The 107,036-nt window shown below is 55.5% G+C and carries 78 protein-coding genes, 1 pseudogene and 1 riboswitch; of the genes and pseudogenes, 41 read left to right on the top strand and 38 right to left on the bottom strand.

The window, feature by feature from the left end; genetic code table 11:
• On the top strand, positions 1-764 hold a 764-nt coding region (locus B2R17_RS13530), incomplete at its 5' end, for an efflux RND transporter permease subunit (protein ID WP_286764400.1).
• A 19-nt stretch (positions 765-783) separates the two neighbouring features.
• Here the strand turns inward: B2R17_RS13530 and B2R17_RS13525 are convergent.
• Both B2R17_RS13525 and B2R17_RS13520 read right to left on the bottom strand, forming a co-directional pair.
• Entirely contained in the window at positions 784-1,164 is a 381-nt protein-coding gene (locus tag B2R17_RS13525) for a hypothetical protein (protein WP_286764399.1), read from the bottom strand.
• Positions 1,165-1,247: 83 nt separating this feature from the next.
• Positions 1,248-4,373: a hypothetical protein gene (locus tag B2R17_RS13520; protein ID WP_286764398.1), complete on the bottom strand. Its 3,126-nt coding sequence runs from the start codon at positions 4,371-4,373 to the stop codon at positions 1,248-1,250.
• A gap of 103 nt (positions 4,374-4,476) precedes the next feature.
• On the opposite strand from B2R17_RS13520, the gene B2R17_RS13515 reads away from it, so the two are divergent.
• On the top strand, positions 4,477-5,193 hold the full coding sequence (locus B2R17_RS13515) for a hypothetical protein (protein ID WP_286764397.1): 717 nt from the start codon (positions 4,477-4,479) through the stop codon (positions 5,191-5,193).
• Here the strand turns inward: B2R17_RS13515 and B2R17_RS13510 are convergent.
• Entirely contained in the window at positions 5,103-6,833 is a 1,731-nt protein-coding gene (locus tag B2R17_RS13510; protein ID WP_286764396.1) for a HEAT repeat domain-containing protein, read from the bottom strand. The two genes, B2R17_RS13515 and B2R17_RS13510, sit on opposite strands and share 91 nt — an antisense overlap.
• Positions 6,834-7,127: 294 nt before the next feature.
• Here B2R17_RS13510 and B2R17_RS13505 point away from each other — a divergent pair, with 294 nt between their 5' ends.
• The 3 genes from B2R17_RS13505 (at position 7,128) to rdgB (ending at position 10,527) form a co-directional block, all read left to right on the top strand.
• On the top strand, positions 7,128-8,639 hold the full coding sequence (locus B2R17_RS13505; protein ID WP_286764395.1) for a hypothetical protein: 1,512 nt from the start codon (positions 7,128-7,130) through the stop codon (positions 8,637-8,639).
• Between the two features lie 83 nt (positions 8,640-8,722).
• Positions 8,723-9,904: a hypothetical protein gene (locus B2R17_RS13500; protein ID WP_286764394.1), complete on the top strand. Its 1,182-nt coding sequence runs from the start codon at positions 8,723-8,725 to the stop codon at positions 9,902-9,904.
• A 5-nt stretch (positions 9,905-9,909) separates the two neighbouring features.
• Complete coding sequence (gene rdgB / locus B2R17_RS13495; protein ID WP_008670347.1) at positions 9,910-10,527, top strand: RdgB/HAM1 family non-canonical purine NTP pyrophosphatase; 618 nt, start codon at positions 9,910-9,912, stop codon at positions 10,525-10,527.
• On the opposite strand, the gene queD is transcribed toward rdgB, so the two are convergent.
• On the bottom strand, positions 10,503-10,916 hold the full coding sequence (gene queD, locus B2R17_RS13490; protein WP_037253159.1) for a 6-carboxytetrahydropterin synthase QueD: 414 nt from the start codon (positions 10,914-10,916) through the stop codon (positions 10,503-10,505). The two genes, rdgB and queD, sit on opposite strands and share 25 nt — an antisense overlap.
• Positions 10,917-11,526: 610 nt before the next feature.
• Between queD and B2R17_RS13485 the strand changes: the two genes are divergently transcribed.
• The 4 genes from B2R17_RS13485 to B2R17_RS13470 all read left to right on the top strand — a co-directional run bounded on the left by B2R17_RS13485 (position 11,527) and on the right by B2R17_RS13470 (position 16,660).
• Entirely contained in the window at positions 11,527-12,477 is a 951-nt protein-coding gene (locus B2R17_RS13485) for a hypothetical protein (protein ID WP_008670349.1), read from the top strand.
• Positions 12,478-12,493: 16 nt separating this feature from the next.
• On the top strand, positions 12,494-14,335 hold the full coding sequence (locus tag B2R17_RS13480; protein WP_008670350.1) for a Gfo/Idh/MocA family protein: 1,842 nt from the start codon (positions 12,494-12,496) through the stop codon (positions 14,333-14,335).
• Positions 14,336-14,568: 233 nt separating this feature from the next.
• Positions 14,569-14,844, top strand: a complete 276-nt coding sequence (locus B2R17_RS13475) for a sialidase family protein (RefSeq protein ID WP_286764392.1) — start codon at positions 14,569-14,571, stop codon at positions 14,842-14,844.
• A 247-nt stretch (positions 14,845-15,091) separates the two neighbouring features.
• Entirely contained in the window at positions 15,092-16,660 is a 1,569-nt protein-coding gene (locus B2R17_RS13470) for a sulfatase family protein (protein ID WP_286764391.1), read from the top strand.
• Positions 16,661-16,690: 30 nt separating this feature from the next.
• On the opposite strand, the gene B2R17_RS13465 is transcribed toward B2R17_RS13470, so the two are convergent.
• From B2R17_RS13465 to lepB, 4 genes are all read right to left on the bottom strand, one after another.
• On the bottom strand, positions 16,691-19,684 hold the full coding sequence (locus B2R17_RS13465) for a DUF1583 domain-containing protein (RefSeq protein WP_286764390.1): 2,994 nt from the start codon (positions 19,682-19,684) through the stop codon (positions 16,691-16,693).
• 454 nt (positions 19,685-20,138) lie between these two features.
• Positions 20,139-21,386, bottom strand: a complete 1,248-nt coding sequence (gene ilvA, locus B2R17_RS13460) for a threonine ammonia-lyase (RefSeq protein WP_286764389.1) — start codon at positions 21,384-21,386, stop codon at positions 20,139-20,141.
• A gap of 19 nt (positions 21,387-21,405) precedes the next feature.
• Positions 21,406-22,359, bottom strand: coding sequence for an LPS export ABC transporter ATP-binding protein (lptB, locus tag B2R17_RS13455; protein ID WP_286764388.1), 954 nt, complete (start codon positions 22,357-22,359; stop codon positions 21,406-21,408).
• A 21-nt stretch (positions 22,360-22,380) separates the two neighbouring features.
• The gene (lepB, locus tag B2R17_RS13450) at positions 22,381-24,564 is read right to left on the bottom strand and encodes a signal peptidase I (RefSeq protein WP_339887067.1); all 2,184 of its coding nucleotides are present in this window, start codon (positions 24,562-24,564) and stop codon (positions 22,381-22,383) included.
• A 62-nt stretch (positions 24,565-24,626) separates the two neighbouring features.
• Between lepB and B2R17_RS13445 the strand changes: the two genes are divergently transcribed.
• The 8 genes from B2R17_RS13445 (at position 24,627) to lnt (ending at position 35,526) form a co-directional block, all read left to right on the top strand.
• Positions 24,627-25,943 (top strand): hypothetical protein, encoded by a 1,317-nt coding sequence (locus B2R17_RS13445; protein WP_339887069.1) that lies wholly within the window; start codon positions 24,627-24,629, stop codon positions 25,941-25,943.
• Between the two features lie 69 nt (positions 25,944-26,012).
• A complete protein-coding gene (locus tag B2R17_RS13440; RefSeq protein ID WP_286764385.1) occupies positions 26,013-27,191 on the top strand; it encodes a DinB family protein in 1,179 nt (392 codons plus the stop codon).
• A gap of 296 nt (positions 27,192-27,487) precedes the next feature.
• Positions 27,488-27,599, top strand: a riboswitch (cyclic di-GMP riboswitch).
• A gap of 179 nt (positions 27,600-27,778) precedes the next feature.
• Positions 27,779-27,958: a Flp family type IVb pilin gene (locus B2R17_RS13435; RefSeq protein WP_008660999.1), complete on the top strand. Its 180-nt coding sequence runs from the start codon at positions 27,779-27,781 to the stop codon at positions 27,956-27,958.
• 447 nt (positions 27,959-28,405) lie between these two features.
• On the top strand, positions 28,406-28,963 hold the full coding sequence (locus B2R17_RS13430; RefSeq protein ID WP_008670371.1) for an A24 family peptidase: 558 nt from the start codon (positions 28,406-28,408) through the stop codon (positions 28,961-28,963).
• A 192-nt stretch (positions 28,964-29,155) separates the two neighbouring features.
• Positions 29,156-30,367: a Flp pilus assembly protein CpaB gene (gene cpaB, locus B2R17_RS13425; RefSeq protein WP_008670375.1), complete on the top strand. Its 1,212-nt coding sequence runs from the start codon at positions 29,156-29,158 to the stop codon at positions 30,365-30,367.
• A 167-nt stretch (positions 30,368-30,534) separates the two neighbouring features.
• On the top strand, positions 30,535-32,295 hold the full coding sequence (locus tag B2R17_RS13420; protein ID WP_286764384.1) for a type II and III secretion system protein family protein: 1,761 nt from the start codon (positions 30,535-30,537) through the stop codon (positions 32,293-32,295).
• 96 nt (positions 32,296-32,391) lie between these two features.
• Complete coding sequence (locus tag B2R17_RS13415) at positions 32,392-33,621, top strand: AAA family ATPase (RefSeq protein WP_037253173.1); 1,230 nt, start codon at positions 32,392-32,394, stop codon at positions 33,619-33,621.
• Between the two features lie 93 nt (positions 33,622-33,714).
• Positions 33,715-35,526, top strand: a complete 1,812-nt coding sequence (gene lnt / locus B2R17_RS13410) for an apolipoprotein N-acyltransferase (protein ID WP_286764383.1) — start codon at positions 33,715-33,717, stop codon at positions 35,524-35,526.
• Between the two features lie 25 nt (positions 35,527-35,551).
• Here lnt and proS read toward each other — a convergent pair whose 3' ends face one another.
• The 5 genes from proS to ychF all read right to left on the bottom strand — a co-directional run bounded on the left by proS (position 35,552) and on the right by ychF (position 40,639).
• Positions 35,552-37,057, bottom strand: coding sequence for a proline--tRNA ligase (gene proS, locus B2R17_RS13405; RefSeq protein ID WP_286764382.1), 1,506 nt, complete (start codon positions 37,055-37,057; stop codon positions 35,552-35,554).
• Complete coding sequence (gene carA, locus B2R17_RS13400) at positions 37,054-38,220, bottom strand: glutamine-hydrolyzing carbamoyl-phosphate synthase small subunit (RefSeq protein ID WP_008670382.1); 1,167 nt, start codon at positions 38,218-38,220, stop codon at positions 37,054-37,056. The genes proS and carA overlap by 4 nt, the downstream gene beginning before the upstream one ends.
• Before the next feature lie 257 nt (positions 38,221-38,477).
• A complete protein-coding gene (locus tag B2R17_RS13395) occupies positions 38,478-38,837 on the bottom strand; it encodes an amidohydrolase (RefSeq protein ID WP_286764381.1) in 360 nt (119 codons plus the stop codon).
• A gap of 26 nt (positions 38,838-38,863) precedes the next feature.
• On the bottom strand, positions 38,864-39,445 hold the full coding sequence (locus tag B2R17_RS13390; protein ID WP_339887073.1) for a hypothetical protein: 582 nt from the start codon (positions 39,443-39,445) through the stop codon (positions 38,864-38,866).
• 102 nt (positions 39,446-39,547) lie between these two features.
• A complete protein-coding gene (gene ychF / locus B2R17_RS13385) occupies positions 39,548-40,639 on the bottom strand; it encodes a redox-regulated ATPase YchF (protein ID WP_286764379.1) in 1,092 nt (363 codons plus the stop codon).
• Between the two features lie 454 nt (positions 40,640-41,093).
• Between ychF and queA the strand changes: the two genes are divergently transcribed.
• Both queA and B2R17_RS13375 read left to right on the top strand, forming a co-directional pair.
• The gene (gene queA / locus B2R17_RS13380; protein WP_286764378.1) at positions 41,094-42,203 is read left to right on the top strand and encodes a tRNA preQ1(34) S-adenosylmethionine ribosyltransferase-isomerase QueA; all 1,110 of its coding nucleotides are present in this window, start codon (positions 41,094-41,096) and stop codon (positions 42,201-42,203) included.
• Positions 42,204-42,309: 106 nt separating this feature from the next.
• On the top strand, positions 42,310-43,827 hold the full coding sequence (locus B2R17_RS13375; protein ID WP_286764377.1) for a sulfatase family protein: 1,518 nt from the start codon (positions 42,310-42,312) through the stop codon (positions 43,825-43,827).
• A gap of 43 nt (positions 43,828-43,870) precedes the next feature.
• Here B2R17_RS13375 and B2R17_RS13370 read toward each other — a convergent pair whose 3' ends face one another.
• The 3 genes from B2R17_RS13370 to B2R17_RS13360 are packed head-to-tail and all read right to left on the bottom strand — an operon-like array spanning position 43,871 to position 49,264.
• On the bottom strand, positions 43,871-45,853 hold the full coding sequence (locus tag B2R17_RS13370; RefSeq protein ID WP_339887113.1) for an alpha-amylase family glycosyl hydrolase: 1,983 nt from the start codon (positions 45,851-45,853) through the stop codon (positions 43,871-43,873).
• Between the two features lie 25 nt (positions 45,854-45,878).
• Complete coding sequence (locus tag B2R17_RS13365; protein ID WP_008670394.1) at positions 45,879-48,194, bottom strand: HAD family hydrolase; 2,316 nt, start codon at positions 48,192-48,194, stop codon at positions 45,879-45,881.
• A gap of 41 nt (positions 48,195-48,235) precedes the next feature.
• Complete coding sequence (locus B2R17_RS13360) at positions 48,236-49,264, bottom strand: carbohydrate kinase family protein (RefSeq protein WP_286764375.1); 1,029 nt, start codon at positions 49,262-49,264, stop codon at positions 48,236-48,238.
• Positions 49,265-49,342: 78 nt separating this feature from the next.
• On the opposite strand from B2R17_RS13360, the gene B2R17_RS13355 reads away from it, so the two are divergent.
• Complete coding sequence (locus B2R17_RS13355; RefSeq protein WP_286764374.1) at positions 49,343-52,159, top strand: HAD-IIB family hydrolase; 2,817 nt, start codon at positions 49,343-49,345, stop codon at positions 52,157-52,159.
• Positions 52,160-52,348: 189 nt separating this feature from the next.
• Positions 52,349-54,148, top strand: a complete 1,800-nt coding sequence (locus B2R17_RS13350) for a peptidylprolyl isomerase (protein ID WP_286764373.1) — start codon at positions 52,349-52,351, stop codon at positions 54,146-54,148.
• 161 nt (positions 54,149-54,309) lie between these two features.
• On the opposite strand, the gene B2R17_RS13345 is transcribed toward B2R17_RS13350, so the two are convergent.
• Entirely contained in the window at positions 54,310-55,134 is an 825-nt protein-coding gene (locus B2R17_RS13345; RefSeq protein ID WP_286764372.1) for a BPL-N domain-containing protein, read from the bottom strand.
• 283 nt (positions 55,135-55,417) lie between these two features.
• Here B2R17_RS13345 and B2R17_RS13340 point away from each other — a divergent pair, with 283 nt between their 5' ends.
• The 4 genes from B2R17_RS13340 (at position 55,418) to B2R17_RS13325 (ending at position 58,137) form a co-directional block, all read left to right on the top strand.
• Positions 55,418-56,689 (top strand): hypothetical protein, encoded by a 1,272-nt coding sequence (locus B2R17_RS13340; RefSeq protein ID WP_286764371.1) that lies wholly within the window; start codon positions 55,418-55,420, stop codon positions 56,687-56,689.
• Positions 56,679-57,131: a DUF1801 domain-containing protein gene (locus B2R17_RS13335; protein ID WP_286764370.1), complete on the top strand. Its 453-nt coding sequence runs from the start codon at positions 56,679-56,681 to the stop codon at positions 57,129-57,131. The genes B2R17_RS13340 and B2R17_RS13335 overlap by 11 nt, the downstream gene beginning before the upstream one ends.
• A 147-nt stretch (positions 57,132-57,278) precedes the next feature.
• A complete protein-coding gene (locus B2R17_RS13330) occupies positions 57,279-57,680 on the top strand; it encodes a hypothetical protein (RefSeq protein WP_286764369.1) in 402 nt (133 codons plus the stop codon).
• Between the two features lie 109 nt (positions 57,681-57,789).
• Positions 57,790-58,137, top strand: coding sequence for a hypothetical protein (locus B2R17_RS13325; RefSeq protein ID WP_286764368.1), 348 nt, complete (start codon positions 57,790-57,792; stop codon positions 58,135-58,137).
• A gap of 5 nt (positions 58,138-58,142) precedes the next feature.
• Here the strand turns inward: B2R17_RS13325 and B2R17_RS13320 are convergent, their stop codons facing one another.
• The 3 genes from B2R17_RS13320 to B2R17_RS13310 form a co-directional block, all read right to left on the bottom strand.
• Entirely contained in the window at positions 58,143-58,829 is a 687-nt protein-coding gene (locus B2R17_RS13320) for a YqjF family protein (protein WP_286764367.1), read from the bottom strand.
• A gap of 81 nt (positions 58,830-58,910) precedes the next feature.
• Complete coding sequence (locus tag B2R17_RS13315) at positions 58,911-60,329, bottom strand: hypothetical protein (protein ID WP_286764366.1); 1,419 nt, start codon at positions 60,327-60,329, stop codon at positions 58,911-58,913.
• Between the two features lie 78 nt (positions 60,330-60,407).
• The gene (locus B2R17_RS13310; RefSeq protein ID WP_008660961.1) at positions 60,408-60,824 is read right to left on the bottom strand and encodes a DUF6384 family protein; all 417 of its coding nucleotides are present in this window, start codon (positions 60,822-60,824) and stop codon (positions 60,408-60,410) included.
• 433 nt (positions 60,825-61,257) lie between these two features.
• Between B2R17_RS13310 and B2R17_RS13305 the strand changes: the two genes are divergently transcribed.
• The 4 genes from B2R17_RS13305 to B2R17_RS13290 all read left to right on the top strand — a co-directional run bounded on the left by B2R17_RS13305 (position 61,258) and on the right by B2R17_RS13290 (position 65,569).
• Entirely contained in the window at positions 61,258-62,499 is a 1,242-nt protein-coding gene (locus B2R17_RS13305; protein ID WP_286764365.1) for a cell surface protein, read from the top strand.
• A gap of 363 nt (positions 62,500-62,862) precedes the next feature.
• Complete coding sequence (locus B2R17_RS13300) at positions 62,863-63,468, top strand: DNA-3-methyladenine glycosylase I (protein ID WP_286764364.1); 606 nt, start codon at positions 62,863-62,865, stop codon at positions 63,466-63,468.
• An 11-nt stretch (positions 63,469-63,479) separates the two neighbouring features.
• Positions 63,480-64,505, top strand: a complete 1,026-nt coding sequence (locus tag B2R17_RS13295; protein WP_286764363.1) for a hypothetical protein — start codon at positions 63,480-63,482, stop codon at positions 64,503-64,505.
• Positions 64,502-65,569, top strand: a complete 1,068-nt coding sequence (locus tag B2R17_RS13290; protein WP_339887081.1) for a hypothetical protein — start codon at positions 64,502-64,504, stop codon at positions 65,567-65,569. Before B2R17_RS13295 ends, B2R17_RS13290 begins: the two co-directional genes overlap by 4 nt.
• Here the strand turns inward: B2R17_RS13290 and B2R17_RS13285 are convergent.
• Both B2R17_RS13285 and B2R17_RS13280 read right to left on the bottom strand, forming a co-directional pair.
• On the bottom strand, positions 65,515-65,850 hold the full coding sequence (locus tag B2R17_RS13285) for a DUF952 domain-containing protein (RefSeq protein WP_286764361.1): 336 nt from the start codon (positions 65,848-65,850) through the stop codon (positions 65,515-65,517). The two genes, B2R17_RS13290 and B2R17_RS13285, sit on opposite strands and share 55 nt — an antisense overlap.
• Before the next feature lie 108 nt (positions 65,851-65,958).
• Positions 65,959-66,357 (bottom strand): hypothetical protein, encoded by a 399-nt coding sequence (locus tag B2R17_RS13280; protein ID WP_081605747.1) that lies wholly within the window; start codon positions 66,355-66,357, stop codon positions 65,959-65,961.
• A gap of 324 nt (positions 66,358-66,681) precedes the next feature.
• Here B2R17_RS13280 and B2R17_RS13275 point away from each other — a divergent pair, with 324 nt between their 5' ends.
• The 4 genes and pseudogenes from B2R17_RS13275 to trhA all read left to right on the top strand — a co-directional run.
• Positions 66,682-67,236 carry a hypothetical protein gene (locus B2R17_RS13275; RefSeq protein WP_286764360.1) on the top strand — a complete coding sequence of 185 codons (555 nt, stop codon included), beginning with the start codon at positions 66,682-66,684 and terminating at the stop codon, positions 67,234-67,236.
• A gap of 346 nt (positions 67,237-67,582) precedes the next feature.
• Entirely contained in the window at positions 67,583-68,113 is a 531-nt protein-coding gene (locus tag B2R17_RS13270) for a cell division protein FtsH (protein ID WP_286764359.1), read from the top strand.
• 64 nt (positions 68,114-68,177) lie between these two features.
• Complete coding sequence (locus B2R17_RS13265; RefSeq protein ID WP_286764358.1) at positions 68,178-69,119, top strand: alpha/beta hydrolase; 942 nt, start codon at positions 68,178-68,180, stop codon at positions 69,117-69,119.
• 3 nt (positions 69,120-69,122) lie between these two features.
• Positions 69,123-69,689: pseudogene (trhA, locus tag B2R17_RS13260) on the top strand (PAQR family membrane homeostasis protein TrhA); the annotation flags it as partial.
• Here trhA and B2R17_RS13255 read toward each other — a convergent pair.
• The 4 genes from B2R17_RS13255 to B2R17_RS13240 all read right to left on the bottom strand — a co-directional run bounded on the left by B2R17_RS13255 (position 69,655) and on the right by B2R17_RS13240 (position 77,419).
• The gene (locus B2R17_RS13255; RefSeq protein ID WP_286764357.1) at positions 69,655-70,641 is read right to left on the bottom strand and encodes a PEP-CTERM sorting domain-containing protein; all 987 of its coding nucleotides are present in this window, start codon (positions 70,639-70,641) and stop codon (positions 69,655-69,657) included. The pseudogene trhA and the gene B2R17_RS13255 overlap by 35 nt on opposite strands.
• A gap of 111 nt (positions 70,642-70,752) precedes the next feature.
• Entirely contained in the window at positions 70,753-73,530 is a 2,778-nt protein-coding gene (locus tag B2R17_RS13250; RefSeq protein WP_286764356.1) for a c-type cytochrome domain-containing protein, read from the bottom strand.
• An 11-nt stretch (positions 73,531-73,541) separates the two neighbouring features.
• The gene (locus tag B2R17_RS13245; protein ID WP_286764355.1) at positions 73,542-76,046 is read right to left on the bottom strand and encodes a DUF1553 domain-containing protein; all 2,505 of its coding nucleotides are present in this window, start codon (positions 76,044-76,046) and stop codon (positions 73,542-73,544) included.
• The gene (locus tag B2R17_RS13240; RefSeq protein ID WP_286764354.1) at positions 76,043-77,419 is read right to left on the bottom strand and encodes a DUF1501 domain-containing protein; all 1,377 of its coding nucleotides are present in this window, start codon (positions 77,417-77,419) and stop codon (positions 76,043-76,045) included. The genes B2R17_RS13245 and B2R17_RS13240 overlap by 4 nt, the downstream gene beginning before the upstream one ends.
• 312 nt (positions 77,420-77,731) lie before the next feature.
• On the opposite strand from B2R17_RS13240, the gene B2R17_RS13235 reads away from it, so the two are divergent.
• Positions 77,732-79,192 (top strand): glycoside hydrolase family 5 protein, encoded by a 1,461-nt coding sequence (locus B2R17_RS13235; protein WP_286764353.1) that lies wholly within the window; start codon positions 77,732-77,734, stop codon positions 79,190-79,192.
• A 353-nt stretch (positions 79,193-79,545) separates the two neighbouring features.
• Here the strand turns inward: B2R17_RS13235 and B2R17_RS13230 are convergent, their stop codons facing one another.
• Positions 79,546-82,290, bottom strand: a complete 2,745-nt coding sequence (locus B2R17_RS13230) for a DEAD/DEAH box helicase (RefSeq protein WP_286764352.1) — start codon at positions 82,288-82,290, stop codon at positions 79,546-79,548.
• Positions 82,291-82,829: 539 nt separating this feature from the next.
• Here B2R17_RS13230 and B2R17_RS13225 point away from each other — a divergent pair.
• Positions 82,830-83,780, top strand: coding sequence for a metallophosphoesterase (locus B2R17_RS13225; protein WP_286764351.1), 951 nt, complete (start codon positions 82,830-82,832; stop codon positions 83,778-83,780).
• Between the two features lie 251 nt (positions 83,781-84,031).
• Here the strand turns inward: B2R17_RS13225 and B2R17_RS13220 are convergent, their stop codons facing one another.
• Positions 84,032-85,591 (bottom strand): hypothetical protein, encoded by a 1,560-nt coding sequence (locus B2R17_RS13220; protein ID WP_286764350.1) that lies wholly within the window; start codon positions 85,589-85,591, stop codon positions 84,032-84,034.
• Positions 85,592-85,796: 205 nt separating this feature from the next.
• On the opposite strand from B2R17_RS13220, the gene B2R17_RS13215 reads away from it, so the two are divergent.
• On the top strand, positions 85,797-87,167 hold the full coding sequence (locus tag B2R17_RS13215; protein WP_286764349.1) for a PQQ-binding-like beta-propeller repeat protein: 1,371 nt from the start codon (positions 85,797-85,799) through the stop codon (positions 87,165-87,167).
• 307 nt (positions 87,168-87,474) lie between these two features.
• On the opposite strand, the gene B2R17_RS13210 is transcribed toward B2R17_RS13215, so the two are convergent.
• Positions 87,475-88,227: an AraC family transcriptional regulator gene (locus B2R17_RS13210; protein ID WP_008660739.1), complete on the bottom strand. Its 753-nt coding sequence runs from the start codon at positions 88,225-88,227 to the stop codon at positions 87,475-87,477.
• Between the two features lie 121 nt (positions 88,228-88,348).
• On the opposite strand from B2R17_RS13210, the gene B2R17_RS13205 reads away from it, so the two are divergent.
• From B2R17_RS13205 to B2R17_RS13195, 3 genes are read left to right on the top strand one after another with little or no spacing between them, the layout of a single operon-like run.
• A complete protein-coding gene (locus B2R17_RS13205) occupies positions 88,349-89,320 on the top strand; it encodes a dihydrodipicolinate synthase family protein (RefSeq protein WP_008660740.1) in 972 nt (323 codons plus the stop codon).
• Positions 89,321-89,330: 10 nt separating this feature from the next.
• Positions 89,331-90,593, top strand: a complete 1,263-nt coding sequence (locus tag B2R17_RS13200; protein ID WP_286764348.1) for an NAD(P)/FAD-dependent oxidoreductase — start codon at positions 89,331-89,333, stop codon at positions 90,591-90,593.
• Complete coding sequence (locus tag B2R17_RS13195) at positions 90,590-91,516, top strand: hypothetical protein (protein ID WP_286764347.1); 927 nt, start codon at positions 90,590-90,592, stop codon at positions 91,514-91,516. The genes B2R17_RS13200 and B2R17_RS13195 overlap by 4 nt, the downstream gene beginning before the upstream one ends.
• A gap of 45 nt (positions 91,517-91,561) precedes the next feature.
• On the opposite strand, the gene B2R17_RS13190 is transcribed toward B2R17_RS13195, so the two are convergent.
• From B2R17_RS13190 to B2R17_RS13150, 9 genes are all read right to left on the bottom strand, one after another.
• The gene (locus B2R17_RS13190) at positions 91,562-93,964 is read right to left on the bottom strand and encodes a sulfatase-like hydrolase/transferase (RefSeq protein ID WP_286764346.1); all 2,403 of its coding nucleotides are present in this window, start codon (positions 93,962-93,964) and stop codon (positions 91,562-91,564) included.
• A gap of 77 nt (positions 93,965-94,041) precedes the next feature.
• Positions 94,042-95,715 carry a sulfatase family protein gene (locus B2R17_RS13185; protein ID WP_286764345.1) on the bottom strand — a complete coding sequence of 558 codons (1,674 nt, stop codon included), beginning with the start codon at positions 95,713-95,715 and terminating at the stop codon, positions 94,042-94,044.
• A gap of 61 nt (positions 95,716-95,776) precedes the next feature.
• Entirely contained in the window at positions 95,777-96,496 is a 720-nt protein-coding gene (locus B2R17_RS13180; RefSeq protein ID WP_286764344.1) for a family 16 glycoside hydrolase, read from the bottom strand.
• Between the two features lie 72 nt (positions 96,497-96,568).
• On the bottom strand, positions 96,569-97,579 hold the full coding sequence (locus B2R17_RS13175; RefSeq protein ID WP_286764343.1) for a 3-keto-disaccharide hydrolase: 1,011 nt from the start codon (positions 97,577-97,579) through the stop codon (positions 96,569-96,571).
• A gap of 74 nt (positions 97,580-97,653) precedes the next feature.
• The gene (locus B2R17_RS13170; protein ID WP_286764342.1) at positions 97,654-99,027 is read right to left on the bottom strand and encodes a Gfo/Idh/MocA family protein; all 1,374 of its coding nucleotides are present in this window, start codon (positions 99,025-99,027) and stop codon (positions 97,654-97,656) included.
• A gap of 92 nt (positions 99,028-99,119) precedes the next feature.
• The gene (locus B2R17_RS13165; RefSeq protein WP_286764341.1) at positions 99,120-100,670 is read right to left on the bottom strand and encodes a sulfatase family protein; all 1,551 of its coding nucleotides are present in this window, start codon (positions 100,668-100,670) and stop codon (positions 99,120-99,122) included.
• A 60-nt stretch (positions 100,671-100,730) separates the two neighbouring features.
• Positions 100,731-102,212, bottom strand: coding sequence for a sulfatase family protein (locus tag B2R17_RS13160; protein ID WP_286764340.1), 1,482 nt, complete (start codon positions 102,210-102,212; stop codon positions 100,731-100,733).
• Between the two features lie 448 nt (positions 102,213-102,660).
• Positions 102,661-103,809, bottom strand: coding sequence for an SGNH/GDSL hydrolase family protein (locus B2R17_RS13155; protein ID WP_286764339.1), 1,149 nt, complete (start codon positions 103,807-103,809; stop codon positions 102,661-102,663).
• A gap of 194 nt (positions 103,810-104,003) precedes the next feature.
• Positions 104,004-104,597 (bottom strand): HdeD family acid-resistance protein, encoded by a 594-nt coding sequence (locus B2R17_RS13150; RefSeq protein WP_286764338.1) that lies wholly within the window; start codon positions 104,595-104,597, stop codon positions 104,004-104,006.
• A 389-nt stretch (positions 104,598-104,986) separates the two neighbouring features.
• Between B2R17_RS13150 and B2R17_RS13145 the strand changes: the two genes are divergently transcribed.
• Positions 104,987-106,048, top strand: a complete 1,062-nt coding sequence (locus B2R17_RS13145; protein WP_414707315.1) for a lipid-binding SYLF domain-containing protein — start codon at positions 104,987-104,989, stop codon at positions 106,046-106,048.
• 49 nt (positions 106,049-106,097) lie between these two features.
• Positions 106,098-107,036 (top strand): sulfatase-like hydrolase/transferase (locus B2R17_RS13140; protein ID WP_286764336.1); only part of this gene is annotated, 939 nt, incomplete at its 3' end.

Here is a 107,036-nt window from a genome sequence, read left to right as displayed (position 1 = left end):
ACCAGAGCAAGTTGCCGCTCGCGTCGATCGCGAGCATCGTGCCGCAGTGGCGTCCCGCCTTGATCGATCGCCGCGACGGCAACCGAACCATCGAAGTTCGATCACAAGTCAAAGTGGGTGCCTCAGGAAACGACATCACAATGGGCGTTTTCAATTCGCCCGAAATGAAGGCCCTGCAAGCTGAACTGCCCGACGGATACAAAGTCGAAGTGGGCGGGGCACTCGAAGAATCTCAAAAGGCCCAGATCAAAATGCTGAAATCGTTCGGCATGTCTTTTGTCGCGATCATCATTTTGTTGATCGTGCAATTCAACAGTCTCTTCCGAACGTCCATCATCATCGCGACGTTGCCGCTCGCTCTCGCCGGTGCTTTGCTAGGCTTGTGGCTCACCAACAGTGCCTTCGGCTTCATGCCTCAACTGGGCGTCTTGGCTTTGTTTGGCATCGTGCTCAATGCCGCCATCTTGTTTGTCGAATTCGCGGACATGTCGGTATCTGAAAGCAATTCAAAGGAATCAAGCAGTTCCAATGCGACCGAGGAGTTTCAAAACGCGATTGTGTCGGCCGGGCAGCAGCGTCTGACCGCTATCTTTCTCACCACGGCAACCACGGTTGGAGGCTTGGTGCCACTCGCCCTCGACGGCGGACCGCTTTGGGAAGGCATGGCGTGGTTGCTGGTTTCGGGGCTCAGCTTTGCAACCCTACTTACCTTGATCGTTGTGCCGGTGCTGTATTCGTTCGGTAGACGGTGGAGCCCTTCCTGAGATTCTCACCCATCGAATCTCAGCCGTCGTCCGTGTTGATCCGGTCATCGTCCTGCACCGCAAAGAAGCCCCAGCAATATGCCGGAACAAGCCGTCCGTAAATCTTGCTGTGGACAATCATCGCGATCAACCAAATCAGAATGAAGGTACCGATCGGTGGCGTGAACGTGATGTATCGATATGCCCGAAGACTGATTGGGACCACGATGATCCCAAGCAAGCCAAGCGTCCACGCCCAAGTGCGGCGATCCCAGTGACGGATCGTGAGATAGTTGCGGCAGTGCTGGCAATATCCCAATGGGAATGCAAAACGCCAAAAGCCAACCGGCCCCGTACAAATCGGACAATTGTGTGTTTGATTGGCGGGTGCCGATTCAGGTGGTTGGTACGGGTTGATCATGGCGAAGCAAGCGAACTGAACACGGATGGTGCTCGGCAATCATAGCAAGATGAACTGATCTATCTCGCCGCGAAGCCTCAACCTCATTCGTCGCTCTTGGGAGCCGGCAATCCGAGTGAACCTGACGTCAGATACGTGGACCAGAACAGCGGCTGATTGCCCGTGATGTTCTGAGAATCCTCATCCGCTTTTCCGAGCAACGGTTCGCCAGCGACCGCCAGGTCCGCTTGCCGAAGCAACGACACACCACGGCGTGTCGCGGATGCGAGCGATGTGTGAGGCGTTTCATTGATCAGCTCGCCAATCACCGTCGCGGCCGAATGACCGCCGGTGACCCACCGGCTCAGCGTGATCTCTTTCACACCACTGCATCGAAGGGCGGCCAGAGGAAAGAAAAGTTCCGATCCATCTCCAAGCTTTGCTGCTCCCGCTGCCGTACGGTACCCGGGAAGTGCCACCGTACGCGGACCACTGGCCGGAAGCCGAACCCAACCGAACAATTGATCCCATTGACCGCTCGCATCCGACCGCGGCGTGGAGGACGTGCTGGGGATGGTTGTCGTTGCCATCGGCGACGCGACGTTTGGTGTCAGTGGCGATGCGACAACTAAGTGTGCCACCCCCAACCCGACTCGGTCAGTCGGTGGTGCCGATCCGATGGTCCATCGCAAAGGATCATCCGCCGCAGCCAGCATCTCCTCGATCATTTGATCGTTCAGTTCCTTTTGCCGAGGCGCGAAGAACGTTCCTGCCATCACCGCCACACGATTCGCTTCGCTAGCCGCACCGACTTCTCGAAGCGCTAACCCCGGCGTGGACGCGTAACTGAGTTTGATCGTGTCCGCCCAAAGTTGCCCGGGCGAAACCGGATCGAGATCAGCGTCGCCATCATCCAACGCGTCATCATTCTCATCGGCCCTCACATCGGGACCATCGCTGGCGGGCAGCAATTCAAACGGCAAATACCAAAGAGGCCCATCGGGGACGATCACCAGGTTCTCCAGCCCAGTTTCGTTCCAGCCCGAGCTGGGCGGAAACAAAATCTCTTTCAGTTTCGCAGCCGTTTCTCGCCACGACTCATCATCAGGCAATCGCTTGCCGCGACTCCGGTTGGCACCAATGTCGGCCAACAATTTCGAGATCATTGTCGGGATGCGTCGCCCGGCGGGTGAAATCCAACCGGTCGTTTCACCATCTCTTGAAAGCGTGGCGACCAAGCGATTTCCATCCACCACAAAGGTCAGCAGACCAGTCCCCGGTGGCAACGCCGCCGCATCCTCCGATGCGACTGGCGGTGGACAGATCGAAGGAATCCGCAACCGCTGAAGTGCAATCTGCGTGACAAGCGATTCTTGCATGCTCGCGACGGTGGAGTCTCGTGGCTCGGTATTGTCCGCTCCTTCACGAAGAGACGCTTGGACTCTTTGACGCAAATCAGCGACCATCGGCGGCGGTTGCACGACCATGTCTTTGGTCGAGGGCCAAAACGACTCGACGGGGTCGGTCACCAACGACCGAACGTCCATCAAACGACCTCGCAGCGGCAAAGCGGAAGCCAAACGCGCCGCGTGAATTCGGTCGGTGGACTTCAGCACATCGAGTCCATTGTTTTCCGCCACGGCCAATTCCAACCGACCACGATGCAATGGCGTCGAATCGAGACCGATCAATGCGATCGCGTCCACTGGATCTCGTCGCCATGTCGTCATCGAAACAGGTGAGGTGAAGTAGTCCAACAGACTCTTAGTCGACTGATTGCCGATCGATCGCCCCATCATCGACTGCACCAAACTCAATTGGTAATGTGACGGCATCGAGATGACCGGCCGGTTGCGGTCTCGTCGATTGTTGACGAATTCATTCAACGATCCCATCGCGTTGGAAAGCTTGCCTTCCGGGCCGCCGAGCGATTCGCCACGCGCCGCCGCAATCCGAGCCGCAACATAGGCACCGTAGGCTTCCAAACGTGGGAAATCCACATCACGTCGGGATGCGATTTCGATCGCCAGTGTCATCGATTCCGCGGCCGCATCGACTCGTCCTGCACTGATCGCAGCGTCCGCCGCAACCAGATAGCAATGCAGCGAAGCCAGCCGAGATTCGCGAATCAGTGTGCGTCCGGCCAGCAACGCGGTCTGCTCCACCTTTCCGTATTGTTGTGGTCCGGCCGCACCAACCGCCAACTGCAGAGCTTCACCGATGAATTCGTATTGCTCCAGCGCCGCCGCGGAATTGACCGCTTGTTGGCTGGTCGCGACCAAGCCCGCTGCAATGTTTGGATCCAGCTTGCCAGTTGCGTCGCCAGAAACGCCGACCGTCATTCCCGCCAACAACATCAACGGAGTGATCGGATGCACGGCTCCACCAAGCGTCGCGTATTTGCCAACGCGATCGACAACCGTTGAATCTTCTGCAACGGCGAGCTGCCCAACACCTCGCATTGCACCGATCAGCGACCGGCCGCCGGGCGAGTTCAATCCACTTGGGTATTTGGTCGACTCCATCAGCTCCGCGGCCAACGGTTCTTGCGCGGACAATTCGCCCATCACAACTCGGCGTCGATACATCATCAACGCAATCGATCGCATGATCTCAATCGCATCGACGCGTTTTAGATTCTGATTCTCAATGCGGCCGCCTTGTTGCAACCGTTGTTCGGTCAGGACTTCGCCGCTATGGAGCATGAGTCCTCTAGGAACCGGCGCCAGTCGCACCGAGTTGGCTTCCGGCCACAGGTTGGTCGCTCCGGCTCTGATCGCGGCGCCTTGATTCAGACCGTTCCAATCAATCGCACCCAACCAGCCACGATTGCGAATCGTGATCTGCATTCCAGCGTCCAAGTGCGTGCGGCAAAGTGGCAAATGACCAAGATGCCAATAGCACTCGGCCAACATCGCATGCACCGGAATCGCATCGATCCACTTGCCGTTGATGTCCGTTCGCGAACTGCGAAGCGCCGACTCAAACGCATTGATGGCGTTCTTCATGTCCCCATCGCGATAGATGTCCAGCGCCGTGTAATAGGTTTGGGGCGGATACTGGTTGCCAGTGTTTCCTCCGCCGACGACTTGAGCCTCAGCGTAACTCGCTGCACCAAAGGTCAACAACGCAGCGATCGCAATCGAGAAAAGCGTCCAAGTTCTTTGTGGTTTGGGTGATGGGTGCACGGTCATGCCAGCAAAGCGATAGGAAGGGAACAAGGGTTCCATTCTATCCGCGAGCTCGGATCAGGACGAATGAAACGTTTGCCGCGACGCCAGAGAATTGGCGAGCACTTCCGTGTAAAGCAGCCGAACCGGTTATGCTGGTTGCATGAATCCCGACGCTGACAATGCCGCCCAGCCCGAACTTGCTGACCAACCCAACCCCTATGCGACGGGCCCTCTGAAAGAGGGAGGGGAGGACGATCAAGAGCTGTTGCTGGACATTCCGCTTGAGGAAAAGCCTTTTCCGACGCTGCCTCTCACCGTTCTGCGGTGGACATTGGTCTGCAGCATCGCAGCGGTCCCCAGCTTCGTCATCGGGCTAAACATCACCGAAGGACAGTTCCTGGGGATGGTCACCGGGATTGCGATCTTCGTCGCCGGCTACGTTTGGGCCGATCTGGTCACACGAAATCGGCCGTGGCGACGGTACCGGAACATCAGAATCACCTTGCGGACCGTCTACGTACTCCGCCTGATTGTTTCGATCATTCTTCCCGCCGGCATGATCGTCGACATGTTCACCGGAATGATCGCGGTCGTGACCGTCACCTCTGTCGCACAACTCGATAACGGCGCGGGTTTGGGATTCATCTCAACCGTCTTTACCACGCTCATCCAAGGCGTTCTGCTCAACATTCTGTTGATGGTGCTGGCACTGTGCGTCTACCCCACCGTGAGACTGACGGGGCGAACACGCCAAAGCAGACAACTTCGGAAACAAAGCGGTGACGATCAGACTCCGTCGGATTCTTCTTCAGAGTCGCTGACGAATCCATTGCTTTCCTCGTCCGAGTCGCCTTCCTCAGACCCTTCGTTGCGATAGTAGGTTCGCAAGTTCTTTGGCAGCGGATCGAAGGCCAACTGATCGGGCAGGATGCCTTGCGTTTTGGCCATTCGCAACATCGAAACCGCATCGCCATAGCCTCCGCCGACTTCCGTCAAACCTTCCAACACACCAGCCAGCGTGTTGTCGACTTCTGCAAAGGCATCGTCTTTGCCCGCTTGGAAACGGCTGATCCGAAGCTGCCCCGTTTCAGGAACCGAACGAATCATGATCCCAGATGGGCCTAAGAAGAACGTTTCGATCTGCAGCGGTTGCACATCGCCAAATAAAACGATTTCTGGCTTTCGACGCAGCGAAACCACAACGGCGGGTTTCGCGTTCGATGAGACTTGATAGAGCCGGTAGGTTCCACGAAGGTTTTGTCCCGCGAGTTTTTGTCGGCCATCTTCACGATTTCGCAGTGCGCTGAATCCGCCATAACGAGTCTCCAAGCTGGGCGAATCCATCAAACGCTGCAGTCCTTCGACAACGTTGTGATGCTGCATGTCTTCGAGTGCTTTGAGCGCCGGAGCACGGAACGCTGGTTCAGAACGAATTGCCGTGATCAAAGGATCCACCGCTTCTTCGCGATCCAAGTACGCCAAGGCCTCCGCGGCATAGAATCGCAATTCGGGGTTGGATGACTGAACCGCTTCCAGCAACGTTGGAATGGCTGGTTCGCCGAGCCCCTCCAATTGCAATGCCGCGTCGGCTGCCTTCGCAGGTTGCTTCATGCGCTCGCCAAGTTCAGTGAGGCGAACCTGGGTGTTGGAAGATTCGGGTGCCACTCCGATCGCTCGAACAACCGCCATCAGACGGGCGACGCTGTTGCGATACCGTGGATGGACATCCAATTGAATGAAGTCGTCTTCGATCGGCTCGGCGATGCCGCGACGAGTTGATCCGTCGAAGAAGTAAAAGCGATGGTTGATGGCTTGCGCGATCGCCGCTGACATTTTGACATGCTGAAAATCAGGCCGCAAAACCAATCCCAACTTACGATCGTTCTGCACAACTCCGCCGGACAAAACCGCACCTTGGACCCGCAACGCGCCGTCGGCTTCACCTTCGTGATCGCCTCGCGTGAGCACGGGTCCGGTACCAACCGCCAGCACATCACTGCTGCGGACGGCACTGTCGAGAACCTTTTGGTGACGCAGTCGCGTGTCAAGCAGCCAACCGCCGTGCAGGTCGGTCGCTTCGGTTTTGGTGGGAGTCAAAATTTCCAAATCGATCGTGTCGCCACGACGTGAACCTGGTGGGATCGTGCCGAGCACTTGAACAAGCGCCGTGGTGTTAAGCTCCAAGAAGTCGTTTGGATTTGGAATCTCTTTGCGTTTCATTTCCTCCAACAACATGTCGCGAAAACCCGAAGGCAACGCCGGGCCGCCGGTATCGGGCAACCCGTTGACGATTGCAACGCCGTTGACACGGACGCTTTGCATACCGTGAGGAATGGCCGCTTCACGAACCAAATCTGGCGGATCAGGAACCTTCAGCAATTTGGCCAGCTTTGGATTGTTCGACGGGTCGTCCTGATCCCGTTTCCAAAACGAAGTGCATCCGCCAGCAGCGGTCAGCGACAGCGTGATCCACACCAAACCGAATCGGCAGCGTTGGAGAGCGGTAGTTGCGTTCATGAGCGTACGAATGCGTTCGACGTAAGTTGGTTGGCCACGATCACTTCAGGAAGTAGCCAATCAAGAGAACCCGACACAAGAGCAGACCGACACTGGAGTTCAACGTTTCAACGTTCAACGCGATCGAACCGTTCCGCATCTTGGGAATCGCACAATGAGTTGGACTGCGACGGTGGACGCACTGTTAAACTGACATGGGGACGACGGTCCCTTTCCCGCTGTGCGGATTGCTTGCAATTTGGTTCCCGCACGTTGAATTCCCGGTCGCATCCATCCTTCCAGCGATTTGATTCGATGATTCGTTGTTGTTTTCCCTCCGATCGCCGCCACTTCGCAAAGCTGCGTCGGTTGATCGCCGGTTGCGTTCTGCTGTTCGCGTTGCCTGCCACTTGCCCGGGTGTTTTCGCCACCGAGCTCGGGAAAACTTCGGCGGATTCTGGCGGCAACGTTTCCCAGTCAGAAGCTCGGGCGATCGAGCTCGGCTGGGAAGTGCTGACTCAAAAGGCTTTGTTGCCCAGCGACTTTTCTCAGGATGTGATCGATGACATCTGGCGAAGCTGGCCCGAAGAAGCTCGTGCAAAGGTTGAGAATGCATCACCGGAAGACCGGCTGCGAGCGATCTATCATCGCTACGGATTTTCCCAACGCCCCGAATTGATTGTGCGAAACGACGGCGTCGCAACGTTTGAGTCTCACGAAGAAACAGGTTCATTCGGCCCCCCGATGCAGTACGTCGCCGATGAAGACGGCAACTGGACGATGAACTGCCTTTCCTGCCACGGTGGCTCCGTCTACGGAGTACCGACACCGGGAGCCCCGAACAACCGTTACGCCCTTCAAACGCTCACCGAAGAAGTCCGCAGCACCAAGTTTCGACTGGGCAAATCGCTGGGACGAATGGAGTTGGGTTCGCTGGTCATTCCCCTGGGTACGACGAACGGAACCACCAACGCCGTGGTCTTTGGCATGGGGCTGATGCAGTATCGTGATTCGCAACTGAACGTCGTTCCCAATACGCCTCAGACCTTCGTTCATCACGACATGGACGCCCCACCGTGGTGGCACTTCTACAAACGACCTTACCTTTACATCGATGGGTTCGCGCAAAAGGGCCATCGCGGGTTGATGCAGTTCACGCTGGTCCCTGAAAACGGCCCCGATTTCTATCGCGACCACGAAGACGACTTCCGAAACGTTTTCGCGTTTTTGTCCTCGTTGCGAGCCCCGAAGTACGACGGCCCGATCGATGAAGACCTTGCCGAAACCGGGCGTCATTTGTTCGAACAAACCTGCTCACGCTGCCACGGAACCTACGGGGCAGACGGCGGAAGCTACCCTAATCAAATGGTAGCGATCGATGAAATCGGTACCGATCCCGTCCGCTTCGAAGCTCTTTCCAGCGAAGGTCGTCAGAAGTACGCCGATTCTTGGTTCGCTGAACTTGAACAGGGAAAATCGCAAGAAACGCTGGTCAATCCCGAGGGCTACGTCGCGCCGCCCCTGGATGGCGTTTGGGCCAGCCCACCGTATTTTCACAACGGCAGCGTACCGACTCTGTGGCACGTGCTGCATCCCGAGGAACGTCCCACCGTTTGGCGACGATCCGAAGAAGCGATCGATCGCGACCGCGTCGGCTTTCAGATTGAACTGGCTGAGAAAGTCCCATTATTCCAGCCCGATGTTCAAATTCGACGCAGCTACTTTGACACCCGTCGGTTTGGAAAAAGTGCCGCTGGCCACGATTATCCCAACGAACTAAACGAAGCGGAGAAGCGAGCGGTTTTGGAATATCTCAAAACGCTTTGACACTCTTGCTGCGAATCCAATGAATCTGCTAATGACGAGTCAAACAACTCGCTCGTATCGTTTCGATTCAGGATTTGGTTCCGATGAACAGTTCGCTTCGCCTCGGATTGATCGCAATCCTCGCCGTGGCCGCCTCCGGCCTCGTTTCACCTTCGCCCGCAGTCGCACAGAACTCGCCGTTCTTGCGGATGTTTAAACGCGGGAACAAAGTCGAAGTCGATACGACCAAGACTTACGAACTGACTCAAGAGGACGGGCCCTGGTTGATTCTGGCCCACACTTTTGTCGGTGCGGGATCGAAAGAACGAGCCGAACGATTGGCACTTGAGATTCGCCAAGAACTCAACCTGCCCTCGTATGTCTACGAAGAGAACTTCGACTTCTCAGGCGAAGTCGAGACCCCAACCACAACCATTCAAGTCGCTGGTGGAACCACTCGTTCCAACCATCGCCGAATGCGATACGCGAACAGCATTCAGTATGACGCTCACGCGGTTTTGGTCGGTGAGTACGATCACGCGGAACACCCGCAAATCGCGGAAGACTTGAAACGCATCAAGTCTGCGAAGTTGCCTGTCTTTGGTGACAAGAAAGAAATGGAAGCCGAAACGGACTTCCGAAATCCAGTCACTGCGGTCAAAGCATTGCACCGTCAATTCGTTAGCCGCAGCGGCGACAAAGATCGTGGCGAAATGGGCAGTGCGTTCCTGACCCGCAACCCAATGCTTCCCGAGGACTTCTCGCACGCACCCGAAGTCGATTCCTTTGTTCGCAAATTGAACGAAGACAAACAATTCAATTTGTTGGAATGCGATGGCAAATTCACCGTTGTCGTTCGCACCTTCGAAGGCTACAAGACCATCGTCGATGGCAAGAAGGAAAAGAACTTCCAACCCAACATCAATCGCTTGGACCGCATGGCGATGGATGCCAATAAAATGGTGGTCGCCCTACGCAAAGAAGGCCAGGAAGCCTACCAGTATCACGACCGCACTCGATCGATCGTGACAATCGGCAGCTTCGAAACGTTGGGTTACGAATTGCCCGATGGCGGATTTGAATACGCCCCAGAAATCAAAGCGATCATGTCAAACTATCGAGCATTCAATGTCGACCCGAGCATCGCGAATCAGGTCAAGACCAAGACCAGCGATGGATTGGCGGCCAAGCACATCGAAAACATTCCCTTCGATGTTCAGCCAACACCGATTCGTATTCCAAAGGCTAGCAAACGCAGCTTCTACAGTGCAGCAGTTGGACGCTGAATCGAATGTTTGATCTCGTTCTCGGAACCGGCAACGCAAAGAAGCTCGTTGAGCTTCGGATGATGTTGCCAGAAGAAACCATCGCCCTGACCGCGTTGTCAGAAATTGAAAACGCGATCGAAGTCGTAGAAGACGGCGAAACGTTTTCCGCGAACGCTGCGAAGAAAGCGACCGAACAAGCCAAGCATCTTGGACGCTGGGTGTTGGCCGAAGACAGCGGATTATCCGTCGATGCGTTGAAGGGTGCACCGGGCGTTTACTCCGCTCGGTACGCCGGAACACATGGCGACGACGAAGCCAACAACGAAAAACTTCTCAGCGAATTGGCTGACGTGCCAATGGATCGCCGCGGGGCTCAGTTCAATTGCCATCTGTGCCTGTCTGATCCCGATGGAAACGTCCGGCTCGCCGAGTCAGGCATTTGCCGAGGCCGAATCGCGATGGAACGAAGCGGCGGCGCGGGATTTGGATACGACCCGCTGTTTGTGATCCCCGAATATCACAAAACGTTCGGGGAGCTGAACCTGACCGTGAAGCGTGCTCTTAGTCATCGATCGCGAGCACTGCGTCTTTTCATCCCGCAGTTGCTGCGATTGGTTCAGTCCAACTCGACTTCCGCGTAAGTCTCTTCGCTTTCCCAAAGGCGAACCTTGTACGCGGTCGCCCCGGAATCACCCAAAATGGAAGGGCAGATCTGCTCCAAGAAGTGCTTGGCCATGTTCTCTGCGGTGGGATTGCTGTCCAGTTCGTAGATCCGGTGAGGCTCTGAGCTGCGAATCGCGTCCAATCCGTTCTGGTCCTTTTCCCACAGCACAAACGTGTGGTCCCAATTCTCGTCGATCCAGTTCTTGCAGCGTGTCTTGAGTTGTTTGAAATCAAGGATCCGCCCGACGGCATCCTGCTCCGCACCGGTCACGTAGACCTCCAGCACGTAATTGTGCCCGTGCAGGTTTTGGCACTTCCCCTCGTGGCCGACCAATCGGTGCCCAGCGCAGAACGTGAAGCGACGCATGATTCGAATGGACAAGGGAAAATTTCCTGAATTGAGAAGTTGTCAAATATACGGATCGCGGGGCAAGCGGCGGCGGCCGACCGCTGGGACGCCTCGGCACGAATCGCCTCAGCAAACCGCGCGAGTAGACTGGTTGCTGGCGGGAAAAACGCATTTTCGCCGTCAAACATCCCACCGGCTGATCCGTCGTGGAACCAAGGCACTCCGGCAGCCCCAGCACCCGATATTTTCTGCGTTGGTCAATCTCTCTCTCGCGAAACGCCTCGCTTGCAAAGCCGATCACGCCTCGGAGTGCCGTCAGATTATTGGTGCCGTCGGACTTGTGCTTCCCCGCCGTCGGCAAAGGGTTTCTGATCCAAACGACTTTGTCGACCCCCACAATCAGATCGAGGAGAGGAATGCGATTCCAACCAACGACCGATTCGGGCGATTCTGTATACACTCGGTTGGCGAATGGTCACTTGGCTGCCATAATGAGCGTTCCCCCTTCACTGGACGTCCCTTGGCGTGAGCTGAACCAACCTTGAGCGTGTCAATCTTGTCACGCGTCGGTGGTCGCGTTGTCGCCATGGAGTTCCATCCTTCCTGCCCATGACGGAGCCCATTCTCGGTGGCCAAGTATTTGCTTTCCCCTTTGCGTTTGGCTGTCGGATGGGGAATCTCACCCCGGCTGCTCGGAACGATCGCGGTGGTCATGCTGACCCTCCTTCGTCTCACTATCGGCTGGCACTTCATCAGCGAAGGTATCGACAAATACCAGGCTGGAAACTGGTCCGCCAAGCCATTCTTCGCCAACGCTCGCGGCCCGTTTGCTGGTCATTTCCGCCAAATGGTGTGGGATTACGACGGCACAATGCGTCTGGACGTCGACCAAACCGAACTTAACTGGGCTTACTACCGCGATCAAATTTCCGATCACTACGGATTTGACGAGAAGCAGAAGATCGAAGCTCACAACAACTACAGCCTCGCGGCCAAGCAATTGGCCATGGTGCTCGAACTCAACGCGAACGAAATTCAGGAATTCCAGCTTGGCCTCGGCCGGATTGAGGAATTGGATGGTGATGCGGTCGCTTCGGGAGTCAGCTCACTGAGCGGACAACGAGAAAGCGTCCGAAAAGAGCTGTCACAGAAGATCGCCCCCGTGTTCGACCAAATCGATGCGATCTGGGAAAATTACGAAACCGCTCAAAACAAAGTCGCGACAGCGGAACAACAGGCCCGTCATCTTGCGTATCCACTGGTGCGGCCGCGTTTGAAAATGATGGACACCAGCGTGATTGATTCGATCGTGCCGTACTTCGACATGCTGGTGGGTTGGTGCCTGTTGCTTGGACTGTTCACACCCGTTGCCGCGTTAGCAGCAGCCGGTTTTCTCGGTTCTGTATTCTTGAGTCAGTACCCACCTTTGACTGGGCCGACATCCAGCAATTATCAGCTGATCGAGTGCATGGCTTGCCTCGTGCTTGCCGCCACGGGTGCTGGTCGTTTCGCCGGCCTCGATTTCTTTTTGCATCTCATTATTCGAAAATTCAACGGCGGCGACGCCGCAACTGCGTGACCGGGAGTCCTAGCAAATGGTAGATAAACTCAACGCCGATCAAAAAGAAGTCGGCTCACACAATTACTATTCCGCCGTTGGCAGTTACTACGACGTCAATCGTCGTGACTTCCTTCGCGGTATCGTCGCCACCGGAGCCGTCAGCGGCGCCGGCCTGGGTGCGGCGTACTTCGGCTACAGCAAAGTCACCGACCCGGTCCGCGTTGCGGTCATCGGAACCGGCGACGAAGGAAACGTGCTGATCGGTGGCTGCAACCCCGAGTACGTGGACGTCAAAGCGATCTGCGACATTCGTCCCTTTAGCCAATTCCGTGCTTTCCACGGTGACTGGTCCTCCTCGTCGGCTCTGAAACGTCGGCCGGGTTTGATCAGCGTTGCTGGCTACAAAGACGAAGCGGAAGCTCGCAAGAACGTCAAAGTTTATGACGGATCCAACGGCGGCATCATGGCCTGCCTAGACGATCCCGATATCGAAGCGGTGATCATTGCGTTGCCACTTTGGTTGCACGCTCCCGTCGCCGCACAAGCGATGGAACGTGGCCTGCACGTGCTGACCGAAAAACTGATGGCCCACAACGTGGCTCAGTGCAAAGTCATGTCGCGGATGGCCGGCAGCATGGAAGACAAAAACGGCAACCCGCTTCACTTGGCGACCGGTCACCAACGTCACTACAACGTGAAGTACCAGGACGCGATCAACCTAATCCGCTGGGGTTTGCTGGGCCAACTGCACCACATTCGTGCTCAATGGCACCGCAGCAACGTGCCGGGTGCTGACAGCTGGTCGATGCCGATCCCCGGTGGCGAGATGGTCAACGGAAAGAATTTCGATCGGATCGCAAAGGACATCGAATACCGCAAAAAGAAGCTGGACGAGACCACAGATCCAGACGAAATGCTTCGTCTGAGTATGGAGATTGATCAGTGGACTGCCTGGGACGCTGACAAGAATGTCGATCCAAAGGAGTTTGGCTACGAGAACTTCTCGGTCGGCGACAAAACGTTTAGCGCGATGGAAGAACTTCACCGTTGGCGATTGTTCGATCGCACCGGTGCCGGCCTGATGGCTGAGCTTGGCAGTCACCAACTGGATGCAGTCAGCATCTTCCTCAGCTCGTTGCGTGACGACAAGAAAAAGGTTCACCCACTGAGCGTTCATGCCGTTGGCGGGCGTCACATCATGCCACTGGATCGTGAAGTCGGTGACCACGTCTACTGCATGTTCGAATTCCCTGGACCAGAATACAGCAGCACATTCGACGTCGGTTACTACGACCGTGTCGAGCGTTATCCCAACCCGGAAAGCCCCGGAAACGGACCTGTTGCTGGCTACGAAACCGATCCGAACAAGAAGGTCGTTGTGACCTACTCGTCGATCAACGGCAATGGTTTTGGTGGCTGGGGCGAAGTCGTGATGGGCACCAAGGGAACGCTAATTCTGGACAAGGAAACCGACGTCTACCTGTACCGCAACAGCGACACCAGCAGCAAAGCTGGCGTTGTGAAGAAGGACGCCGGCTTCGCCTTGGACACATCCGCCAGTGGCGATTACGCCGCTCCGGTTGCCCAAGCCGCTTCGTCTGGCCCAGTCAGCCGCGGCTATCGTGAAGAGATCGAGCACTGGGCCTACTGCATCCGCAACCCAGACGGTGAAAACAAACCTCGCTGCTACCCCGAGGTCGCCATGGGCGACGCGGTCATCGCGCTAGGAACCAACGTGGCCTTGAAGCGATCGGCCAAGGGCGAAAGCGGATACCTGCAGTTCAAAGAAGAATGGTTCGACATCGACAACGATGCGACTCCAGACGACAGCGACATCGCAGCGGAAACGAAGTTCATGAAGAAACCTGTGGCATAGTTCGCAGGACTCTCGAAATAACAAACGACACGGCGGCCATTTGGCCGCCGTGTTTTTTTATGTCCCCCGCCCTAGCGTGCTGTTGATTCAAAGAGCCGTACCGCGATAGCAGCGGCTAGTCAAACGCCAACCGGAGCGAACGCCCATCGGCTAATTGTCGTCATTCGGTATACGGCTAAATCAACAGGCTGCTCGATCAACCACTCCCCCACCGATACCCCGCCTCATCACGCTTGCGGTCTGCTCCACTCGCTCTGCGTGCTGCTGGTGAAGCACGGCCCCATCAACAAGAGAACGGAGCCTTGAGGCTCGATGAGCGAACGGGCGTCTCCTACCCCGACGGTCAACAAAACGCGGACGGCGTCATTCATATCATCTACGACTGCAATCGCACCAAAGACCGGCGCATTCTCTTCGCCAGCTTTCGGGAAGAGGACGCCGCGAAAGGAAAGCCAATCACAGAGGCGGTGAAATTACGTCAAATGGTCAGCCATGCGTCCAACGAATGATTCAGCGAGCCCGCCCTCGCGGCGATGAAAATCACTCGTGGCGGAACCCGCCTGATTTCAAAAACGATTTGCGACACGGCGGCCTTTGGCCGCCGTTTTTTTATGTGCCCCGACCAGCCACTGCTTCGGCGATGCACCGGTGCTCGCTAGGATTGAACAAGGAACATTGAACAAGGAACGCAGCCAACCGGCAAAAGCTCTGCCGGTCCATCCAACCACCACGACAAGCCACTCGAGATTTTGAAACATGCTCTCAACAAATCGCCAGAGCTTTCCCGCCATCATGCGAGCCCGCATCACCGTCCTCTTTGCGATGGTGGTTGGCCTGAATTCCTTGCTCGCCGACTGGGCCATCGCCGCGGACAAACTGCCCAACATCCTGATCATCTACGCCGATGACCTCGGCTACGGCGACCTGTCGGCCTACAACGAAAACTGCGCCTACGAAACACCTCATCTGGATCAACTGGCGGCCGAAGGCATCCGTTTCACTGATGCTCACAGCCCTTCGACCATTTGCTCCCCGTCACGCTACGGATTGATGAGCGGCCAGTGCGTCTTCCGCACGGGACGCCGAACGACTGCGTTCGAAGGAGCCAGCGGCCCCAGCTACCTCCGACCAGATGACTTGACGATCGCCGAAATGCTTCAGCAGGCCGGCTACAAAACGGCCATCTTTGGCAAATGGCACCTCGGTTTGACTTGGTATGGCAGCGACGGCAAACAACTGCGAGGTGGATTCAAGGACGTCACCAAAATCGACTACGAACTCAGCACGCCGTTGATCGACGGCCCCAACAATCAAGGCTTTGATGAATCGTTTGTGACCCCCAACTGCCCCACCACAGATCCTTTGTATCTGTACATCGAAAACGGAATGGTTCCTGTGCCAGCGAACCAACGTCACAAACGCGACACGCTTCCCAATCCAGGCGGCAAGTGGCGATGGGACAACGACGAAGGCTGGAAAGCCCCCGGCTACAAATTTGTCGACGCCGACATTCTGTTTTTTGACAAGACCCGCGAATTTCTTGACCGCCACGTCGAGGAGGCTGCGGACCAACCCTTCTTCGCAGTGGTCTCCACCCAGATCGCTCACGCCCCCGTGCTCCCCGCCGACCAATACTCGGGATCAACTCAGGCCGGCGCTCGCGGTGACTTTGTTTGCGAACTCGATTCACTCACCGGTGATTTGCTCAATCACCTGAAAGAACTGGGAGTGGATGAAAACACGCTCGTCATCTTCAATTCCGACAACGGCCCCGAAACCATGCACACGGTTTGGATGCGTGAAGATCACCAGCATGACGCTGCCGGAGGATGGCGTGGGATGAAACGCGACGCATGGGAAGGCGGTCACCGCGTCCCCATGATGATGAAGTGGCCGGGCCACATTTCGCCCGGTCGCTTGTCGGACCAACTGATCAACACGACCGACATCTTCAAAACGCTCGCGGCCGTCGCAAACGTGGACTTGCCCGAAGACGTTGCCCTGGACAGTTTCAACATGCTTCCGGAACTGCTGGGACAAATCCCCGAGGGCGAGTCCGTTCGTCCTCACATGATCACGCAAAGTTTTCGCGGCGAATTCCAACTTCGGGTTGGCGACTGGAAGTACCTCGACCACGCAGGCTCAGGCGGCAACAACTACAACGACCCAACGCTTCGGCCCTATGCCAAAAAGGAACCCGAGCCAAACTTCCCCGGCCAGCTTTACAACTTGAAGCAAGACCCGATGGAAACAAACAACCTCTACGAACAAGAAGCTGAAAAACGAAAAGAGATGCAAGCCTTGCTCAAATCCATCGTCGAGTGAAACCGAACAGAGTGAGCTCCTCCACAAAACTCACTGTTCATCCGAGTGGATCTCAAACTTCTTGAGCCGAACGCTTGATTCACTGCCTGCACCTCCGCTGTGCAACATCACGATGACCCTGTTGATCGGAGCGTTCGAGTGGTCTGACATCGACACGATACGGTCGTGCTGTTCACCTTCAGGACGCACCATCATGAAGAATCGCTTGTCCCGACGAGCGATTCGCAACGCCGTGGCGGAGGTCACGGTATGTCGTTCGGTACCGTTGAACCAGTCACTTCCATCCGGCATCCTCACTCTCGCGTAGCCTTCCGCTTCAATGATCCCGGGTGCATTCAACCCCAGCATCGAATTGACTCTGGTGATTGGTTCGGACGTCGGCTGAACCTCGATCGCAAAGATGGCCTGCTGGCCCTCTCCCGCGCTCGCCAAACGGAGTTCATCGAATTCCAGACGAAGATCGAAATCACCATCGAATGACATTCGCGAGACGAGAGCACTCGCCCCCCAGTTGACCGTTCCGATGTTTTGCAATCGAAGACCGCCGTCAGCTTCATTCCAAGGTCTTGTATCACTCAGTCTTGCAAACATCTCCGGATCGGGTGCGGCTTTCGTGAAGTCATGCACATACGACTTCTTCAACTGTTTCCTTGAGTCGTCCAACTGGTTTCGCAACGCTTGCATGTCCGGCAGAGCAACTCCCGTGATCTGCTCTGCACGCACACTCACGCTCGTCCATGTCGTTGATGCAGAACCACCTTTCGATGCAAACGCTTTCAAGGTGATGCCTCCGGCGTTCAAGGGACCACGGCCGACTTGATCAGTCGACAGAAGTCTGAAAGTTGCCGAATCGTTTTCAGCGAACAAGTAATGAACCGTGGTGCCCAAACGAACCATTCGAAACACTCCCGATGTCGCTTCGTTCGCCACCCAATGATCTTTTGCGCGTTGAGCTTGGTGGCCGGCATCCGTCATCGGAGAAAATCGGGTGCGTAACTTTTGCTCCTTGTTATCCCAACGGTGCCGAGCGACCCGAATTTTCTGACCGTCACTCGGCAAGTACGCAAGCATCTCGAGAGCCCCGTCTCCAACGTTTGCATGTTCAAAGTTCTCGAAACTTGCTCGCAGATCAAAGTCGCCGTGAACCTCAAGCCAAAGAGGCAGATCGGTGCTTTGGCGATCGCCCGCTGTCATCGCGATGCCGTTCTCCTCAACTGTGATCGGGCCGCCTCGCTGAATGAAATGGCTTGAGTCAAAATCCAGCTTGCGAAAATCCTGTTCGTAAAATTGTGGCAGCTCAGACGCCAACTCTTCCATTTCCGCCGTATCCGGCCTCACGCGGTGATGCTCGCTAAACACTTCGTCTGCATTTGGCCAGTCACCTGACCATCGCAAGTTTCGAACTCGAACGTTGGTTTTGTCCGCGAAATGAAACAATCCGAACTGCCGCTGGTTCCACGGTTCCAGCGTTCGCTCGATGACCGGGACTCCATTCAGCAGCACCTGAACCTCGTCACCTCGAAGCTCCAATCGAACACGGTTCCACGAGTCGTTCTTCAAGGGAACCTGGGAACGCCTCTGATCTTGCTTTGCCACAACCGCTCGATTCGCGGGTGAAAGATTGCCCGGCTGAAACGCACCGTCCGTCACCCAGTGAACATTGACGCCATCGGGTTCGAGCATCAGAGCCATGCGATCGATCGTCGGGTGGACCGACGCTTCTCCCTTTGCGTAGAAGAACTCGTAGTCGATCGAGCCGTCTTCCATCATTGGCCGGTGATACACCAGCAGACTCTCTAAATTGGATCCCGCGAGTTCGCGTTGTGCTGCGTGTTGAACCTTGAACGATGATCCCGATTCTTGAACCGCAACGGATCGCCATGCAGCCGAGTCGCTGGGATTGTCAACAGGCTCATCGTAGTAGCTGTACCAACCAAGCAATTTCGATGAATTGACCATCTCAATGGATGAAGGAACTTCAGGCGTTCCTGTGATTGTCAGATTTCGAACGGCTCCGCGGCTCAATCGATGTGCTCGCAGTGCCAACCAAGGGAACTGGCCATCCACCAACGTCCGCTGCAAGATGCGTCTTCCGTTGATGAAGTGACGACAAACACCATCACGAACTGAGATTCGACAACTCTGCCAATCGTCCGGCGGACTTACCGGTGGATCCAGCGGCAACATTTCCTGGCTGCGAATCCCGCCGATCTCGGCTTGATTTAAAGAGGAACGAGGTGACGCGAAAATTCCTGCGTAAGCCACCTGCGTTTCGTGAAAAGGAGAACCAGTCACGTCACACTCGACTTCAAAATTCCCGGTCAGCGGAGAAGGGAAATACAGGTAATCGTTGTTGTGGCCAGAGACTTTGTGCACGGCATTGCCCAACGCACGCCATGTTGCAGCGGTGAATCCGTTGCCCCGAGAGTTAGCAGACAACACCGAGGCTCGCTGCCAAGATTCGAAGGACGAAGTCTCGGAAGCATTCGACGCGGGCCGATGCAACACACCGCTTTCATTGCTCGAGGTGAGAGCAGCAAGAGAACCAAAGGCGTAGGCATCCCAAACTCCGATTGAGTCCCAGTCCAAGTCCTCCATTTGCACCGAACAAATACTAGCGGCAAGCTCGACGAGTTCACTGCGATCCAAGCCACTCTTTCTCCCATAGGCGAGAGCCAATACCTCCGGCCAATCCTGTCTGGCTGCCTCGGGAGCTTGTTTCCGAACGAGAGTTGCCAACGTATCCAAAATCGCTGTAGTAGATTCCGGCGGTGTTGCCGATGACTCCGGCGTGAAATTCGCGATGTCAATCATGACTAGCAGAGCCAGCTTCGCTCGAATTTGATCCGATTGCGAGGAATCCGGAATTTCTTGCACACGCCCGCGAAGTTCGCTCAGACGGTCTGCCTCTTTGGCCGCCGCTAGAAGATAGAAGACTGGCGATGTGATGCCTTCGGCAATGCTTGCTTTGGGAGCCACGTCCGAGTCTGCCGTCGGAGCAATCTGCAAAAACCGCGACTGCATCCGGAAGTTCGGCCGTGTTTCTGACGGCAACACCCAATCAGCCAAAACATCAAAGCGATCTACTGGGTCGAGCTTCGACGCGTGCAGAACTACGCTCTCAAAGCCTTGCGAAAGAACATCTTGTTCCCGCGTGAGCAAGAACTCCAAAACAGATTCGTCAGAACTTCCGGCATTCAAGCCCCGAGAATCTCCAATCGACAGCGACAGAAAGATCGAAGCAACGATCAACAACAGCCGGCAGCGTGTTTGCGACTTCACCAATCTTCTCCCTTATAGAGCGCACTATTTAAGAGCGTCAGAGCGTCCAAACGAGACAATTGTCTCGTTCATCTTGCCTGAGGGGTCTGATTGTACGCCAGTGCCCGCATCCGCGTCACAGAAAAGAGATCGTTGGTGACGAAACACGACGGACGAGTAACAACGCTACAAATGTCGGCCGCGTCGAAAATAACCCTCACACCAACAACTCGAACAACATTCGCTGCTCGTTGACGACTTGGTATTCGATGTTGCTGGCCGTCATGCGGTCCAGCAAGCCTTGGTAGTCGTCTCTTTTGGCGACCTGCAAACCGACGAGCGCCGGTCCCGTTTCGCGATTGTGTTTTCGCGTGTACTCGAAGTGCGTGATATCGTCGGTTGGGCCGAGCACATTGTTGAGGAACTCTCGCAAGGCTCCGGCTCGCTGCGGGAACTTGATGATGAAGTAGTGCTGCAACCCTTCATACAACATCGCTCGATCGCGAATTTCTTCGGTGCGAGTGATGTCGTTGTTGCTGCCGCCGACGACACACACGACGGTCTTGCCGCGAATTTCGTCTGACAATTGCTCCAGAGCCGCGATGGAAAGCGCGCCCGCAGGCTCCACCACCAGCCCTTCGTCGTTGTAGAGCTGCAACATCACGCTGCAGACTTTGCCCTCGGGCACAAGGATCATCTCATCAATCACATGCTGAGCGATCTTGAAATTCAGATCTCCAACACGTCTAACCGCGGCTCCGTCGACGAAGTTGTCGATCTTTTCCAGCGTCACGACCTTGCCTTCACGAAGGCTGTCATGCATGGCCGGCGCGCCCATCGGTTCAATTCCAATGATTTTGGTTTCGGGCGAAAGCTGTTTGAAGATGCTTCCCAAGCCAGAGATCAATCCGCCGCCTCCGACCGCGACCAGCACCATGTCAATTGGTTCCGGATGGTCTTCCAAGATCTCGGCGCCGACGGTGCCTTGGCCTTCGATGATGGCGGGATCATCAAAGGGAGGAATGTAGGTCAGTCCTTCTTCGGCAGCGCGATGTGCTTCCGCCGCCGCATCATCGAACGTGTCCCCGGTGAGAATGATTTCCACATGTTCTTGACCGAACAGCTTGACCTTCTCGACCTTTTGTTTCGGCGTGACCGCAGGCATGAAGACTCGACCATGAATCTCCATCGCATGGCAAGCGTACGCGAATCCTTGCGCGTGGTTGCCGGCACTGGCACAAACCACTCCGGCAGCACGCTGCTCGTCGCTGAGTTGCGACATCCGGTTGTAGGCACCACGGATCTTGTAGCTGCGAACCTCCTGCAAGTCCTCCCGTTTGAGCAGAATCTCCGCGTCATAGAGTGCGGAGAGTCGAGCGTTTCGCATCAACGGTGTGTGGCGAACCACATTGGCGATTCGCTTGCGAGCCGCTTCTATTTTGTCGGCGGCGATCAAAGGGGACATGGTGCTAATCAGGTAGGTGTCAAACGTCGGTCACGCGACGCCGAGGAACTTGCCGTCGCGGTGTTCCGGTGGCAGGTGACGCAGGTGGTGGTTGTGGGTGAGCCGGATCGACTCGAAATTGATTCGCGGCAGGTGAACTCGAATCAGGCGTCGCATTATCGACCGATGTCCCGGCGGCGGCATCGAGGTCACCCAAGTATTCCTCACGAACCTTGGGGTGACGTTTGACTTCATCCGGTGTGCCGTCGATCAACACTTGCCCCTGATAGATCACATAACAGCGATCGACGGTGGTCAAAATTTCGCGAGCCGCGTGGTCGGTGATCAACACGCTGATCCCAGAATCACGAAGTTGTTGAATGACGCCCTGGATGGACTGCACGGTCACCGGGTCGATCCCAGCGAACGGCTCATCAAGCATCACGATCCGTGGATTGGACACGAGGCAGCGAGCGATTTCGAGCCGGCGGCGTTCACCGCCGGAAAGTCCCGCCGCACGACTCTTTCGAATGTGCGTGATGTTGAACTCTTCGAGCAACTCGTTGGTTCGCTGCTTGCGCTGCTTGCGATCCACACCCAGCAACTCAAACAATGCCGAGATGTTTTGTTCCACCGTCAGCTTTTTGAAAACGCTGGGCTCCTGGGGCAGGTATCCCATCTGCCCGTCACGTGCACGACGGAACATCGGCCAGTCAGTGACGTCTTGTCCGCCCAAGTACACACGACCTTGGTCAGGCTGAACGAGTCCGCATATCATTCGAAAGCTGGTTGATTTCCCGGCACCGTTTGGTCCCAGCAAGCCAACGATCTCGGCTTCGCCCACATGCAAATTCACGCCATCGACGACGCGGCGACGACCATAGGTCTTTTGCAAACCAACCGCTTCGAGCACCGGTTCGGGAGATTGCGGCATGACGCCATTTCCCATCGTCGATTCGGTGGGGAAGGATGTCGGTGTAAATTCGTCATTCATGATTCGATTCCTTTCAGTGAATCACTTGATTCGTTGCATCCGGTCCAAGTTGGGCCAAAACGGCAACGGCGACTTCCACGGGTGCGGCCAGAACACCAGCAAAGCCTTGCCAACCAACAAGTCTCGCGGGACGTACGAAACATCTGCGAATTTGTAGGCATCTTCATCGGGACTGTGGTAATTGCCCAACCGAGTCTTGTTGCCGGCCCAGCACCGCGCGTCCAAACTTTCGGGACTGTTGTCGCCCATTGGAAAGAACTGGTCTTCTTCCATACTGAACGAAACCGTGCGGCGATTCTGCCAACCGGGGAAGTCCGACCAGATAGTCGGCTCTGCCATCAGCAATTGTATGTCGCGAACGATCTCGTTCGTTTGCGATCCGGCACCGACGAAGCGTCGCAATGCACCCATGTCGTAATCAAGCATGCCATCGTCGCTGCTGTCGACCGCGATGTAGTACTTGTCCCGATGAATCACCATTTGATTCAGCGTTGCGGATCCGCCGGTCACACCAACGGCGACCGGTGCGGCGTCCAGCGGATTGCCAGGGCCACCGTAACGTGGCTGGTTCTCGGTGACCGGGACGATCGAGTCGAAGTCGAAAGTGGTCGGTGTTTGGAAAGCAACAACTTCGTCATCAATCCAAAGCGTGAGTTCGTTGTCCGCATTGCTGAACCGAAAATCATGTTGTTGGCCGGCACGCACGGATGTTGTCGCGACGGGGTGCTGATTGCCATCGCCATCAAACGCGCGAACTTCTCCATCATCGAGCGTCAGCTTGGCTTCGCCGGTTTTCAAATCAATTTCACAAAGATGCCGCACGCCAGCTTCGACGATTTCAAACGTCAGTTGCTTTGCGTCGGCAGAGGTTTCGATGTTTTGGGAAACGATCAAATCACCAACCCAGTGCATCCCATCGGCACCATGATAGGAACCGCCGAAATCCACCATGCCGCGAAATTGAGCCAGATCACCACCGGATTCATAATCCATTCGGAAAACGCCATCGGATCGAGTTTGTCCAATGAGACGTCTGAAACGAGAAACGTTTAACGGACTGGGCTTCTGGTCATAGACACGATCGGAATCGACATGCAGATACGCGTCGTAGGCGTAGAAGTCGGTCACGAGGCGGCCGCTGTGTGGGTTCACGTCTGCCAATGACTGTCCCGCGATCGCTGCAGCCCATTGTTCTTGGTCTGGGAAATGGTGGAAGTAACGAAGCCACTTGGTTTGTCCGTCTGCGGCCTTCACCGTTGCGGTAAGACCTTCGGTGGACTGGTTGACCGACCAAGAATCCTTCGGAACCGAATCGCCGCCCGGTGTCCAAGGCTGCAACCGTGAAGGGTATCCCGCCTCGATCAACGCCTGTGCCTGATGCTCGCTGTCGTAAACCAAATGGCTCATCGCCATCAATTTCTCAGGTGACTTGCGTTGGATCTCGCCGATCCCGGTCGACGCCTCTTCCGCGTTTTGGCTCGCGTAGACATCGCCGTATCGAATCGAAATGGTTTCGCCGGGCAGGCCAACGAGACGCTTGATGTAGTTTTGCTTTGGATTGACCGGAACCTTGAAAACGATCACGTCCCAGCGTTTGGGTTCTTTCAGCGTGTAGGCAAATTTGCTGACCAGAATCCGATCACCGCTAAACGTTTGGTGATCGGGATCGTTGACCAGATCCAACGGGTTCACGTGCCGACAATTGGGACAAATGCCGCCGACAACGGCTTTTTCCAGAGCGGGCGTGCGATTTTCCAAACTCGCTCCGATTGGGAACTGTTGCCCACATTGGTCGCAAAAAACGTCTTTGTGAGCCCCCATCAGGGCCGGGGCCATCGATCCGGTGGGAATAACGAAGGCTTCTGCAATGAAAGCACGGAATAGCAAAGCCAAGATGAACGCCACCGCAAAGGCCTCCACGGTTTCGCGTCCGCCCTGCAATCGGAAGACGGCGGCTCGTTGCTGCGGAATCGTCAATGCATCGAAAGCCGCCTGGGCCTCCGACACGGGACCGTCCTTACCGGACTTCGATTCGGTCGATGATTTCATGATGTTGGAAAATCGGGGTATTTTGCGAAGGACGCAGTCTAGCGAAAGATCGTCTCGACCGGACCATCGGTTTTTTTCGTCCAAACCGGTGCAATCCCGCCAATGCAGTGGTGGGAACCTCGGCTGGTTTTGGGCGCAGAATCCGACCGAACACACCTGAATAGAGGAAACTGCAAAACTCTTTCACGGACGAAAGGGAGCCTCTGTTCATTCCAGGGATGATTTCTGCCGTGAAACCCGCGATCCAAGCCGCTCGGTCCCCGGCCCACCGCTGGATCCTTCCGTTGATTCTCGGCGTGGCGATGATGGCGGTCCTCTCCGCTCAATCACCGGGCGATCCCGTCGTGGATTGGCCGTCGGTAGATTCTCCGACAATCGCTTCCCCCAGCGATGCAGTCCGGACCGCGGGAATGACGTTGACCTCCAAGGAGGTTTCTTCGCTCGAGCTTGAAAGTCCAGAGCCGATCGAAACGGTTGTCGTCGAAAGTCTCACTGAACCGGTCGGAGCGGAATCGTCGATCAGCTACACGCGGCACCAGGTCATGCAGTGGGCGTATCAGAACTCCCCCGAAGCCAACATGATCGACCAAGAATCCCGGGCGGTCGCTTGCGGAGTCGATTGTGATGACGACGATGCCGTCTGCCAACTTCGCTTGATCCGGTCAGTCTTGGCCGAGATCGCTCTGGGTCGCCGTTCGGACGACGCGGCAGATGCGGCAAAAGCTTACGACCGATTGCTGGCAGCACAGCTCGGCAAGCAAATCGCTCGACAAGGGATCGAGGTGCAAAACCGATTGATCGACTTGGCAAACGAAGCCGATCGATTGGGCGTCCCCGATGGAAACGTCTTGCAACTACAACAAGCCAAACTGGTTTGGCAGGACATGGAAGTCCAACAAACGTTCGCAACGCAAAAGCTGAGACAAGAACTGGCCCGACGCACCGGCCGCCCCGAATCCGAAGTCGCAATCGCGGTGACAATCGATTCGTTGCAATCCACCGAATCCGTCGACGCCGGCAGCAGCGTTGCAATCGCCCTGGAAAATCGCAATGACTTGAAAGCAGTCAAGCAACTGTGTGCAGGCATGCGAACCTGCAACTTGTCCTCGGCACGGCAACTGATGGGTGCACTCAGCCCGGGCGCCGGTTTGGCCATCGCGTCGGCCACCGGAAAAAAGCTGTTTTCGTGTTTCTCACCAGATTCGAACACAAGCGATCTAAATTGCCGCCGTCAACAATGTTCGCTTCTCCGCGAATCGTTGTCGGATGTGATCCGCAACGAAACATTGCAATCGGTCCTCGACGTTCGCCTGGCGAACGCTCGTCTTGGACTGATCGATCGACAATTGCAATGGGCCGAGGAACGGTTGGCTGAAACGACGGCCGCAATCGAACTGGACCAACAACCCGTTGGCTCGGATGACCTGATTCGTTTGGAACTCGCGAAGTTGCGTGGCGATCAACTCGCGCGGCAACTGGATGTTTCATTGGCGATCACAGAGTGGAAACGTGTGCAAGGGATCGTGTTAGAGTAGCCTCTCACGACCATTCCACGATTCGACCACGCCGCCTCACGGTGCGTGGCAAACCGATAGGCCATCGCGATGAATTCGATCTCTCACTACAAGGGAACTGCTGCATCACTCTTTGGTGCGGCACTCCTGATGTCATTGATCAGTGCTCCTGCCCAAGCCGCCGAGGGTGATCCGGTTGCGGTTCGCGTTTCGCCTGGAGGAACAGTAACGATTGAATCGCACTGGGGTTTGAGTGTTGCGGTCAAAGCTGAACTGAAGAACTCGAGTGATTTGTCGCAAGGCGATGCGTCCGCGATTCCAGAGACTGACGCGACGGTGACGGTGGGTGAGACCGGCACCTACCTGCTCAGCCGACCAGCCAACGAAGCCGAAGTCACTTGGCAACCAGTACCCCAGAATGAATTGGAAGCAGATTCAGCCAGTAAGACACCAAACGACATCCAAGTGAGCCATCTGGGCGATACAGCCGTTCATGTTCAGCTGGACGGTGTTGACCTCGTTGTTGCAGGCCTCGGTTGCACTTCCGAAACGCTGGCATCAATAAAGAACATTGATGCGGTCATCGGATCGGACCTTCAACGTTTTGTTGTCGAAGGCCAACCAAAGCCCCCGAGCGTTCGGAACTGGATCTCAGTTTCATCGGCATTGCCCGAATCGGTCCAAGTCAAAACGCAGGATCACAACACGGTTGCCATCTCATCCAAATCGGCTGATTCCGAAACGAAGCCGGCTGTTGTTTGGTGGAACGTCTCGACGAAACCGTGGCAAATGCCCGAGGAGATGGACAAACTCTTCGCCGCGATGAAAAAGTCTCGTGCCGAGTCTCAGGCGGTCTTTGCGGAGCTGACAACGGCTCAAATGAACTTCAAACCCGCCAACGGAACTCACACGCCTCGCTGGAATGTGGAGCACATGATGGGGCGTCAGTTGCTGTTTTTCTCTCAGATGTATCACGAGGCTGACGCGTCGATTCCTGTGATGGATCTAAATCCCGCCCAAATGCCGCCCGACTATAAATTCGCCAACGCGGATTGGAGTGGAGCTGAAGAAGCTCGTCAGATGCAACGCGTCAGCGACTTTTCGCGTCGGTTTGCTTATCTGCTGGATGGATACTCCGTCGACGACAAAGTGCCGGGCAGTCGTTGGCCTACATTGAAGGCTTTGCTGAAACAAATGGATCGGCACTACAGCGAACACACAACCAATACGAAAAAGAAATTTTCGCTGCCCGGATGGCCTAAAAAGTAACTCCGCCGAGTTCGGGTTTGCGGAATATCAAACAGAGGGGCAGTGGTCTTCTATAAGTGCATGCGCCCATTTGTCATTTTTACAATCGCGGCCGGCCGCCTAATCGTTATGACCGGACCAACCCGGCAACTTGCCTCGCCGTTAAGGTTCGGCCAACCGATCTTTTTTGACACCTTCGTTTTCTGTCGTAGTGTTCGGTAGTGAGAAAGTGAATGGCCCAAATGCGGCGGTTCACTGCCACGTCGAACATTCGAAGGTGTGTTGCCTTGGACTGCTCGACTGGGTCAGCCGAAGTTCCCTGACAAAGGCAAACCGTTCGAGAGGACGGCACGCAAAACCACGGGTCCGTGAGTCGGTCGATCGCATTGTTTGCGTTCGGCTTGGCTTCAGGAAAGCCGAGTTGCCGTGGAAAGAACTCTTCGTTGTTTCAACCTGAAACACGCTCGAGTTTGAACCGAGGCTTGTCAGTTTAATTTTCATTGACGAAGGCTGTTGTCACCTGGGTCGGTTCACATCGAATCGACTGACATTTTGTCGCCGGGTTAACGAGACATAATCGTGGCCCCCGTTTTTGTCTGGAGTTAGACATGAAAAAGTTTGCTGAAAACGTTGTTGCTTTCCTGAAAGAAGAAGACGGACCAACGGCTGTTGAATACGCCGTCTTGTTGGCCCTGATCATCGTCGTTTGCATCGGTGCTGTTACCACAATCGGTAACAACGCCAACGCAAAGTTCGGCGAAGCTGGCGATGCAATTGCTGCCAACTAAGTGCTGATCCGGCGGGTCCGTCCCGTCAATTTGGCGACATTCCGAATGGCGGCGAGACCACTCTCGCCGCCTTTCGGTATCGCCCGTGGGGGAGCCCTATTGCGACGACGATGTGGATCGACATGAGACGATCCGCCATTGAGAGATTCGATGGATGTCTTAGCTAACACTCATTTCACACCTTTTAGGTTTGCCCCCGGGCATCGAGCGAATGAACTACCCACTAATTCCCGCTGACGCTGCCGCCCATGTCTGGCAATTAGCCTGCTGTGGCGTGACTTTGCTGTTCGCAATGTTGAGCTGGATGATCGGTCCTCGCTGATCCATCCGTTTTGACCGGAAACCAATAAAACGTTCACCGCCAACTCAAACACCTTCCAATTTGAAACCACCAACGGACGACTCGTTTCACGGACGACTCGGCCGAAGAAACACGGGGAAATCACCATGGACACTCTCCTTCACGGCATCACCGAAAACTGGACCATTTGGTTCGTGACGGTTGTCCTTATCGTTGCTGCTGTCATCGACGGCATGATTTTGAAAGTCCCCAACTGGTTGACTTTCCCGTTCATAATCTGCGGATGGGCACACTGCTTTATCCAAGGCGGCTTTCCCGAACTGGGATACAGCTTGCTCGGCACATTCGTCGGCATGATGTTGCTGTTGCCACTTCGCAACGTTGGCGGCATGGGTGCAGGCGACGTGAAACTGCTCGCTGGCATCGGAGCCTGGTGCGGAACCATGATCACGCTGAAAGCCTTTGCTGCGACCGCCATCGTCGGCGGAATCATGGCAGTCTTCATGATCTGGAAGAGCGGTGCATGGATGAAACACTACGCTCAATTCCTGAAAATCATGGAAGAGTGGCGAACGATTCGCAAACCTGAGCAGCTCGCCGCGATTGCTCGAGAGCGAAAACCGACCATGTACCTGTTGCCATACGGAATTCCGATGGCCATCGGCACGATCATCTACTTCGCCGCCACGGGCCAATTGGTCTGATTCAAATTGAAGATCGAGGGCCGCATGGTACCCCCATGCGGCCTGTCATCATTTGTGCCCCATTTTTCGGGGATTTTCCTCCTAGCGTTGGAAATTCGAAGCAAAAACTCCGTTTGGCAATCTGTAGCGATTGCGCAAAGGGACTCGGTTGCCCCAAGTGTGTTTAGCTCTTGAAGACTCACACCCGATACCGTGAGTGACGCTTCCATTGCGGGCGGTCGGTCATCGATCGAATTCAACGCGAGCAGTCTGTCACCTCTGGTTACCCACTCGATTGCCATGCGAAACAAATCAGTCTTCCTCATCTTGGCCTGCGTTTGCGGCACGATTGCCGCGATCGGCGTTAGCCAATGGATGCAAGCTCAATCGACGGGTCAGAGTTCGGTAGAAACGGTCGAGATCTTCGTCACCGCGAAAACCATTGACATTGCCGAAGAAATCACCGCTGACAAAATCCGTCTCGAACAATGGCCCGCCGATCGTGTTCCGACCGGTGCGAGTGGCAAACTCGAAGACGTCGAAGGCAAATTTGCGCGCCAGCGTTTCTACGAAGGCGAACCCGTGATGCCGGTCAAACTGATGGCTGATGCGAACGGTTCATCCCAAACCATTCCAGTCGGTTTCAGCGTCGTGTCGATGCGAGCCGACCCGGAGAGTAGCGTTGCGACCCTCGTCCGCCCCGGCGACCGAGTGGACGTGATGGCCTACTTCGTCAAAAGCGAATTGATTCCCGAGACGACCGCGAAAACCGTTTTGACGGGTGTGCGAGTCTTCGCCGTTGATGGCCGCACCGAACGCGAAGTCGATTCGGAAGCCGAAGCCAAACCGGCACGTTCAATCTCGCTGCTGATTCATAAAAAAGACACTCCCGCTTGGACCTACGCTAGCGAACTCGGAAAGATTCGCCTGACGCTCGGTAACCCAAGTGACATCAACGAAACAAAAGACGGCGAGACCGACGGCGGTGCCGGGCAAGAATTCTTGCGATGGCTCTCCGATTATCAGATCGCTCAAGCTCAACGCGAAGAAGATAACAATCGCGTCGAAACTCCTGTCGTGAAGCCATCCATCCAAGCACCCAAAAAAGAGAAGAAGCGGGGCTTCAAGATGTTGAAAATGTCCGGTGGCGTGCTGACTGAATACTGGATCGAAGAAGGCTCCAGCGTGCCAAAGGTATTGGCAGAATCAGGACGTGAAGAGCTGGAAGACACAAACACCGACCTGCGAACTCGTCCGGGTGCAGATTATCCCCTCCCTAGCGAGAACGAACTGGATGAACCCAGTGCACCGACCGATTACAGCTACCTGAACGGATCGCAAAGTCCGTTTTACAACAGCGGACCAACGAACCGATCCGAAGGGGACCGTTCGCAATCCGATGAGTTTGGTCCGACCAGCCGCTAACGGCCCGGACGAAAACAAGATCCACCACTGATGCCAAGGCAAGTTCGCTCACAGCGAATCGCCGCCCAGCCCGCCGCTAAATCGACGGACTGATCGCCGAGAGTTCATGGATGAATTCTCGCGGAGATGAATGAATAACTCGACCCGCCCCGGCAAGGATGCCTCAGATGCGAGTGTGCACTTTTCTTATCCGTCGCGACCTATCGGTCTGCTGTCTGCTCGCCACCGCTTTTGGGTTGGTGATGCTCTCGGTTGCTCAACCGGTGATGGCTCAGTCCGCGACGACGCTTGCTTCAGCCGCGGGCGACCATCAGATCAACCAAACCGTTGAGCGGATGGATTTGATCGTGAAGAGCAGTCGCATTCTCTCGCTTGGCGAACGCATCCCGCGGTTCCAAGTTCACAACGAAGAAGTCCTGGGTGCGACCCCGGTTTCTGAAAATCAAATTCAGGTCTTCGGCAAGATCCCGGGTACCACCCAGATCAACCTCTGGGACACCGAAGACAAACTCTACACGATTGACGTCACCGTCGTCGCAGACGCTCGCGAAGTCGAAGGCATCCTGAACTCGCAGTTGCCGCTGGCATCGCTTCGAGTCACGCCAATCGGTGAGTCGGCCATCATCTCCGGCTATGTCACCAGCGTTGACGATGTGGACAAAGCGGTTGCGATCACCGAACAGTTCTACACGACGGTCATCAACAACATTCAAGTGGTCGGTATCCAACAAGTTCTGTTGCATACCAAGATCATGGAAGTCAGTCGTACAAAGCTTCGTGAGCTCGGCGTCGACCTGGCAATCCTCGACGACAATTTCACATTGCTGAACGGCCCCAGTGGAGTCCTCGATGTCGGTGCCGGAATCGTCGAAGGTGACGTTGGCTTTGGTCCCGTTCCACTAGGCGATACGAACCTGCGTTTCAACGTCAACGGTAATTTCGAGGCACTCCTCAATGCCTTGCACGAACAACGCCTGACCAAGCTGTTGGCAGAACCAACTGTTGTTGCCACTCACGGTCGACCAGCACGATTCACCGTCGGTGGTCGAATCCCAACGATTGTGCCCGGACAAAACGGACAAGTTCAAATCACTTACGAAGACTACGGCACAAGCATCGACTTCTTGCCATTCGTCGTCGGCCCAGGACGTATTCGCCTGGAAGTACGACCAGAGGTCAGCGAGCCCGATCCGTCGCGAGCCGTCACCGTCAACGGTACCAACGTGACCGCTTTCACGACTCGCTATGTTGAAACGGCAGTCGAAATGCAAGCGGGCCAAACGTTCGCTCTGGCTGGTTTGCTACAAAGCCGTACCGAATCGACCACTTTGCGCACACCATTTTTGGGAAGTTTGCCTTACGTCGGGACATTGTTCCGCAAGATGCAGGAACGTCGCAACGAGATCGAATTGCTGATTCTGGTCACTCCAGAATTGGTGGAAGCCATGGATCCGCACGAAGTGCCTCGCGGTGGTCCAGGCATGAACTCACACTCGCCTGACGACAAAGAGTTCTACCTCTATGGTCACATCGAAGTGCCAAACTTGAAAGCCAACGATTGCGACAACGAAAACTTGCAACCTGGCATCAACGGCGGTTTCCACGGAGGACAGATGAATTCCGGTCCGATGCTGCACCAGGCACCGATCTACCAGGATTCACTGAACGGTGTCCCTGAGCACGTCTACCCGCAAGGTGAGATTGTCGATCCAACCATGTCGACTCCGCAAGCCTCACGGAACGTTACGCAACGGGCAATGCCAAACCCATCTGGCTACTACCCACAGCGGACTGCACGAAACACCGCGTCGCCAGCGAACAATCGTTTCGGTGCCGGCGAGTTGCTTCCACCGAACGCGATCGTCCCCGGTCCACAACCGACGAAGGTTGCTGAAGGCGTGATCGTCAGCCAACCGGACTACAGATGATCGTCTGAGTGAACTCGATACGCCCCACCATGTCGCCCGCTGGACAAGCGGGCTGTCCCCTATGAAACCTTTCTCCGTCTATCGAAGCTGCCTGCTATGAGTAACGTCCTACGATTGGCCTTGGTCGATCCAAACGACTCCTCCCGCGAAACACTGAAAGCGATGCTTTTGGGGATGGATACTGTTTGGTTGGAAGCGGACTGCTCACGCTACGAGTTCTTTCCCGACATCGTTGATCAAACGACTCCCGATGTTGGAGTCATTTCGCTGGACACCGATTCCACCGCCGCGATCAAACTGATTGAGCGGATCACTCGCGAAACGCCTGATACGGCGTTGCTCGCAACCAGTGCTGTCAGCGATGGACAGTTGATTCTGCAGGCGATTCGCGCAGGAGCACGTGAATTTCTGACACTGCCTTTGGTGGAAGAAGAACTGTCATCGGCGCTCGGCCGGATCAGCCAAACCAAATTCGGTGGTGGCGACACTCGCAATCGATCTTGCGAAGTCATCGCGATCGCTGGAGCAACCGGTGGAGTGGGAACGACCAGCACCGCCGTCAACTTGGGCTGTGTGCTTGCCGAAGAAAGCCGCAACAGCGTCGCGTTGTTGGACCTGGATTTGGCTCTCGGTGACGCCGACGTTTTCTTGGATGCCATCCCGGACTACACGCTCGCCGACGTCGTTCAAAACATCGGACGATTGGACATTCAGTTGCTGAAGAAGTCGCTGACGAAGCACTCAAGCGGTTTGTACTTGCTGCCGCGACCAGTGGAGCTGCACGATCTCGAAGCAATCGACACCGAAAGCCTTCGCAAGGTCGTTGGTTTGCTGAAAGCCTCTTTCACGCACTTGATCGTCGACCTGTCGAAGACCTACAACGCGCTCGACATGATCGCGATCGAATCCGCATCGAAGGTGTTGCTGGTCACTCAATTGGACTTGCCATGTCTCCGCAACGTGGTTCGTCTGATGATGAGCTTCGATGAAACCGAAGGCCTTGCCGAACGCGTCGAAATCATCGTCAACCGTGCAGGTTTGGACGCTGGTCAAATCAGCCTGAAGAAAGCGAAGGAAACACTCGGACGAGAGATCTTCGCGTTGCTGCCTAACGACTATCGCACGATGGTCGAAGTCCGCAACAACGGTGTGCCGTTGATCACGCAAGCCCCGAAGGCAGCCTTGACCCAGGCTTTCCGGGACGTTGCGTATCGATTGACCCACCGAGAAAGCGCAGTGGCTGAAGAAGAAGGTGCTGGAGGGGACGACCACGCCGGCAACGAAAGCCGCTGGAAACGATTCTGGCCGGGCGCCGCGAAGGCGTAACACTTTCGCGGAAATGTGAAACGGGTTGCCGGCCCGCGGTTGGGCTGGTATTTCACGGGGATACCAACCATCCCGCGAACGTGAGCCCGTCCGTTGAGCGAAAACATATCCGCCTCTGACACTCCCGCGTCGGAAGTCGCCACCAAGCCACCATCGCCCGAATCAGCCTCCATCGGATGGCTTTTCGCGGCATCGTCCGCGTTCGCGATGGTGCTTTGGCTCTCGGGACCTCCGTTTGCGATCGGTCCCTTGGTGTTCATCGCACTGGTTCCGCTGCTGGCGATTGCGGAAGTGGCTCCAAGCTCTTCTTGGAAACGTCCCCTCTACGCCGCATCGCTCGCGTATTGGTTGGTCAGCCTTCAAGGGCTTCGCTACGCCCACCCACTGATGTTTCTGCCTTGGATAGCGCTGTCAAGCTACTTGGCAATCTATCCGGTTCTCTTCGTCGCATTGCTTCGACGCTGCCGTTTAACTGAGAACGATGGGAGCACGCAATCATGGCGTCACCGCATTCCCGTTTGCCTTGTTGCCGCGGTCCTTTGGGTTGGCTTGGAATGGATCCGCAACTACTTCTTCACCGGAATCTCGGTGTTGATGCTCGGCCACGCGCTCGCCGACATGCCGATCCTCATTCAAATCGCCGATCTGGGTGGAACCTATGCGGTCAGCTTCGTGGTCGTCTGCGTCAACGTAGCGATGTTCGATGCACTGAACCGATGGGTCGTTCGACGAACATCGAGTGCGTTTGACTCTCCAACGAAGTCGATCGTGATCGCTGGCGGTTTGCTGATCGCCACGCTGGTCTACGGGTCGATGACGATGAACGTCGCTACGGAACCAACCGGCAAAACAATCGCGCTTCTGGGTGGCAATGAGCTGACGGTCTACGAACAAGACATCGTGCGAGAACAAGAGATCTTTGCCGCGTACGGTCAGATGGCAATCGATGCGGTTGCCAAATCGAAGACGCCGGTTGATGCAGTCGTTTGGCCCGAGTCGATGTTCTCAGGCGGATTGCCTTGGATGACCACCGGCGCCGATCTGGTTGTTCCTGACTTCATGCAGAACCCAGCGGCAGCACCGCTGCAGCCTGAACAACTTCGATTCGCCGTCGAAAACAACCAGATCGATTTCCTGAATCGCGCCACCAGCATTCAGCGAGCGATGAGGGCCAGTTCCACAATTCCGATCGACGCACCGCCGGCGATCATTGGCGGGTGTGAACTGGTCCAGTACGCGGATCGTCCCAGTCAATACAGCGGCGTCATTTGGGTGGATGCGACCGGAAAGATGTCCGGCACCTACTCGAAGAATCACCTCGTCCTGTTCGGAGAAACCATTCCGTTGGTGCACAGCTTGCCATGGATCAGCGACATCGTCCCACCAGGACTGGGATTGGATCGCGGGACGGAGCCAGAACGCTTTGACTTGAACGGAATTTCGCTGATGCCGAACTTGTGCATCGAGACCGCGGTGGAGCGGATTCCCGTCAACCACATGTACCAACTGAATTCGCGAGCCAACCCAAAGTTGCCGGACGCAATCGTGACGTTGACCAATGACGTTTGGTTCCACGACTCAGCGGTCGTGGATCACCATTTGCGATGTGCACAACTGGTTGCCGTCGGATGCCGGCGCCCGGTTTTGTCCGCAGCCAATGGTGGCCCGACCGTTTGGATTGATTCGGCCGGTCGAGTCGTCGAGCGATTGGCGAAGGGACAAAGCGATGTCATCTATGCCCAACCAAGGCGAGATTCGCGGACCAGCCTGTATGTTCGCATGGGGTCTTGGCCGGCCGGCCTGATGGGCGCGGCCACACTTTGCGGACTGGCATGGATGACGTTCGATTGGTTGACGCGTCGGCGGAAACGAAACGCAATCGTCGAAGCCACTCAACCAAATTGATGTTCAACCGGTCACCGCGAAAGTATCAATACGCTTTCGCGAAAATGGCTCGTTGAGCAGCGGGTTTGCCGGTCAAGAAACAGGTGCCTTCGGTGGCGTTGTCCGTTCGCGGAACGCAACGAATCGTCACCTTCAACTCCTTCAGCAATGCCTGCAAAGAGTCCTCATCGCTGTAGTGACACCAAGCGAATCCGCCGGTGATCGCGGTGTCGCCTTTGTCAGCGAAGAAGTCACGGAACACAGCTTCTGATTTGAGTTCGACCGTGTTGTCTTCCCGCATCTTCAACGCGGCGTCGAACAACTCTTGCTGCAACGTCGCCAGCTTTTCGCCGATCGTTGCTACCAACTCCGCTCGGTCGATGCCGACACTCTTGGGTTGATTACGGATGCCGCAGAAGACGGTGCCCGCGGCCATGTCCTTCGGCCCGACTTCCAATCGAATGGGAACGCCACGTTTGACGTGATACCACTTCTTTTCTCCGCCACGAATATCGCGATCGTCGATTGTCACGCGGACAGGAGCATTTGCGTAGGTTTGAGCGGCCAATTCGTCGCGAAGCGATTGAACGTACTCCATCACCTCCGCACGCGAATCGTCTTTGTAGATTGGTTGAATGACGACATGCGTTGGTGCCAAGCGAGGTGGCAGAACCAACCCGTCATCGTCGCTGTGTGTCATGATCAAGGCACCGATCAATCGAGTGCTGACGCCCCAAGAGGTCGTCCAAGCAAACTCAATGTCGCCGGATTCGCTTTGGAATTTGATTTCCTGAGCCTTCGAGAAATTCTGCCCCAGGAAGTGGCTCGTTCCCGCCTGCAAGGCCTTGCGATCTTGCATCATGGCTTCGATCGACAGCGTCTCGACCGCGCCTGGGAAACGCTCCAGTGGAGTCTTGCTGCCGACGATGACCGGCATTGCCATCCAGTTCTCAGCAAAGTCGCGGTAAACCTCGACCATCTTCTCGGTTTCTTCTACCGCTTCTTCCGAAGTCGCGTGGACCGTGTGGCCTTCCTGCCAAAGAAATTCCGCGGTGCGCAAAAACATTCGGGTCCGCATTTCCCAACGGACAACGTTGGCCCATTGGTTGATCAGAATTGGCAAATCACGGTAACTCTGAACCCACTTCGCGTAGGTCGCACCGATAATCGTTTCGCTGGTCGGACGAACGATCAATGGTTCTTCGAGCTTGCCCGCAGGACGCAGCCCGCCGTCGGGATCGGGTTCGAGACGGTGGTGAGTGACAACCGCACACTCTTTCGCGAATCCATCGACGTGTTCTGCTTCCTTTTCCAGGTAGCTCATCGGAATGAACAATGGGAAGTAAGCGTTTTGGTGGCCGGTTGCTTTGAACATGTCATCCAAAGCACGCTGGACGTTTTCCCAAAGTTGGTAGCCCCACGGTTTGATCACCATGCAACCGCGAACTGGCGAATTCTCAGCGAGGTCGGCTGCCCGAATGACTTGTTGATACCACTCGGGATAATTCTCTTCGCGAGTTGGGCTGATGGCTGTCCTGGGGGCTTTGCTCATGCGGTCACCCCGCACTTCTCGTTCAGTTGTTCCTGGAATCGCGAGAACAAGTAGTGGCTGTCGTGAGGACCGGCCGCGGCTTCGGGGTGATATTGAACGGCGAACGCACCGGTGTCTTTGTGACGCACACCTGCGATCGTGTCATCGTTCAAGTTGCGGTGGGTGACTTCCAAGCAATCTGGCAAGCCTTTGTCATCGACCGCGAAGCCGTGATTCTGGCTGGTGATTTCAACCTTGCCCGTTTCCAAATCGAGAACGGGTTGGTTGGCACCACGGTGACCGAATTTCAGCTTGAATGTCTTGGCACCGCAGGCAACCGACAGCAGTTGGTGACCGAGGCAGATCCCAAACACGGGAACTTGGCCCAGCAACTCACCAATCGCTTTATGAGCGTAGGTCAGTGGCTCAGGGTCGCCAGGTCCATTGGACAAGAACACGCCGTCAGGATCCATCTTCAAGATGTCATCGGCGGAGGTGTTGCCGGGAACGATCGTGACTCGGTTTCCGCGGGAACGCAGGTGCCGTGGGATGTTCCACTTCATGCCGAAGTCCATGCATACGACGTGCGGCCGGCTGTCGTCACCGATCGATGCGTCTTTGGCCGCTTCGCGAATTTCGCGGATGGTCCAATCATCCAGTTCGTTGGTCCATTTCTCCAACTGAGTCGGCATGACTTCTTGAACCAAATCTCGCCCGACCAAACCGGGTGAAGCTTTGGCTTTGGCGACCAAAGATGCGTCGTCCAAATCGGTCGTCGACAAAACGCCTCGCATCGCACCTTCGCTGCGGATTCTTCGCACGAGGGCACGCGTGTCGATGCCGGCGATTCCAACCACACCTTGCGATTTGAGGTAGTCGCTCAGCGAACCTTCCGATCGGTAGTTGCTGTGCATGCGACTCTCGTTGCGGATGATGAATCCGGACAACGATGTGCCGCGATTTTCGAGGTCGATTGAGTTGATCCCGTAATTGCCCATTTCGGGATAAGTCATTGTCACCAACTGACCGCGGTAGCTGGGGTCAGTCAGGATTTCCTGGTACCCGGTCATCGAGGTGTTGAAGACGACTTCGCCGGTCGTTTCGCCTTCTGCCCCGAGGCTGGTTCCGGAGTAGACGGTGCCGTCTTCGAGAGCGAGTTTGGCAGCTTTGGCAGGTGAGCTCATCAATGCACAATGGGAGTCGCGGAAAAAATGGGAGACCTTCGACGTGGTGCCCTGTTATCGCTGTCGAATCCATTTTCTTCCAGTCCCCCGAGTGTGCGTCCGCCCCCTTTCCCGCCGATTTGACGGGGTTTCTTGGCGGCTCGGAGCGATCTCACCGGTCTGACGCCGCATCGGCTGTTCGACGAGCCGACGATGGGGAGTTCCGAAGGACCATCTGACCGGTTTCGCTGCCTTGGACTTTGGGAAAGACAGGCGAACTATTGCGGCGGTTGAACCAGAGCGATGATCCGATCGACCGCCAATCGCAACGACTTCGCCGCCATCGCGAAATTGGTGTGCCCGCTGACTTCTGGCTGGATCGCCTCGTACAGCTCCGTGGCACCTCGGAGGCGACGGAGCTTCTTCTTGGCCATTTTCATGTAGACGGCGGTGTCGGTTTCATCCGTCACAGGACCGACCGCCAAAATGAAGTCGTACAGGTCTCGAACGACTTCTCGCAGATCCTCATCCTCTTCCGATTCATCGGCATGCTTGAGGAACGTGCGGACCATCCAGACGTGAGTCAGCTCCGCATCGATGGCTCGAATCACCGCGAGTGGATCACTGGGAGAAGTCATTTCGCTCTGTTTCTTCGTTCTGTTTATCAGGACGCTTGCGTGTCTTCGGATTCAACCGGTACCGCGGCATGCGGTTCGGCTGTTTCAGTGGCATCGGTCGCAGGCTTGGTCGGTGCGTGACCATGAGGCGTGTTCATCGCCACGATCACGACGCCAACGACGGTCAATGCCATGCCCACCCAAAGCACGGGGCTGATTTGAACATGTCCTCCCAGCCGAATAACGGAAACCAGGGCCGTCACCGACACCGCACCGCCAAAAACGATCGGCATGACCAACAACGCGTTGCCCTTGCTGGTCATCATCGCGGTTGTCAAACAGAGTGCTCCAAAGGCCCCCAGAGTGCCAGCCAAGAATCCCCATTTGACCGTCGCAAAGTGCTCGCCCGAAAAACTGAACGAATCCCCTTTGACGCCCATCATCGCCAGACCACCAAGGATGGCGATCACCAGGTAAGCAATCCCAATGAAGACATAGGGTTTGAACGGCGACCACAGCGGGGCACCGTTGACGCGGGGCGCCTGAGCGTTGCCGATCGTCGGGCCATAACAGCCCCAAAACAACGCTGTGCCGATAGCGAAGAGAATTGGAATCAACATTTTGTTCATAGAACCGTCAGTAGGAGGGATGGCGGTGGGACCATGGGCTATCAGCGTCTGGGCACCGAAACGAATCCGTGCCCAAATATCAAATGCGTGCCGGAATGACGATCAAACGTTGAACAAGAAGTGACAAATGTCACCGTCCTGCATCACGTACGACTTTCCTTCCACACGAAGTTTACCGGCTTGTCGAATGTCTTTCTCTGTTTTGTATTCTTCCAGCTCCGGCAACTGGTAAATTTCGGCGCGGATGAATCCACGCTCGAAATCGCTGTGAATGACACCAGCGGCTTGGGGGGCGGTCGCTCCGATGCGAACCGGCCAAGCACGAACTTCTGTTTCACCGGCCGTGAAGAAGCTTTGCAATCCAAGTGTTCGGTAGGCTTCGCGAGCGATGACGTTCAGCGATGGTTCTTCCAGACCGACGTCCGCCAACATTTCCGCACGATCTTCTTCGTCCAGTTCAGCAATCTCGGACTCGAGCTTCGCGCAAACGCAGGCCACCGAGGCTCCGGTCTTTGCCGCGTGCTCACGAACCTTGCCGACTAATTCGTGCTCGCCGTTGAGATCGTTTTCGTCGACGTTGGCGATGTAAAGAATTGGTTTCGCGGTCATCAATCCATAGCTGCTGATCGCGACCTGCTCAGCCTCGGGCAATTCCAGCGTCCGCAACGGTTGCTCGCTTTCCAAGTGAGCGTTGCACTTTTCGATCGCCGCGACGCGAAGCTTGGCTTCTTTGTCTCCACTGCGAGCGGTCCGCTGGGCCTTGCCCAATGCGTTTTCCAGGGTTTGCATGTCAGCCAAAACCAGCTCGGTTTCGATCGTGTCGATGTCCGCGATCGGATTGACTTGGCCGCTAACGTGAATCACGTCGGGATCTTCAAAGCAACGCACGACCTGCATGATCGCGTCGACTTGTCGGATGTGACTGAGAAACTTGTTGCCCAAACCTTCGCCTTCGGCCGCACCTTTCACGATGCCGGCAATATCAACCAGCTTCAAAGCGGAAGGAATGACCTTTTGAGGCTTGATGAAATCGGTGATCCGTTGCAAACGCGCATCGGGCACACTGACGATCCCTTCATTGGGCTCGATCGTGCAGAACGGATAGTTGGCACTTTGAGCCGCGACGCTGGACGTCAGAGCGTTGAACAGGGTGCTTTTGCCGACATTGGGCAAGCCGACGATTCCGGCTTCCATCGAGTTGCCTGAAAGAATGGGGGAAAAAAAGTGGGAGACGGGCCGCCGTGATCCAGCGGTTTTCGCAACGGCCACTGTTATGGCGATTCCAAGCCGATTCGTCGAGACGACGCGGAAGGATCCAACGACTCTCGACGACTGCGGATCGCTTTGCCAACCACTTTCGTCGCCCGCCATGGCGAGCTGACCGGTGCACAGCGGACAAAACTGGACCCCCATTCCTTTTTCATTTGGCACATCAGCTTCCTCTGTCGCATACGTCGCGGATGCCGCCTGCAACGGCACCGCATTGCCTGGCCCCCGATCCCGGGTGAATCCTCCATCTCACCTGGGCTGAAACCGCGAAGCGATGCTGTGATCCCGGAAGCTGTGCTCGCGACAATCGCCGATCGTCCCTATGCTGTTCGATCGATTGTTTCCGACACTTTTCCTCCGTCCGTACGCGTCTTTCCGCATGCCATCCCTGGATCTCTACGACTACGAATTGCCTCGCGAATTGATCGCACAGGAGCCGCTGCAGAACCGCGTTGACGCGCGGCTGATGGTGATCGACCGAGCATCCGGCGAGATCGAACATCACCACGTTCGCGATCTGCCTCAGTTGCTTCGGGCCGAAGACGTGATGGTCAAAAACAACTCACGAGTCGTTCCGGCACGGTTGTTTGGCAGACGAACAAAAACCGGCGGACGCTGGCAGGGTTTGTTTTTGCGGTCCGATCGGGCAACGGGCGTTTGGGAATTGCTGACCAAGACTCGCGGTACCCTTCAAACTGGTGAAACGATCACGCTAGACGACCGCGACGCTCGCGCTGGCGGCGAATTGATGGTCATCGGGCGAGACGACCAAGGACACTTGCTCGTCCAGCCCGTGCCCAATGAATTTTTCGACGGACCACCACAAGCCATTGAGCCCGGCAAATGGTTGGACAAGTATGGCCGCGTTCCAATCCCACCGTACATTCGCGACGGACACATGGTCGACGCGGATGTGACGAACTACCAAACGGTTTTCGCCAGCACCAACCCCGAAGACGCCGGCAGTGTTGCCGCCCCCACCGCAGGTTTGCACTTCACCAAACAACTGCTCGATGAAATTGCGAAGGGCCAAACGGCATCCGCCGAAGTCACTCTGCACGTCGGCATTGGCACGTTCCGGCCAATCGAAGTCGATGATATTGACCAACACCAAATGCACGAAGAATGGGGCCGCATCGAAGAAAACGCGGTCGAAACAATCAATGATCGTCGCAGCGGTGGCGGTCGATGCGTCGCAGTGGGAACGACTAGCGTTCGTGTACTGGAAAGCTGTGTTGCCAAACGCAACGAAACCAATGGCCGAGGCGTTGCAGCGACCTGGACCGGCGCAACGGATATCTTCATCAAGCCGCCTTATCGCTTTGGCGTGGTCGATGCATTGATGACGAACTTTCATTTGCCCAAGAGCTCGCTGCTCGTACTGGTCAGTGCCTTCGCCGGGCACGATTTAATTCGTCGTGCATACAAAGAAGCGATCGCAAACGAATACCGCTTCTTCAGCTACGGCGACGCAATGCTGATCGTGTGATCACAGGAGGCTGACATGCTTGTCAGGGGAACGCGGGCATACGCTCGAGGAAACGGTTACATTCGTAACCTCTCCTTCGTTTGTCTCACCCTGGAGTCCCTCCTCGATGCCCTCCCTCTCGATCTGCCGAATAAAAGCCGTCCACTTCTCACTGCTTGTTGCCACCGTGAGCGCGATGCTGCTCGGCGTCTGGAGTGGAAACGTTTCCGCAGCAGATCGTCCCAATGTCATCCTGTTGATGGGAGACGATCATGGTTGGGACGAAACCGGATACAACGGCCACCCACACTTAAAGACACCGATCCTGGACCAAATGGCAGCGACCGGACTGCGACTGGATCGCTTTTACGCCGCACATCCGACATGCTCGCCGACGAGGGGCAGCGTCATCACGGGACGGCATCCAAACCGATATGGAACGTTCACGCCAAACTATTCGATTCGCCCCGAAGAGATCGGTATTGCCAGCTTGTTGAAACAAGCGAACTACCACACTGCCCACTTCGGCAAATGGCACCTTGGCCCGGTCAAAGCCTCTTCACCAACCAACCCAGGAGCGTTCGGCTTCGACGAGTGGTTGTCACATGACAACTTTTTCGAACTCAACCCGTGGCTGTCACACAACGGAGGCCCACCAGAGCAGTTCCAAGGCGAGAGCTCAGAATTGTTGGTCGATCAAGCGATCAAATACCTTCAAACGGTCCCAAGTGACGAACCGTTCTTTCTCGTGATCTGGTATGGATCGCCGCATGAACCCTACAGCGGCTTGCCAGAAGACCTGGCGTTGTACGACGACCTTCCCAGCCAATATGCCGACCAGACGACACGTTTGACCTCCAACGAAACCGGGCTACCAGTGCGGCGACCACTCGGCGAAGTGCTCTGCGAACGTTATGCGGAAATCACGGCGATGGATCGTTCGATTGGAACCCTGCGTCAGTGGCTGACCGCGAATGAACTTCGCGACAACACCTTGCTGTGGTACTGCGGCGACAACGGCACATCCGGTGACGGGATCGTCACCTCACCACTGCGTGGTCAAAAGTCGGACCTGTACGACGGCGGAATCCGGGTCCCGGGATTGATTGAATGGCCCGCGAAAATCAGCCAGCCGACCACTTCGCAGGTTCCCTCCGTCACAACGGACATCCTGCCAACGCTTTGTGAACTCGCGGACGTCGCAGTGCCGCAAAGGCCACTCGACGGCGTGAGTCTGGTTCCACTACTGAATGGCAATATGAAGCAACGCAATCAACCGATTTGTTTCTGGAGCTTCGACCACCGCCGCGACTCCCAGCAAGATCCTTACCTACCCGAGGAAGCCCAACAGGGCACCACGCCGCTGGTGAAATTAATGCGGGGCACTGCGACGCGAAATTTTGTCAATTTCCATCACCCGAAAATTGAGCCCGGAGACTTCGGTGGCAAACGAGTGATCATGGACGATCGCTACAAGCTGGTTGTTTCCGCGGATGGTTCCAAACAACTCTACGAGATGCAGACCGATCCGAACGAGACCGAGAATGTGCTCGCCGACCAATCTGAGATTGCGAAAAGCCTGACCGATCAATTGCAGACCTGGCAACAATCGGTGCTAGAAAGCCTCACCGGCCAGGACTACTGAGCCGGTTAGCCCGAGCGTTTTAATCAGACCCCGAGCGTTTTAATCAGACGCGGTGCAGCCACATGAATTCGTACGGGCCGAGTGTCAGTGGATGCGATGTCGTGATGGTCTGACCGGAGTACAAGTCTTCGAAGAACCGCCCCATCCCAGCCGTTCTCAATCGATTGCTATCGATTTGCTGAGGGTGCTCGCAGAAGTTCGCGACGACGATCACTCGGTTGCCTTCGTGTTGGCGGACATAGCCGAGCAAGTTGGGTGACTCGAGCACCAACAACTCCATGTCCAAACCACCAAATGCCGGCGTCATCTTACGAATTGCGATCAGCTTGCGAATGGACCGATAGATGCGTCCACGGATGGAACCGTCGTCACCGAGTTCTTCCAGAAATTCCCACTGCATCTTGGGACGGTGCACCCAACGAGTGTCACCTGCCTTTGCGGGGTCTTTGACGAAGTCGTAGTCGTTCAGCGCTCCCCATTCTTCACCCAGATACACCAGCGGGATTCCGCCGACGCTGAGCATCATTGCATTGAGCAAAAGAATTCGGCGAATGGCGAGTTCCTTCCAATCATCCCGGTCGGACTCGATCGCCTGCTCCAGTCCCGCGAGCGAAGCCAACGTTCCGCTGATTCGCATGTCACCGTTGTCAGGGTTGTGCTGAAACGGCACACCACGAGCGAACGACCCTTCAAACTGGCCGGTATAAAACGCGTTCAAAAATTGGCGATGCCCAAACGCATCGATGCCAACCGCTGCCGCGTCCGCATCATCGAACGTCCATCCAATGTCGTCGTGACAACGCAGGTAGTTCACCCACGTGGTCCGCTCAGGCAACTTATGGCGTCGAGCCAATGAACGTCGCAGCAACTTGGTATCTCGCGTCGCGAGCGACTCCCACATCAATGCCATCAACGTCGGATTGTACGAGGTCTGGCATTCTTTATGGCTGATATACCGAACGACATCGTCCGGGTGAACAATCGCCTCACTTTTGAACACCAACCCTGGTGCTGCGATTCGAACACAGGAATTGAAAGCTCGAATCAGCGTGTGAGCCTCGGGAAGATTCTCACAGTTCGTTCCCATTTGCTTCCAAATGAACGCCACCGCGTCGAGTCTCAACAGGTCGACTCCAGTGTTGGCGATGAACAGCATTTCGGACAACATCGCTCGGAAGACTTCGGGGTTTCGATAATTCAAATCCCACTGGAAGCTGTTGAACGTCGTCCAAACCCACTGCTGCATTCCATCGTGCCACGTGAAGTTCCCACGTCGAACGGTCGGGAAAATTTCACGCAGCGTCCGCTCGTATTGGTCCGGCACGGTGCGATCGGGAAAGATGAAGTAGTACTTTTGGTACTCCTCGTTTCCTGATTGGGCCTGTTGCGCCCAGTAGTGATCGTCCGCGGTGTGATTGAAGACGAAATCCAGAACCAACAAAATGCCGGCTTCGCGAAGATCGTCGGCTAGTAATCGCAAGTCGTCGATGGTACCCACGCGAGGATCGACGCTGCGATAGTTGCTGATCGCGTACCCACCATCGTTGTTGCCGGGACGGACGGCGAACAGCGGCATCAGGTGGAGGTAGCTCAGCCCAAGGTCTTGAAAATACGGAATCTGCTTCCGCAACTCGCCGAGGTTCTCGCTGAACAAGTCGACATAGAGAGCACCGCCGACCAGTTTTTCAGACTGGTACCACTCGGGGTTGTTGATGCGATGCTCGTCGTCTTCCTTCAACTGATCCGGGCGCATCCGCCACCCACGAATGATCGTCAGCAATATCTGTTCAAGGTGGTAAAAGAAATCCCATTGGTCGCCGTACAAGTGCAGCAGATAACCAAACAGATCGTCCCAGTGCTGGACGATCCGCAATTGGATTTCATCGGCCTCCTGCTGGGAAACATTCTCCACTTCCCAAAACGATTCCAACTTCGGCAGCAAACGACTCAGCGCACTCTGTGCCCGCGAATCCTTCACGCCGTTGCGAACCGCGTGCATCAGCGTGTTGGTGAGCATTGCGTTCATGGTTTCTGCTGGTGCGGATTCTTGTTCAGGATGCAGCGGCGGCTTCGGAAGATTGACTTTGGTTGCGGTCGTCATTCGTTTCGCCTGCGGGTTGGTCGTCTTGTTGTTCGTTCGATTCCTCACCCGCCTTTTCGCTTGTTCGATGCTTCCCGGGCTCGTGTTCGATCTTATCGTTCGGAATCCGGATATGATTCAGGAAATCGTAGTATTCGATTCCCTCCATAATCCCGCGAGCGTGGTTGCCCTCGGCAAAGTAAATCCGTGGCAGACGTCGCAGCTTTTCAAGCTCGGGGCTGTAGTTGCCCACCACGACGCCCAACGTGCCCCCCTTCAGCATGCCTTCATCGTTGCCGCAGTCGCCCGCGACCAACAATCGCTCGGGTTCAAACCCCCAACGATAAGCCAGGTGCCGCAGCGACAATTCACTGCCGCCACGCAGCGGGATGATGTCTAAAAATGATCCCAACGACAACACGACTTTGACGCGGAGCCCCGCAGCGCGGAGCATCTTGCGGATTTGAGCAACCGAAGGTGAATCTTCAGGGTCGATCCGGTAGCTGATTTTGAATTCCGTTTGATCCTTTTCGGTCTGCAAGAACAAACCAGGAACAGAATCGAGCACTTCGTGCACCAGTTTCGGCTGCCAGTGATGTTTGATCTGTTTCCGCCACGACAAATCGGGTGTCAGCCCTTCGCCGTAGTACAGTTCGGTTCCAACCGCCGCCGACAAAACATCGGGTCGTGGCAAATTGAGTTTCGTGATCAGCGACATCGCTTCATCGAGCGAACGCCCGGTATCGATACCAAAGCCGACATCACGTCCAGCCGTATTCAACAGGTCAACGAAATCAGCGAGAGCTTCATCGTCGCCCGTCAACGTGTTGTCGAGATCCGTCATGATGATGCGATCGAACTCGGGCAATCGCCGCGTCGTTCGTCCCATCGATTGCGCCAACGCGGGAGTCGCGGACTGCTCAATGATCTCAGTGACATCACGCAGATAGCGATCGACGTGGTTGGCCCAACTGTAATGCGTCCGAGACCCTTCGATCCCGTTTTCAGACCAAGTTTGCCATTGTTCGGGCTCAGTCAGACAGCGCATCAACGCGTGGTCAATGTCCTCCGCTGATAGCGGGTCGATCAGCAAACCATTCTGACAATTCGCGATGATGTCGCGTGGTCCGCCATCGTTGGTCGCAACGATCGGCACGCCGCTGGCCGCGGCCTCCAAAAGTGTCAAACCAAATGGTTCAGTCAGCGCTGGATTGACGAAGACTCCCTTTCGCCGCGCGGTCAGACGATATAGCTCAGGCACGTCACTGGGGCGGTGTGCTTTTGGATAAGCGACGTGACCATACAGGTCGTACACATCGATCAGGTGCAGGACATTGGTCAAAACGCGGCGCTGCCCAGTAGGCATCTCGCGAAGATCGTCTCGCGAACCAAGAACGAGAACCAAGTTCGCCATTTCGCGGAACTTTGGATTTTCACCAAAGACGCGGACGAGCATCTCGATGTTTTTTCGTTCGTCCGGCCGAGCCATCGCCACGACCATCGGCTTCTCCGAATCTTTCAGAAACGGCGTCAGCAGATCGTGGATTCGCGGAAGAGGCTCCGATTCGTCGACTGGATAAAACTGATCCAAATCGACGCCCGGAGGAATCACTTCCATGCGGTCGGGCTGATAGTGATCGTAAACGGCGTATTGTTCTTCGACTTCTTGCCCGGTGCTGGTGATCACCATCGATGCGGTTTCGAGTGCAAACTCTTCCGCTTCTTCGCGAACAGTGAATTTGAACTTTTTGTCCAATTCGCGAGGCGGCTTCGGAGACTTGGACTCTTGCGATGCCGCGATCAGCCGCTGACGTTTGACGCGTCCGAGCGAGTGGCCGGTGAAGACGTAGGGCACGTGAAGCAACCGAGCCAACTGGGCGCCCGCGTAGCCGGCGTCGGCGTAGTGACCGTGGATCAGATCTGGCAAACCGACTCGTCGGTAGTGCCCCAGCATTTGATCGATGAAGGTCTCCAGGTAAGGCCACAAGCCTTCTTTGCGGAGATATCGTTTTGGCCCAAATGGCACGCGAACGATTTTCGCTTTTGGATTGATGACTTCTTCTACTTGGGCGTAGTCCGGCCCGACTCGTTCGTCAAAGATTTGCCGCGTGACCAATTCGACGGATTCAACTTCTTCTCGTCGCGAAAGTTCTTCCGCTAGTTCGAGAACGTATTTGACCTGTCCTCCCGTATCCGCGTCTCGTCCAAGTTCGCAATCTCGAGCACGGATCAATCCGTGCAAGCTAAGCAAAGTGACGCGAAGTGTCCCGCTGGCGGGCATGCTCATGGTAATCCTGTCGATAGAAGGTCCGAGTCCGCACAACGCGTTCAGTCATCTGGAACGCAATGCGGATCTTCGGTGAAATCAATCCGATAAAACTCTTTTTGGTCGCTGGTGGCTCCCGGCAGGCCGCACACCTGAGACGCGAAACGAGTCGCGGTCTTCAGGGTTTCTTCCACCAGCAGCTTTCTCAAATGCCCGGCGATCATCACCGACGCAAACGCGTCACCGGCTCCGACGGGATCAATCAATGGATCTGGTGCCGGAGCGGCCACGGTGATCGGTTCTGGACCACCGCCGACGTTAGCTTGACTGCATTCGCTCAAATGACACTCAGCACCATCCGCGCCGAGCGTCACAAGCAGGCATTTGAGGCTGCTGAAGCTACGAAGCAATTCACGTGCCGCCGCTCGACGATCGTCCGGACTGGACAATTCGCGACTAGCCAAATCGCTCATTTCGTCTTCGTTCAGCTTCACCAGCCCAGCACCTGGCATCAAATCGTCCAACCAAGCCACATCGTAATGCGGTTTGCGGACGTTGATATCGAAGAACACATCAAGGTCAGTCTCGTCATCGCCAAGAAATTGGTCGCGAAGAGCATGAATGGTCTCGCGATTGCGTTGGCTTCGGTACGCCAGCGTTCCGTGATAAAGCAACGAGGGGAACCCTGCGGCGGTGGCTTCGCGAATTCGAGCTTGGATGGATTCCAGGACGGAATCACTTGGCACCGGAATCTGATCGTACGCGACACCACGAACTATTTCGTATTTTGGTTCGCCGTCGACCAGAGTCACCGCAACCGTTCCCGTCGCGATGCCTGGCAACACCGCGACCGCGTCGGTGGACAGTCCCCACTCACGCATTCGTCGAAGAATTTCGTTGCCGAGGTCATCATCGCCGACAGCGCTGACGAACAATGGCTGCAACCCGAAACCTGCCAAATTCCAGGCGACGTTGAGCGGTGCACCGCCGAGGACTTGACGGTCGGGGAAACAATCCCACAACACTTCTCCCACAATGATCGCGACGCCTGCCTGAGGAACTTGACTGCGGGCAATCGACGAATCGGTCATCGTGCGTTGTAATCCTTGAGCAGCGAACTGATTGAAAATTCAAACATCATCCTCACGCGACAACGCTGATCTTACACGATGAATTCCACGATCGCATCCAACCCAACGTCCTCGCGAATTGTTTCCATCACGTCCTTGCCACCAAAAGTCTTGGCAACGGATTTGGACGGAACGTTCTTGCCGCTCGACGGGGATGATGCCGCCGTAGCGTCAATGCAACAAATTCGTGAGCAACTCGAAGCAATCGATGTGCCACTGGTCTTCGTCACCGGTCGTCACTTCGATTCGGTCCGCGATGCGATTGGCGAATTTGATTTACCAAAGCCGCAGTGGATCCTGTGCGATGTCGGTGTCAGCATCTACAAAGCCGACGGTGAAGGCGGCTACATTCGCGAATCCGCCTATGAGCAAATCCTCGACGAAGTGCTCGGCGATATCGATATTGAGAAACATCGTCTCGCTATCGGTGAACTTGAAGACTTCACTTTGCAAGAGTCGTTCAAACAAGGCCGGCACAAGTGGAGTTACTATGTTCCCGCCGAACAATTGGAAGATTGTCACAAAGCGGTCGAGTCCTATCTCAAACTTCACGATCTTCCCTGCAGCATCGTCAGCAGCATCGACCCATTCAACAACGATGGCTTGGTCGACGTCCTTCCGCACGGAGCATCGAAAGCGTTCGCGCTGCATTGGTGGTGCGACCAACACGAGTTGCAACCAGAGCAAATCGTGTTCTGCGGCGACTCCGGCAACGACACCGCTGCATTGATCGCGGGATATCGATCAGTAGTCGTTGGCAACGCGGATCGCAAGATTGCTCGCAACGTTGCCGACGCTCATCACACCGCGGGTTGGGTGGATCGACTGAAACTCGCGCACGGCACCAGCACATCCGGCGTGCTCGAAGGCGCTCGCTGGTTTGGCTTGTTTGAAACACCGGCTGAAAACGAAACGGCAAACAGTGAAGGAACCAGCCTGCCCGAATCGATTCCGTGGGGAGCACGACTGATCGGTGCGAATCGTGCCGAGTTCACCTTGTGGGCTCCCAAGCAAAAACAGGTGGTCCTGGAGCTGATGCCTGACCGACTGGTTCGCATGCAGCGTGAAGACAGAGGCTTTCATCGCTGCGTGGTCGACGGCGTGGTCGATGGCACCCGCTATCAGTATCGATTCGTTCGCGATGAGCACGTCGCTGCATTCGCTGATCCGAATATCGAACTGAATGTTGACATGCTATTGCACGCTTTGCCAGATCCGGCATCTCGGTATCAACCCGAAGGCGTCCATGGTCCGTCCTCCATCGTTGACACTCAGTTCCCTTTTCAAGCGACAGCGGAATCAGCCGCCGACGAATTGGATGAACTGATCATTTACGAGATGCATTTGGGGACCTTTACCGAACAAGGGACCTACCTGTCGGCAATCGAACGATTGGATGAATTGGTCGATCTGGGAATCACGGCAATCGAGTTGATGCCGATCGCCGCGTGTGCCGGTCGCTGGAACTGGGGGTATGACGGGACGCACTGGTTTGCCCCCATGACCGCATTCGGAAGTCCCAATGAGTTCCGACAATTCGTCGATGCAGCGCACGCTCGCGGACTGCTGGTGATGGTCGACGTCGTCTACAACCACTTTGGCCCGGAAGGCAACTATTGGTCCGAGTTTGGTCCGTACACATCCCGCAAACACAACACGGTTTGGGGAGCGGCACCGAACTTTGATGATCCCAAACGCGGTGATCTGGTTCGCCGATTTGTGATCGACAACGCGATCATGTGGCTCAATGAATACAACCTGGATGGACTTCGCGTTGACGCGATCCACTGCATGAAAGACGACTCGGCCAAACACATCACAACTCAGATGAGCGAAGAGATTCGGCGATGGTCAGACCAAGCCGGTCGTCGCGTTTGGCTGATTGCGGAAACCAACGTCTACGATGCCGCGATGGTCAAACCATTGAACGAAGGCGGCACCGGATTCGACGCTCAGTGGAGCGATGACTTTGTCCACAGCATGTTCGCCACCGTCCGCCCCGGTGAACAATTGACCCAACGAATCTACTCGCCCGGAAGTGATCTGGAACAAACACTTCGTCGAGGCTTCGTTTTCGCAGGTAACGTTCGTGGCGACCGAGGCCGTGAGAGTGAGCCGACGCTTGATACCGATGGAATGCTGCAACGCATCGACACACGATCGTCCATCGTGTGCATCCAAAACCATGATTTCATCGGCAACCATCCGACGGGGATGCGTCTGCATCAATTGACTTCACCGGAAACGCAGGCCGCCGCCGTGACATTGGCGATGTTGCTGCCATCGATTCCGATGCTGTTCATGGGAGAAGAATTTGCATCGCCCAATCCGTTTCGTTTCTTCGTCGACTTTGGCGATCCTCGATTGCAACGTGCCGTCGTCCGAGGTCGCAAACGCGAATACCCACAACACGACTGGAGCGATGGTGTGCTACCGACGGATGAAGAGGCAATGCGGTCTTCGGTGATCGGCAGCGTTGAATCGGGCAGCGAGACGATGCGGAATTGGTACAAGACATTGATCTCGATCCGAAAGCAGTTCGTCGGTTCCGGATTGCTGTCTCCTGAGAATTTCAGCGTCGACGTCAATTGCGAAGCCAACCTGTATTCACTCAGCTATCAAACTCAGGATGAGGCATTACAGGTAATGGTTCGTTTGTCACCGCTCAAAGAGGACGACTCGGTCGACGAACCTACCGCGATCGATCCATTGCCCTCCGGCCCCGAAGGCGCTTCGCCCGAATCGTGGCGATTGCTTGCCGATTCAATGGAAGCATTTGGCGAACGCCTGACAGACGGACTGCTGCCGAATCACGCTCGCATCTGTTACTTCCAGCACGACAACGCAACCGCCTGAGGTAATGGTCAAGAACGCGACGCCAGGTCTCGCTGGACCACGCGGACCACCTAATCTGCCAAACCGACGTCTTCATTTTGATGCTGGTTTATCAAATCCGTCGTTTGATTGAACTTGAGCCAAAAATGCGATTTTCCTAAAGTCGCGGCTTCAGGACCGAAAATCACCCGGATAAAGGAATGTCCGAAGATGACGAATCAATCACGCATGGCGTTGCGACAATCGCCCCTGCAGAACCTCACTCGCCGGCATCTCTTACTCGCCGCAGCCTTCGTGGCGATCCTGAGTGGCTTCTCGACCATGCGAGTCGAAGCGGCCGAAAACTCGGTCGTCGCCGTGGTCAACGCCGATCCAATTTCGCGAGATTCGTTGGCCACCGCCAGCGTTCAGCGTTACGGAACGGACGTGCTGGACAACCTGATCAACCGACACTTGATCATGCAGGAATGCAAACGTCGCGGCTTGGGTGTCACGACCGAAGAAGTTCGCACCGAAATCAACCGAGTTGCAAAGAAGTTCGGCCTGAACGTTGAAAGCTATCTGCAACTCCTGAACGAAGAACGCGACATCACGCCTGACCAATACAGTCGTGAAATCATTTGGCCCATGCTCGCATTGCGAAAATTGGTCGCCGACGAAGTTGTCGTTTCACAAGACGAATTCAATCGTGCGTTCGTGTCGCAATACGGCGAGGCCATCAAGTGCCGCATGGTGATGGTGCAAGACAAATCACAAGCAACCCAACTGCGTGCCCAAGCAGTTGCTGAACCAAGCAGCTTTGCACGCCTCGCAAAAGAGTTCAGCGAAGACCCCACCAGCGCCAGCGTCGGCGGATTGATTCCACCGATTCGCCGCTACATGGGTGACGAAGCCATCGAGAATGCCGCATTTGCTTTGAAGGTGGATGACGTTTCCGAACTGCTGCCCGTCGGCGACCACTGGATGTTCTTGCAAGCCGTTCGCCGGATGCCCGCCAGCCAACCGTCACCACAAGCGATGCCAGCGATCAAAGAACAAATCAAGGACCGAATCCGCGATGAAAAAATGAAGACGGCCGCTAGCCAGCTCTTCGCACAGCTTCAAGAACAAGCTCAAGTCGTGAAGATTTTGGGTGATCCACAAGCATCCGTCAAACACCCCGGCGTTGCCGCAATCATCAACGGTCAACAAGTTTCCATCTCCAGCGTTGCAGCCGAATGCATCAAGCGTCACGGCGAGAGCGTCTTGGAAGGCGAGATCAATCGCAAGCTACTCACGCAAGCTCTTGCCAAAGCTGGAAAGAAAGTCACCAACGAAGATTTGAAAGCCGAAATCGAACGAGCTGCCATCAGCTTTGGCTACATGACCGACAACGGATCCGCTGACGTTCAAGGCTGGTTCGATGCCGTTCTCGAAGGCGGCCCCGGAACTCGCGAAGTCTACATCGAAGACGTTGTGTGGCCGAGCGTTGCACTGAAGAAGTTGGTGGAAGACGAAACGACCCTCACGCAAGAAGACTTGCAAATTGGTTTCGAGTCCCACTACGGACCTCGTGCCGAAGTCTTGGCTTGCGTCCTGTCCGACCAACGCAGTGCCCAAAAGGTTTGGGAGATGGCTCGCGACAACCCAACCGATCAATTCTTCGGCCAGTTGGCAAACCAGTACAGCATCGAACCGGTTTCCTCCAGTAACTTTGGCAAGGTCCCGCCGATTAAACAACACGGTGGTCAGCCTTCCGTAGAGAAGGAAGTCTTCCAAATGAAACCGGGTGACCTCAGCGGGATCATCGCAACTGGTGACAAATACATCATCCTGCGTTGCCAAGGATTCACCGAGCCCATCGTTTCCGACTTCGAAGCCGTGCAAGAGGAACTCAGTAGCGTTTTGATCGAAAAGAAGATGAACGTTGCAATGAGCTTGAAGTACGACGAACTCAAACAAACCGCTGAGATCGACAACTTCTTCGTCGCTTCCAAAGAGATCCCACGGGTCGCCAGCGGAACTCGCTGATCGACACGTTCGCTTGACGAACTCTCAATTGAAAATCGAAAGCCACGCCTGGATGCCCATCATCCGAGCGTGGCTTTTTTTTTGGCCCAAAGGGTTTCGCAACGACTGCAATCAATGCCAGCACATCCAACTCGTCACCAATGGCGTCTATCTAGGTTGGACTATCTCGTCGCCGTGGTATTTGTTGCGTGCCGTTCATCCGCCAACCACTCAACGACGATCGGGATCCAGTGTTCCAAGCCATCAGTCAGTTCCGGGTGCGGGCCAAAGCAGAACACACGACCGTCGCCGTAGGCACAACGAACTGCCGCGGAGGTTCCTTTCATCACGCCTTCCGGTGCTCCCTTCTTAGCAATCTCGGATGCGTAGATGGCCAAACTTTCATAGTCCGGCACTTCAGGATCGTCCCATTCCCGACGGCCCAACAACGGTCCTTGAGCATAGTGAATCTCTGCAGCGGGCTCGTCCAAGGCAAAGAACGCGACGCCTGGTTCTGAAAGCTCGAGATCTACCGCACCGTTTCCGCGTGCCCAATGCTTGCGATCGACCACTTTCGCATCGATCAACCCCAGCGACCACGAGTAGTCATTGGTCGCCAAATAAGCACCCGCACAAACGCCCAGAAAACCACCACCTTCGCGAACGAAATCACGAACCGTCGAACGCCCCTCTTCACCGAGTGCACGTCCTTGCTTGCCGCCGCTTCCGCCGGGATGAACCAACACGTCAAACTCCGCCAGCTTTCCTTCGGCGATGTCATCCACCGTGATGCGATCAATTTCATATCGATCACCGGAGTCCTCTTTCAACGCCTTGATCAACTTCTCCGAGCTCGGTCCAACGCCACTTCCTTCAAAAACGGCCACGCGAACGCACTGCTCGCCAAACGCGGAACCGGACACGAGCAACAGGCACAACATGCCTCCGAAGTATCGCATCGCTCGCCCAAGGGATTGCCTACGATCGACCAGCTGTACATGTTTCATCGCGTTTGGTTCCCGTCTTGGATAGTTCGTCGCGGCATCGACTTCAGTGAGCCTATCAGTCAGTTCGACCGGCAGTTTACCTCGACAGCGTCGGTTTGAATTGGCCGCCTGCGAGTTTGTCCCGGTTTCAGGGAAGGACATGTGGCGATCGCCAACACGGCGCATGCAATCGCAGAAGACACTCATCACATTCAATCCTACCCAAATAGAATGCTAGATTGTTCTCCCCGCAATTGTCATTCGGCATCTAAAAAGCATCCATCATTCCACCTCGAGCATATTCATGAAGCCAGCAACGATCACTCTGGTTGTCTTGGTAGCCACCTGCCTGTTCACCACTCATGGCTGGAGCCAGTCCGCACCGACGAAACAGCAACTTGAGAAATGGCACAAACAGTTTCCCGCAGCGGATGCCAACCGCGATGGAACGTTGTCGCCCGAGGAAGCAACCGCTTACCGAAAGAAGTTGCTCGGAAGACGCGGCAAACAATCAAACACCAATCGTGCGACACGAGGTGCACCGAGACAATTCGAAGTAGATGCAAGATGGGACCAACCTCGATTCCCCGACGAAGCGGTGTGCTACAAAACACCGGCGGAGATCAAAGCGATCTACGAAGACGTCAAACCAGCCAATCAAAACACAGTGGTTTCATTCCCTGAACCAACCGGTCGTGAGCGACGGATCGTCGCCACCGGCCACAGCTTCATGGCGCCGGGATTCAACACGCTTCCCAAAATTTGCAAAGCAGCGGAGATTCAACCGATGCTTTACACACACACCGGCGGAGGCATCACCGGAAGTGCGCGGTACAAGTGGGAACAAGAGAATGGGATTTTTCAGTTTGAGGGATCTCCGGTTCCAAAGTTGCTCGCATCGATCTCTAACGCTGATTGGGATGCGATGATGTTCGGACCCTACTTCAATGACAAACCGGAATACTATTCATGCTGGATCGACTTCTGTTTGAAATTCAATCCTGACATGAAGTTCTATCTCTCGGATGCTTGGCCTCAGCTTTATCAGCTGGGTGAAAACCCAACGTCGGAATCATTCTTCACCGAAGAAGTCTTTGAACGACTGGGGACGGAACGCCGAACGATGTCAAACGAAGTCGTCGACGTCCTTCGAAGGAAATACCCGGACAAAGTCTTCGTGCTTCCGACCTCCGACGCGATGGTGCTTGCCGCCCAAGCCTACCTGCGCGGCGACCTGCCGGGAATCGAAGGCGTCCACCGAGTGATCGGCGGAAAGCAACGGTCACTTTGGAAGGATCAACTCGGGCACCTCGGTCCCGGTTTCGAACGACTGGAAGGTTACGTGTTCTATGCCACGCTCTACGGCGAGTCTCCCGAACAGATCAAGAACCCAATCGCATTCGGTGGAGATGCCACTTTCCCAAACGTGGAGCTGGATCAGATGTTTCGCAAGATCGCTTGGCAAGCCGTCACGGAACATCCGTACTCGGGCGTGAAGGATGAAGACGGCGACGGAACTTCCGATGCCCACCTTCAAACTAGCAATCGCACGGAAGGAGAGACCGATGCAAAGTGACGCGAAAACCGTCAAGCAATACCTCGCCGAACTACCCGCGGATCGCCGTGTCATGCTCGAGGCGGTCCGAGAGATGATCCTCAACAACATCAACGACGGATTTGAGGAAGGAATGCAGTACGGCATGATCGGCTACTACGTGCCGCACAGTATTTTTCCAGACGGGTATCACTGCAAGCCATCCGAACCGCTTCCATTTCTGTCACTCGCATCGCAGAAAAATTACTGTTCGCTCTATGCCATGTCTCTTTATAGTGACGCCGAGTCTCTGGCGGCTTTTCAAACGGCTTGGAAAGCCACCGGCAAAAAGCTGAACATGGGAAAGTCTTGCATACGATTTAAAAAGCTGGACGATTTGGCTTTGGACCTGATCGCCGATCACCTCCGAGACATCACGGTCGACGCCTACGTCGAATCATACAAGCAGGCGATCAAGAAATAGACGACTCTCGACGACCACATACATCGAGCACCGTTGGCAGAAAGATTGTTGGCGACGAATGCGATCGAACATTTCGTCTGTCCCAAAATCACCGCCGAACGTGAGAGCGTTGACATTCAAGAATCCAGCAGACTGACAATGGATAAAATGCCCATAAAACCGAACGTAAACCCCGCCTTGGATGATGACGCTCCAATCTTTGATTCCGGTTGTTTGGCCTTGATCGGAAAGACTCTTTTTACCTCCGTGATTGTTGGGCTGATCGCCGCCTTCAAGTTCCTCGGACTGGCTTTTCTTTCGATCGCGATCATCTTTCTTCCACTTCGTCTGTTGAATGTGGACACTGGATTCAGCCTGATCATCGCAGCGGGCGTAACCTTATTGATGCTGAAGATCATGGGTTGGATCCGCCTGATCAAGTGGCTGTTGTCAGATCCCGCCCCCGAAGCAGTCCCGATGGCGATCGAAGTATGTCCGAAGTGCTATCAATCGCAGGTGTCTCCCAGCATCCAAAATTGCCCGACATGCGGGACTCGATGGCACAACTGACTTGGTCTTCACCAAATTTCTGCCCTCCATTCAACTCAACTCTTGCTGGCGTTACAGAAAGCTAATTTCCGCCCGCGCCGCAATTCAACCAACGACCAATGGAATCCAGATGACTGACGCTGACATCTCCCAGAAACTCTCTTGGGTTGTTCGATTGCTCGCGGCCAACTTGTTGGTCATGGCGGCCGCGACTGGCACTTTGCTGTTTGGACTATTACCGAAGGTTGAGCGTGGCATCCAGACAACCGAACGCGTCGAAGCTCGCTTCCAAGCCTTTGCAGACGAAGTCCAGCCCGTGCTCGGAGCAACCGCCGACAAAGCAATCGAGACTGTCAAGAAAATGGATGCCGAGAAGCTATCCAAGACCGCGACAGACAAAACAGATGCGCTGCTCGATACGGCAGCGGAACGAACCAAACGTTTTCTGAATCGAGACATCACCGACGACCAAGAGTGAAACAATCAAACTCGACGCGGGAACGAAACAGTGACCTCGGAACCGGGCGTGTAAAGAACGTTGGCGGGGGTCGCATGATCGAGGAAAGCGAATTCCTCGCCGTATGTTCGGCCAAAGTCAATTTCGATGCGGTGGCCTAAGACTTCGCTGCACGGCCACTGTGGATGAGTGACTTCGTACTCAAGCGTTCGCTTTGGACCTTTCGCATAGCCCCAGTAGTGTTCCGTGATGAATTCAGAAAATGAACCGGGAGCTGGCAAACTGCGTTCACTGCCGATGGTCGCTAAAAATCGTTGTGACTGCTGGTCTCCCCATGCATACCAACAGGACTGTTCATCCACACCGTGGCTCATCGGAAGCCGAACGTAGTTCTCGTCGAAGAGGTTGTTGGCTACCAACGGAATGATTCGGCTCGGGACAATCTCTTTGATAAACGTCACCGCCCGAAGCGACGGATCTCGGTCTGGTTTGACGTAGAACCGAAGATTGGCTTCTTCGAACCGCCGGTGAAAAAGAGCTGGAACACCAACGACGGATGTCTTCTCGAACCGGAATGCAACGAGACTGACATAGTGCCGCCCTTCGAAATCGTCCAGCGAAGTGCGAGCGGGCACAAACGGCTGAAGCACACCGGGATCGACCTCGTAGTTCGCTAGCAACAGGTCACACCAAACCGCTGACAAAAACTTCATGACGTTGACCTGAAAGAAAGCGACGAATGGCTGAGAACATGATGATAAGGCAACCGTTTCGCCCCAATTGTTTCCTGCCGGCTATCGACGCCGACGGGTGCGACGACCAGCCCGGCGAGCGTGTTCGCTCATCGCACCAGCCGCGGCGTGAGCCATCGCATTGACCAGAACTTGCGTCATCGGGTGCGTCGCGACATTCGTAACCCGATCCATCGCGGTCGGCCCCCAGCTTTGCATCCGGCGGATCGAATTCCAAAGATCATCCACATCGTGTGCTGAGCGGGCTCGATCCAGTGGAGTCAACACGTCGAGCATGTCGGAGAACTGGCAACGAGCCTGCTCGTAACCCGATGCACGAAATCGCTGGATCAAGCGACCAATCGCTTGATGGATTTGTTGCTGCTCCATCATCTCCTCTTGATGACGATTGCTCGACAATTCCGTCTGGTCCATCCGGGTCTCGATCCCACGCAACGACGCAACAATTTGATCATCGGTGATCTCAGGAGTCCGCCGGGCTTGCTGCCGCAATTCGTGCGTGTCAGTCCGATCGAGCATTTCACGAAACAACTCGATTGCTTCTTGGTAGTAAGAACACTGCGGCGTCTCAAGCTCGGTCAATTTGGCTTGCGTTTGCTCACAACGCTGCGTCCACTCGTCAAGATCCTTCAGCGTTGCATCACGCTGCCGATTCAGCGCACGCACCTCACGAAGATGTTGATCCAGACCGTGCTCCGCGGCGGCGTCATCACGATGCCGCTCCAATTCCTCCATCACGGTTTCGAGAGCCTCACGGTCTTCCGCGATGATCGTCCGCATCGTTTCAGGGGTCGTCGTGAGGTAGTCGTAGTTGCGTTTGGATTCTTGATAGTTGTTGAGCTTTGCGATCCAGCGATCCATCCGCCGAGTGAATCCGCGGTGGGCATACTCCGGCGTCCCAAACTTCCGATCCCTCAGATAGCAGAACAGGTTGCACTCTTCGTAGGCCGGCAACTTACGAGCGGCGTCCTGGCTGATCTCGTCCAAGTTCGCTTCCGCTCGTTCGAGCGCAGCCTCGGCCATCGCGGCTCGGTCCGATAGGGCGACAAAGTTTGGGTTGTCTCGAAGCGTTTGCTCCACCGCCGCGATCAATTCTTCCTGCTTGGCCTCCGCTGCTGCGATGGATTCATTCAATTGCGAAAGTGCGGCTTCCTGCGTTTCGCGCCCATGTGTGTCGGCCTCGAGATCCTCGTGCAATCGCCGCTCGTGATTTTGTTTGCGAAGCAAGATCTCGGACATCGATGCCCGCACCTCGGACCACGTTTCCTGAATCGCTTCGGGAGTCAATTCGGGCAAGTAGTGCTGAGCCAAACTGCGCAACGTCTCGTCACGCTGGTTCTGCAGCGAGTCCTGCTCCGACTGGAATTGCCCCAACTGAGAACGAAGCTGCTCCAGTTTCGCTGCGGCTTGGTTGTAAGCCGCCAGCAATTGTTGATGGACGGTGGGTCCGGTCAGCGGCATGGCGAGACGAGGGGGCGAAAGGAACGTTTGCAAATGTTGTGGCGTGATGATCGGATCGGAACCGACCGCGTGGAACGTTTACGTAAAAAAATACCAAGCTCCCGCAGCGGCGGCCGCGGTGGCTGCCATGGCAATCCGTGTCCGCCAGATCCAGCAATAGGCGACAAACTTTTTCAGTCCAGGCTTGGGTTCTTCGTAAGTGTGAAGATTCGAAAGGTATTGATCGATCGCGGCATCGATCTCCGCTTCGCTGACGTGATCTCCCGACATCGCTGCGGTTCGCATCAACTTTTCACGCAATTGAATACGGACGTCGTCGGAACGAAACATTTCCTCCGCGGTGGTGCGGCGATCTCGCAATTCACGAGCGACATCCATGACCCGCAGTGTTTCTGCAATCGTCAGGTCTTCGCCAGGCAATTTGGTCGCGGCGCGGCGTTCGCGCAGCTGTTCCATGGTCGACGGTGCGGTCGCTTGTGCTTGAGCGTTGGCCATGACGAAAAGAATTGTGAAGAGTGGTTGGCGTTGAATGAAGAAGGCTTTTCATTGCCAACTTCGGGGCGCTGATTTCGGCTGTCGAACCGAGGATGCGGCTTTCGACAATGATTGGATTGTATCGCCCGGTTGCGTCATCGCGGGAGTGGTCTGTTCAGCTTTCGTATGATTGCCCCTGGTTGCACCGCAACGTAATCTAGGAACCGATGCCCATGAAACAACTTCGCCGGCCCAATGACTTTCGAGATCGAGGGCCATTTTGTTTGGATATCACGTTTCAACTTTGAGATCAGTTTGATGCGCCCCGATTGGTGGCAAAATTCGCCAATCACGGCAGTGGTACAATCGTTCGGCGGACGCTCCTGAAACGGATCGTTCCTCCGCGGCAGAGTTTCCTTTTCACGTTACTAATTTTACGCACGAGTTCTTGGTCATGAGCCAGCAAGCCAAAGCCTCCGCTCCGGCAGAGTCCGCCCAACAAACCACGTCGGCCGCTCCGGCGACGCAGCGTGACACTCAGTCCATGCGGCAATATCTGGACAGTGCTCTCGAAACGCTGAAGAAGTTTGGGACGTCCGAGAACACTGCTCCGCAAGAATTGATCAGCCTGCTCGAAGGTGTCCGGCACCTCGACGAAGCCAAGGTGCTCGCGATCGCAGACGTGATCAAACACATGAGCGCGTTCAACGCACTCGTCCGAGACAACATCGAATCGGTTCAAATCGGCAACCGCTACATGGACATCACGCAGATGTTCGATTCAGTACGCGAGGACAGCAAACGTCTCATCTCGCAGCTGGACGACGGAAAGATCAGCGGCACCGAAAAAGTGTCGAACTGGTGGATGAAAATCCGCCGCGGTACGCCGAGCGATCGTTTCGAGAAAATCGCGGAAGTCTACGGCGAAGTCGCCAAGGACACCAAAGACGCGTTGCAGGTCGAAGAACAAATCATGGACGCGTACATCGACTTCCGATTCGCATTGAAAGAAGCCGAGGTGCTCGCTCGCGAATTGCTGGACACCCACGCTCCGATCTTGGAAGCCGCCAAAGATGGGTTGGCGACCGCACAAGAAGCTCTCGACAACTACACCGGTGAAGATCAAGCCGGCAAGAGCCAATTGGAACTTCAACGTGACGAAGCTCGCCATAAATTCGAAGAAGAAGACAAGACGTATCAGTTGCTCAAAGACATCGCCGAAAACCTCGAGATCGGCTACGACGTCGGAGAAACGCTGATCACAAAACTGAAGCAAACCCACGACGTCAAAGAACGTGTGTTCCGCCGCGCCGTGACCTTCTTCACGACCAACGAACACGTCTTCACGATTTTGGGAACGGTTTACACCAGCCAACATGGTTTGCACGAAGTCACCCAGGCCACGGAGGCCATGAAGGACGGCGTCAACAAAGGACTGGAAGACATCGCTGGTCTGGGTCGCGAATTGGAACGTGCTGCATTGAAAGCGGGCTACGGAAGCACGATCGATCCCGAATCGGTGCAGAAACTGGTCGATGCGATCAGCGGGTTCCAAATCGAATCGCTTCAAATGATCGCCGAACTTCGCAAAGAGAGCGAGGAAAGCACCAAAGCGATTCGCCAAAGCGTCGAAGAGGGCAAGAAGAAATACCAGCAAACCCTCGGACGCTACGCTCGCGGCGAATCGTTGCTGTAAAGCGGTTTTGCCGACGGTATTGGACGTGAGCGTGACGCGTCGATTAACTAGCCCGCGGCGTTAGTTTAGAGTTGCGCTTTTGCATTCGGTTTTGTTGGCCAACGGCCTTCGTCATCGTAGCCTGGGGCATCGCCCCAGGGATCGAGAACGAAGGGAAATTGGTTGGCCAACGGCCAACATCAACCCAAACGTTCTGAATTGAATTGGGCCGTTGGCCAAAGTAGGGGCGTGTTTTTCTGCGTCAGGGGCGATGCCCCTGGCTATGTTGAACGAGGCCGTTGGCCATTCGAGGAAAAAACGCAACTTTAAATCGCGTGAGCGAAGAGCACGCTGTGCGAATGCTGTTCGCAAAACGATTGACAGGTGAATGCATTGCCACAGGATCTCCTCACCGACGAAGAAGGCAATGCTCGTTGCGGATGGTGCGGCACCGACACGGACTACATCCGCTACCACGACTTAGAGTGGGGCGTGCCCGTCCGGGATGATCTGGGTCTGTTTGAAAAGATCTGCTTGGAAGGTTTCCAGTGCGGCCTGTCTTGGATCACGATCTTGAAACGCCGCGAGGCGTTCCGGGAATGCTTTGCCGAATTTGATCCGCGTCGGCTCGCAAAGTTCACGCCATCCGATGCCGAGCGACTGATGACCGATTCTCGGATCATCCGAAACCGAGCCAAGATCGAAGCCACAATTCAGAACGCTCGGACGATGACCGTCATGTTGGACAGGGACGAGTCGCTTGCCGAGTTGCTGTGGCAATTCGCACCAAAGAAGCGTCGGCTTTATCGAAGGCTTGATCAAATCCCCGCGATCACAGAAGAGTCAACCAAGATGAGCGGCGTACTGAAGAAGGCCGGTTGGAAATTCGTCGGCCCCACGACCTGTTATGCTTTGATGCAGGCGACAGGCATGGTCAACGATCATCTGGTCGGCTGCCATCGACACAACGAGGTCAAGGCTCTTCGCTGAGGACATTTCCATTGGTTTTTGATAACTCGGACAGCGAATCGGAGCCCGTAAAATCTCTTGCCAACAGGTTCCTTTCTCGATGGACAGAGGACTTTGAATGCATCGACACAAAAAGCTTTGTGCATGGGATGGTCGGCATATTCCTCTTCCCTGCAATTTGCATTGTCTGTTTCTCAATTACCTTGGCTTTGCTCGATTACTTCGGTGTTCCTCAGCCATCTTACGCATTGCAGTATGCCATCTTTGGGATGATGAATTTGCCGATGCTCGCTTCCGTCTCGCTATTGGCATTCCTCCCATTCCTGCTGTCACAACGCCTCCTCGCAAAATCACTCTTTGTCGCAGTCATAATCGGGTTGGATCTCGAATTGCTTCTATTTTTGTTGAGGCTATTGGGAAATGCGCCCGCCGGACGCTCTGAGACATGGACTGCCATCGCGCCGTCAGTCTTCGTGTTCTGCGTCTCGGTCAGCTCGATTCCCACGGCGCTGCAATGGATCAGATCTCAAACACTCCGACCAAACATGCTGTTTGTGAAGCGAACGAGACCGATATCCATCGGAACCTCGCTGGAACTTGCCCTCACCGTTGCGTTGGCCTGTGTTGCCTGGAAATTCTTTTTTGGATCCTACGAGATCACCCCCTTAATCTTTATCTTGGCGGCAGCGGGATTCGTGTCAGGACTAGCATCCGCCGCGATGACCTACGCCGTCATCCCAACTAACTATCAAGTTCGAGTCGGGTTTCCTTGTATTGATCCGGCAATCAAATATCGCCCCGTGATCATCACTTGGGCAATTGCTGCGATCAGCAACCTGGTGCTGATGGCATCGACTGCCGACTTTGCGACATGGTCCATCGGTGGATTACTATCCTGGGTCATGACGTCTATGTTCAACGCAGCCGTGATGGTCGCAATGCTCGGCACGGGCCTCTATTGGCTGCGACGCTGTGGCTGGACGCTTGAGCGGCCTCATTCCAGAGACCTGAAGATTTCGCCATCGGAGACACCCCCGGTCAACGGACTGTTGTCATGACAGATAACTCAGATGCCACCCCAAAGCCTCACGCTCCTGATTCACTTCTCGGGGTTCGCCTCCTGGACTGGCGAAGCTTGGCGTTTGGCTTGCTGGGGATGGTGGCTTGGCTGGGCGTTTGTGTCGTCTGGGGGGCCGCAGTTCTCGGTTTTCTGAGTAGCAATTCCGTTCCGCAACCCTCCTCTCACGCGTTACTCATCGCAATCATCGGCGTCATGTGCACTCCGATGATCGCCGCTTTTGGCCTTGCCGTATTCGTTCCTTTGCTCTTGTTTCAGCGTCTTGCATTCACTGCGGTTTTCGTTGCGGGCACCGTCATTGTCAACCTATTGTTGATGGCGATCGCACTGAGTCTTTTCGATGCGGTGCCTACCTCCAGATTCATCAAGGACATCACTCCGCTGCTTTTCGGTTTCTGCGTCACCCTCAGCGTTTTTGCGACGGCGTCGCAGTGGATTACCTCAAAGTCCTTGCGTCCGCAAATGAAGGTCGCGTCGGCACCCCGGCACGTTTCAATTCGCGATCTAATGGGTTTGATGTTCGCGACTGCATTGATCTTCGGCATAGCACGATTTGCCTTTCGCGAGGTCTCGGTTGAAGCCGATTTCTACATTGCCATCGGATTCGGAATCGCCACCGCGGTGATCATTTCGATAATGGTAAAAACCATCATCCCTTTTACCGCCATACCGATTGACGGCAATCGAAAGCCCGCAACAAGGTCGAGTCGAAATTTTCGGATCGCCTTGCATCTGCTTGCGGCCGGGACGGTTGCAGCAGCAACTACGTTCGCGTGGGCGCTTTGGATAGAGGTTCGTTTTGTGCTTTGGCCTTTGAGATGGAACCTAGTCGTTGAGTTGGCTGCCTTGGCAGCGGCATCTGTTTTCAACGCGGCCCTCATGCTGGCATCTGTCAGCGTCGGGCTGTTTTGGATCCGAAGGTGCGGTTGGACCATTCAATCGTCACGCCAAACCACTGCTCGTGGCGAGGCCGGTTCCAGCGTCGTGGCTTATGCAGAGACCGATTCGGCTCGCTCCACCGCTGAGACCGGCAACTCGGCGTAGAGGTGCGGGAACAGTTCGCCTCCGCGAGATTGTTCCCAGCGTAGGTTGTCGTCGATTTCAGTCACTCGAATATACAGCACGACCAAACCGCTTTGGCCGGCGAAGTGAGCCGCCAATGTTCCGGGGACTTGCTCCTCGGTGGACAAGTGAATGAAGCCGTCCGCGACATCGATCGGTGCCGGGGGAAGCTTTCCGGTGGTTTGCATCTGCTCCCATTGCTGCTGGGTCGCGATTTTGCAAACGATGGATGGTGAGTCGCTGGACACTGGTTCGTTAGACATGGCACTGCGCATAGAAAAAGCCGGCTGAAGATATCAACCGGCTTTGTAGTCGTCTGAGAGACGTGGTTCAATTGTGGCCGATGTGTGATCTCGCCACCAAACTCAAATTCAGTCGCGAACGATGACGCGGCCCAATGGCGTGAAGACAACGTCCACGCAAGTGTCACAGCAAGGGAAGCTGAAGGTCATGACTTTGCGACCCAAGAAACCTTTTTTGCAGCAAACCAATTCTGGGATCACGTTTTCGCAGCAAGCAGGAACGCAGGCGCTGACTTCAACGGGACAGCAAGTCAAAGGGTTCTTGACGCACCAGGAAACCTTCACGGGTGCTGGTGGGCAGCAAACGGGAGCTGGTTCGCAGCAGACAGGTGCTGGAGCTTCGCAGCAAACAGGAGCCGCGTCGCAGCAGTCGTTGCCACAGCCGAGAAGGCCACAAGCACTGGCGGACGAAGCGGACGAGATACAAACGGCAACCGCAACAGCGGCAATGGTACGAGCGAAATTCATTGGAAATTCCTTTCGGGTAAGAGTTGATACACTCTGTAACCTTCAACGCAATTGTGCGTTTGGGGTAAACGTTGCCATCAGTTTGAACCCAATCGCGGTAGTCGTCGCGGTACAATTGACGCGATCGTCACTAGCCGAAGCGATTCGGCGGTGGAATAATGAACAGCAACCGCCGAAGCCGTCGAATCTTGGCGACTTTTGGGCGTGCAATGGCGGACAAATCGTTCTGATCGTCATTGTTTAGCAATAGACCTATTTCCTGCGAGGCATCGGACAACATCGTCTGATCTCGCGAAGTATCCCCGCTTCAAACGGAGAAGCTTGATGTCGCGTTTGTTTTTGACTGCTGCCCTGGCCTGTGCAATGGCAATCCCTGCTGCGTTCGCCGCAGACCCTGCCACTGCTGACAAAGGACTGTGCCAAGGTGATCCAATCGGCGCGTTCTACGTGACCAAGGTCGCTGGTGCAGAAGATGATGGTGTCGAAGCCGGCGAAGCATTGTGCTACCGCTGCAAATACGGCTCGCGTCCGATGGTCATGGTCTTCGCTCGCCAAACCAGCGAACCCGTCGCGAAGTTGGTGAAGGAACTTGACTCCGCCGTCGCCTCCAATGGTGACGCACAACTGAAAAGCTTTGTCACTCTGTTCGGCGAAAAAGCTGACAGCATGAAAAGCGAAGGCAAAAAGATGGCTGCTAAGAATGTGCCGGTCGTCGTTGCCAAGGATAAGAATGGTCCTGCAAACTACAAATTGTCCGAAGACGCACAAATCACTGTCGTGATCGCCAACGACTCGCAAGTCGTCGCACGTCACGAGTTCGATGCTGACAAGATCGACGTCGCTGCTGTGATGTCCGAAGTCAAGCAAATGCTGAACTAGTTGATTTTTAAAACTCGGGGCCCGAGTTTTCTACAAGCTCGGGCCCCGATCTTCTTGACCAGACAGACATGTCGGAAACTCGGGCTCCGAGTTTCTGTCCAAGAAACAATTTTCGGAAGCTCAGGCCCTGAGCTTCATCAACAGTATGACTGAACCGGCCAAGTGTTGATCACTTGCGGCGGTTTTTTCATGCGCGATCATACACTCGTTGTCCGCACAAAGAACTACCGAATCAGCCGCCCCGCCTAGCCGCCAATCGCCTCGAACGCCTGCCGCCCCCGGAGACGATCGCGGGACGATGCACTAGGATGTCTCGCGATACGAACCGCGAGTACGGGTAGCTGTCTTGGATTGGACTTGGCCAGACGATGACGATGAATTGGTGACTGCCTATCACGAGGCCGGTCACGCGATCGTTGGTTGCGCATTGGGTGCCCAAATCGACCGAGTCACGCTTTCCCAAGCGTCCATGTTCGATGATGAAGACGGTGACTTGCCACGTCGATTTGGCGACTGCATCGTCAATTGGGGACGCGTCGACCCAAGTGACAACTGGCAACGCCAACGTGAATTGCTGACGATCCTTGCGGGACCCGTTGCCGAGTTTGTGTACCAAAGCGGTGACGAGGAGTTGTTGGACGTACGGGCTTGGCAGAGCGATTGGCAGCAAGCCCAGTTGTGCGCGGCGGCCCTCAAACCGCAAGCGGCTCAACAAATCCGATTGATGCGAGAAACCATCGTCCGTCTATGTAAAATCGTCGCGTCAGATCCGTGCTGGTCGGCAATCGCAGCACTCGCGGACGAGTTGATGCTCGGCGATGAAATCGAAGGCGAGCAGGTCGCCGACCTGGTCCGATTCTGGTGGAGCCGCGCGTGATCGACGCATGGGTTACGATGTCGGCCTGTCTTCCAAATGAATCCCACTCACAGATTTGCTCGCAATGAAAACGACTGGCTTGGCCAAACGAAATTGGCTTTGGAGCTTCGCTCTGATCGCGATGATGGCGTCCGCCACTGGTGTCTGCACCGACTGTTATGGAGCCGACCCAAGCGACGTACTTCCCGTCTGGCCATCGGATCCACCGAAGTGGGACGCACCAACTGAACCGGAAGCCGACCTCACCAAACCGACAGACAACAAAATTGGTGGAAAACGCTTGATGCGTTTGGGCAATGTGTCCACGCCAGAAATGCATGTTTTTCCCGCCAAAGATGCAGACGGCAATCCGTCCAAGACCGTCATTGTCGTCTGCCCGGGTGGAGGGTTTTCGATTTTGGCTTGGGACTTGGAAGGCACCGAGATCGCCGAGCAGTTGGTCGCGGGCGGCGTGACCAGCGTTGTTCTGAAGTATCGCGTGCCGACTCGGACAATGGAACCGAGATGGAAACCACCTGTCCAAGACATCCAGCGGACGATCGCCCTGATCCGAGCCGGCAAAGTCACCGGCGAAACTCCGGACAAAGTTGGCGTGATGGGCTTCTCCGCTGGCGGCCAGGCGGCGTGTCGTACCGCAACGATCACGGAACGTCAGTACGATGCGATCGATGATGCTGATCAACAGATTCGCTTGCCCGATTTCGCCTGTCTCATTTATCCCGCATGGCTTGTCAAAGAAGACTCACCCGATGAACTGAATGGAATTGAGATCACTGAAGATTCACCACCCATGTTCTTGGCCCACGCAGAAGACGACCGATTGACGGTGATGAACTGCGTGACGACGTTTACCAAATTGCACGAAGCCGGCGTGCCATCGGCATTGCACGTATTCACGGGGAGCGGCCATGGTTTTGGCGGTCGCATGGACGGTCGAGCCGACGACCTTTGGCCTGAACTGTGTTTGCGTTGGCTGCGTGACGAAAACCTCCTGAAGGGAAAATAGACGTTGGATCACACCTTTGATGCACCACCGATTCAGCCCGAACAGGAATGGGCCAACGCATGGACGCACGGCTTGTCGGCGGCGCTTTGGTGTATTGTCGGCGCCGCGCTGGTCCGATCATCGGCGGGCGAACCTGGATTGGCGATCGCTTGTGGTGTCTATGCCGCGTCGGTCGTGACCACCTTTGTTTGCTCGACTTTGTCGCACGTGTACTTGGAACAACCTTGGCTTGATCGCTTTCGTGCGTGTGACCAAGCGGCGATCTATTTGATGATCATCGGAACCTACACTCCGATCGCCTACGCCTACTCACCCGATGGCTGGCGAATCCCATTGCTGACGGCGATGTGGGTGGCCGCGTTGGCAGGCTTCTTCAACAAAGCTGTGAGGATGCACCGGCTGCATTCAATCAGCGTCGTGTCTTACTTGCTACTCGGATGGCTGCCTGCCATTCCGTTGATCCGCAACGTTCCGGTCGAACTCGCATACGCGATGTTCATTGGCGGTGTCCTCTACAGCTTAGGAACCGTCTTTCTCATGAACGACCGACGAGCTCCTTACTTGCACGCGGTTTGGCATCTGATGGTTTTGCTCGCCTCACTCGTCCATGCGGTCGGGATCGCTTGGTACGTCGTCGTCCCCATACAAAACCCATCGTTGTAAGCATCGCCAACGCCATCGAAGGTTCGGGAACCGCAACGACCCTGATCGAAAAACCATCCGCGGCGACTTCGGAGGCAATCAAATCCACGTAGGGCGAAACGAAGTTGTTGAAACTGAACTTTTCCGACGTATCGGGATCGGTGTAGATGCCCATGTTCGTCCCCGTGAAAAGATACTCGCCACCATGTTCAACGAACGAGCCTTCACCCGAGTCACCACCAACCAAGGTGAGTTCATCCATGCCGCCTCCGCCCAACGGATGATCCCACCGATAAATGACCGACTCGGTGATTGCACCGGTGTTGAGCCTCACCGTTTGAGTGAAGTCGATCGTGTCGGAACCGAACTGTGAGTTTTGACCTTGGACGATCATGCTCCGGCCCAGCATGTCAAAGTACCCACCTCCCAAAACGGGCATTGGCGTGATCCCGTCGCTCGCCGGCACAGGTGCATCCAATGTCACCAGCAACAAATCGCTGTTATGAACCGTTCCGGCCATGAGTGTTGTGCCACTCGACAGCACCAAATCATTTTGCAATGTTGTTTGCAACACAGTGGATGACTCCGCCGTGTAAGTGTGCCGCGTCCCATCAGCGGCCACAAACGTCGGATTGATCATCCCCGTATGAGTTGCGGTGACGTAGTGCAGCGGCGTGATCAGCACGGCACGCCGGACTGCCACGCCGGTCAGCAAAGAGTGATCCAACCAGAAATCGGGATTCAGAGAATCGTCGCCTAAAAAACGATTGTGGCGGGAAGCGGAGAAACTCGCAAAAGTCGCCGCACTTGCCAATTCCGCCATCACGAACCACAGCAAAGTGGAAACGAGACAGAATTCGGTCCAACGGCGAACAGACATTCTTTGCTTATCCAAATGCAGCTTTCCAGTGACGACAACAACCCTGTCTATTTCGGGAAAGACTGAGAATCAATTCCCCGAATGGTTGGATGACGTTGGACACCAAAAAGTTTATTCGGCGGAAGCACTGAGCGCGGCTGCATCTTGAACATCAATCGTGATGGGAAAACTAGCCACACCACCGTCAGTCTCTGCGATCAGGAAGAACGATCGTTTTCCCAAGGCAGCGACAGGATCAGCCGTGATGAACATCTCTCGTTCGTTCTCGTTGGGCAGGACCAGCAAACCGCTCAGTCCAATGTTGTCGACGTAGACACCATGGGCGGCATTGTGTCCGCTGCCCTCCTTCCCGAATCGAATCTCGCCGTTGTTCACCTTACCTTTCGTATCCTTGCCGCGCCGAAGCACAATCCGCGCTGATACGGTTGTGCCGCGAGGAATCACGAGCGTCCAATCTTCGTTTTCCGGAACGTCTCGATCGACGGGCTGAATCATCGGAATCACGCTGGGTGGCGTTCCAACGGTCAGCCCCGTGATCGTTCCCGCATGCCGCTCAACGCGGCGATCCAAAATCTCCGCTTTGGCCGTGACTTGCAAATCGACCTTTCCCGCAGGAGTTTGCGTTCCACTTGGAATGAAGATCGCGCCTTCGGCAGAACGCTGGTTGGCTTCGACAACCACGGGGAAATTGGAGTGCCAACCCGACGGCAAATCCCCAATCTCAAACGTGACGGGTCCGTCGAATCCATCGATGCGCTGAACACTTAAGTCGATCTTGCGGCCTGCCCCGGCCGGAATGCTGGCGTTCATTTTGCCAATCGACGCCGAATACGATGGTGCCGCCGGTCGAATTCGCAGTCGATACCGAAAATCATCGCCGGAATGCCCACGAGTATCGCCAACACATACGGTGAAATCCCCATCGCGTGGAGCGACGAAATCCAACCGGCTGGACTCACCCGCCATACGACTCGGATCGTCATCGTTTTCATAGAACACATCGAACACGGGCAATCCATTCGGCTCCGGTTTCTCGCCCAGTCCCAATTCGCGAACGACATAGGCGGGTTCCCCCAACGCATGAGTCGTGTGAGTGGTGCCAAAATAGGTGTGCCGATTTCCCGCCCCGGGATACACGTCAAACCCGGAGTCCGGACCACGCGGATGTCGCCATGTCTTCGTGACCTCACCACTGGAGTAGAGGTATTGATTCAAACCAATCTCTTGCCAACCAAACAATCGAAAGTCATTGACCTGGCCGCTGTTCTTGCCGCGAAAAGTGAAGTAGGTGTCTCGAATCGCTTGCAACCTGGTTCGCAACAGCGGATGACCAGCTTCATCCAACAAAACGATTTTTGGATCCAGGTCCCCCGTAGTCGCATCCGCTTCGATCATCCACGCTTCACCACGGCCAGCGGAAAATCGATAGCAGTCTTCTTCGCCCGTCGTTGTCAGCGATCCGGTGACCTCACAACCACGCCCGACGTCGGCGACACCATCGATAAAATCGAGCTTCGACTCCTCCAAAGAAACCAGCGGCCCGAGATCCAAGTAAACCGGCTCCAATGTTGTGCGTTTCGGTCCGGAGCCTCGCGGTATGATCTCAGGCAGGACTCGGTCCACAACGCGGCCATCCATCAACGCGATGGTGGCCTTAGTCCCATCCGCGGACACAAACAGTTCACTGGGTGTTTCGCCCAAGGGCTCCATCGCTCCGACCACCGACCAATCGTCGGTTCGAAGCAACTTGGCATTGCCCGCTTCACTGACGATCACCAAACCGCGGCCATCGGGAGTCAGCGTCATCCCCGATATTGGTGACTCATCAACAAACCGGGTCTGCACAATCGGGTTGATCGCGGGCTCTGACTTTGAGACCAACTTCCAAACTCGAAGACGATTGTCGGCGCTGCCTGCCAACATCCACCGTCCGTCCTTTGAGAACAGAACGCTATTCACTTCGCCTTCGGGTTGGCTGAGAGTGTCCAAGCGTTGTCCGGTCGCCACATCCCAAACCTTGACCGTTTCGTCAGCGCAAGCTGAGATGAGCAACGCGTCATCCGGAGAAAACGCGAGATCAAAGATCGCGCCGTTGTGGCCAAGTAATTCCTGAACGACCTCACCGTTGCTCGTGTCCCAAATTAGAATTTTCCGGTCGTAGCCCGCCGTTGCGATTCGTTTTCCGTCAGGCGAAAACTCAGCCGCGTACAAAACGTCACGGTGACCAACCAACTCCTGACGCACGCTACCATCGGCCACGTTGAACAAGGTCGCTTGTCCGTAACCACCGGTCAGCCCCGATGCGGCCAGCAGTTGCGTGCCATCACCATTGAATTGAAGTGAATTGACTTTGCCCCAGGGATTCGCAACTTCCATCGACTCGCCACGGGCGAGGTTGACCAAAGTGATCGCCCCAAACTTCGCAGTCGCATGCCATGCACCATCGCTAGAGCGAGCAATCGCGGTGACTGGCAAATTCGCATCGGAAGAAGTCGCAATTTTCGGTGTTTTCAGTTCGCGACGAATCGGCATGTCTCCGTCCGGACCCTCCGCACCTTCTTCGATCCAATCAGCCAAGATCGCAAGTTCTTCTTCGCTTGGGCCTTCCATGTCATCGGGTGGCATCACCGGTTCGAGCTTGCCCGATGCCATCAGAAACATTCGGCTGCTCGATACAACACCCGGGGTGAGTGCCAACCCCGAGTCACCACCGCTGATCAAAGCAGCGTGCGTGTCCATCGCCAATCCGCCCTGCGCATCATCCTCGGCATGACAACCGACGCAATACGTTTGCAGAATCGGCGCCACGTCTTCGACAAAGTCGACCGCGAAAGCGTTCATCGAAGAACAGCAAACAGCCAACAACAAAAAGATGCAGTGAGTTCTCATCGGGGATCGCTTCAATGGTTGTAGGTGAACTCGACGCTGGTCAAAACGCTCCAAGCGACGTCTCGCATCGCGGTGGTTTGGTCCTCTCCGTATTCGTCCATCACCGAAACAAGTGATTGACGCTCCGCCGCCGTCGGGACTCGAGACAACGCCCTTTGAAACAAGACGTCGAGGTACTCGTCACGATCCCACCTTTCGGCTGCCGCAAGACTGGGCAAACTCGCCGGATCGTTCAACTTGGGGTTCAACGTTTCACCATTGGACAAGTGAAGGACCTGAACCATCGACGGCTCGGCATCACGCTCGCACTCACAAACAATCTCGCGAGGATTGCGGCCAAAGGTTTTCAGGAAATACGAATCGACAGCGGAATCGTAGAGCTCAATCGCTCGTGTGCCGGCGCTGTAAAAATCCGTCTTCTGCTTGTCGGCGCCCGCAAAAGCAATCTCGGTGAACGACGTTGATGTCCCCAAAACCTGATCCATCGAATCGAGCAATACTTCCGCCATCAAACGTCGAGGTGCGTAGTGACTCAGATACTTCGGATCTTCGCGGTTTCCCTCGACCGTCAAACTGCTCCGCTGATAGGTTTCACTTTGCAAGATCGTTCGCATCAACGTCTTGAGATCGAAACCGGAATCACTCAGGTGCTGGGCCGCCGCGTTGAGCAGGTCCTCGTTGCTGGCGGGATTGCTCAGCCGAAGATCATCGACCTGTTCAACCAACCCTCGACCAAAGAAGTTTGCCCAAATGCGATTGGTGATCGAGCGTGCGAAGTACGGATTGGCTGGGTCGGTCAACCATTCAGCCAAGACTTCCCGGCGATCTCGGGGATCGTCAAACGCCATCGGTTCGGAATCGAGCGGAGCGGGCGGCTGTGCTTTTCCGAGATTGGGTTGCACCAACTCGCCAGACGTCGAAACATACAGTTGCCGCACGCCATCACCGTTTCGCGAATCACCGCCCCAGCCTTTTGCCCGGACTCGTGAAAACAGGTTCGCCATGGCGTAGTATTGGTCGTTTGTCCATTTTTCGAGCGGATGGTTGTGGCACTTCGCACATCCGATCGACAATCCCAAGAACGATTGACAAGCACTTTCGGTCATATCCTCCGGCGTTTGATTGACCGCAAAAAAGTTGGTGGCACCGTTGGTCGCACTGCTGCCAGTGGATGTCAGAATCTCGCGAACCAGAACGTCCCATGGCTTGTTCGTGCGGACGCTTTCGTGCAGCCAATCGTAATAGGACTTGACCGCGACCGGACGAAGTTTGTTCCCATTGATGACCAGCACATCGGACCACTTGTACGACCAGTAATCCGTGAACGACTCCGCCGCCAGCAATTGGTCGATCAATGCATCACGACGCTGGTGTTCTGGTGCGGAGAAATACTCCTCGCTTTCAGACTTGGTCGGTAGCCGCCCGATAGTGTCCAACGTCGCACGACGAAGAAACGTTTCATCATCGCATGGAGCAGACGGTGGCAACTGAAGTGTTTGAAGCTGCTGCAGATTCAGGTCGTCGATAAAATTGCGACGAGGTGCTGACGCGTAAACCTCCGCCGCAACCTGATTCGGATAGGGCACCGTCATTCTTGCCAAAGCAACCTTGCTGGCATACCAAACCAACACCGCTGCTTCACCGCTTCCATTGATCTGAACTCGCCCGGTTTCATCCACCCCCGCGACCGCCTCATCGGTGGCGGTGAATTGCGACCAATGAGTCACATCCCTCGAGGTGCCATCGTCGTAGTGAGCGGTCACGAGTACTTGAGAATTATCACCCGGATGCAGCTTGGCGTTCTCTGGCGTCACAGTGATCTTCTCGATCAACGCGTCATCTTCGGAAGGAGCCGCGGCACCGTTGGCGATCCACTGGGCCAATATCTCATAGTCTCGCGATTTTGTGTCCAGACGCAGGCCGCCTTTGTGTGGCAAGGCTCCCGTTGGTTTCGCGAGCAACAGACTGCGGCCAGGATCGGCCATTTCGATTCGGCGCCCGCGTGCTTGCCGAGTGATGGAATGAAAATCTGCGTTGCTGTCGTACCCACGCAACGACAGCACAAATCCGCCCTTGCCGGCCAAAGCCCCATGGCACGCACCCATGTTGCAGCCCTGTTTTGCCAGCACGCTTTGCACATCGTTTCGAAAGCTCCACTGGTGAGGCTGCTTCGTACCGCCGACCGTAACATCTGTCGCGGTGGATTTGCCGTCCGTCGTGGTGGCCGTCACTGTCGCGACGCCATCGGAAACCGCGTGCAGGGTTTGCTCCACCACTTTGACGATGCTCGGGTCAGACGTCTCGATCGTCACATCATCGATCGTCGATCCAGCGATTCCGTCTTGCCACGTTGCAACCGATAGACGCTGCAAGTCACCAGCATGTGACAACTCAACTTGCTGCGGCAACAATACGATTGACTCAGGCGAGTCCGCATTCGCGATTGGCTTTGTGCCGAGAGACGCGGCAAACATCGCCAATATGCAAAAGGCTGTTTGGATGAATGAACTTCTCACGCGAACAGCTCCTTGATTTCGCGAACACCGAAGTCTACCAACGGAAACGGGCGTCCGCCGGGACCAGGCAACTCCGCGTGCAGATCAAGATCCATTGCCCTGTAAATCGTTGCGATGATCTCGCCGGGGTTGGTCGGGCGATCCGCGGGAACGCCTCCGACCGGGTCCGATTTCCCGACGGCTCTTCCTCCGACCACGCCACCACCAGCGAACGTGCATGAGAAACACTGCGGCCAGTGATCTCGTCCTCCCGCCGGATTGACTTTGGGCGTGCGTCCGAATTCAGCCAGTCCACAAACCATCGTGTCATCGAGCAAACCGCGATCATGCAAATCCGTGATCAATGCCGAGTACGCTTGATCATACATGGGAGCCACAATGTTCTTCATGCCTTCGATGGTCGTGAACGGCTTGCTGCCGTGGATGTCCCAAGTCACTTCATTGAAGACCGTCAAGAATGTGTTGATGGTGACGAACCGCACCCCGGCTTCGATCAACCGACGGGCCAGCAAACAACATTGGCCGAAGCGGTTCATGCCATAGCGTTCCCGCACCGCCGTGGGTTCTTTAGAGAGGTCAAACGCCATCCGCGCCTCGGGGCTGTTCATCATCCGGTAAGCGGCCTCGAAGTTGGCATCGAACAGCTTCGCCGATTCGGTCGCTTCGAACCGAGCCATGTGGCTTTCGATGGAATCACGCATTCGTCTTCGTCGATCGATACGAACATCCGGCAGCGACGCTGGTGGCAACAGGTCGGGAACTTTGAAGTTTGGCTTGCTCGGGTCGGCCATCAACGCAAACGGGTCATAGGCTTTGCCAAGAAAACCACCGGCTTGTCCATTGGGCAAATTCCCACCGCCACGTCCCATCGTTTGCGGCAACACCACATGAGCGGGCAAGTCCGTGCGTCGTCCCTGCAAATATTCGACGACGGCACCGGCATGCGGGTAGTTCACTCCACCTGTGAACTGACGACCGGTCTGCAGCATCTGCCATCCCGCATCGTGAACGGCGGCGGCCGTGTGATAGCACGATCGAACGATCGAAAACTTGTCGGCGATCTCCGCATGCTTGGGCAAAATCTCAGTCAGCTCAAAGTCACCCCGCGTCGCAATCGTTTGAAAGGGCCCGCGAACCTCCGCCGGTGCATTCGGCTTCGGGTCGAAGGTATCCATTTGACTGGGGGCTCCCAGGTTAAAAATCATGATGCATGATTTTCGATCGGTGTTCTTCCCAGCCGCACCGGCTGCTTCCGCGGCCAGCAATTGTGGCAAGCCAAAACCAAGCATTCCGAGGGTTCCAACCTGCAGAAAATCGCGCCGGGTGGTCCCGTTGCAAGTATGCGTCTTGGCACGCGAAGTCAAATTCAACATGGCTGCGGTTCCAGGGGCTGGATCGAGAGCCGATGACCGATGGTGGGGACGATCAGTGGGCGGATCAGGTAGGGCGGGAGTCATCCTTCGACGAACTCAGCCATTGTAGCTGAACACGACGCGACATTTGGGCTGCGTTTGGTGCATCTTCGTTTTGCTTTCGGATGGGATATGATTGCCGGCAGAGGTTACTGAATCTCAACACTTGCTCCCACGATTGCCCTCAAGTCTGAAATGTTCGATCGCGAGTTCCGTTTCCGTTTGCCAGCTTGGTCTCTCGTTCTCATTCTCGCTGCCACGTGTTGGCACGGCATGAACTGTTCCACCGCGTCGGCCCAGTCGTCCGATAGCGAAAAGGTCTTGTTCGGACCAAACGTTTCCTCGAACAACAAGATCACACCCCAAGGCGTTCGGATCCAACATCCGTCCAGCGGCGAACTGAAGTTCACTGCTCCACCAAGCGACGGGTACCCGCATGTTCAATTCGAATTCATGGACACGCCGCTTCGTCTGGACGCCTTTGATGCGTTGGAAGCCGACGTGTTCAACCCTGGCGACAAACCGCTCAAGGTTATTCTGTCGACTCGCAATCCAGGATCGCGAGGACGTGACGGAAGCAGTGCTGCGGCGGCGACCGTGCCAGCAAACGCATCGGGTGTGATCCGGGTTGCATTCGGCAGTTGGCACGGACAAACCGACATCCCCTTTGACGCGAGCGAAATCCGCTCGATCACCGTGATGCTCGAGAAACCGTCGCAGGAAAGCTCGCTTGTTATCCGGAAAATTCGTGCCGTGAGCGAAACTCAATTGCTCGAACGACTGAAGACAACCGCCTTCTTTCAGAAGCAAACCCCATTCTTCGGACGCGGCATCAACATTGGCAACACCTTGGAAGCTCCTCGCGAAGGCGATTGGGGGCCACGACTCAAAGCGAAACACGTGGACTTGATTCAGCAAGCCGGTTTTGATTCGGTTCGCGTACCGGTGCGATGGTCGTCACACGCCAGCAACACTTCCCCCTACACAATCAGCCCCACGTTCATGCAACGCGTTCGCTGGGTCGTCGACGAAGCACTTCGCCGGGATCTGAAAGTGATGATCAACATTCATCACTACGAAGGTTTGTACGCCAATCCCGAACAACATTCCGATCGTTTCCTGGCATTGTGGCGACAAATCGCGGATGAATTCGCGGGTGCTCCGTCGGAGTTGGTATTCGAAGTTCTCAACGAACCTCACGACAACTTGGACGCAGGAAAATGGAATCGCTTACTGGCAGACGCTCTTCCAATCATTCGCGAAAAGCATCCTGAGCGAACGATCGTGGTTGGACCTGCAAATTTCAATTCCATTGATGCGTTGCAATTTCTAAAGCTTCCCCAAGATCGTTCCAACTTGGTTGCGACCTTCCACTACTACTCGCCGTTTCAATTCACTCATCAAGGCGCCGGTTGGTTGGGTGATGAATCCAAGCAATGGAAAGGCACGACCTGGACCGGAATGCCCGAACAACAAAGGGCAGTTCGCAACGACCTCGATCGAGCCTTGCGATGGAGCGTTGAAAACAAAATCCCAATCTATCTCGGCGAGTTCGGTGCCTACCAAGAAGCCGACATCGATTCGCGAAACCACTGGACTCGATTTGTCGCCGACGAAGCCATCGAGCGACGAATCGGAATCGCGTACTGGGAGTTCTACTCAGGGTTCGGAATCTACGATCCCCAGAAAGACAAGTGGCGACCAACCCTCCGCGACGCGATTCTCGGGAAGTAGTTCCAAGCGTTTGTTTTTGGAAACCGAAGTGTGATGGGTTTTTATGTCGACGGGCTTGGAAGCCCATCGTACGGGGGCTCGAATTGGCGGAACGTTCAGCGACGACCTTCGCCCCGGACGGGGCTGGCTTTGGGTATCCCGCGTGGGCCTCGCTGATCGGCTTATCAATTCATTCGTCAACGAGATTTCAACGCATGTAGGATGGGCACTCTTGCCCGTCCAAGTTGCCGACGTCGGCCAAGAGTGGCCAACCTACAGCAATACCGACAAACCGTGACGCGTCGGGTTTCCAAAATCATCGCCCCAAACCAACTGAGCGTCCCAACGGATCGACCGTCCATCTCGTCCCGGGCTCACCCTAGCAGTTTGGCGAGTGTTGTCGCCAAGGAACGCAATGACTCGTCGTTCTCCAAGCTGATCCGCAACTGAGGCCGGCCGGATTCGTCACGATCCACGCACTGTGTCAATCGCTCGGTCAACTTGTCGACGGTTTCGCTGGACGGTGACGAACCATTCCCCATCAACTCGCCCGCCAATGAAAGCGCGGCGGTCACCAACTGCCCGCTTGCAGCAGAAACCTTTTCGGTTCGCTCGGCTGCGAGCTTCTCCGCTTCGGCCTCGACTCGTCGCTGCTGACTTTCGTCGACCGGGGCCGCGATCGGCTGAGGCAAAATGACTTCCAACCGCCGTTTGAGATCCTCCATCCCGCTTTGCATGGAGACTTCGGACGCGTCACTGTCAAAGTTGAGCGACGCATCCGCGAGATCTTGCTTGGACGCCAGTGTTGTCAGCAAACCTTCTTCGATCGTCGGTGTCGGCTCACTGGTCGTGACCAACTTGTAAACATGAACCGGGTTCTCCTGCCCCATCCGATAGGCGCGAGCAATGCGTTGTTCCAGCACCGCAGGATTCCATGGCAAATCCACGTTGATCACGGTGTTGGCGGCCTGCAGGTTCAGCCCCGTGGAACCAGCGTTGGTCATGTTGATCACCCGGCATTCCGGATCATTTTGGAACCGAGAAACTAGTGCAGCCCGCTTCTTTTGAGGCACTTGGCCGTCCAGCCGAACGTAGTCGCACCCGATCTCGTCGAGACGGTTCTCGATGCGGTTGAGCATTCGTCGCCATTCACTGAACAACACGATCTTGCGAGTCGGGTCAGCAATCAGTCCCTCCAGCAAATCCGCCAATCGATCCAGTTTGCTGCTGTATTCATCCGCCTCTTGATCCAGCAAGTAAGTGCTGTCGCAAGCCATCCGTGCCATCAGCAAACACTTCTGCATTCGCAACCGATCCATTTCGGTCATGAACTTCTTCGCAGCAATTTGAGCGACGATTTTCATGTTCGCATCGTGAGCTTCCTTCTGTTCCGCGGTCGCTTCACAACGAATGATCTCGTCGGTGCGATCGGGAAGTTGCTTGGCAACCTCCGCACGCGTTCGGCGAAGCAGCACGGGTCGCATCGTCTCACGCAGCACATCGAGTTGTCGATAACCAAGCGTTTTGCCTCGATCATCCACCACGTGATGCTGGTTGAAAAATTGATACGCAGGCCCAAGCAAATCATCGTCGATGAAACGCGTGACCGTGAACAACTCCCCCAGACGATTCTCAAGTGGCGTGCCGGACAAGACCAACCGAAACGGACTCTCCAACTGCCGAATCACGTTGCTCGTTTTGGATTCCCAATTCTTGATCCGTTGGCCCTCATCCAGAATGATCAAATCCCAGGCCACGTTTTCGACCGCCGTCAGATCACGCAGAACCTGTTCGTAGTTGCAGATCGTGAAGAACGCATCCCCCTGGTATTGCTCGATTCGTTCGTCGCCCTTCCCAAGAATGATCTGCGAAGAACGGCCGCTGAACCGAGTGATTTCATCTCTCCATTGGCTTTTCAGCGAAGCGGGGCAAACGACCAACACGCGAGATATATCGGAAAGATTGGCGAGCAATTCCGCGACGCCAATGCCTTGGATTGTTTTGCCCAATCCCATGTCATCGGCAAGAATCGCGCGTCCCGCTCCAGCGGCGAAAGCGATCCCATCAAGCTGATACGGCAACAACTCAGCGTTCAGCAACTTCGTTCGCAGCGGGTGATCACTGATGGATGCCCGAATCTGATCGCATTCATGCCGAATGTGTTTCTGCATCAATTCGCGTTGCAGAAACGCTTCCGCATCCGGGTAGATTTTCACATCATGCCCAACCGTTTCGATCGCGTTCAAGCGGTTCATCACCTCGTCAGCCGCGAGCATCGGTTTCGTCGCCCCGTCGCCGATAATTTCGACGACGGATTCGTCCAGCTTGGCCGGCAGATGAAACATCAACCCTTTTGGGGTGCCGCCGTCGAAAGATCCATAATGGACGGCCAGAGAAATCTGTTTGCGTTGGTAGGGCTGACGAAGCTTCGCAGCAGAAAAACGAGTTTTGAGTTTCTTCTGGACGTGCAAAATGTGCTTACACGTCCCCAGCCGATTCGTGCGAAAGTCGGGGCAAGTGCAATACGAATCGCCATCGTCAAATCCACGCATCGCAACTCGGTAAGTGCGTCCGGATCGTTCACTGGTGACGACATAATCTGTCCAGGGTGTTTCGGTCTTCATCGATCGAACTCGCATGCGTTCTTCATCTGCACGCTTGGTTCGCTCCGCGATCGCTCGCTCTCGAAGTTCTTTGGCGGTCAAATTTTCGAGCGGCACGGATTCGTCCGGCGGCATCGCCAACCCCAAGACCGATTTCGCATCGAGCAAATAATCCAGCGCGGCGCCCAGGTGTTCGCAAGGAACCTCGCATTGATCGCAGTTCAATTGAAGCTGTTTCTTGCGGTCCGAATTCAGCGTGATCGTCGCGATCGCAAAGCCACCTTCGATCTCGGCATCTTCGACTCGAACTCGAAACAAATCCCCACCGAGGTAAACGTCTCGGTCCGATTGGATCTCAAAGGATCGCCCGCCTGTCCGAATCAACTGCGAGCCTTCCTCTCCCAACAGATTGACCGCTTGGTGATACGTCAACGTCCCCAATCGCTGGTGAAAAACATTCGGGCGACGCTCCGTCTTCGTCTTTCGTTTGCCTGCCGTTTTGGTTTCCGTCGCCATCTGTCAACGCTCCTGCTTTCCAAGTCACGATTTCGAACCGATCCAGGCACGCATTAGAGCGGATCCGGGATGCTTGAGCAGGTGGGCAAAAATGATTGGACGACAACATGCGAGCCGTTTGGGCTTTACCCGGGAGTGCGCCGGGGTGCCGGCGGCACTGATCCAAACCGGTACGGTGCCGAAGACTCCTACCTGCTTGCCCACGAGGCACGATGTGAAGGCTCCGTTTCCGAGGCAAACGATCCGGACGATTCAGATGCTCCATACGCGTCTCCGCCCCGACAACGGTTCAGTGGACGACTTCTCAACTCGGTAGGGGCAACGATACTGCTTGCCTCCCACTGCGGCTTGTCGATTGAGTCGTCACCGAGGTTTCAACGCATGTAGGATGGCCACTCTTGCCCGTCCGAGTTGCGGATGTCGGCCAAGAGTGGCCAACCGACAGCAAAATTGACTCGCCCGTTGCCAACGGGCGAGGTTCGCAAGACGTCACGAATACAGCACTAAAAAACTGCACTCCCTTCACCATCGGAAGTCTGATGACTCAATCCACCAAAATCTTGCCGATCATTTTCTGTTTGCTTGGAACGCCGTTTCTGTCGGCAGATGAACCTGCAGAAATCGATTCGAATCGTTTTCAACAGGCCAGCGAGCGGACTTTCAAAGCGTTTGACCCGAAAACAGAACAAACATGGGACAAGCCGTTCTTTTTCATGCAGCTTGCCGACCCGCAATACGGCATGTTCACCGGCAACGAAGGGCTGGACCAAGAAAAGGCTCTCGTCGAACAAGCGGTCGAACATATCAATCGTCTGCAACCAAAGTTCGTGATCGTTTGCGGCGACCTCACCAACGCCACCCCCGACCAAGCCCGCTACGAAGCTCAGGTCAGCCAGTACCAGCAAGACTTTTCGAACATCGATACCGAGATCCCACTGGTTTGCGTGTGCGGAAACCATGACATCGGAAATCGTCCCACCGCAGCGTCCATTGCTCGCTACAACGAACATTTCGGCGACGACTACTTTTCGTTTTGGGTCGGTGGCGTTTTCAACGTCGTGCTCAATTCAAGCCTGCTAAAAGATCCCAGCGGAGCTCCCGAGCGACTACAACAACAGCAGAGCTGGTTGGAGCAGCAGCTCCAACACCCGAGAGTGAAAGACGCCAAACACATTTTCGTGTTCCTGCATCACCCGTTGTTCTTGGAACGAGAAGACGAACCAGATCAGTACTTCAACATCCCCTTGGAACGACGTACGCCGTTGTTGGCCCTGCTGAAACAAGCCAACGTGCGAGCCATCTTCGCGGGACACTACCATCGCAACGCTTACGGACGAGCCGGTGAGATGGAAATGATCACCACAGGCCCAGTCGGTCGACCACTCGGAAAAGATCCATCCGGTCTACGAATCGTTCGAGTTCAAGAAACGCAGATACAACACGCCTACCATTCACTGGAAACCGTACCTGATACCATCGCCATCCCCTAAGCAGGTAGGCAGGAATGATGGGGAAGAATCATGTGAGTCGTTTGGGCATTGGCGCCGGTTATGTGCGGGAACCGTGGCGAATACCAAACGACTCTCGTACATTCGCCCCGGATGGGGCCGTCGTCCTTAGCTCGGGGTGGAAACCCCGAGAACCATGTTGAAGTTCAGGATGCCGCCCCGGATGGGGCCGTCGTGAATGATGAATCGAGAATTGGCTGACACCAACCCAAAGCCACTCGCAAACCACCGCATCACGCCAACGCCTCGCGGACTCGGGTGACCAGCGAATTGTCACGGTCGTTTTTCCCGGGCAGCAAATAGGTCGCGGCGGCAAAGTAGCGGTTTCGCAGTTCCGGCGAGATCGCGTAATAGTCTTCGAGCGCCGCGGAGCTGTATTTGTAATCGTGCGAATCGTTGCCTTTCAGGAACGTCAGCTGACGTGCGGCGTGAATCAAATCCTCTGCCTTGCCATCCGATTCGAGGTACTGGTAAGTCGCCGCGGAGGCATGCGATCGATCTTGACCGACCGCGTCAAAGATTTGATCAACGCTGACCAAACCATCGCCGCCAGATTCGAAAGTGAGCTCATTGATCTGCGAATCACCAACCTGGCCGCGAGAATCCATCGCTTGTCGGAAGTGCGGGATGAAGGCAGCGTTCTGGAGCAACAGGCGCATCCGGTTTTGATCGCTTGCAACCGTTCGATAGGCATACTGCAATGCGTTGGTCGATGTGGCCGAGTGCAACGCGACAATCGCCGGTTGCTGCATCACCATCTCGCCCGCCGACAAGAACAACGCATCGCTGATCGATTGCGGATGCACACCCGATTGAATCAACTTGGCGGTCTCGCGAACGGCGGCCTCGGGTGTCGCTTCACGAAGCGCTTGGAGGTGCTGGATCGCGGCTTGGTGATCGACCTTGCCCTCGTTCCAACTGGAATCCATTTCGAGGATGAGTTGCTCGGTCACTCGGCCGGCACGATCCGCCGCCAGATCGCTGGTCGATGGGTTGGGCTCGCCCGTGTGATTGAGCAATGCATAGGTCAGCGATCTCAACACCGGTTCCGCATATCGCCAGCCGATGCACTGAAGCGTTCGAAAACCATTGGCAACATAAATCGCTTTGTGACCAATGCTTCGGAAGTCGCGGCAACCAAAGCGTGTCATCGACTCGAAGACTTCGTTGGCTCCGGCGGAACGAACGTAGCCAGCGATGGCAACGTCGGCGGCTTCCACGTCCCATTTCTGCATCGCTTCTTCAAAAGATCTCTTGGCAAGATGCGGCGGCGGAACAGCCGACTCGTCGACGGCCGCCATCGTCCAATCGCCTTCTTTCACATCCTGCGACTGGGCGGACTTGAAATAATCCAACGCCCAAAAAATGGGCAACCATCGATCTTCGTCCGGTGAACCAAGACTGGCCAAGTGCGCCGAGTTCACCACCAACACAGCGTGGAATTTGAAACCCACCGAAGGTCTCGGCTGCACGTTGCGAACTCCCGCCAACAACAACGCGGTCAACACTTCGCGGTAGCTGGTCCCACTCCGAATTTTGTCCGCAAAAGCTTGGACGACATTTTCTCGGGGAGTGTCCTCCAACAACCGAACCAATGGCTCGATGTCGTCGCTGAACCGAACCGTGTTGTGCTCCAATTTCGCTTCCGCGGCGCTGACTCGCGGTAAACCTCGCATCATTGCAACTTCGCTGCACGCCAATCCGGCGGTCACTCCACCAATGACTTCCATGAATTGGCGACGTTGCAGAGGCAGCGTCCTGGTGGAAGATTTAATTCGTTTGATTTGGTTCATCGCAATGTTCCCTTACGCGGCATGAAATCCGTTGAGTCACCGCTCAATTGTAAAGGTTGTTCGCTTAGAACGCCTCGTTTCCCCACCTCTCGGCGGGTTTCCTCGCGAACCCGAGCGTGCCAGCACTGTTCCACGCCGCTAAACTCCCTTGCAGCGACACTCAACCTTTCCTGACAACTCCATTGCCACCAACCCACTGGGCAACATGACACTCACCTTCTCTCGATCGAATCGATCTCAACGCGTTCACATTATCTTGATTGCAGCGATCGCTCTGGCAAGTTTGTCCATTTGCTCGCAAGCGAGAGCCGACCAGTGGTCTCAATTTCGAGGTGACCAAGCGAACGGCGTTGCGGAAACGGCACATCCGGCAAATTGGAGCGAAACCGAAAACGTCGCTTGGACGCATCCCATGCGGGGCGAAGGATGGTCGTGCCCAGTTGTCTGGAACGATCGAGTCTTCCTGACCGAGGCCGTTCCATCTGAAACGAACGCCGAATCGGCCGGAGACAACAGCAATCGAGCGCAGGGCAGGGACCCGAGTCAAAAGACATATCAATGGCAAGTCGTGTGCTTGGACTCAAAATCAGGCAGTGAGCTTTGGCGAAAAACCGCCCGCGAAGGTCGACCGGTGATGGAACGTCATAGTTCGAACACGTACGCGACGGAGACACCGGTTACCGACGGCAAGCACGTTTACGCGTACTTTGGAATGATGGGGGTGTACTGTTTTGACATGGAAGGAGAACTGGTTTGGCAACGCGACCTCGGTCAGTACGAAATGCGGGCGGGCTGGGGAACGTCCAGCTCACCCGTGTTATCGAACAACAAACTGTTCCTCCAGGTCGACAACGAAGAGCAGTCATTCCTCGTCGCACTCGATGCCGCAACGGGCGAAGAAGTTTGGCGAGTTGCTCGCGATGAACCATCCCAGTACAGCTCTCCAATCGTTTGGAAGAACAGTCTCCGCACCGAGCTGATCGTGGGCGGAACGAACTATCGATCGTACGATCCCCAGACCGGCGAATTGCTGTGGCAATTGAACATGCAAAAGGGTCGCAGCTCAGCCACACCGCTTGCTATCGGCGACCGTCTGTATGTCGGTACCGAATACCGAAACCGCGGCGGCAGCGATGATGGTGGCGGGTTTTTGTTCGCAATCGCCCCGGGAGGTCAGGGCGAGATTGGTACTTCGGAAGATTCAGCGAACGAGTTCATCGTCTGGAAGAATCCCGAGTCGGGCATTCAGATGGCCTCGCCAGTGCTCTGCAAAGGTCACCTGTATCTTTTGGAGCGGCGGAGCGGTGTGGTTCACTGCATCAACGCCGAGACCGGCGAAATGGCCTACGAGAAACGCATCCCTCGAGCCCGTGCGTTTTGGGCCTCGCCGTGGGTGATGGACGATCAAGTCTTCTGCATCGACACCAACGGCACGACGTTCATTTTGGCGGGCGGCCCCGAGTTCGAAGTGGTCGGCAAGAACGAGATCGATGAACTGACTTGGTCGACGCCAGCGATCGCGGACGGTGCGTTGTACTTCCGCACGGCATCCAAACTGTATTGCATTCGCGAGTGATATCACGAGATTGCCGAATCAGCTTGTCCATCAAAAACACGCCGTTTGTTCGCCGTAGCTCCCGCGTACAAAAGGCGTCAACGCCTGAAGGACTCATTGGTCATCACCGCTCACTTCCGCTTTCCTGCGCGACAATGGACAAACTCACTTGCCGAGCGTTCTAACTGAGGTTCGTCAAAGCCAGTGGTCTGTCACGACTTGTTTTTAGGGTAGTGGATGAGGCCACAAGTCCTGAACTGGCGTCAAATCCAAGGACTTGTGGCCTGGTCCACTACGATCAACCCAAACTTTTAGCTGTAACAGACCACTAAAGTTCGTTGTCCTGTTTGGCTTTGCGGAAGTGGCTGGGTGACATTCCGGTCGCACGTCGAAACTGGCGAGTGAAAGCGCTCTGATCGGCATAGCCGGCTTCATGCGCAATATCAACGATGGGCATATCCGTTGTCTCGAGATGTTCACATGCAAAATCGATGCGTTGCTTCACCAACCATTGCCCGGTATTAAGACCAAACGCGATTCGCATCCGGCGGTCCAATTGAAAACGTGACAGATTCGCGACCTCCGCCATGTCAGTCACGCTGGTTGGCTTGTCACGATTTCGCTCCGCGTAGGCGACCGCTTTGGCAACGCTTTGATAGTCATCGCTTGATTTGTTCGGCCGACCCAAATCTCGCGAGATTCCAACAACGCCCACCGAGTTCCCATCTCGACCGCGGAGCGGATACTTGTTGGTCAAGCACCACCCCTCGTCTCGTGATGCATACAGGTGCAATTCCAATTGAGCTTCGAGTGCTTTCCCGGACTGCAAAACGGCTTTGTCTTGTGCTGTGAAGTTCGCACCAAAGGGTGCTCGCAAAATTTGCTCCGACGTGCGACCAATCAATTGTGACTTTTGCTTGAGCCCGCAGCGCTGCACCAAGGTTTCGTTGACGACGACATATTGACCCTCCGCGTTCTTGATGAAGTACACCGTGTCGTGCAAACCATCGAACAAACGCTCGGCCGTGAAAGGTTCGGCGAGCAGTTCAAACAACTGATTCGGAAGGCTGCTTAAAGGCATTATTAGACTGTGCGCATTTTCAAGTCGGTTATCGTGACTCGGACAAGACAACTTTGCCCATCGGAGCATACTCTATCGTCCAACATCAACCATTCAATCGCGATCGCAGAGTGATTTCGCCATGAGCACCAGCCAACCCGCCGTCGATGCGTCTATCTTTCAAGGATGCATTCCCGCCCTGATGACCCCATGCGACGCTGATCGGCAAATCAACTTCGCCGGTTTGGTTCGCAAAGGCCAAGAGATGATGTCGGCAGGCATGACAGCGGTTGTCTACTGCGGGTCTATGGGCGATTGGCCGCTCTTAACGGACCAGCAACGGCAACAAGGTGTTCGCGAATTGACCCAGGCCGGTGTGCCCGTCATCGTTGGAACCGGCGCACAGAACACGTCATTGGCCGCGGCTCACGCCAGCCACGCAGCCGAAGTCGGTGCGGCTGGATTGATGGTGATCCCGCGTGTGCTCTCACGAGCCACATCGCCGATCGCACAACGACATCACTTCGCCGCAATCCTTTCGGCGGCCCCGAATCTGCCTGCCGTGATCTACAACAGCCCGTACTACGGGTTCGAAACGAAAGCCGACTTGTTCTTTGACCTGCGAGCCGAGTTCCCGAACTTGGTCGGATTCAAAGAGTTCGGTGGTGCCGCATCGCTGTCCTATGCTGGCGAACACATCACCCACGCCAGCGACGATGTCTTGTTGATGGCTGGCGTCGACACCCAGGTTTACCACGGCTTTGTCAAATGCGGTGCGACGGGCGCGATCACCGGCATCGGCAATTGCCTGCCCAACGAAGTCCTGAAGTACGTCGAATTGTGCGAGGCCGCGGCCGATGGCGATTGCCAAGCTGATCAGTACGCCCGCGAATTGTCCAACGCCTTGACGGTGTTGTCGACGTTCGACGAAGGCCCCGATTTGGTACTCTACTACAAGTACCTGCTGTTCTTGTTGGGAGACGCCGACTACGAATTCCAATTGAATGCGTCGGACACGCTCTCACCGAGTCAAGCAATTTTCGCCGAAAGACAACTCGTTCAATTTCAACGCTGGTGGAAAAACTGGTCCGGAAAATCCTACACTCGTTCGTGAGCTGCGATTCATGAACGCAATCCTATCTCCCAAATCAGTGACGATCGTCGGCTCCGGCATCGTTGGAATCGCTTGTGCCCACTACTTGGAGGAGGCAGGACTCGACGTCACTGTCATCGATCGTGGCAGCATCGCGGGAGAATGCTCTCACGCGAATTGCGGTTACATCTGCCCCAGCCATGCACTGCCGCTGACTGAACCGGGAGCGTTCTCCGTTGCCTTGAAATCAGTCTTCAACCCACGATCACCATTCAGAGTCAAACCGCAGGTCAGTCCGGCGCTTTGGAAATGGATGATGCAGTTCGCCAAACGTTGCACCCATCGGCAGATGCTGGCGGCGGGCAAACCGCTGCAGGCAATCCTGGAAGCCTCGATGAGCGAATACCATTCGCTGATAGAACGACTGAAGCTCGATTGCGAATGGAAAGAAGAGGGCCTGCTGTACGTTTTGCAAACCGAACGCGGCATGGAATCTTTTGCGAAAACCGATCGAGTGGTATCCGAAGAGTTCGGCATCCCAGCGACTCGCATCGACGGAAACAACCTGCCTAAATTTGATCCCGGTCTAAAAGATGGCTTGGCAGGCGCGTTTCTGTACCCCAACGACACCTCGGTGCGTCCCGACAAATTGAACTCGCAATGGGCGACGAATCTAAAAGAACGAGGCGTTCGTTTCGTTGAGAACTGCGAGCTAAAATCAGTCCGAAAAGAAGCCGGCCGGATCGTCGCCGTCGAAACCAACCAAGGTGACTTCACCAGCGACCACTTCGTTTTCGCGATGGGAGCCTGGAGCACCAAATGGGAATCGGCACTTCAATGTTCTGTCCCGGTCCAACCGGGCAAAGGCTACTCGGTCACCATCGAGAAACCGGAACACTCGCCCAGTCATGCAATTCTCTTTCCAGAGCACAAGGTTGGAGTCTCGCCATTTGATGATGGGTTACGCTTCGGATCAATGATGGAATTCGCAGGCTATGACACCTCCATTCCCAAACACCGAATCCAACAACTGCGTGATTCAGCTCGGCCGTACTTGGTTGCTTCCGTTGACGGGCCAGCCCAATCACAATGGTACGGCTGGCGACCGATGACCTGGGACAGTTTGCCAATCATCGGTTCGCTGCCGGAACTTGAAAATGGCATGCTTGCGACGGGCCACAATATGTTGGGTTTGAGCCTCGCGCCGGCAACGGGCCGCTTGGTCGCCGAGATGGTCACCGGACAAACAACACACCTGGACCCGACGCCTTACTCTCCGAGCAGGTTTGAATGAACCGTCGACTGGTCATCTGTGGTTGCCTTCTTCTCTCGACCTGGTCGGTGGGCAACGGGCAATCGCCGCTGCCAGTCAATTCGGGACATTTGCTGCAGACGCCAAAGCTGTCCCAAGGGGAGCCTACCGCCGGCAAACGAGTTGCCGTCACTCCGGTTGAATACCCCGAAACCGATGTGCACCACACCGTCTACCTTCCTCGAGACTGGACGGCTAACGGAGAATCCTTGCCGATCATCTTCGAGTACACCGGCAATCACTTTCCAGCGTCAGGTTCGACTGGTGAAGTCGCCGACGCGGGATTGGGATTTGGATTGTCCGCTGGCCAATTCATTTGGGTGACGCTGCCGTTCATCAGCAACGACCACAGACGCAATCAAATCACTTGGTGGGGCGACGAACAGGCAACCGTGGAATATGCCAAGGTCAACGTCCCCCGAATCATCAAGCAGTTTTCCGCGGATCCAGACCAAGTGTTCCTCTGCGGATTTTCGCGAGGTGCAATCGCGGTGAACTACATCGGATTGCATGACGATGAGATTGCAAGCTTGTGGACCGCATTCATCACCCACGACCATTTCGATGGCGTGCGTGAATGGCGAGGTTCCCAGTGGGGAAGTCCTCTGGCAAAGTACCGATCCGAAGCGAGCAAGCGTCTGAAACGCGTGGGGGATCGTCCCTACTTGATTTGCCAAAATGGTTCGTATGGAACGGAAGAGTTCATTCGCAACCTGCTTCCCGAAGCCCGCAATTTCACCTACCTGCCAGTCAACACGTCCGAAGCACTCGGACCATTCCCAAACGAGTTCGCCAAGGCGGGACACAACGATCGCTGGTTGAATCGCCCCAGCCGATATCGTTCAGCGGCTTGGAAATGGATGAACGGCGTTCTGACGGAGCAGCGAGCGAAGACAACCGACTGAACAACCAAACTGAAACACGTTTCCGTGCTAGTATCCCTGCTCAAATCAGTCACCGTGCTGCTTCAGAGGCAAATGTACGTTGAACGAATGAAGCTTCTCCTTGGTTTCCTCCGCCGCACAAAATAGCACGGTTGGTTTGCCGTCTTCGAGGTACAGTTGCGGGCGTTCAAGACGGTGCACGGACTGCTGAGTTCCGTCCGTCCATGAAATGATGCGTTCCGTCACCAACGGTGAATTGGCCGGATCCCAGTGCAAACCATCGATCGACTGAAACAACGCCAAGGAGTCACTGCCGGTTCCGTTGAAGTGTCCATTGTGATCGTTGACGATCGCCCAGCACATGCCATCCTGGAACCAGATGTAAGGGTCTTCCGCTGGAAAGGCGACTCCCGGTGCGGTGAACAACGGTTTGTTCTGCTTTCGGAACGGCCCCGTCGGTGACTGAGAAGTCGCGGCAAGGTGAACGACCGGGCCCCCAAACGGCATGCGTCTTTTCTTGCCAACCGCTTTGTAAATCAACACAAACGTCCCATCATCCCGACGCAAGATCGACGGGTTGCTCACCATCAATGCATCCGACGCCGACGCATCTTCGCTGATGTTGATCAGTGGCTCGTCAAAACGTTTCCATGGTCCGTTGGGGTGATCGGAAACCGCGACACCAATGCGTTGATTGTTGCGATGAACCATATTCAGTTTTCTGGTCGGTGCACCGTCACCCGTGTTCCCCATGTAGTAGAGGTAGTACTTCCCATCGAACTCATGCACGGTCGGGTTGTGAGTGCACATGCCGTCCCACAGTTGTTCGCCTCGAACGGGCAGGGCAACATCGACGAAGTGGTATGGCCCCAGCGGATCATCCGACACCGCGTGAGCAACCTCCGAATGGGTGACCCAAGCATTGTGTCCCGACTCTCGCGGCCAGCGACTGTAGAACAGATGGCAGGTGCCGTCGACGTCACGCACCATACTGCCGCCCCAGATGTAGAAATTCTCGTCGATGAATTTCGCTCTCGCTGGCACCGGCTCAATCATCGAGTTCAAATCCAGCCCCGGACGAGAACGTTCTCCTCGAGCGGCTTTTTCAACAGCCTCTGTTCGTGAGTCCTCTTCTTTCCTGACATTGACGCCGTGAGCGTCGTGCCACTTCGGCGGCACATTGCCGGCATCCCAGGCCTTAATCATCCGCGATAGCCGATCCACTTCTTCAGGATGCTGCTCGGCCAAGTTTTTGCGTTCCCAAGGGTCGTTCGCCAAATCAAACAACAGCTTTCGGTTCTTGTAGCGACTGTCAACCAACTTCCAATTCCCGTCGCGAACCGCATAGCCATACGATTCATCGCCCATCGAGTAACGCCAAAACAACGGCCGTTTGGGCAACTCCGTTCCCGCGTCGGTCAAACCGGGCAACAAGTTTTGGCCGTCCAGCTTTTCATTCTTGGTCGGGTCCAATCCTGCTGCGGCGAGGACGGTGGGAAAGACATCGAGTGCCGTGACCGGCGATTGCTCTCGAACTCCGCCCGGCAAAGTCCCTGGCCAAGAAACCAAGAACGGCACCCGAATCCCGCCTTCAAACAGCATGCCCTTGTGACCTCGGTACGGCAAATTCATCGCATGTTCACGCCGCCCACCGTTGTCGCTGTAAAAGACAATCAACGTGTTGTCGCCCAACCCCGATTCGCGAATTTGGTCAACGACTTGCCCAATGCCTTCGTCCATCCCAGCAACCATCGCTCCGTAAACCGCTCGACCTCCGTACTCGATGTGTGCTGTCTTTTGCAGATGAGTCCGAGTGGCTTGGTCAGGAGCATGCGGTGCGTTGTACGCCAAGTACAAAAAGAACGGTTCCGTCTCGTGACGCTGAATGAATTTGACCGCTTCCGTTGAAAAGTCATCCGTCAAATACGTCAACGACTTGCGATCGACCGGTTCATCACCGCGATGCACACCGAGTAGAGGATCCTTTCTTCCCAAGTCTCCCCAATAGCTCAATCCGCCTCCACTGAAGCCAAACCACTCATCGAATCCACGGCGATTGGGCCAGAACGGTTTCGCGTCGCCCAGGTGCCACTTGCCAATTGCACCGGTGACATAACCGGCTTCTTTCAAAGCATCCGCAAGCGTCGTTTCCGAGAGCGGCATACCCGGCGTGTCGTCACCGTGCCACTGCGGATCCGGTTCAGGGTTGCCCTCATGCCCGAATCGCTGTTGATACCTTCCCGTCAACAACCCCGCGCGGCTGGGACTGCAATAGGGATGCGAAGCATAGCCGTTGGTGAAGACCACGCCTTCCCCCGCCAACTCATCCAATCGCGGTGTGGGGATTTCTTTGCAGCCATTGAATCCCACGTCGCTGTAGCCAAGGTCGTCGGCAACGATCAACACAATGTTCGGACATTCCTTGGCATCGACACTGGATGCGGTCAGAACCAAAAGGCCGATCAACATCGAGGACAAAAATTTGGATCGGTTCAACATAGCAGGCAGCAAGGTGGAAATTGAAACTGAAACGACGGCCAATGCATTCACTTCGACTTGTAGTCTTTTTCGCTATCGACGGTGTAGCGAAGCACAGCAGGAAATCCTTTGCCGCGAGCTTTCGTAAGCTGCTGCTTCCAAACGATTCGAAGCTCTCCCAACTGCGTCTTCGCGGCGGGATCGTCGATCAAATTGTTCAGCTCGTCGGGATCACTTTCCAAATCAAACAACTCTTCGTAAATCGGTTCCTCACCTCGCAACGATGCCTCGGCATGGTTCCGATACACCGCGATTTCATTGTCGTGAATGCCATACAGCATGGTGGACGACTTGATACCAAGATCCTTGGCCACCTGAATCTTGACCGAGGCGGGAACACAATCGTTGCGGTAGTACCGGATGTATTTCCAACGCTTGTCCTGCACCGCCTCAATGCGAGGGTTACCAAAGTGTGTCACCCACAGGTTTTCGGTGAAAACATGATCCCGAATCGCGCCGCCGTCGCCACTCAACAGTGGCCGCAACGATAGACCTTGAAAGGTGTCAGGCTTTTCAATCTCAGCCAGATCCAGCATCGTCGCGGCGATGTCGATCGTTTGAACCAACTCGTTGCAACGAGCCCCTTTCAGAACGGTTGGCAACTCTGGATCGAAGACGATCATCGGCACATGCGTCGTCTGCTCGTAACACAACGCTTTCCCACCAAGACCGTGTTGCCCCATAAACAACCCGTGGTCGGAACAGAAGATGATGATCGTGTTGTCGTCCACGCCTTCTGTCTCGAGCTTGGTGCGTAGGTTTCCGATCAAACGATCGATCCCGGTCATGGATTGCATCTGCCGAATGGTGCGTTCTTTCAACGCCTCGGGAGTGTCGACAAAGTTGTAGCTGGCCTGCCGCTCACTCGCTCGCAACACTTCCGCTGGCAAACGTGGCGTCTCAATCTCGTCCTTCGCGACGTAGTGTTCCGGCAAAGGAATCTCGATGTCTCGGTAGAGCGACTTGTAAATCTCATCGTCGCTTTCTCGCTGTTGCATGGTGCTCGTTCCCGCACTGTGCGGCAGGTTCAAACAGATGCTCAAGCAAAACGGCTTGTCCGCCGGACGTTCGTCCAGAAATCGCACCGCACCGTCCAAGCGATGTTCATACGACATGAAATCCTGAGCACCTTCGTTAACGATCTCCACCTGGGTGTCGTACGCCGCGCCCTCAAAGATCTCGTGGACGTCTTTGGGATAGAAACGGATGTGCCCGTGTCCGGCGTAGAAGTAATCAAACGACTCTTCCATCAAACCGCTGTTGTAGCCGCCCTTTCCAATCGGCGCGTGGTTCTTTCCGACATAGCCGGTGTAGTAACCATTCTCTCGCATGATCACAGGATAGGACTTCGCCCAAGCCTCGGGCGCGACACTGGTTCCTGAATTGAAATTCACACCGTGCTTGCGTTCGTACTGGCTGAGAAAGATCGAAATCCGACTCGGAGTGCAGATCGCGCTGGTCACATAGGCTCGATCAAAGAAGACGCCTTCGCGAGCCAACTGGTCGATGTTCGGAGTCCGAGTCAACTCGTTTCCGTCGCAGCCCATCATCCCGTAGGACTGGTCGTCCGTCAGAACGAATAAAAAGTTCGGTCGAGAATCCGCAGCAGGCAGGCGGGTAGCACACATCGCCGCGAAAAACAGCAAGATTGGTGCAAGTCTTTTCAAAGAGTGGATTCGCATGAGTTCGGGTTTATGCAGGGAAGAGCAGGGCAGGGGAGAAAGAGCGGGAAACAAACCAAGTTCACTCGGTCGCGAAAACACAAAGGTTGTCGAAATCGATGCTGCTTCCATTCACGGTCATTCCGAACTGAGTCTTGGTCGGATGAGCGAAACCGGGAGAATCCAACGAGACCACCTCTTTGCCATCGAGGTGAACAGTCATCACGGTCCCATGGATGGTCAGTTCCAAGTGATGCCAGGTGCCCGGCTTAGCATGGATGGCGGCGGAGGCTTGCGTGCGAGCCAACAGGTCCTCCAATTCTTTCTGCTGTTCCGCCGGCAGCGATTTCGCCTTACGTTTCTCGCGAACTTCCAGGTTCATCGAGCCAAGTTTGTCGTCGCTGATCGAAATCCGCTTGGGTGACAGCGACGCTCGAGCGACGTGACCCGCATGCACGGATTTTTCATTGTTGTCGTCGATCACAAAATTGAACCGACTTCCTCCGTTGAATCGAAAGTCAAACGAAACATGCAAATCAGCAAACTCCATTTGCTTTCGCATGGTGGAGCCATGGTCGTCCCGAATTTGTTTGCCGAACAAGACACCATCGCGGATGCTCCATCCGGCCTCCATTCCTCGCCCGGCCCGATAGCCTTCGCCCAGCGTCGAACGACCTTCGAAGTCATCCTCAAACAAAACTTTGGTTTCGGGCAGTCCCGAGGATGCTTCGTCGGCGACGAGCGTTGAATGTGTCAACAAGGAAGTCGTCACAAACGCGACGGAAAGGATGGGTCGAAACATAGTTTGGGTTTGGAAAACGAGAAGGAAGGTCAATGGAAGGAAACGAATGACATGGACGGGATATCGCCTCATTCACTGATGTGCCGTGGACGAGCCTGGAACGATCCAAATGTTTCGAAACCGGTTGGGATTGCCGTGGTTTTGGAGATAGATCGGACCTTCCGCCACTTCGGTTCTTGGACCTGCTGGCCCGCCGCCCGTTCCCTCGGGCAGTTCCACACGGTCGTGAATCAGGACACCATTTTGGGTCACCGAGATCACTGCGGACTGGACCTTCATTCCGTCCTCGAATCTGGCGGCGGTGAAGTCGATTTCCATGCTCTGCCACGCCAGCGGAGGCAGGCAAACATTCCAATCGGCTTCGCGAATTCCGTAGATGCTTCCGCACCACGTGTTGACGGGTTTCAACATGACAATGTCCTGCCATGCCTCGGGACTGGGGTCCAATCCAAAGTTATCAGAGATCTGCACTTCATAGGCACCGACCGCGAAAACGCCACTGTTGCCGCGATGCGGATGACTGATCGGTGGCTCGGGTTTCAGCGGGATTTGAAATTCAAGGTACAGTCGGAAATCCTGAAACGTTGCTTTGGTTCTTGCTCCCGCTTTAAGAACGCCATCCTCGATCTTGCCGTTCATCCAAGCGTTCGTGTTCGTGCCATCGAACAACACGATCGCGTCAGCCGGTGGCTTCTTTCCGACAACCGTTTCACTGCGATCAATCTTCTGCCAACCAGCAACACGCGACTCGATTCCTTCGCGATCCAACCACTCATGCACGACAGGCTTGCCATCCCAACCTGCGCCAGGAAATCCACCTTCGAACACTGAAACGTAGAACCGGCCCTCAGACGGCGTGACCTGCATCGCATGATCGTCTCGAACAAATTCGCCGACAAACTCAAAGCCATCGAATTCCGCTTGAGCTTTCGCAGCGTTGGTCCAGACGACGGCATTGGGATATGGCTGAATCTTCGGTTTCGTTTTTGAGGTCGTGTCCGCGGCCAATGCGCCGCAGACAGGACCAACAACCAGCAAAAAGAGAGCACAAAAACAAACAGGCACTTTGGAGCGAGTTTTCATTGACATCGAACACGTGACTCGATCGAGGAAGACAACTTCACAGGGAGGGGCATCTTGCAAGCAAAGCAAACGACTCACATGTCGATTTCATAACCAGACCGATAGGGTCGCTTCATCATCGCAGCGGCCTGTTCATCGCCAACGACACTTTCCGTCGCTTGATCCCACTCGACTTTGCGTCCCAACCGACAACAGATGCCGGCCAAGTGACACACGTTGAGCATCTTCATATGGGAATGCACGTCGGAAATCGGCAGCACTCGATTGTCAATCGCATGCATGAAGTTCGCCCAGTGTGCAGGGCGGTCATTGCCTTCCATGGGCATCCCGCGATAAATCTTCGAAATCGCATCTTCGGCGAGCGGGTTCGATTCCAAGTCTTCAACGGGTTTGCCAACCAACTTGCCGCGATTGGCAAAGATCCGGCCTCGTTCGCCTTCAAACAAAATCCCATTGTCGACGTCGTGGCGAATGTTCATCTCCACATCGCCATCCACGAAAGCGACGCGAAGATCAAACGCTCGTGCGGTGTTGTAGCGATTGTTCTGCAGCGGCATTCCGTCGCGAAACTCCACGTCATGTTTCGCGGTCCCGGCAACCGAAACGGGGTCGTTGTTCTGCCCCGCCGCGGCGATCCCCAGCATCGCGATGTCGACATGGTGGGCTCCCCAGTCAGTCAATTTGCCTCCGGAGTGTTCGTACCACCAACGGAAGTGCGTGTGCCCATTGGTGTAGTTCTTGTCCGCTCGCTTGGCGTCCTTCGCATAGCGATATTCCATTTCAGGTCCCGGCCCCAGCCAACGATCCCAGTCCAATCCTTTGGGCACGTCGGCGACGGGAATCTCGGGACTCCATCCACCCGCGTCGATTCCGACGACCAAGCGTTTGAGTTTGCCCAGGCGGCCTTCCGCGATGATTGCCAGAGCACGATTGAACTTGTCGAAACTGCTGCGTTGCTGCGTTCCGACTTGAACGACACGTCCGGTTTGCTGTTGAACCTTCCGGACCAACTTTCCTTCGTCGATCGTCAACGTCAGCGGTTTTTCACAGTACGCATCTTTGCCCGCCAACATCGCCTCAATCAAGATTTTCGCGTGCCAGTGATCGGGCGTTGAAATCTGAACCAAGTCAATGTCATCACGAGAAAGCACTTCGCGATAGTCTCGGAACAATTCGGCTTTGCCATCACACAGCAATTCGTTGCCATGCTTCAGATGTTCCTCGTCGACATCACACAGCGCGACCAAGTCAGCAAATTCTTTTCCAACGGGCGAAGTCCGTGTCCCATTTCCGCCGACGCCGATCAACGCAAACCGTTTGCGTTCGTTCGGTGATTTCGCGAGTGATTGCCGAGCACGCATGGCCCACGGAGCCAGAGTAGCCGCCGTGACAAATCCGGCGGTCTTCAAAAGATCTCGGCGTGACTGGGAGGCTAGGGGAAAGCTCATGAACGATCAATCGTGGAGGGCTGAGAATGTGGGTATGAAATGGGTCACTCATCGAACGAGCGAGCCAACAAATGACTCGCGCCGCGAGAGTGTCACTTCCGTTTCGCCTTGTTTCGCTTTTGTTCACGGATGGTCACGCCCGGCCGTTGCATCTTCGAATTCACGTCACGAAAAACCCAGGGGTCCCAGGCCTTGCGAGCCGATTCCCACTGTTCCAACGTTCGAGTCGGATACCAACTTGGCCATCCGAATTTCTCGTAGTCGTACTTGTCCGCATTCGCGTGAACCCACTCATCGACAGAACCCGCAGGCAGCGTTTCCGGATAGACGTCCAACGCACGAAACTCGTCGCTCACCCCTTTGTCTTGAATCACTTCACGACGCCATTGCTTGAGTTCCCGTAGCATTTCTTCTCGAACATTGGCGTACTTGGGATCGTCGGCGACATTGTGGACTTCATGCGGATCCGTTCGCAGATCGTACAGTTCCAACTCTGGTTTCGTCGAAGCAAAGAAAGCCGCTTGTTCGGGAGTGAGTTCGCCACGCATGTGCATGACGTTCATTTCAGCCAGCACCGGGTAAGCCCCTTCCTTGTACTGGTTGTATTGGCAGTACGCTCGCTCAGGCATCAAGTTGTGAATCAGCTTGAAGTCGGCGGACCGGATCGCCCGCATGGCGTCATGCGTTTCATCCATTTTGTCTCGGGCGGCAAAGACATACTGACGATTCCGAACCTCTTCGCCCAACAGATTCTTTCCATGCAGAGGCACGGGGGCATCGATCCCAGCAGCTTCCAAAATCGTCGCGCAGATGTCGATCGACATCACCATGTCATCGCTAACTTCACCCGGCGGAACCTTGCCCGGCCAACGCATGATCATGGGAATACGAATCCCACCGTCGTAGAGAAACTGCTTGCCGCGAATGTGACACCGACCATGGTCTCCGATGAAGAAAACAATCGTGTTGTCAGCGAGACCTTGCTCGCTGAGTCGTTTCAATATCTCGCCGACCTCACGATCAACCAATTGCATCTGCTCCAATCCGTTGGCCCAATCACGTCTGACAAAGGGCGTGTCGGGATAGTAGGGCGGCAACTCAACATCTTCGATCGCGATGGGTCGTTGCGGGTCGCGTTTCCATTGACGGTGAGTGCCACCGAACGTGATCCGAGCAAAGAACGGCTGCCCGTCGGCTCGTTGTTTCCAATCGGTTCCATCAAACAGCTCGTCCTTCTGGTCTGGCAAGAAATTGCAGTCCGTTTTGTAGCTCATCAATGCGGTGAAGTAGCCCGCATCGGCAAACAGATGCGGGATTGGCCGAATCCCGTGCGGCAACGGTTGCTTGTCATATTCGCGATGTTGATTGGCACCAATGAAATTCTGGTGGAACCCCGTCATCATCGCTGAACGCGAAGTCGAACAGACCGGCGAAGTCGTGAAGGCTCGTTCGTACCGAATCCCTTCGGATGCCAGCTTGTCGACATTGGGTGTATGGATCCCCTTTGTGCCGTAGCACGACAAATCGGGGGACCAATCTTCAATCGTGATCCAAAGCACATTGGGACGGTCGTCCGCGAAAGCGGATGCAGCATCCACAACACCAATGGCGAAAACCAAAAGCAGAGAAAGCACGAATTTCATGAAGGCAACTGAAGAGTAGGTTGGAAAGGTAGATGGAAAGCATCCGTCGATCGAATGGGCTCAATAGGCGCCGTTTGTGCCGAACATCTCTTTCTTGGATGGACGTGGACGGACACGGACCGAGTGATCTGGCTCGCCCGTCACACGGTCAAACTCATCGGGTGTTCGTCGACTCGGCAAGTAGTCACCCGTTCGCTTCGTCCAATCGGTGAGTGCGGTTTGCAATCGCGTGCGTACCGAGTGATAGGCCGGGTCCTCAAAGCGATTGTGCAGTTCGCCTGGGTCGCGTTGCAGATCATAAAGTTCCCACTTTGCGCGAGGTGCAGTGAAACAAGCCGATTGTTCGGGCGTGAGTTCACCGGCGTCATACAAACGCAGCATGGCTTGCCAAGTCAGGCCCCGTCCCGCGTCAGCGGATGGTGTTGGAGGGAGGTCGACGTAGTCATTGCGAATCAACTTGTATTGCTGGGTCGCCACGGCGCGAGCATGGTCCTCGTAGTCGTGCCAGTGATCTTCCGCAAAAGCGAATTCGCGATGCGATTGCGTGCTGTCTTTCAAAACCGGAACAAAGCTTTGGCTCGAAGCGGAGAATGTTTCGCTGCCTTCCACGCCAGCCAAATCCAAGAACGTGGCACCAATGTCAACCGCGCTGACCAAAGCCTTCGTCGTCTGGCCCGCCTTGACTTGATCGGGATAGCGAACGATCCACGGCGTCCGGATTCCACCGTCGTAAAGCGATGTCTTGTCACGAGGAAACGGACGGCCGTTGTCGCTGATGAAGAGAATGACCGTGTTGTCGGCGACGCCCTGTTCGGTCAGCTTGCGCGTGACTTTGCCGACGTAGGAATCGAGACGCCCAATCTCGTCATAGTAAAGCCGCAGGTCTTCGCGGACATCAGGAACGTCTGGAAGGTGCGGAGGAACGATCACGTCGTCGTGCGTGTGAGGTGGATCCAGGGCTCCGTCGTTGTATTCGCGGTGCGGGTCCAGAGCGGCCAACCACAGGAAAAACGGTTGATCCTCGGGACGTTCCTCGCAAGCTCGTTCCCAATCTTCGCAACCACTGGGCTGCGCCGCGATCATCTTGGCAGGTTGCCCGTCTTTTCCACTGGGGAGCACAAAACCGGCCGTCGAGGCTTCGTAGATTTTGTCGAAGTGTTCGCGAACAGCGTCTCCCATGTGCCACTTGCCAGCCGCGGCGGTGTAATAGCCCGCTGACTGCAATCGCCCCACGAATGTGTCGCTTGATTCTGGCAACGGCCAGTGCAACTGTTCCGCGCCCGTGTTATGGGGGTACTTGCCCGTGATGATGCTCGCACGGGATGGGCTGCAGGAATTCGTGGTCAGGTAAGCGTGTTCGAAACGCATGCCTTCCGCTGCCAGACGGTCGATATTGGGAGTGCGAATCGCCGGATGACCATAGGCACCGCAATCGTCCCAGTTCATGTCATCCGCGATGATCAGAACGATGTTCGGATGGGACTGAGCCATCACGGACGAAGTGATGCAACAAGCGATCAGAGCAACAAGGAATCGGTGCACGAGAATCCAGCGGGAGAGAGGCGGGTAAACGTTCGCTTTCGCAAGAAAACGCGAACATCAACGAAGATGCCTCGAGTCGACACGAAGCCCTCTGCGGCGTCGGCAACGCCCTTCAGAGGTCCTATGCGTCAAACATCGAGCCTTCAACGGCTCACCAGTCTACACCGATTCCGAGATTCTCGCGCCGGTTCTCAACGCGTGAAAACGAGTTTTCAATCAATCCAAACGTATAGATCCCAGTCGGTTCAGAGGAGACTCCCGCACCCCCATTCACACTGAGCCTCTATACATTTCAAACGGCATTTCTCTTCACTTTCGAAAACCGTTTCGCATCAATCGATTGTCTGCAGTTCCTCGTCACCACGACGTGCGTGAGTCGTGTCGATGGACTGACCAAACACCCAATCGGTCCCGCGATCCCCATCGGAATCGTCCACCGCTCCGACGTTCACTCCACACCCATTGCTTTGCGAAGCACGGGATCGAACACGTCGGCCTGACGCATGAAACCAAGGTCGCTGGCGTGAGAACCATCGGTCGCACCGTCGCCATCGGTTCCATAAAGCTCATCGCCAGCGATGTAGTGCAGCCCGGTCACGCCGTCGGCAAGCAGCGACTTGTACGCCGCCTGCAACGCCTCATGATTCGCGGTGTGATGAGCATCACGTGCGGGCAAGATCCAACTGTTTGTGTTCCGGCGATCTTCCACCAAAACAATCGGCGTGTTCGGTTTCGCGGCACGAATTTGCTTGACCAACGGAATGCACCTCTCAGTCACCATCGCCGCATTCATGTTGGGCAGGCAATCGATGACATAGACCGCTGCGTCGACTTGGACCAAGAACTCTCCGACTTCAGCATGCATTTTTCCATTGCCAGAAAAGCCCAGGTTCACGACCGGCTGATCGAAACGACGTCCCAAAATCGCGGTGTGGACCATACCAGGACGGCTAGCACAAGCTCCGTGTGTGATGCTGGTTCCGTAGAACACGATCGGCTTCTCACGTGTCGGCAACTGTTCGAATTTGCTGTCCGGCGAAACACCAATCTTCAAAGACTCGATGCCATTGTAAAGCGGAAGGTAAGCGGCGTACTCACGCATTCCTGGTGCCAATGAATCGATGACCTTTGTTTTGACTTCTTGTGATGTCGGGCGAGTGACCTGCACCCATCGCCAGTTGCCTTCACCGTCGCGGGCATAAAAATCGACCCCGCTGACTCCGGTCGCAGGCATGTGCGGCATCGCCAGATTCTTGTTCAGCAATTTGTAGTGCGCGTGAATGGCGGTGGCATCTGTTTTGAATCGAACCATCATCCCCGCAGAATGACGACTCAGGTTCCAAACGTTTGAAGTCACCGAACCGTTGGCGGACGCCGGGAATCGATCAAACCATCTCGCACGTTCTTGGTCGGGCAAGATCCTTCCTTCGATGTTCTGCTCCGCGACGTCGTACCACGCGACGCCGTCCTCGACCGTTCGGCCAGTCGCCATCTCCGGATCCAAATTGCCGATCGAGTCTGCAACCTTCTCTTGAGCCTCAACCGGGACGATAAACCAAGGCAACACAGCGACGAAAATGAACCATCGAATCTTCATTTGAAATGACTTTCTGATGCGGGGCAGGGGAGGGAAGGAGACGGATCCTGTTGCGGATCAATCCAGCTTCTTCACTGAACAAAGAGGCGGCTGACCAACATAGTCGCCCTGAAGCTCCCAATGTGGGACAGCGACATGGAGCAGGGCAGGGCAGTGCGGCTTTGCAAGGACAACAACCCCGAATCAAACGATGGTCACACCTGGTTGATTCGGCTTCCCAATGATTTCAACCGGAATGCGAACGCGATCATTGCAATGCTGGAGATGATCGCAAGTGCTCCCAAAATCCTGACCAGCGTCAGCCCAAATCCCATCGGCGCGGCCAACAGGGCGATGCCGATCAAAACCGAAAGGATGCCAGCCAGGATCAACCAGCCTTCGCCTTGGATGTGTCGACGATCTTGAATCGCAGCCGCGATCTCAACCACACCCGAAACGACCACCATCGCACCAATGACGCTGATCACAATCGTCGCGGTCAACCCAGCGACCAACATCGGATTAGCAAACACGAATATGCCAGCCAAAAATTCGATCACGCCTCGAACAATCGTTCCCGTTCGCGACGGAGTGTCACCGACCACTCCCGCGATGATCGCCATCACACCATCAAAAGCCAAGAAGAACCCGGCGACTTGGGCAAACGTTGCCAACGTCATTCCGGGTTGAAACAACGCGTAGATGCCCAGAACCAACAGCAACAAACCTCGGATCAGCGGCAACCACCAAAGCGACGCCACATCCGACAGCACGTTCCGCATCGCGTCCTTCGGTTCTAAATCAGACATGCTTCGATTTCCCAAGTCTTCAAGTGGATTCGCGTGATTGCAGAGCCGAGTTGGCCATGCCAACACAATTTTGCCTAGCGATACGCGCCGGTATCAATTTCAATCTTCGCACTTTGAGAGCAACAATCCAACCGACCATCGGGCTTTTCCCAATCCGTTCGACTCGTTTTCGCAGCCAAGTGTCGGCATCACTCGATGAACTTCGGTCTCCTTCATGGAAGGCATTCTTTCTCAATCGCGGGGCAGGGCAGGGCGGATGGTGTAGCCTGAATGTGCATTCGGCTCCACAATGGCATGGGAATCGCCGCGGGATTGCAATGCGATGGCAAATGGTCGCGATTCACTCACACGATCAAACGTTCACGACTGAAAACGATCTCACCAAAGGAATGTGCACGATGGAGTCTTTTACCCAACCGCAATTTCGTTTCACGCGTCGAATCTTAATAACGATCGCACTGATGCTGATTGGATGGACGCAGCCCGCGACCGCGCAGATCAACGAAGAGCAAACGGTCCAGGCCGCGACCGCGGTACTAAACGAAACCATGTCCACGCCATTGAGCCAAATCCCAGCACAAATGTTGCAGGATTGTCACGGGGTCGCGATTGTCCCCAACGTGATCAAAGGCAGCTTCATCGTCGGTGCTCGGCACGGCAAAGGATTGCTGTTCATCCGCGATCCCGACGGCACTTGGCACGCTCCGGTATTCATCACGCTGACGGGCGGCAATGTCGGTTGGCAAGTCGGCGTGCAAGCCTCGGACATCATCTTGGTCTTCAAGACCGCTCGAAGTGTTCAAGGCATCTTGTCCGGCAAATTGACCCTCGGCGGTGATGCCTCCGCAGCAGCCGGGCCGGTCGGACGCCAAGCCGCAGTGGCAACCGATGGCCAACTGCAAGCTGAGATCTACACCTATTCTCGAAGTCGTGGATTATTCGCGGGAGTCTCCATTGACGGAACCGTACTTCGAGTCGATCAAGTCGCGACGGGCATGTACTACCAAAGCCCCGCACCCGGCCAACCGGTGGTCATTCCGACTTCCGCGGCCCAGCTGACTCAGGCCATCGCTCGCTACGCCGGGCAACAAGTGCAGGTCACACCGCCCGAACCCCAATCACAGTTCGCACAACAATACCGGAGCGATCGCCCCGCGGTGCTGCAGGATCAGTTGCTGCAAATCGCTCCTGAGCTCTTCAAGTTGCTGGATCCGCAATGGACAGCTCACTTGGCACTGCCGCTGTCAGCCAACCCAAACGAAGTGCCTGACCCCAACGCGTTAGCAGCTGCGGTTGCGAAATACGATCAAGTCGCGGCTGACCCACAGTATGCATCCTTGGCCGGACGTCCTGAGTTTCAGTCCGTTCATAGTCTATTGAAGCACTACCAACATTCGCTGATTCCGAACGCTCAAACGCTGCAGCTTCCACCTCCGCCGATCAAACGTTGATTATCCTCTGAGCCGCACCTTCGCCCCGCAACTCTAAACGAACGATCGAATGCGTTTTCTTCTGCTTCTGCTCGCGTGTCTGCCGCTGACCGTTTCATCCGCCAACGATTCGCGGCCCAACATCGTTCTGATTATGGCGGACGACATTGGTATCGAAGGCCTGGCGTGCTACGGCGGAGTCTCTTACGAAACGGCTGCACTGGATCAATTGGCCAGCGATGGCGTGCGGTTCACCCACGCGTACTCGCAACCGTTGTGCACCCCGACTCGAGTTCAACTCATGTCGGGCAAGTACAACCATCGCAACTGGAAGACGTTTGGAATCCTTGATTCAAACGTGAAGACCTTTGGTCACCGAATGAAGGAAGAGGGTTACGCAACAGCGATCTTTGGCAAATGGCAACTGCAATCGTACGACCCGCCCGGGTATCCCGGCGCCGATGAACGCCGCGGAACAGGCATGCATCCCAAGGACGCCGGCTTTGACCACTACGCGTTGTTCCATGCCTTGCACACCGAAGACAAAGGCTCGCGCTACGCCAACCCAACGATGCTGGAAGGCGAAGCAGGGCAGGGCGGTACGCTGAAAACTTACACGGGTCAATTTGGCGAAGACATCTGGGTCGAGAAAACGATCGACTTCCTCAAACAGGACCGCGACGAACCCGCCTTTGTTTACTACCCGATGGCTCTGCCTCACTGGCCGTTCGTCCCGACACCAATCAGCGACGACTGGGATCCGTCCCAACCGGTCGTTGAGCAACTGAAGTACTTCGAGGACATGGTCGAGTACATGGACGTTGCGGTTGGGAACTTGATCAACGGCCTGCAGTCCAACGGTTTGCGAGAGAACACGATTGTCATTTTCTACGGCGACAATGGAACGCACCTGAAAGTGGTCTCCAAACTCGCTGACGGTCGGTTTATCCAAGGTGGCAAGGGCCTGACCAAGCAAACCGGCATCCACGTACCGTTGATCGTTTCATGG

Origin of the sequence: Rhodopirellula sp. UBA1907 (assembly GCF_002337565.1) — a bacterium.
GTDB lineage: Bacteria > Planctomycetota > Planctomycetia > Pirellulales > Pirellulaceae > Rhodopirellula > Rhodopirellula europaea.
This window is presented reverse-complemented; position numbering and strand designations above follow the sequence as displayed.

Coding starts and splice junctions, on each gene's coding strand:
- B2R17_RS13525 (WP_286764399.1), bottom strand. CDS start 1,164: ATGATCAACCCGTACCAACCACCTGAATCGGCACCCGCCAATCAAACA.
- B2R17_RS13520 (WP_286764398.1), bottom strand. CDS start 4,373: ATGGAACCCTTGTTCCCTTCCTATCGCTTTGCTGGCATGACCGTGCAC.
- B2R17_RS13515 (WP_286764397.1), top strand. CDS start 4,477: ATGAATCCCGACGCTGACAATGCCGCCCAGCCCGAACTTGCTGACCAA.
- B2R17_RS13510 (WP_286764396.1), bottom strand. CDS start 6,833: ATGAACGCAACTACCGCTCTCCAACGCTGCCGATTCGGTTTGGTGTGG.
- B2R17_RS13505 (WP_286764395.1), top strand. CDS start 7,128: ATGATTCGTTGTTGTTTTCCCTCCGATCGCCGCCACTTCGCAAAGCTG.
- B2R17_RS13500 (WP_286764394.1), top strand. CDS start 8,723: ATGAACAGTTCGCTTCGCCTCGGATTGATCGCAATCCTCGCCGTGGCC.
- rdgB (WP_008670347.1), top strand. CDS start 9,910: ATGTTTGATCTCGTTCTCGGAACCGGCAACGCAAAGAAGCTCGTTGAG.
- queD (WP_037253159.1), bottom strand. CDS start 10,916: ATGCGTCGCTTCACGTTCTGCGCTGGGCACCGATTGGTCGGCCACGAG.
- B2R17_RS13480 (WP_008670350.1), top strand. CDS start 12,494: ATGGTAGATAAACTCAACGCCGATCAAAAAGAAGTCGGCTCACACAAT.
- B2R17_RS13470 (WP_286764391.1), top strand. CDS start 15,092: ATGCTCTCAACAAATCGCCAGAGCTTTCCCGCCATCATGCGAGCCCGC.
- B2R17_RS13465 (WP_286764390.1), bottom strand. CDS start 19,684: ATGCAGTCGCGGTTTTTGCAGATTGCTCCGACGGCAGACTCGGACGTG.
- ilvA (WP_286764389.1), bottom strand. CDS start 21,386: ATGTCCCCTTTGATCGCCGCCGACAAAATAGAAGCGGCTCGCAAGCGA.
- lptB (WP_286764388.1), bottom strand. CDS start 22,359: ATGAATGACGAATTTACACCGACATCCTTCCCCACCGAATCGACGATG.
- B2R17_RS13445 (WP_339887069.1), top strand. CDS start 24,627: ATGATTTCTGCCGTGAAACCCGCGATCCAAGCCGCTCGGTCCCCGGCC.
- B2R17_RS13440 (WP_286764385.1), top strand. CDS start 26,013: ATGAATTCGATCTCTCACTACAAGGGAACTGCTGCATCACTCTTTGGT.
- B2R17_RS13435 (WP_008660999.1), top strand. CDS start 27,779: ATGAAAAAGTTTGCTGAAAACGTTGTTGCTTTCCTGAAAGAAGAAGAC.
- B2R17_RS13430 (WP_008670371.1), top strand. CDS start 28,406: ATGGACACTCTCCTTCACGGCATCACCGAAAACTGGACCATTTGGTTC.
- B2R17_RS13420 (WP_286764384.1), top strand. CDS start 30,535: ATGCGAGTGTGCACTTTTCTTATCCGTCGCGACCTATCGGTCTGCTGT.
- B2R17_RS13415 (WP_037253173.1), top strand. CDS start 32,392: ATGAGTAACGTCCTACGATTGGCCTTGGTCGATCCAAACGACTCCTCC.
- proS (WP_286764382.1), bottom strand. CDS start 37,057: ATGAGCAAAGCCCCCAGGACAGCCATCAGCCCAACTCGCGAAGAGAAT.
- carA (WP_008670382.1), bottom strand. CDS start 38,220: ATGAGCTCACCTGCCAAAGCTGCCAAACTCGCTCTCGAAGACGGCACC.
- B2R17_RS13395 (WP_286764381.1), bottom strand. CDS start 38,837: ATGACTTCTCCCAGTGATCCACTCGCGGTGATTCGAGCCATCGATGCG.
- B2R17_RS13390 (WP_339887073.1), bottom strand. CDS start 39,445: ATGAACAAAATGTTGATTCCAATTCTCTTCGCTATCGGCACAGCGTTG.
- ychF (WP_286764379.1), bottom strand. CDS start 40,639: ATGGAAGCCGGAATCGTCGGCTTGCCCAATGTCGGCAAAAGCACCCTG.
- queA (WP_286764378.1), top strand. CDS start 41,094: ATGCCATCCCTGGATCTCTACGACTACGAATTGCCTCGCGAATTGATC.
- B2R17_RS13375 (WP_286764377.1), top strand. CDS start 42,310: ATGCCCTCCCTCTCGATCTGCCGAATAAAAGCCGTCCACTTCTCACTG.
- B2R17_RS13370 (WP_339887113.1), bottom strand. CDS start 45,853: ATGAACGCAATGCTCACCAACACGCTGATGCACGCGGTTCGCAACGGC.
- B2R17_RS13365 (WP_008670394.1), bottom strand. CDS start 48,194: ATGAGCATGCCCGCCAGCGGGACACTTCGCGTCACTTTGCTTAGCTTG.
- B2R17_RS13360 (WP_286764375.1), bottom strand. CDS start 49,264: ATGACCGATTCGTCGATTGCCCGCAGTCAAGTTCCTCAGGCAGGCGTC.
- B2R17_RS13355 (WP_286764374.1), top strand. CDS start 49,343: ATGAATTCCACGATCGCATCCAACCCAACGTCCTCGCGAATTGTTTCC.
- B2R17_RS13350 (WP_286764373.1), top strand. CDS start 52,349: ATGACGAATCAATCACGCATGGCGTTGCGACAATCGCCCCTGCAGAAC.
- B2R17_RS13345 (WP_286764372.1), bottom strand. CDS start 55,134: ATGAAACATGTACAGCTGGTCGATCGTAGGCAATCCCTTGGGCGAGCG.
- B2R17_RS13340 (WP_286764371.1), top strand. CDS start 55,418: ATGAAGCCAGCAACGATCACTCTGGTTGTCTTGGTAGCCACCTGCCTG.
- B2R17_RS13335 (WP_286764370.1), top strand. CDS start 56,679: ATGCAAAGTGACGCGAAAACCGTCAAGCAATACCTCGCCGAACTACCC.
- B2R17_RS13330 (WP_286764369.1), top strand. CDS start 57,279: ATGCCCATAAAACCGAACGTAAACCCCGCCTTGGATGATGACGCTCCA.
- B2R17_RS13325 (WP_286764368.1), top strand. CDS start 57,790: ATGACTGACGCTGACATCTCCCAGAAACTCTCTTGGGTTGTTCGATTG.
- B2R17_RS13320 (WP_286764367.1), bottom strand. CDS start 58,829: ATGAAGTTTTTGTCAGCGGTTTGGTGTGACCTGTTGCTAGCGAACTAC.
- B2R17_RS13315 (WP_286764366.1), bottom strand. CDS start 60,329: ATGCCGCTGACCGGACCCACCGTCCATCAACAATTGCTGGCGGCTTAC.
- B2R17_RS13310 (WP_008660961.1), bottom strand. CDS start 60,824: ATGGCCAACGCTCAAGCACAAGCGACCGCACCGTCGACCATGGAACAG.
- B2R17_RS13305 (WP_286764365.1), top strand. CDS start 61,258: ATGAGCCAGCAAGCCAAAGCCTCCGCTCCGGCAGAGTCCGCCCAACAA.
- B2R17_RS13290 (WP_339887081.1), top strand. CDS start 64,502: ATGACAGATAACTCAGATGCCACCCCAAAGCCTCACGCTCCTGATTCA.
- B2R17_RS13285 (WP_286764361.1), bottom strand. CDS start 65,850: ATGTCTAACGAACCAGTGTCCAGCGACTCACCATCCATCGTTTGCAAA.
- B2R17_RS13280 (WP_081605747.1), bottom strand. CDS start 66,357: ATGAATTTCGCTCGTACCATTGCCGCTGTTGCGGTTGCCGTTTGTATC.
- B2R17_RS13275 (WP_286764360.1), top strand. CDS start 66,682: ATGTCGCGTTTGTTTTTGACTGCTGCCCTGGCCTGTGCAATGGCAATC.
- B2R17_RS13265 (WP_286764358.1), top strand. CDS start 68,178: ATGAAAACGACTGGCTTGGCCAAACGAAATTGGCTTTGGAGCTTCGCT.
- B2R17_RS13255 (WP_286764357.1), bottom strand. CDS start 70,641: ATGTCTGTTCGCCGTTGGACCGAATTCTGTCTCGTTTCCACTTTGCTG.
- B2R17_RS13250 (WP_286764356.1), bottom strand. CDS start 73,530: ATGAGAACTCACTGCATCTTTTTGTTGTTGGCTGTTTGCTGTTCTTCG.
- B2R17_RS13240 (WP_286764354.1), bottom strand. CDS start 77,419: ATGTTGAATTTGACTTCGCGTGCCAAGACGCATACTTGCAACGGGACC.
- B2R17_RS13235 (WP_286764353.1), top strand. CDS start 77,732: ATGAACTGTTCCACCGCGTCGGCCCAGTCGTCCGATAGCGAAAAGGTC.
- B2R17_RS13230 (WP_286764352.1), bottom strand. CDS start 82,290: ATGGCGACGGAAACCAAAACGGCAGGCAAACGAAAGACGAAGACGGAG.
- B2R17_RS13225 (WP_286764351.1), top strand. CDS start 82,830: ATGACTCAATCCACCAAAATCTTGCCGATCATTTTCTGTTTGCTTGGA.
- B2R17_RS13220 (WP_286764350.1), bottom strand. CDS start 85,591: ATGAACCAAATCAAACGAATTAAATCTTCCACCAGGACGCTGCCTCTG.
- B2R17_RS13215 (WP_286764349.1), top strand. CDS start 85,797: ATGACACTCACCTTCTCTCGATCGAATCGATCTCAACGCGTTCACATT.
- B2R17_RS13210 (WP_008660739.1), bottom strand. CDS start 88,227: ATGCCTTTAAGCAGCCTTCCGAATCAGTTGTTTGAACTGCTCGCCGAA.
- B2R17_RS13205 (WP_008660740.1), top strand. CDS start 88,349: ATGAGCACCAGCCAACCCGCCGTCGATGCGTCTATCTTTCAAGGATGC.
- B2R17_RS13200 (WP_286764348.1), top strand. CDS start 89,331: ATGAACGCAATCCTATCTCCCAAATCAGTGACGATCGTCGGCTCCGGC.
- B2R17_RS13195 (WP_286764347.1), top strand. CDS start 90,590: ATGAACCGTCGACTGGTCATCTGTGGTTGCCTTCTTCTCTCGACCTGG.
- B2R17_RS13190 (WP_286764346.1), bottom strand. CDS start 93,964: ATGTTGATCGGCCTTTTGGTTCTGACCGCATCCAGTGTCGATGCCAAG.
- B2R17_RS13185 (WP_286764345.1), bottom strand. CDS start 95,715: ATGCGAATCCACTCTTTGAAAAGACTTGCACCAATCTTGCTGTTTTTC.
- B2R17_RS13180 (WP_286764344.1), bottom strand. CDS start 96,496: ATGTTTCGACCCATCCTTTCCGTCGCGTTTGTGACGACTTCCTTGTTG.
- B2R17_RS13175 (WP_286764343.1), bottom strand. CDS start 97,579: ATGAAAACTCGCTCCAAAGTGCCTGTTTGTTTTTGTGCTCTCTTTTTG.
- B2R17_RS13170 (WP_286764342.1), bottom strand. CDS start 99,027: ATGAGCTTTCCCCTAGCCTCCCAGTCACGCCGAGATCTTTTGAAGACC.
- B2R17_RS13165 (WP_286764341.1), bottom strand. CDS start 100,670: ATGAAATTCGTGCTTTCTCTGCTTTTGGTTTTCGCCATTGGTGTTGTG.
- B2R17_RS13155 (WP_286764339.1), bottom strand. CDS start 103,809: ATGAAGATTCGATGGTTCATTTTCGTCGCTGTGTTGCCTTGGTTTATC.
- B2R17_RS13150 (WP_286764338.1), bottom strand. CDS start 104,597: ATGTCTGATTTAGAACCGAAGGACGCGATGCGGAACGTGCTGTCGGAT.
- B2R17_RS13145 (WP_414707315.1), top strand. CDS start 104,987: ATGTGCACGATGGAGTCTTTTACCCAACCGCAATTTCGTTTCACGCGT.